Source organism: Sporosarcina saromensis (assembly GCF_054901285.1).
On sequence record NZ_CM142738.1, the window covers coordinates 1,272,672 to 1,388,014 of the forward strand.

Below are 115,343 nucleotides of genomic sequence, written 5' to 3' on the forward strand. Positions count from 1 at the left end.
TCGCTGCAAGAATCGTATCTTTCGAATGTTTTTTACACAATTCTTGTAAACGACGGTCTCCTGTACGCAGTGCAGCAACTTGTGCCCACATATCACCGAGCGAAAGATCAGGGAAGCGAACGTTGGAGCGAATAATTTCAACGAGTGCATCGTTCACTTTTCCTTCATCATAAAGTTTTAGACAAGAGAACTGGAGACCTTCTTGGAAAATATCCACCGAGTCGTTCGTGAATGATCCCGGGTCCTTCCCACCGACTTCTGTCCAGTGTGCTTTATTGGCTGAAAAGGCAATGAGCTCACCTTCAAAAAAGATTGGCATGACGAGGCCGACATCTGACAAATGAGAGCCGCCACCTTGGTACGGGTCATTAATGATAATAATGTCTCCTTCTTTTAACTTGTCGCCAGGGTATTTCTTTAACGTCTCTTTCACCATGAAGGTTAACATCCCGATAAACCCGGTAACCCCATTACCTTGTGTAAGAAGATTTCCTTTTGCATCAGTAAGACCACTAGCATAGTCAAGCACTTCATAAATTATTGGGCTCATCGACGTTCTTGCAAGAGCGACAAACATCTCGTCTCCCGTCGCTAGGAGGGAGTCTTTAACGATTTCGAGTGTAAACGGATCGACTTTTGAAGTAATGGTCATATTAGTTTTCCTCCTTTTCGATGATGATATTGCCGTATTCATCTACATAGAGCTTTTGTTGCTTATAAATCACTGTGACAGCCGCTTTTTCTTCTACAATCGCAGGACCCGCCACAACTTTGTTTGTAGGAAGTTTTTCACGATCATAAACCGGCGTTGTTACCCAACCATCGTTTTCGTAATAAACAGATCGCTCTTCTTTTAATGCTTCAGTGATTGCACCGTCTTTAAGTTGTTTTGAAATGGTTGGTTTTTCTACTTTCCCAAACGCAGTAACATGAAGATTTACAATTTCTGTTTGAACGTCTTCCAGTTTGAATGTAAAGTTCTTTTCGTGAAGTTCATGGAACACTTCAATTGCTTTTTGTTTATCATCTTCAGTCCACGTACCATTGCTAACAGGTACTTTAACGGTATGTTCTTGACCTAGATAACGCATATCAGCAAATCGATGGAACTCAACATTTTCTGCAGCCATTCCTTCTTCTTCAAAATGACGGAACGCGTTCGTTTCAATGTCTGTCCACGATTGATTAATTTCTTCCATTGTTAATTCATTCATCCGCTTAATATACGTTTGAATATAATCATGGCGAAGGTCGGTCATAAGCATGCCCCAAGCCGAGAACACGGGTGAAGCAATCGGAACAACGACTTTTTTCACGCCAAGCTCTAAAGCTAAAGCTGGAGCATGCATCGATCCTCCGCCACCAAATGCAAGCAAAGTGAAATCTTTCGGATTATAGCCTTTGCGAATGGAAATCAGTTTCAACGCATTCAACATATTTGAATTGGCAATTCGGATAATCCCGAGGGCTGCATCTTCAGGTGAAATACCAAAATGGTTCCCAATCTTTGTCTCCATTGCATATTTCACAGCATCAAGATCGACGTCATAATCGAAGTTTTTGGAAGAAAGACGACCTGTCAGCAAGTTGGCATCAGTCGTAGTCGGTTCTGTTCCACCTTGTCCGTATGCTACTGGTCCTGGGAATGCACCTGCTGATTGAGGCCCCACTTTTAAGGAACCTGCTTGATCGATCCAAGCAATGGATCCACCGCCATTTCCAATTTCAACAATATCGACAACGGGAGTCTTAATTGGATAGCCAGCATTTCTGCTGTCCTTTTCAATGTAATAGTCCGTCGAAACTTTTACTTCACCATTTTCAATAAGCGAGCACTTTGCAGTCGTTCCGCCGATATCGAAAGCGATAATATTCTTTTCATCAATCATTTCACCAAGAACAGCTGCACCGAAAATTCCCGCAACAGGTCCGGATTCGACCATATTGATCGGAGCTTCTTTCGCTTTTTCAAACTTAGTTGTTCCACCATTCGATTGCATAATATAACGTTGTTCAATTTCGATTTGCGCCTTTAGCTCATTTTCCAAACGATCTATATACGTTGTGGCAGCAGGTTGAACATACGCATTTAATACAGCTGTATTCGTACGTTCATATTCACGCCATTCCTTCGTAATATCACTAGAAGCTGTTACTTTCACTTCAGGCCACAGTTCTTTGATTAATTGTACTGTCTGTTGTTCGTGTGTTGGATTCACATACGAATGAAGGTAGGATACTGCAATGGCTTCCACGCCTTCTTTTTTAAAGAATTCCACACACTTTTTCACTTCATCCAAGTCAAGTGCACTTAACACTTCACCTTTATACGTAAGCCGTTCGCCAACTTCTAGTCGTAGATGACGTTCCACAAAAGGTTCAGGCTTTTGATAATTCACATTGAAAAGGTCCGGCCGGTTCCCACGTGCAATCTCCAACACATCACGGAATCCTTTTGTCGTGATGAGGCCGGTTTTAGCACCTTTGCGCTCAGTTAATGCGTTAATGATAACTGTCGTCCCGTGGATGAACATAGATAGTGGGACTTGATCGACACCACTTTTTTTAATAACATCTAGTACCCCTTTTTCAAAATTAGGTGGTGTTGTACTGCTTTTGGCTACGCCAATTTTTCCGTTTTCATCTACATATACTAAATCCGTAAAAGTTCCGCCGATATCTGTTGCTACTCTCATGTACTTCACTCCTCATTAAAAGATAATTGGTGTCACAATACTTAACACAATACTTTCGGTCGGCAATGGATTTTCCCATTGGTGAATGAGACTGGATGGAAAGTGGATTGTATCTCCTTCATACAAGTGATACTTTTCGTGATTCAAATAGAAAATGACTTCACCCTGTAATACGTAATAGAATTCCTCGCCATTATGGCTATAAGGATGTTCCTCATACATATGAGGGGGGAGGGTCACTTTTAGAGGCTCTAATTTTCTATTATTAAAAGTACCTGTCAAACGAGAATACACTTGGCTTCCAGAACTTGTTGTGAAAGGGTGATGCTCATGGGCACGCACTACAAATGTTTGTTTTTCGTGTTCATCCACAAAAAAGTAGTTGATATGAATTCCTAACGCATCCGATATTTTCTTCAGCGAAGTGATTGAAAGTGAAGAAGCCCCTCTTTCAATCTGTGATAAAAAACTAAGGGAGAGTCCTGTTTGCTCACTTAACTCTTTTAACGTTAAGTTGCGTTCCAACCGTAAGTTTTTAATCTTGTTATGAATTTCGTCCATTTTCATATCCTTTCGAAATTACAGTATAGGTGTAATGTTTATGAATATAACATAACCGATATATCGCATGCAATATTGTTTTTGAAATTAGAAGAAATTTTCATCATTAAAAAGAGAGAACTATAAAATATTTTTATAAAATTTGGAGTGTTAAAAAGTAAGGTGTTATATCGAGGGTATATTGATGGGATGAAGCTAATGTATACAAAAAACTAATGAATTTATATCTAATTTTATTAGCAAGAATAAGGAACAATAAAATACATATAGGCATCACGAATATTCAAACAATGTGATGCAAGATTCTTATAATATGCTGGGTATGTCTCCGAAATGAAGCTGAAGCAAATAAAAAAATCCCGCTAAAATTCAGGGGATTTTAGAGTGTAGACAAAGTCGATTATGACATTGTTTACACTTTTTTAAATGAAATTTGTAATGCATAGCAAATTCTTCATCTTAATTCAGAGTGTAAAAGGGAATTGAACATTAGGGTTCATCCCTCATACGCTCAAATCCTAAGTAACGCGTTCCTTGAAAGTTTAATAGCCCAACATCACCTTCCGCCAATAAACCGTACTCTTTTCCTTTCACAGTGAACTCCATTCGATCACCGCTTTCCACTTGAAAAGTGACGTAGTAATCAGTGCGTGCAGAGGAATCACCACTGCCTCCCCATGTATTTGTCCGTTTTGTCATAACTTGCGCAGAAACCGAAAGTTGGGGAGAATTGTTGTTTGTTGACCACTGGCTAACCCCTGTCACCGTTTTGACGAGGATTGTGCCGATGACGATAGCGAAAATAATAAATATGAAAACCGGAACGACTGATGACATCGTACCATCGAATGCATAGAAGTCCACTTAGACATACCTCCTTCAGAAAACTTGTGAATGAAAACGAAATTTTGCAAGTTGATCATTTCTGTAAAATAGTTAAGTTTGTAGATCTTTTTTACAATGTATTAGCGGGTAGTTCTTACTTGCTTCGCAACTTAGAGAGCAACCGTAGAATTTCAAAATACAACCAGACGAGTGTGACCATAAGACCGAATGCACCGTACCATTCCATATACTTTGGTGCCCTTTGCTCCGCGCCTTTTTCGATAAAATCAAAATCGAGTACAAGATTTAAAGCTGCAACAATGACAATGACGACCGAAATGCCGATGCCAATGAGACCAGTTTCATGTATGAATGGCACACTCATTCCAAAGAATCGCAAAATGATATCGGCTAAATAGACGAAGAAAATTGCACCTGTCGCTGCCACAACACCTAATTTGAAGTTCTCCGTTACTTTTATAATGCCTAACCGATAGACGAGCAAGAGAGTGAACAACGTCCCAAGTGTTAACAAAATTGCTTGTATGGCGATACCTGCATATTGTGCCTCGAACATGGCCGAAATTCCACCTACAGCAAAACCTTCAAGGAGTGCATAAAGGGGAGCGGTAAACGGAGCCACTTTTTTCACAAAAATTGTAATGAGTGCCACGACAAATCCTCCGCCAATTCCAATCCAAACAAGCGACTCAATTGAACTGCCAGAGAAGAATTGGTACCACGTGAACAACGCTGTTGAACAGAGCAACAAAAACAAGATGAACGTTTTGTTCACCGTACCGTGAATCGTCATCGCCATTCCATCGTTATGACTCAAGTTCTTAAAAGTGTTTTCTCCTAAACTTGGATTCGCTGAACGCATCATCGATCACAACCCTTCCTCATTCATTATATGTCTAGTTAACTATACGAAATCTGCTAAAGATAGTTTCAATTGTTTGTAAAAATTTTCGTTTCACTGGAATTTTTACTCTGCAGTATGGCGGATACCGGTAGATGCTAAAGGGGTCAATGCTTGAAGTCCCCCGCCCAAAGCAGGGCATCTTGCGTCCAATCCAGCCCCCTGCATCGAACTAGAACCACACCTGCCCTCACCAAGCAAAGTCCACTCAAGAATTTCACCTGCGCATGTTCATAGACCATTATTTTCGTTATAATAGCAAAGCGTGTACTTGTTATGTACAGTAGAAGCTGTAGGGAGTTTAGACAAATACTGCGTGAATTGATTGTTGAAAGGGGAAGTATTCCTTGACTGAAATAAAAAATGTAACACTTGTTGCTGAAATTGATCATGTAGATGATAAAGGAAACGGCCAGGCTGTCATCTGGCGTGAAAGTGATAAAGGGAACAATCCACGGAAATTAAAGCTGACGATACCACAGACACTGCCTGGAGAGTCTGTAGAAGTTGTTGTGGACAATCCAGATAAGCGGAGACGAAAAGTGATGCCGCAAGAAATTCTAAAAGCCAACCCTGACCGGACGGATGCCCCTTGTCCACACTTCGAACGTTGTGGTGGCTGTGTCTGGCAACATTGGTCGTATGCAGGGCAATTGAAGCATAAAACCGTAAAGGTGAAAGCGGCCTTGAGCGGTGAAGGGCTGGATCCTGAACTTGTTCGAGATACAATTGGAATGGACGATCCGTGGCATTATCGCAATAAAATGGAATTCACCTTCTCGCCTGAAGGAGAGATCGGGCTCCACGAACAAGGGAATTTCCGCAAAATCATCTCACTTGAAACGTGTCTTATCGCAGGGAGAAACATGGTCGATGGCATGTTGGAAGTGGGGAGTTGGGTAAAAGAGTTTGGCCTGAAAGGGTATGACAAAGATGCGCACGAAGGACTTCTACGCCATTTGATGGTACGTGAATCGTTTGCCACAGGGGAAATGATGTTGGCGCTATTTGCGACCGAAACACCAGATGGTGAATTGGCGTTCGCAGTCGAAAACTTGGTGGAGCGGATTACGAGCAAGTTTCCGAACGTTAAGAGTTTACTTTGGCTCGTCAATACGGATTGGGCGGACCGCACGCAATCTGAAGATACCCATCTGCTTGCTGGTCGTGACTTCATCTATGATGAAATGGCAGGGTACCGTTACCGTCTATGGTTCGATACGTTCTTCCAAACGAATCCTTTGCAAGCACAAAAGCTAGTTGAACTCGCATTGGAAATGGGCAAGCCGCAAGAAGATGAAAAGATGATCGACCTGTTTTGTGGTGTCGGTACATTTTCATTGCCTTTTGCCGCGCGCGTAAAGGAATTGGCAGGTATTGAAATTGTTGAAACGTCAATCGAATCTGCAAAACGAAATGCTGTCGATAATGATTTACACAACACGACATTCCTCGCTCGAGATGCACGCCATGGACTCGACGAGATGCATGAGCGATTCGGATTTGCTGATATCCTCTTAATCGATCCACCACGTTGCGGGGCGGGCGGTAAAGTAATGAGAAGAATTGGCCGCGCAAAGCCTAAACGGATTGTATATGTATCATGCAAGCCGGAAACATTTGCAACAGACGTAGCAGAGTTATTGCCGTTCGGCTACACGCTTCAAACCGTGCAGCCAGTAGACTTGTTCCCGCACACTGTCCATGTGGAGTGTGTGGCCTTGCTGACATTAAATGAAGAATTGATTGAGGACTAATGAGAAAAGGGAAACTGCCGACTACGGAGTTTCCCTTTTTGCTGTTTAGAATACATGTCTTTATGGAGGTTGTCGTGGTACTCGTAGCCGAGGTGTATCAACTTTATTGTTCCAGCTTCAGAAAAAAATTAGTAGAGAAAATTGCTTTAATGCGCTATATCCTTCATTGAAGCAACTTACAAATACGTAACGCGATCTCGGCCGTTCCGCTTAGATTCATAGAGCGCATCATCCGCACGGGTGAACAAGCTGTTTGCATTGTCGTCTTCCCTAAAAGGCGTAATGCCAAGTGAGATAGTTGCTGCAATACTTTCCCACGGTGACACAGCGACATGCTCGCGAAGCTTTTCTACAAGCGCAACAGCTTTATGAGGATCAGGTTCATAGAGAATGATGGTAAACTCCTCGCCGCCAATTCTTGCAAGGAGATGTGGTTTTTCAATCATCGTTCGCATTTTATGCGTCAGTTCCACGAGCACTTTATCCCCTATAGCATGACCGTAAATATCGTTCACTTTTTTAAAATGATCAATATCCAAAATGGCCAAAGAAAACCCTGGAAGCTCCTTCGCCTGCACACGCTGCACTGCCAATGCCAGTTCTTTTTGGAAAACGCGTCGATTATATAAACCTGTTAGCTCATCATGAGCGGCAAGTTTTTCAAGCTCTGTATTTAGCAATTCAAGCTCGCGTTGTTTTCTCTCCACGTCCTCCAGAAGTGCAAGCAATTTTGCGTTTGCAAGATCGGTTTCTTTCTGAATGCGTTCGGCGTTTTTCCGTGCAGCAAGCATTTGCGCTTCGTATTCATTTCGCGTATTGATTTTCACAACAATTCCTTCATATACGCCATTCCGCTCGTTAACATTTACGAGCACAGGAATTGTATGACCTTCAACTTTAAAATTCAAATACATTTCCCGTACTTGGTGATGGATGGATATGGCGGGTAAGAAATACGTTTGAAAATAGACACGAGAAGGCAAGGTAAGCAAATCTTGGAAATGGACTGTGTGCTCTAGCTTTAAAACGGTACGAAGTGTCTCGTTCATTTCAATAATTTCTAAGTCTTTATTGAGCACAAAAAAACCACAAGGAGCAAGATTAAGTTGTTCATCCATTGAACGTCCCCTCCTAGCTTAGCGAATGAAACGACGAATTTCTTCGATTGTCTCTTCAGGTTCGCTAATGTGTGGATTATGGCCTTTCGCTTTTTCCATAATGACCAATTCACTATCTGGAATTTCCTTCTGTAGAAATTCTGCTACTTCTAGTGGAACAATGGCATCTAACGTCGTTTGCAAGATCAGTGTTTTCACAGGAATATTGTGCACATCTTGGCGGTGATCCGAATAGAAAGTGGCTTCTGCAAATTGACGAGCAATTTGATGGTCATTTGAATAGAGCAGTTCCTCAAACTCTGCCACTAATTCAGGTTGATTTGGAGTATCCATAGCAACAGGTGCTAAGTATTTAGTCCATTCTTTATAATTCGTTTCCATCATGTCCAATAGTTCGTGGATATCCGATTCGTCGAATCCGCCATTGTAATTTGGTTCATTTAAATAATGGGGAGAAGGTCCGATCATAACAAGTTTACCGATTAAGTCTGGACGTTTAATGGAGACTAATCCTCCAATCATACCGCTGACAGAATGGCCGACGTACAATATCTTTTCCAATTCAAGTGCATCACAGACGTCAATTACATCTTGTGCATAGCCATGCAAGTTGCTGTAGCGAGTTGCATCATAGGCCGATTTATCACTTCTACCTGAGCCAACGTAGTCAAATACCACGACTTGATAGTCAGTTTCAAAAGCGGGAACAATTCTATCCCAAACGGATTGATCACACCCAAACCCGTGTGCAAAAAGAATAGTCTGTCGACCAGCTCCACTGATCCGAACATTGTTGCGTTTTAAAATAGTTGATTCCAAAACTATCACCCTTTCTTTGATAGGATTCTATCAATCCCTGTTGAATAAATGCAATCTATTTACTGCATATATCGGCAATCAGGTAAAAAGTTTAGGAATCAATGTGTCTAATGTCTAAAAAAATTATAGAAACCTTGCAATATCAAAGAAGGAAGTAACGTTTTTAACGAATTACAAGGAGTATGTAGAAAACTGTCGAAAGAAAAAATACAAGAAATTATATTTCGTTTAGTAAGCGGAATAATCTAAATTGTTTTGGTGCCTGTCCCCTAAATAATTAAGAAAATTAAAAATATAAGAGTTTAGTTGGTATGAAAGGTTGGGAGTGTAGGTGTTAGTAAGTATATTGATTGTGATAGGGATTGTGCTTTTTATTGTTATAACTGGAATTGTTTTATTGATGAAGAAATATAAGAAGGAGTCAACGAGCAAGGACTGGTATGAGATGTTTCAATATGAATTTCGGTCTGCTGATTGCCGACATGAAAAGCAAATAAAGTTGACTGAAATTGACTGGAAATTTGCGTTTACAATGAAGAAAGAGAAGAGCGTTACGGTGGCAGCAGGACCATTATCCAAAACGACTCACCGCGCACACTACCGATTATTTTGTGAGGAATGTGGAGAGAAGCGTTGGTTTGAACATACGAATTCTGTTTTGGATCACAAAGATTTGTTCCGTTTGCGCATAAAATATTTAGCGGTGGTTGCTGGCGTAATTATGCTAGCTTTTATCATCACGATGACTGTCATTTTCAAGTTCATTGTTAAAATCTGAGTGTAAATGGACGCTCTTCTGGGAGTACGATCAGCATCGAATTGCACCTCCTTTCATATGCTATAGTTGGAGGTGGCAAAATGCCTAGAGTCAAATACCGAGATGCGGATGTCGATGTCATGGCGAGGATGATGCGAGCGGAAGCTGAAGGCGAAGGAAAGCAAGGTATGTTATACGTAGGAAATGTCATTGTGAACCGCGCTGTCGCCAACTGTCTAGATTTTAATGATGTTCGGACCATTAACGACGTCATTTTTCAAATACAAGGCGGCAACTATTCTTTTGAAGCTGTTCAAAAAGGGAATCTATTTTACCAACGCGCAAGAAATGTTGAGAAGAAATTAGCAAAGCAGAACTTGGATTATTGGAGAGTGCAGCCGGCTAAATATGCACTTTGGTATTTTAATCCTTACGCACCATGCCCGCCAACTTGGTACGGGCAACCGTTTACTGGACAGTATAAAAATCACTGTTTTTACGAACCAGCAGCCGGAACGTGCGCAAGTGTCTATAGCTGATGAGTAGCTAGTTATCCAGTTCCGATTAAATAAGTGTAAGTAAACATCTAAGAGTCGTAATGAATTCTAAAGAGGAGTGATTCCCCTTGCTCGTTTATGTCCGAGCGGGGGAATTACTTTTTAATAGTAGTCTTCCCTACCGAGGATACTTATCAAGAACTGGGCATAGCATTGTAAGAACCTTATACCTCTAATAGTGACTTGGTGGGTGGAGAATTAACTCTAGCCAAGAAGGGTAAGAAGTCTGGTTCTCGCAGAAAAGGTTGCTGAGTAGATCATTTTATTGAATATAGTTAAAGCATTACTCACGTATGTAGTCTTGCGTGAGCTTTTTTGGATGTATGGAATAAGACAGGATTAGTGATTGCAGAATACTTATAGGTTGAACGCATGTAATTTTTGTTAGAGTACGGTATTTATGCATGCTATAGGGATAGTACAGTTTGCGCATATCAGTAAAAAGAAGATTAAATAACTAGAATGCATAGCGGAGATTACTATTTTTTTATTAAAAAACACTGAATCGTCATACTAAAGGGTATGGAGAGGTATTAGCGCTTTTTTAAATTTTTATGGGGGGAATTGCAATGGAAGTCAATAAATTTTCAAATGTGCTAGAAGGTCCTTTCCTTCAGTATGTTTTTGATTTACTAAGAGCCAATGTTCTTAGGGATCGACAGACAATGTCACTTGTACTTTTGAAAGAAGAAACCAAGAATTTATCTTTTATAAAAGATGTGAAAGTTAAATTACAAGAGTTTATGAGGGATCAGGACGTATTGTTTGCAACGGCTCATCCAAACGAGATTGGTATACTGCTACCGCATAGTGGTGCAGTAGAAGCCTCTGGTTTTCTCCAACGACTTGAAGAGAATTGTAAGCACTTTAAAATTGTGGAGAACGAAAGTGTATTTCAGGCGGTTATTGTGGAGATTTTTCACCCGGAGCTGACACTGGAAGGAGCTCTTGCAATATGCAGGAATGAAATGGTAGAAACTAATGGAATGAAAAATGACTGTATTCACGTAATTCATGCACATTCCGGTTTTGATAAACCAGTCACAACTGTGAAAGTAAGTATCTTAGACGAGGATAAGTTGTTCAGGGATTTTTTAACAATGGCGATTGAACGTGTTGAACTGAAAGAGGTCAACTTACAAATTCGGGATTTTGAAGATGGATTATCGCTGCTTCAAACAGATTGGGTGAACTCTTGGCATCCACACCTCGTCATCATGAGCGATATTTTACCTAAAAAGAACGGACTTGACGTGTTACATACATTAAGGGCAATGCCGAATGAAGAAAAATTCACAATTTTAATGATGACGCGTCGAAATACTGAAGAAGATATGATCTACGCATATGAAAGTGGAACAGACGGATACCTAGTAAAACCTTTTAATCTCCGATTGTTTGAATCGCAGGTAAAGCGGTTGTTAGGTGGGATTTGGTCATGATCGGTTTACCAATCGAATGGATTATCCTGCTTATTGTTGCAATGTCCTGTGTGCTTGTCGTCTTTATATTCTATTTGTCGATTGTGAGCTACCGAGACAGTAACAGGAAAGAACTTTCTGCCAACTATCTAACGGTCAATAGAGAGAGATGGTATGAATACCTACGAGAAGATGACATATGTGATGATCAGTTAATTCCCAAAAACGTTGCGGAAATAACAGCAATTGAGGAGTTATTCCGCTCAGTAGCAAATAATTTAAAAGGCAAAGATTTGGACAGAAGAATAAGCCGATTTGCGAATCGACGCTTGGCAGAGTTCTATAAACAAAAGCTCAAAAGTCGTAATTGGGGAGAACGAATAAATGCATTAAACAGAATCTATGACTTTAATATCTATTCATTAGATCAAGAATGCAGGTCCCGACTTACTAATAAAGTTAGCAGCGAAGAATTATTTTTGTTGTTAGTCATTGAATTGAAATTTGCTTCTGAAAAGTTCTTAGACAACCATCAACAGAGGCTTCAGCGATTAACCACAAATGACTTAAAAGAACTTTTTTACAGTATGCCAGAAGAGGTCTTCAATGAGATATTATCATTAAAAGAACACCTACATCCAAATGTTCGATACGCGCTAGCTGATGTAATCGGGATGAAAATGGATCGACTCCATACACAAGCATTAGAAGACTTATACAAAAGTGAAGATGATGAATTGCGTATTCGAGTAATTAGAGCCTTCAATACGCTCGCTGCAGTGCCGGAAATAGGCATTCTTGCTAAAGCAATCACATCCAAACAATGGCAGGAACGCTATCAAGTGGCACAAATGCTTCGAAATATGCCAAAAGATCAAGCGAACCAATACGTAAAGCAACTCATAAACGACAACGTATTTCTTGTTCGTGAGAGTGCACAATCATTTCTGGGGAATAAAACAAGCTTCCAACAACCTAATTTAGACATATATAAGCAAGTTGCCGCTAGTGTAGTAGAAAGTGAGAGCCTATCACACGTGAACACTCAAACTCGGATAAACGATCAGTCAGATGGCTCGATGTCGTCACATTGGAAGGGGGGCGATTGATTATGCCGATTATTGAGGCAGGGATGCACTTTTTCGGAAATATTATATTTCTATACATGGCTACTGTCATCATTTCTTACAGCATCATGTTTATATTGGCATTTCGAACACTGCGAAAGGAGCGAAGTCTGGATCGCAGAGAGTTGGATAGCCGCTTCATTAATGCTTTCTATTCCAAACCTGTGACGATACTTGTCCCTGCATACAATGAAGAAACGGGAATTTTGGCGACAATCCATTCATTGCTAAGCCTTGATTATCCACAAACTGAACTGCTTATTATTGATGATGGCTCAAAAGATCGCACGGCTGTAGTTGTCATTCAACAATTTCGTATGAGAAAAGCTGAAAAACATATTGATCCAAAATTAAAAACAAAAAACGTAATAGAGATGTATCAATCTGAAATCCATCCAAATCTTTGGCTAATTCGCAAAGAAAATGGCGGTAAAGGAGATGCGCTGAACGTTGGAATAAACTATGCGAGATATCCCTACTTTTGTACGATAGATGGAGATTCTATCCTTGATAATAGTTCATTACTTCGGGTGATGAAACCTATTATCATGTCAGATGGCAAAGTGATTGCCGCTGGAGGTAATGTTCGGATTGTTAATGGATTAGACGTAGAATATGGTGCCGTTTCGGCAGTCAAACTATCAGGACGACCATTTGTCGTGATGCAAATTGTTGAGTATTTACGGGCATTCCTGATGGGCAGAATTGCGCTTAGTAAGTACAATCTCGTACTTATTATCTCGGGTGCATTCAGTGTTTTTTCAAAAAAGATGGTAATACGAGCTGGTGGTTTCAGTACAACGACAATTGGAGAAGATATGGAGATTGTTGTAAAGCTCCAACGTATGTTAAAGGAAGAAAAGCTTGATCATCGAATTGAATTTGTTCCTGATCCCGTTTGTTGGACAGAAGCACCTCAGACACTATCGGTGTTACGAAAGCAACGCCGACGTTGGCATCAAGGTTTGCTTGAGAGTTTATGGACTCATCGTAAAATGACACTTAATCCTAAATATGGTGCTGTAGGCATGATATCTGTTCCTTATTTTTGGATTATAGAATGCCTCGGACCTGTTATTGAACTTGCTGGTTACGCTTATGTTGTCACCGCTTTTTTCCTTGGAGGTATTTACTATGAATATGCAGTTTCACTTATGCTTTTACTAGTGCTGTATGGCACTGTGTTTTCAATGGGGGCGGTTTTGTTGGAGTCTTGGAGCTTGAGGACCTTTCCAAAAATGCGCGACGTTTTTAAAATGATGGTGCTAACGTTAACTGAAGTCTTTTGGTATAGACCATTGACATTGATTTGGCGTGTTGAAGGCTTGATCCGTTCTCTTATGCGCATTTCATCATGGGGAGAAATGGAGCGTGTTGGAGCGACAGTTTCGAAGGAGGTTCGAAAATGAAAAAAGTGTACCTACTAATTTTTACTTTCCTCGTCCTCCTTTTACTACCATTCTTGTTATGGATTGTTGAGAAGGAAAAAGATTTGACGGTTGCTATCATTGACAAAACGGTAGCAGATGATTCGTATCGTGAACATCTTGGTGTTACATGGGTATTGAATCATTACAAAGTGAAAAACGATAACGGGAAACCTTTTCGTGCTTCGAGGGATTATTATGGAGTGATTCCGCCTGACAATGGGGGCAGCGAGGTAAGCAAAAAGCAGTTGCCCGAAAGTTACGATTCAACGGATGTTATCTATATAGCGGATACATACGGCGTATTTGAAGATGATATAGGGAAAGACGTTGGGGATAGATATGGCGCACGATCTGCAAAAATTATTGGTGGACTAGAAGAGGATGAGTGGGCAAATATTGTAGAACGAACAACTTCAAAAAAGCCATCTCTTCTACTAGCAGAGTATAATACATTTGCCTCTCCTACAAATGAGAACGTTCGTAAACAGGTGACTAAGCATTTAGGAATCGAATGGAAAGGTTGGAATGGAAGGTATTTTGACAATCTTGATTATCGAGAAAATAAGGAAATACCACAGTGGGTAATTGATGAATACGAGGGAGAATGGGCATATACTGGTGGTGGTTTCTTGCTCGTCAATGACTTGGATGGTTCAGTCGTTGTCCTTGAGGATGACAAGCATTTAAATGAAGATAGCGTCACTATGACATTTACGGAAAAAGGTGAGCAACGGTTAGGTGTAAAAGGATCACACAAGTATACGTATTGGTTTGATATTGTTACTGCTAGACCTGGAGCAGACGTGCTTGCAACCTATGATTGGTCCTTAACGGATGAAGGAAAGCGCGTGTTAATTGAACATGGGATTCCAAATGAATTTGCAGCTGTTGTCAGAAAAGCAGAGGGAACATCTGAAAGTATCTATTTTGCAGGTGATTATAACGATGTGCCAACTGTTCCGAAAGTCTATCAGTTGAAAGGTTTGCCTCATCTATATAAAGCTTTATATGCATTTTCAAATGAATCATTTTTTTGGTCTGCATATGTCCCTATGATGAAAGGTGCTTTAGATGGATTTGGTATGAATAAGGATTTGACTGTTAAAATGGATAATGAAAATACGATTCAAATGACTTCACGCATTAACAATGAACGGATGGAAATAAAAGTAGACGGTACTTGGCAGCCAATCACTGTGAAAGGCGTTAATATTGGAATGGCGAAACCTGGAACATTCCCTGGGGAAGCTGGTATTGAAGAAGGGGAATACTACAGGTGGTTTGAACATATTGGGAAGATGAATGCAAATACGATTCGAGTATACACGTTACATCCACCAGCATTTTATCGAGCACTTAAAGCGTACAATGAAACGCAGGAGCAACCTATTCATGTCATGCATGGCGTATGGATAAATGAAGAATCGCTTGTCGAATCACTCGATGCTTTTGAGGAAACTAACCTAGAGGATTTCCGTAATGAAATGAAACGATTGACAGACGTTATTCATGGGAATGCAGACTTGGAAGCTCGTCCCGGGCATGCATCAGGTGTATACGATGCAGACATTTCCCAATGGGTAAGTGCTTGGATGATTGGTGTGGAATGGTATCCATTTATGGTTGAAGGAACGAATAACACACATGCTGGCATTGGTGAGTATACTGGTACGTATTTTGAGACGAAAAATGCAAATCCATTTGAATACTGGCTTGCAGAACAGATGGATTACCTCGTGACCTATGAACTGGAAACCTACCAGTCGATACGGTCGATGAGTTTCACGAACTGGGTAACAACAGATTTATTAGAGCATCCTGCTGATTCTTCAGAAGGAGAAGACTTAGTAACGGTCGATCCGAACAATATCTATGTGAAAAATGAAATGGAGAAAGCGGGTCAGTTTGCATCCTACCATGTGTATCCCTACTATCCTGATTTTCTGAATTACGAAAAAAAGTACTTGGAATATACGGATTTTAGAGGCGAGAAAAACAGCTATGCGGCTTATTTGAATGAGCTTCATAATGCCCACCGTCTTCCAATCTTAATTGCTGAGTTTGGCATCCCAGCCTCTCGTGGGAAAACGCACGAAAATCCGTTTGGGTTCAATCAAGGATTCATGTCTGAAACGGAACAGGGTGAAGCTTTAAAACATCTTTATGAAGATATCCTTCACGAAGGCTTAATGGGAGGATTAGTCTTTACTTGGCAGGATGAATGGTTTAAACGGACATGGAATACGATGGAATATGACAATCCAGACCGTAGACCGTATTGGTCAAATGCTCAAACAAATGAACAACAATTTGGATTGCTTAGTTTTGATAGGCTGAAGATCAAAGTAGATGGCACGATTGATGATTGGAAAACAGAGGCTTTTTATGACAAGAACGACGGGATTATGAAAAAAATGTTTGTCGACTTTGATGAACGCTATTTGTATATTCGTCTTGATCTAGATGAAAGTCAAGTGGCCAATGGAGATTATCCAATCATTACACTTGATACCGTCCCAGCTCAAGGGAATCATAAAATTACAAGTATCCAAGACATAAGCTTTGAGAATGGGATGGAGTTCATTGCTAAAATAAATGGAAATCAGTCTAGACTTATGATTGATCCTTTTTATGATCTGTACCATTACTTATATGGTAAGAAACTTGAATTGATAGAGGATGTTGTCCGAAGGAATGATACAGGTGAATTTATTCAGATTGAATATGTCCTTAACAAACCGTATTTTATTCCAAATGAAAACCGGACTGTTCCTTACTCATCTTATGAAGCAGGGAAATTAAAAGAGGGGAACGGTAATCCGGAGTCAAAAGAATACAATTCTTTGTCGGACTATTCGTTTGTGGAAGGCAAACTGGAGTTAAGAATTCCATGGTTACTTATCCAATCAAAAGATCCGAGCCAAAAAGAGTTTTTCGGAAACATTGCTGCACAAGGTGAACAAGCAAGCATTATTGTGGAGGATATAGGAATTGGAGCTATTATGGTAGATGCTTCGAATCGGGTGATAGATTCGTTTCCACAAAAAACGGGCAATAGGATTGGACAGTTCAAGCGGTTTACATGGGACAATTGGGAAACTCCGCTTTATAAAGAACGTTTAAAACAATCCTACTATATTATGCAGGAAGTTTTTAAGGAGTAATGAAGCTTAACATTTACCTTATATGAATTATGATTGAAGGAGGCTATCATGACCAAACACAAAATCTACACAATGCCATTTGCTGAAGTCTATCCGCATTACATTGCAAAAGCGGAGAGAAAAGGGCGGACAAAGGCTGAAGTGGATGAAATTATCTGTTGGTTAACGGGCTACCAGCAGAAAGAAATGAATGAACATCTAGAGAAAAGAACGGACTTTGAGACGTTCTTTGCGGAAGCTACACAAATGAACCCATCTCGTGAATTGATAAAAGGTGTTGTTTGTGGCATACGTGTAGAAGAAGTAGAAGAGCCGACGATGCGGGAAATCCGGTACTTGGACAAACTGATTGATGAGTTGGCGAAAGGGAAGAAGATGGAGAAGATTTTACGTAGTTAATGGAATAACCGATTCAACAACAATCACTTTTCTTGTTACGCCCGAGGAAAGTGATTGTTTTTTTGTTACTATCAATCAAGACTTATTCTCCGGTTAGGAGGTATAGTTAATGAGCTATATAAATGGATGCTTAAGTTTTACGACATGATCCGCAGGGTAGTTGAATAGTTAACTGATATGAACGGGGGGAGCGTTAATGGGAGAACGAAAATTGGTCATTGCCATTGCGGGAGCTAGCGGATACATTGGCAGGAATTTAGTAAAACAATTAAAAGGTCACGCAAAGGTCATTGCATTGTCTCGTACTGACAATCACCATAAAAATACAGAAGATGTGGAATGGCGTTGTTGCGATTTGTTTTCGATGAAAGATGCGGAGAAAGGTTTAGCGGGAGCGGATATTGCTGTCTATCTTGTACATTCAATGTTGAAGTCTGCCCGACTCACACAAGGGTCATTTGAAGATATGGATGTCATTTTAGCTGATAACTTTGCACAAGCGGCAAAGAGACAAGGAGTTCAGGAGATTGTTTACTTAAGTGGCATCATTCCAAATGAAGATGAGAAGCATCTGTCGAGGCATTTGAAAAGTAGGCTAGAATGCGAAAGGATATTACACGCATATGGTGTTCCCGTAACAGCTTTGCGAGCAGGATTAATAATCGGGCCAAAAGGATCTTCATTCCCAATCCTTTTAAAATTAGTCAAGCGCTTACCGTTAATGATTCTGCCGAAATGGACAAGGTCACAAACACAACCTGTTGCATTGGATGATGTCCTCAGAGCGTTACGTTCAATACTTCTTGACTTTGAACCGAAGGAAAGAACAATTGACATTGGTGGTCCAGAAGTGATGACGTATAAGTCGATGATGGAACAAACAGCTGCAGTCCTAGGAGTGAAGCGTAAATTTGTCGATGTCCCCTTCTTTTCGTTAAATCTTTCTCGCTTATGGCTCACGCTTATTACACAGTCGTCAAAGGAAATGGTATATCCGTTAGTTGAAAGTTTAAAACATCCGATGGTTGTGAGTCCGAGAAATAAAGTTGACTGCATCAGTGAAGGGGACTTCACATTTATGGAAGCGGCAGCAGCTGCTTTACAAGGTGAAGCGTCCGAAAGGAAACATAATATGAAATCACCTAAATTTGGTCCTTTGAAACAAGATGTCCGTTCTGTACAGCGGATTGAGTTGCCCGATGGATGGTCAGCTGACCGTGTTGCACGCTACTATGTAAGATGGTTGGAAACGTTCCTAAACCCGTGGGTATTGACTTCTGTAGACGAGAATTTGAATTGCAAAATTGGATTCATTGGCAATCGGACATTACTTGAACTGAATTATTCACAAGAGCGGAGTACGGAAGAACGCGCATTGTACTATATAACGGGTGGCTTTCTAATGGATCCCAATGTCAACCAAAGAGGACGAATGGAATTTCGGAAAATTCCAGGTGCTCAAGAAGTAATCATTGCCATTCATGATTATTTGCCATCGTTGCCTTGGTTTATTTATTATATTACGCAAGCAAACATGCACGCTTTCGTTATGTGGCGTTTTCAACGTCATATGCATGCATTGTGCAACAGTCAACGTGCCATTGAAGGGACCAAAGATGTATTGATGATTGAATAGGATAGCGTTGAAATGCAAATTCATAATGTGACAGATAGTAAAATGCATTATCGAGTCTTACCCTAAAAATAGAAGCCGATGACCAAACAAGTGAAAAGGCTTGGTCATCGGCTTCTTTCAATATCGGGCTTGTTGTAACCGAAGGACGTCGGCTTTTGTCTCTAACAGTTCATTCGATAGGATGGTCACTTTGCCGTCTACTTTACGAATCTTTTCACTTAGATGATCTTCCACGGTGTCAATGCGTCCCATAACTTCAAGGTGATTCGACTCAACGACAGTACGTAATTCTTTCAAGTCGGATTGGTTTTCCTTTACAAGATAAGACAATTCCGTAATGGCTTGAAGAATGACTTCATTGCTAATAGATTGATTCAATTTTTTCACCTCTTTTACAATGAATGGTTCTTTGAATAGCATACCACAGTTCGACAAGAAAGTTCGAAGTAAATTGTTGTAAGTTATAAACGTAGAGTGCGGTCTTCTAAACGATTAAGTTTAACATCCTTCATATGTGATCATTGTTGGCGTGAAATGATACATAAAACTCGAGTTGTTCGTTACAACCAGTATGTTTCTCCAATGCGTAATGTCAATAAATCTTTATCATCCAGTTTCAATCTCTTCCACTCTGCTTTTAGCCGTTCAAGCGCTTCTGGACCGGTGTCGTCTGCTAAATGGTAGGTTCCGTAATGCATAGGGATGAAAGTTTTAGCTTCTACTTGTAAAAAAGCTTTCACTGCTTCTTCTGGATTCATATGACTTTCTTTCATAAACCATTCGGGCTCGTAAGCTCCAATCGGCATTAATACGGTTTGGATCGAAAATTTTTGAGCAATGTCGGAGAAACCTTTAAAATACCCTGTATCCCCAACGAAATAGATCGATTGAGTTTCGTTTTCAATGATCCAGCCACCCCAATGAGAGGTGTTCGTGTCTGTCAAAGTTCTTTTCGTCCAATGTTGTGCAGGGACAAACGAAAACGTTAGTCCATGATACTGAAATGCATTATACCAATTTCCTTCAATGAAATGATCATAACCGCGCTTGGAAAAAGCATGTCCGAGTCCAATTGGTACATAGAAAATCGGATTGCCTTTCAATTGTTTGATTGTATGAAAATCTAAATGATCATAATGGCCATGGGAAATGAACACGCAATCTATGTTGGGTAAATCTTTTATATCCATCCCTGGCGCAGTTAAACGTTTTTGAAACCCCATGCGATTTGCCCAAACCGGATCCGTTAAGAAATTCAAACCGTTCATTTGAATTAAAAATGTTGAATGGCCAATCCACGTAATGGATGTTTCTGATTGATTGGCATGGAGTTCTTCAAGCTGCACTGGAACATGTTCGATATGAATACTTAAATCTTTCTTCTTTTGTCTCCGTTCCTTTTGCCAACGCCGAAAGTCATTAAACGTTTTTGTCGTATTTACTTCATCTAAATTTGTATAGCGATGCTTACGAAACATGTAAATACCCCCTATGGTCAAACAATGGAGATTACTAGAGTAGGAAAATATAGTCTTATGAGTATCGGCGTCTTGTGCAGTATTCGTTTTAATAGGCAATGCCGACTCGACACATTATCCACTTATCTTGAGTAACTACATCATATGCGAAATGAGCTGTATCCCCAACAGTTATCTCCTTGCCTCCTATAGGCAACAGATTTTCTTCAACACGATAGTTTCCTCTGGCGGCACCATCAGGTAAATAAGTGGGGCAGACGATCGTCCAGTCAAGTCCAGAAGCACGTAGCATCTCATATACTTGACGGTGCTGATCCGCAGCGAACGTTAAACGACGTTTCGATTCACTCGTCTCATAGCGGAATTTTCCAGGCTCGGTGCGACTAGTTAAGATACCAGCGGTCCCAATTGTCACGATCCGTCGAATAGCTGCATGTTCCATTGTTTGAATTATGTGCGGCAATGCATCCGTTAATGTTGTTGTCTTATCCGTGGAGAGTGCACTAACGACTACATCTGCTCCCTTTATAGTTTGCTCAACTGCTTGGAAATCCCTTGCATCGCCTTGAATAGTCGTCACTTGTTCATGTTTATCCAACTTACTTGGATTGCGAACAAGTGCGGTTATCGTATGGCCATTATGGATTGCTAATTGTAAAATTTGTTGACCGACTCTCCCCGTAGCTCCGAATAAAGCAATTTTCATTGCAATTCCCCCTGTTTATTTATAATAAGTTAATAAAGATAGATCTCCACGACAACTTTTTCGGAAATATGACACCGTCTTACATTTCCCGGGAAATGTTTACACGATTAGCTAAATTGTTTTAGAATCCCTTATAACAAAAGACAATAACAAGCCAAAAACAGCGATATATCCGGCTACATGAAACGCAACATTAACGCCTTGAATGGCTCCTGAAATTGAATCGCCTGTAGCTGCTGTTATGGTGATGGCTACAAGGACAGCAGTCCCAACTGCTCCTGCAATCTGACGGAACGTATTGTTCATAGCCGTTCCGTGTGCTATTAAATGATTCGGCAACTGATTTAAGCCAAGCGTTGTAGAAGGCATCATTACCATGGAGATACCAATCATACGGATTGCATTTAACACAGCTAAATAGGTAAAGGTTGTGTCTGCCGATAAGTTCCCAAACATAAACGTTGTCACAGCTAAAATGGCGAAACCGATACGCAATAACCACTTTGCACCGAATTTGTCAAACAACGAACCTGATACAGGATTCATGATCCCCATAACAATAGCGCCGGGTAATAGCATTAAGCCTGAATGAAAGGCGTTAAATCCAAGTAAGTTTTGCATGAATATCGGTAAAATTACGGTAGCTGCAATCATGGAAGCAAATACAATCATACCAAGTGCTGTCGCCAAGCTGAATATCGGATATTTAAATACGCGGAATTCTAAAATGGGTTGTTCCAAATGTAATTGCCGTCGGATGAATACAACGAGTGCGATTGTTCCTACTGCAAGGGAGATACCGACGTTCAAATGTAGCCAACCCGTATTCCCAGCAACACTAAATCCGTATAACAAACCACCGAAACCGAGTGTAGAGAGCAAGATCGACAAGCTATCCATCTTTGGGTTCGTTAATTTTGTAACATTCTTTAATAAGAAATAGGCAGCAATAATAATGAGAAGCGTAATGGGAATGACAACATAGAAAACACTTCTCCAAGCGAAATGATCAACAAGATACCCAGATAAACTAGGCCCGATCGCAGGTGCAAAAGCAATGACAAGCCCATACATCCCCATTGCCTTTCCGCGTTGTTCAATCGGGAATAGAAGGAACATGATTGTTTGTAGAAGTGGCATCATAATACCGGCGCCTGCACCTTGAAAAATCCGACCAATTAATAAAAATTGGAAGCTCGGTGCAATGGCAGCGATAACGGTACCTGCAGCAAAGATACTCATCGCTGTTAAAAACAGCTTACGTGTCGTAAACTTTCCGATTAAAAAAGCAGTCACAGGAATCATAATGCCATTGACGAGCATGAAAATAGATTGTAACCATTGGACCGTACTTTCTGACACGTTAAGATCTCTCATAATCGGCGGCAATGCAGTTGCCAAAAGCGTTTGATTTAATATCGTAATGAATGCACCCGATAATAAGACGGCTAACAAAGGAATGTTCTTTTTGAAATCGAATGCTTGAGTGTTCTCCATAATTGATAAGCCACCTAACAATTTTTTCTTTTGCTTCTTCCGTAGTAGACGTAATTTTACTAGACCTCCATGTGGTTGTCTATTTATGTGGCAGTTTAGTCACTACAGGTACTATAAACACCTTTGAATCGAAATACGTTTTTCGAACCAAGTATTGGGCATGCTTGAAGTAATAAAAATGAAGGTGAGTGATAGGATGAACAAAGCTGTATTCCTGGACCGTGATGGGGTTATCAATGAAGTGTTGACAGATCGTGTGAAATTCGTGACTCGCTCAGACCAAATGTATTTTTTGCCAGGTGTAGCCGAGGCTATACGACTATTCAATCAAACATTTGACTATGTGTTTGTTGTCACCAATCAAGGAGGCGTTAGTCTTGGTTTTATGAAAGAGGCACAATTGCAGGCAATTCATAGCGATATGATTACGTCATTGCAAAAAGAAGGGGCACTCATTCAAGAGGTAGTCTATTGTCCACATAAACCAAAATCAGGTTGTGCATGTAGAAAACCGAACAGTAAGCTCATTGAGGACTTAGCTCGAAAATATGATGTGGATGTAAAGTCCTCTTACATGGTAGGTGATACGGATACAGATATTATTGCAGGAAAGAAAGCCGGGACTAAAACGGTGTTCATTGGTAAAAGCGATCCTTTGGCAGACGCAGTATACCCGGATTTATTACAAGCAGCTCACTGGATTGTTGACGATGCTACTTAATAACGTATCATTACGCAAACATAAAAGTATGGGTACTGATAAAATGCCTATTGGGTGGAGTTAAACTCCTACTTACTATTTAACAGTAAAGGGAGGAGTTTCGCAGTTGTTGTTGAATGTTTATACATGTGTGGTACACAAATCATGACGTGTATAGAGAGGATGTATATTATGTCACAAAAAGAGCTAGCAGTGACCTTTCTCCAACAAATTGTTAGCGGAAAGATTAAAGAAGCATTTGACGATGCAATTCACACCGAGTTTATTCATCATAATGCCTATTTTGAGGCCGGCGCGCAGTCATTAATGAAAGCAATGATGGACAATGCTGAGTTAAGTCCAAACAAACAATGGACGGTTGTCCAAGTAATTGAAGAAGAGGATCGAGTCGTGATTCATTCACATATACAACAGAATACCGAAGATCTTGGTGCAGCTGTAGTACATATTTTCCGATTTCAAGAAGGAAGGATTATCGAAATGTGGGATGTCGGCCAATCCGTTGTAAGTAATTCACCGAATGAACAGGGCATGTTTTAATTGTAATTAGAAAAGGAATCAAGCGATAACAGTTGCTCGATTCCTTTTGCTTTTGTTTACACCTCATTTAATCTTTAGGCGTCACTAGTTTTTCTTTCGCAGCGTCACCTTCTTTACCTCTTAGAAACATATAGAAAGACGCACCGAAAATGATGATATATCCGATGATGCTATAGACATCCGGTAGTTGTCCGAGAAAAGCAAAACCAAATAAAGCGGTGAAAACGACAGTAAAATAGTTGAATACGGAAATTTCTTTTGCTGGGGCAAATTTGTAAGCTAATGTAATGCCAAATTGGCCGATTGTAGCGGCTAGTCCAGCGAGTAATAGGTATGCAGTCTGCTGCCAGGTCATGGGCTCATAATGATAAATTACGAAAGGCAACAAGATGATTGTCGTGAAACCTGAGAAGTAAAATACGACCGTGTAAAACTGCTCTCGATTGCCTAGTGCTCGTAATACGGTGTACGCTCCTCCGGCGAATATAGCGGAAAGAATGCCCGCTGCATAGGGCACGATATCAAGCGAGAATGAGGGCTTAATAATAAACAACGTACCGAGAAAGGCGACAAGTATGCTATACACTTGAAATGGTTTCACGCGTTCTTGTAAGAAGATTGCTGCAAAAACGATCGTGAAAAATGGGCTCATTTTGTTCAACATATCTGCATCCGCTAACACAAGATGATCGATTGCATAAAAGAGTAAGATGATGCCAATTGCACCTAAAACTGAACGTAATAATAGCAATGGTTGGTTCTCACGTTTCCCTATTAGTCTTTCTTTAAAATGTAGGACGAAGAATAGCGATATGAACATTGATACGCCATTTCTGAAAATGGTTTTTTGTAAAGTTGGTACATCACCTGACAGCTTGACGAACAATGTCATAAGAGAAAAGCCGAATGCGGATGCCAATAATAGTAGAATACCTTTGTTTTGGTTTGTCATAAGAAGCCTCCGGTATTTGAATACATACGAATTGTATGTTACCACAATCCATTCTTCAAGAGCAGGTACATGCTTCATTTGCTTCGAGTTGACGATTTCATCACACCAACGTGAATGTAAAGGGAAGAGGAACTCAGTGATTGTTGGAAAAAAGTCAGACCATTCCCCTGACTTGTCAAACTCTTTATCTATGTTATAGTGAAGTTGAAAACTAAAAAGAGTTAACCACTGGGGGAGTCTTTGTGAAAGACTGAGACGTGTATGAATATGCGGACCCTTAGAACCTGATCTGGCTCATACCAGCGTAGGGAAGTGGACCGCACGTCTTCCATGGTTATTCTACGCCGATTTGCGAGCCGCTTTTTCAACGTATGTGTTGAGGGAGCGGTTTTTTGGTTTTCTACAAAAACTAGAGGAGTGGGTAAGATGACGTTGTGTAAAGAGTTACGAGTAGAGTGTGACGCAATTTTTGAAGCCAATTTCAATCATCCGTTTATTGAGGAGCTTGCTACAGGCACATTATCGGAAGATATTTTCAAAGAGTACATCCTTCAAGATTCCTATTATTTACAGCATTACGCAAAGGTACATGCATTAGCAGCCGCACAAGCAACAGATATGCACACCGTAAGACGGTTTGCACAGCATGCAGAAGGGACATGTGGAGCTGAAATCGATCTACATGAAAGTTATTTCAGCTTATTGGGCGTGACAGAACAGGATTTAGCAAAATTCAAACCAGCACCAACTGCTTATGCCTATACTTCCCACCTCTATAGAGCTGCAATGGAAGGGGATTTAGCTGCAACATTAGCCGCATTATTACCATGCTATTGGGTCTATTATGAGATTGGCGAACGGTTAAAAGAGGCAACTCCGAATCATCCGATTTACGACAAATGGATTGCGATGTATAGCTCTGAGTGGTTTGAACAATCCACGAACGAACAAATTGAACGACTAAACGAACTCACAAAAGATTTATCTCAAAAACGTCGTGCAGAAATTAAAGCACATTTCATAAAAAGCTGTCACTATGAATTACAGTTTTGGGAGATGGCCTATACAAAGCAAAATTGGGATTTAGAGAAAGTGGAATTGCAAGTGTAGACAGTCGATTTTGCCAATCCTATTCGGACGATTGTTCACTAGCTGGAAAACTTTTAGTCCTTGTACACTTACTTAGATAGGTAATGAAAGGGAGAGACGATACGACTGGATCTTCTCCCTTTCATTCTCTACGAATCAGCACAATGGAATTTGCGCTACATATACTGTAAGAACCGCGAAAAGGAGGAAAGGAAGCTGTATTATTGGTATCATCCTTATTTCGTTCATATCGCTTATCCCCAACTGCAACAAGTTGCCCGTTCAATCTTAGAGGCAAACAACTTGACGGGAATCCCGAACGATTCAAATCCTTATCCGCCTGTCGATCCTACACGATTGCACCAGTCGGCAACGTATTCCATGGAGTTAACAAAGCACGCAAACCAACTTGTTACTAAAATTTCTCAGTCAACCACATTTGCAAAGGAACTCATGACGGCTGCACAAAAATCTGATCAGCGTAAAGTTGACGAAATGATTGCGTCAGTTGGAATTCCTTCGAAAGTGACTACAAAGTACACGCCGAGTGGAATCCGATTCGTACTCCATAAAGAAGTCGATGGCGCTGTTTGTTGCGAAGTATCAATGATTCTTAATTGGTAGGCATATGAAAAAGAATAAGGAGGCTGGGACAAAACTCTAAATAGACCGTTCCTCTGCGCTCCAAAAGGCACGCTTTCCGCGGGGCGCGCTTGAGCCTCCTCGTCCTCTGCGCTTCCTGCGGGGTCTCAACATTCGCGCTACAATCCCGCAGGAGTCGGCCTTTTTCCGCTCCGTTTCACTCAAGAATTCGAAAAGAAACATTGGGAAAATATAAAAAAACTGCATGACGGCGAATTAGCCATAATGCAGCTTTTTTATGATATGTCCCAGCCTCGCTTTTTTGTTGCTTCTATTTACTGTATTGCATGAACCTGTTTGATAGGTGTTGCATCAGGTTTTCCGAATAAGTACCCTTGAAAAAGATCATAGCCCATTTCTTGCAAATAGCGTAAATCGCTAGCTTGCTCAATTCCTTCAGCAAGTGCAAGTGCGCCAACCTTATGTGCTAACCGCATCACATTTCTAGCGACTTTTTGCTTCTCGGCATCTACACTTACGCCATCAGCAAACTCTCTTGCAAGTTTGACGAAATCGGGTTGCATGCGAGCTAACAACTCTAAATCATTGAAACCAGTTCCTACATCATCTAGTGCATATTTTACTCCGTGCGTACGATAATAATCCAAGATGGACAGCAAGTGTGCCATATCATCGACTTTATCTGTCTCCACAACTTCAAATACGACATGCTCAGGACGAATGCCTGCTCGTTGAATTGCTGCAAACGTCGTTGCCAAACAATGTTCAGGCACATAAATGGAAGTTGGTATGAAATTGATGAAAATTAGTCTGTCTGCAACAGGTGCTGCATTTTTAATGGACTCCAATCTACATAGTCGATCAAGTGCAAACAATCGATTGCGTTTTCTCGCGGCTTCAAAAAGGTGGAACGGAGCAATCAATTGACCTTGGTCATCAATCCCTCTACTCAACAGCTCATTTCCAACAATATGAACTTCATGATCGAGCATCTTGACGATCGGTTGGTAATGTGTACGAATTGATTTTTTCTGAATGATTGCATCAATCCAACTGGCCTCACGTTCAGATTGAAATGACTTGATTGGTTTTAATTTGTTTAAGTCTCGCATCGGATCTTCTTTGTCTGCTTTTACTGCATAAATTGCCTCGGCATCCATGTGAGTTTGAACATAATCCATTAAGTCAAATAAAACAGGTTCAAGCGCCCAAAACATCCGTTCATTCAGCTTTTGCCACGTAGTTTTCGGATAGTCTGTAAAATACTTCACTAACAAATCCATGCGTTGTTCATTTGAAAAATAGATGGTATAGCCAACGGTCTTAGGATTGCAAAGTTCACATGTCATTCGAGATCTCCTTTTTAGTTACCGACTTGCCACTGTGTCGTTTGTTACGAAACGTGGCTTTTTTTGTTTCAAGCTCATCAAAGCACTCAAATTGTGAATAGCTAAATGTGCTTGTATGATGTTGCTAATATGTACAAGCCATGTGTTTCAGTATACGTGTATGCCAGTTAAGATTCTATTAATAAGACAAGATTTGTAGCAGATGGAGAAAGATTTGTGTGAAGGCGTGTAGATGCAAGTTATGTAATTCGCTAATCGTTAATGAGCCATGCGTGAATTTTGAAAAGTAGGGTATTCTAACAACAAAACAAGAATGGAAGGATGGTACGATGAAGAAAATCAGTTCTGTATTTTTATCACTTTTACTACTCGTAGGTTTGGCAGCGTGTAATGTTAAAGAAAATCGAAACCAAATGGGCGGCGTTGATAAATCCCCGGAAATATTGAAAGAGCCAGGTCAACAAGATGAAGATAAAGTAGAAGATACTACAGACGAAGATGCAACCGAAAAACAGGACGAAGATGCAACCGACAGTGAAGCAGATGAAAACGCTGAAGATGATGGTGAAAGCGATTCAAAATAAAATGGGCACATGTAACCGCCCCGCAATAAAAAAGGAATCCAGTCCCGCATAATGAGGATTGGATTCCTTTTATGTGTCAATCCACGTCTTCTTTCAGCAAATAGTTTGCGCTTATCCATGAAGTAATCGGGATGACGACAGCGATGCCCGTCCCAGCGCAAAAGATAAGCATCATCTCTGAACTAAAGATTTTGGAGTTTACAATTTCACCAACGGAATACGATAAATCCTTGAACCAGATGAGTAACGCTAAGTAACCACCAAAAAATGCGAAAAATAACGTATTCGTGTCTGTGCTTAAAAGATCTCTTCCAATATCGATACCTGAGTGATAGAGCTCAGTTTTTTTGATCAAAGGATATTGTTTGCGCATCTCTTGCAACGAAGCTGCAATCGAAATTGCGACATCCATGATCGCGCCGATTGTGCTCATGATGATGACTGACACACCGATTTTCATAAAGTCGATACCAATGTAAAGTGAGTAGCCACTAATCGCTTCTGTTTCTTCCTCCCCAAAACCTTGTATCATTAATGTGTTAGATACAAATACGATGAATACAAGCAGCAAACTAATCGTAATCATCGTTGAGATGAAAGCGATGACCGTTGTCCGGTTCACTTCATTAATGAAAAACAAACTGATACAGCCTATTAATGCACTCGCAATAAACGTTAGGATAATTGGGTCAAAGTCCGGATTTAGCATTAAGGCTAATGTAAAAAAGAAAACGCCGAAGTTCATGAATAATGATAGAAAGGAACGCAATCCTTGTTTGCCGCCAATCCAAACCATTAAAACTAATAAAATTAAAGCAAGCAAAATGAGCACATTCATAAGCGAGCCTTCTTTCGTGTAATGAAAAATAATGTCGTATACACACCGATTGGTATGGTAAGAACGATGCCGATGCCACCAGCTAATGCTCGAGCAATTTCTAGTGAAAGGTTCATGGAAAAGGTAAATCCTAACGGTGTTGCATTTTTAAAAGATAAGATGAGCATAGGGAGAGCACCACTAATATACGCGAAAAACAAAATGTTTGTAATCGTTCCCATAATCTCCCGACCAATTGCCATGCCTGAACTTCGTAACGTTTTCAATGATATTGTTGGGTTTTTATCATACAATGCGAAAATGGACGATGACATTGTAATGGCAATATCCATGATTGCACCTAAAGAACCGATGAATAGACCTCCCATGAAAACAAGTTCATAGGGACGCGTCAGAAATTGCATTTCTTCATATCGTAAACCATTCCCAGATGTCACCGAAATGACGACGTACGTAATTGCTAGTGATAAGAACGTGCTTAGTAATGTTGCTACGATCGCTGCATACGTCTTATCTGTAAACCCACTTACAAATACTAACGAAATACATGTAAACAAAAGTATGCAGACACCGCAAATGAGCAATAAGTTAATAGAAGAATGTTTGATGTAAACATCTAATGCAAAAGATAAAATGAATACATTGATGACAAAACTACAAATTGCAAAGAATCCACTCCGTCTGCCGATAAGGAGTAAGGCAAAAATGAAAATCCAAGCAATGAGTAATACGTGCTTGTCCCGTTTCAAGTCAGTAATTGTTCCTGTTAACGTTGGGACATCTCGTGTAGTTGTTTCTAACTGAATGAATACCTCGTGTCCCACTCGATACGCTTGGTCAAATGCGCCTGAATAAGAATATTCATTGGTCAATTGGACATGTTGTCCTTTCTCAATGCCGTTTTTTACGATAGCCTCAATCTGTTGCACAACGAGCAAATCTTCATTGCCATGCCGATCTGTCATCGGTGTCTCTTCTTCAATCGATATTGCGGTAATTTCAGCAATGGAACGATTGTATAAAGAATAATTATGATTGACGAATAGTACTGAGGTGATAAAACAAAAAGCAAGGAGGGTATAGTAAACCATTTGTTTACGTGTGAATTTTTTAAACATAAATTAATCACCTCGACAGAGTAAATAGATCGTAAGGGAAAGATCGCATAATGATTGTATGACCGCCAAAACACGGACAATAAGCTAGTATCACTTTACAGAAAGCGAAGCAGTTATGCAAAGGATAATAGTGGGGGTTAATGCGAGTAGAACGGGTATAGAAAGAAAGGAGATTTGCCAATCGCTTTCATTGAAATCTTATGGAGGTTTGGTAAAATCGGTGATATTATTCATAAACAAACAAGTGATGAGGTGGTTGAGGATGAATATTGCGGTAGCGGTAGATGGTTCTGAAAGTGCTATTCGGGCAACGTATCATGCGCTTATGCTCGTCAAGCATTTGCCGGATACAAAGTTAGAAATCATTTTTGTGACAGACTTTAATAAAGTCGAAGACGAGCGTCTGTTGACACAAAGCCCTGAGAATTTAGCGGCTTATCAACGAAAAAATGTAAATCCGATTGTGAAAGTTGCTCAAGAAGCAGGCGTTGAACCGACCGTTACCTTGTTGAAAGGCCAAACAGGTCCAACAATCATCAAGTACGTCAACGCACATGAAGTGGATCAGCTTGTTATCGGAAGCAACAGTTTACATGCTTTTAAAGGCTCTGTTTTTGGAGACTTTAACCAAAAAGCAGTAAAGCGTATGAAATGTCCAGTGACGATTGTAAAGTAAAGCTGTATGTGGCTCGACTGATGAAGTGCAACAGTATTTTCGATACTCAAAAACAATATTATGGAGTGACTGAACTAGATGAAATTACTAGATGAATTAGTAGACATTTATTTGCAAGGGCCGCAGGCGGAAATGATGTCCGTATTGGATACTCGCACTGGAGATATTTTATTGGACGCACCAGAGTCGCTAACAGGTGAGCCTCCAATTGATTGGGATGACGAAGAGTCTTGCTTTTTAGTTGAGATTCCGACCGCTTCTTCTGCGGAAATGTTCGAAGTCATGGTTGTGTTTACGAAGCAACAACCTGAACGTATTGCTGAATTGTTATTCACAGCATTAGACGGAAGAAAACCTTTTAGACGTTTCAAGGATGCTATAAATAACGTTGGAATTGATCAACAATGGTATGATTTTGAACAACTTTATGCCACAGAAAAGATGCAGGACTGGCTATCAGCAGTATCCATGCAGGAGAATCACTGAAACTTTTTCCCCGTAATTGACGTATAGAGGGAAAAGATCAGTGAGGAGGCGGCACGTGTTCACTGTCATTCTAGCATTTATATTACTAAGTCCACTCTATTTGTTTTTGATCCTTCAATTCAACTATCCAAAAGATATGATGATTTGGGCAGAGCGTTGGAAGTACGATACGGAACCTGACTTCTCGGATGAATCGATTAAAATTGTAAAAATAAAAGCGATTGTAGGCATTATTTTACTCTCTTTACTATTTATTTTTTGGTTTATAAGTGAACTGTAGTAGGTGGAGTGAAAAGAAGTATGGCGGCAAAATAACGAGAGATGCCACAAAATAGTACGAGGAGGAATTTGGAATGAAGCTATTTAAGTGGATTGGATCTAAGCAAGAGGCACATGCGATTTTGAAGGATTCACGTACGCAAGAGGTCGTTTGCTTACAAAATAACGAAGAAATGCTGCTTTTACAAGAAACAATGGAGGCGAGTATTCCTGTTACTGAAACCTATGAGATATTGGATCGTACAGGAGCTTTGCAAAATAACTGTTTTGCAGTGTTAAACAATATCCCTGTCACGGAAGAAGGAAGGGCACAGTTTGAAGAACGATTCCGCAACCGAGCGGGTTTGATTGAGGAGGAACCGGGCTTTATTGCGATTCGTGTCCTTCGTCCATTGCAATCAGATACGTATGTCATTTTAACCCTATGGGAAAATGAAGAATCGTTTGCGAACTGGCAGCAATCGAAAGCCTATTCAAAGGCACATGCGAAACGGGGGACTGAGCAAGGGATCGATAAGCGTCCCAATCTATTTCCACGCCCTTCATTCGTCACGACCTATCAATAATTCTCTCAAAAGAATGATGGCCATCAACGCATTGGCCGCTTGAACGAAAAGTGTATGCTAAAGAAACAGTCTATCTTGAACCACGTCACTAAAACGTCTAGTTAAAACAGAATATAGAAAAAGAGCTGATCAAACGCCTATCTGATCGGCTCTTTCTCATGCAAACATTATCTTCTTTTCTTACGATCATCTTTCCCTGGCACCTTGCTTTTTTCCACGATTTTTTCAAATTCTACATGTACAAAATACTTACTATCAGACACTTGTTCAATACTTAACACTTTTCCATTTCGCCCTTTAATCCTTATCGCTTCGTTCACTTCAGGTATTCTTCGTAAAACTTGGTTCAGAACAGCGATGTTATTTTCAACAAAATGAATAGCAAACATAGACTCGTCCCCTTTAAGTATGAATGTTGGTATACACTCATCTTATGATGGTGGCGACGATTTAGAACATTTGATATGAATAAAGAAAAAGTTGCAATCACATTGATTTATCATCTATTCCCATCGGAAAAGCTGAAAAAATTGAATAAACGAGTACTAAATAAAATATGCGTCAACGTTGGTTTTCAGGATTGTTGACGCGGTGTGTACAGTTATAAAATTTTATTTTAAAACAATCAATCCATATTTCTAGCTTTCTGTGTATCTCGTACATTCTTTTGAACAGTGATTGCAGCAAAAATACTCAACACAAAAGCCATACCATAAAAACCTTTTTCACTTAAGACGATACTGCCTGCATTATATAAGCCAATCCCCATTAACAAAATCGCGATAAGGAGTGCGAACCAGCTGAGTCCATAATAGATGTTGGTCACAGGGACACCTTCCTCTTTATCTCGAACTGCCTTTTGTAAAGAGACTGACGCATAAAGACCAAAAATCAATACAACAAAGTAATAGCCTTTTTCATTCAGCTCCATCGTTGCGTTAAACAAGCCGATGAAGTAAGCCAGTACCCCAATTAACAATGCAGCAATGGATGCGCCCTTAAACGCTACAGTTGGCTCGCCTTCTCTTTTTTCAACTTTTATTTTCAAATCAGCGTCTTTTTCTTTTGCAACGGCTTCTTCTTTTAAATTCGTCACGTGACTCCCTCCCTTTAAAAATATCATATCCAAACGATTCGCCATCGGCAACCTTTTCATAATTATTAGTCTTTTATCATTAGGACAAGACTATGATTATATAAAGAGACTGATCGCTAGTACGTATAAAACCCTATCTTGAGTTTATGAATTAAAAAGTTGCTGTAGAATCATTGCTACTGCGAATCTTTCCGATCACGCTAAAAGGATGACCTTCCACTCCTTAAACAGAGGTTCCGTCTAAAGCAGGACTACTTTCGGCAAAAGCAGAGGTTGTCTACACACTATGTCCTCATGCTCAAAGCTATATTTGTAAAGCGCAAAACAGAGCCGTCGCCCGCGTGGAAAAGCACTAGTATAATGAACGGAATTCATCAAAAAGTAAAATATTGCGCTAAATTTACGTATAGATGTTATAGTTAGAAAGTAAATTCTACAAGTGAGCAGGTGACAGCATGATCGAGATAAAATCATCCTCGGTAAGTGATGGGGAATTCAATAGAGGCGTATTTGCAACATGCGACATTAAAAAAGGTACGTTGTTACACGAAGCACCGGTGCTAGCGTATCCAAATGCTGAGCATGAACATATTGAAAAAACATTGTTGGCTGATTATGCCTTTGAGTATGGTGTGAATCATTCCGCACTTTTGCTTGGTTATGGCATGTTGTTCAATCATTCCTATGAGCCCAACGCAACATATTCAATCAGTTTTGAGAAACACACTTTTGACTTTTTTGCCTATAAAGACATTGCTGCAGGAGAAGAGATCCTTATTAATTATAATGGCGATGAGGATGACAAAGAGTTGCTTTGGTTTGATAAAGAGCAGCCAGACTAAGCAGCATGAAGGTTACAACTAAACGCTATGGATAGGCAGAGATGCCTGTCCATAGCGTTTTTCAGTAGGAGATCATATGTTTACTTTCTAGAGGATAGGGAATAGATAGAAGGTAGTGTGAAACAGAAAGTAGGTGATGGATATGACGAAACTATGGAACTTTATTATGGATAATAAGCTTATTACCGTTTCAGGCATTAATAAGAAAATGGCTGAAGAAGAAGCCCGTAAGATTTACGAAGAATTAAAACAAAATGCCTCCTAACATGCACCGGCCAACCAAAGGGCTGGTGTATTTTTCTTTGGAATTATGCTGGCATTCATAATTTTTCTTTGAACTGATCAAGACACCCTTTGCAAATACACTTTTTGTATAAATCCTCCTCTTCAATTGCTTCAAAAATCGCATGTGGAAAAGTCTCTTCGGTGCACCAGCACTCTCCCAACGACTTCTCTCTACCGTAACAACAATTATTTCCTTGACCACATATCGGACAATGTTCGTTCGTCATGAAAAATGCACCTCATTTTTCTTTTATTATAGCAGTCTGGACGTAAGCTTGCTTTGCATTTCTTTTCGGACTCAGCTGTCATTCGAGCGTCCTGATTTCTTACAATGCGAAACATCCTCTTGCGCAAGTTGGTTGCCAACATTCTTCACTTACAAAATTGTAATGTCATTTATCGATAATTATTTATTGTTATTCGATAAAACTTATGGTAAATTCAAGTGACATTAACTAGATGAGGTGCTTAAATGAAACGTGAAACGCTCTTTCTTAAATTAATCGTAATTTTAATGGGACTCCCAGTGCTTGCTTTATGTATATTAGTTGTCCCAAAAATCGGTAGTTTTGCGGCAGAGTTAGTTCCATCTATGCCAGTTATGAAATTACTCGTGCTTATTGTCATGTATGCTGCTGCCATTCCATTTTTCCTCGCGCTGTATCAAACGTTTAAGTTGCTCAACTTCATTGATAACAATGAAGCGTTTTCCGACAAATCTGCTAAAGCTTTGCGCAACATTAAACACTGTGCATTGTCAATTAGCGGTTTCTATGTACTTGGCATGCCTCTCTTTTACGTAATGGGAGAATTGGACGACGCGCCAGGCATTATTTTAATTGGCTTACTTATATTATTTGGCGCACTTGTCATTGCAGTTTTTGCAGCAGTGTTAGAGAAACTAGTAACGAGTGCGATTGAAATGTAATCCGAAAATGATTTGACGGTTTGAGGTGACTACATTGGCAATTATGATTTCAATAGATGTAATGCTAGCTAAACGTAAAATGAGTGTAACCGAACTATCAGAGAAAGTCGGCATTACAATGGCAAACCTTTCAATTTTAAAAAATGGCAAGGCAAAGGCAATCCGATTTTCTACGTTGGAAGGGATATGCAAAGCTTTGGACTGCCAGCCTGGAGATATTTTGGTGTACCAAGCGGATGAGGAGTAACGGAAAATAGATTGTTGCGGATTAAAAGACTGTAATCCCTTTAGTAGATAAGGATTAGGAAAGAACGGTGATTGTAATGAAAATCTTAACGAATTACGGGAAATTAAGTGAACAACCTCCTAAACTGACTATCAAACATTGGTGGGAACAACTTGTCCGCTTTGGTTGGATTCAAGCGCAATCCTGTCTATTTCCGGTTGTTATATTCGCTTCTTTAGCAATTACAAAGTTTCTACCACTTCCGTTACTGCCTCGTTACGATGGGCTGCTCATCCTATTTCTTCTCATGCAATGGTGGATGGTGCGTGCGGGACTCGAAACGAGAGATGAGTTAAAAGTTATCACACTTTTTCATGTCATCGGACTCTGTTTAGAAATTTTCAAAGTCCATATGGGGTCGTGGGCATATCCAGAAGAAGGCTACTCTAAACTATTAGGTGTCCCGCTATACAGCGGTTTCATGTATGCAAGTGTAGCCAGTTATCTCTGTCAAGCATGGCGGAGGATGAAAGTAGATCTTATTAATTGGCCGAAGTTCTATTTCGTTGCGCCTCTTGCTCTCGCAATTTACTTGAATTTTTTCACTCATCACTATTGGTGGGATGTTAGATGGTGGTTAGCAAGTTTCGTGTTAATGGTCTTTTGGCGAAGTTGGGTGAGCTATGAAGTAGGAGGGATTCGTTACCGCATGCCTCTCTCCATCTCCTTTGTACTCATCGGGTTTTTTATCTGGATTGCAGAAAATATTGCAACGTTCTTTGGAGCATGGAAATACCCAAATCAAGCAGAGGTATGGCGTTTAGTCCATGTCGGCAAAGTGAGCTCATGGCTCTTATTAGTCATCGTCAGTTTCCTAATTGTAGCGACATTAAAGCGAATAAAAGGGAAAAATCCAATTAGATAGTAGAGTTTTGATTAATTTTTCAGTATACTATAAGAGGAATTGTTCTAATAGGGAACTACATAAAGCTTTTTGAGAATAAACGATGAGGCTGCCTATTCTATTTTCGGGGGGCAATGGATGATGAATTTCTTGAAAATGAAATTGTATATCGAGTTGCTTGCCCTTTCCTTTGGGATAGTAGGGATTGTATATATCGTTCCGATGCAGGTCTTTGTAGAAGGAAAGCCAAGAATTCTAACACTCTGTATTCTGATGTTTCTTTGGTTTGTAATTGTAACGCACAACATGACGTTTCATGAGTTGTGGGACAAGTGGTTTAGGAAAAATAATAGGCGATAAAAAACAACGACTGTCTGAAGGAACTACACCTTAAGACAGCCGTTGTTTTTATTTTATTCATAAACCGTTTGCTTTTGGGCTTTTCTGCTGCGTGTTTTTTCCACTGCAATGGACAACGAAATCGCAGCACAAATGAACGCGATGAGCACAATAACTCCACCGACAGAAGGCATAACGGTCACACTGCCTGTCTGATTATATACGACACCGCCAACACCCGAACCGAGTGCAATACCGACTTGAAGCGCTGAATTGTTAAAGCTTTGATGGATATCGGATGAAGCAGGATCACTTTGGATAATGTAATCTTGTTGTGGTGGAGCTAAACTCCAACTTAACGCGCCCCAAATGACCATGATGATGAGAAAGACAGGAGTTGAGAACGTCATGTAAGGTAGAATGAACAGGCTAAGTGCAAATGCTCCAAGGATGAACAAGATACTCTTCGTTGATCCAATTCGAGAAGCTAAACTGCCACCGAATGCTCCGCCACTCACTGCGGCTAACCCAAAGATAAAGTAGAAAATACTAATCCAGTACGGACTAAGTTGCATTGTTTCTTCTAAAAAAGGCGTAAAATAGGCATATACTGTATAATGCCCCGCAAGCATGAACATCGTTGCCAAATGTGCAAAGATGATCTTTTTATTGCCAAGAGCTTTCACTTGCTCAGAAAGCGGTTGGACATGCCCAGTAGGAATTTCGTCAAGAAACTTGCTGATTAAAGCAATCGATCCGAGTGACAGGATAGCGATGCCTAAAAAGACAGAACGCCAACCAAAAGCATTGGTTAATACAATCCCAATAGGTACACCAAGAACTAAAGACGAACTGATCCCCATATAAATATATCCTAACGCTTTCGCCCGTTTTTCAGGCAGTGAAATGCGCGCGGTAATTGTTAAGGATAAAACAATTACAAGAGCCGCACTCGCAGCTGTAAGTACCCGAGCCACCATCATCAATGTGAAAGTAGGGCTGAAATAGGTAAAGACATTGCCGATAAAGAACACTGACAAGGCAATCAAATAAAGTTTTTTTCGTTCCATTTTGGCAGTAAGCGACAGTAATACGGGACCCGCTACTGCATAAACGAGCGCAAAAATCGTAATCAGTTGACCTGCTGTCGCAATGGAAACATGTAAATCATCTGCAATCACTGGTAAAATACCGCCTACAACCAACTCGACTAAGCCAACCGTAATCGCAGCAATCGCCAGCAAGAATACGCGAATATCCAAAAATATCTCCTCCAACTACACATATAAACCTATATTTTGGCAATAAAAAATCCCCTGATTACAAAAAATAAATTTTGTAATCAGGAGATATCGGTTCCTGGTAGAGACCCTCGAACCATCTTATCGAGGTTATACATGCAAATGCTATTAAAATTTTCTATTGACCAATTTAACATGAATAAAGAAAAATAACAAGAGGCTATTCATCCAACCACCGCATAACCAAGCGAAAAGCGGCAAACTTTATCCAAACGAGGCATAACCGGGCCAAACGCGGCATAAACGCCGCATAGCCAGTCTCGTTAAATAAAATCCTTAGTTTGTCAAATGCATTTAGCGCGACACCAACTCCACCAACAAAAAAATCCCGCGCTCACAAGTAATTAAAGCAGGGAAATTTCTCTGTAACTGCTCATGATACTCTTAAGTACGCAAACTTCGTTCAAACTCCGCATAACCGAGCCGAACGCAGCAAACTTCGTCCAAACGCCGCAAACTTCGTTCAAACGGGGCATAACCAAGCAAAACGCCGCATAACTCAGCGCCGCCTCTTCTCCTGCTTGTCGACCAATACCGTTCCAACTAAATCACCTGTTACATTTAATGCGGTTGCACCCATACCAATCAGCGCGTCAATAGCTGTCAGCAGAGCGACCGCTTCCATTGGTAAACCAAGCTGAATAAAAACCGTTGAAATCATAACAATTCCTGCTCCAGGCACACCTGCTGTACCAATAGAAGAAAGCGTACCAATCAAGACAATTAGGATCATATCCGTTAAATCTAACGGCTTACCAACGATATTTGCTGCGAAAATGGCAGAAACCGCAATGCGTATCGCAGCGCCATCCATATTAATCGTTGCACCGAGAGGCAAGCTGAAACCGTACAAACTTTTCCGAATACCCATGTTTTTTGCTGCATCCAATGTAAGCGGCAGCGTACCTGTACTACTTTGTGTAACAAATGCCGTCAATATGGGCGTACGTACAAACTTAAAAAAGTGAAGTGGTTTTACACGGAAGAGAATGAGAACAATGACATAGAGAATGATGTGAACAAACAATGCAATATAAAACACGCCAATCATACCCCCAAGTGAGAAAAGGGTATTCAGTCCTTGATTACCGACAGTTTGAGCAATAATCGCGAAAATCCCAATCGGAATATATTGCAGAATGGCTTTCAAAATTACTAATGTGGCCTCATTTAATGCTGAAATCGTACCTAATAGCGATTCGCCAGCATCCCGAAGTTCTTCTGATGAACGCATGACAGAAATGGCAATACCGAACGTTAAAGCGATAAAAATAATTCCCAATAAGTTCATTTCGGTGAAAGCTTGTACAAGATTGGAAGGGACGATGTTAAGAAAAACGCTGATAATCCCAGGGTGTTCAGGTGTGTCAAACACTGCATTTTCAGTGAGCTGCATACCGGAGCCGGGTTTAAAAATACTTCCAACAACCAGTCCGACGACGATTGCCAATGCCGAGCTTACTGTGTAGTAAATGAAGACCTTGCTGCCCATACGACCAAGGTTTGTGACGTTTGTTTGATTGACTCCGACGATGAGTGTTAACAAAATGAGCGGGATCATAATAAAAGTGAGCAACCGTAGTAGTAAATCACCAAGTGGCGCAAGGACACTTGCTTGTTCTCCGAAAAGGATACCAACGAGAATCCCTAAAATTAACGCTGTACTAATTTTTGTAATTAATGAAATACGAAGGTAGGAATGGAGCATTCTTTTCAAATCTTCACCTCCTTGATATAAGGAATTATTTATTTTAATACTTAAAACTTTTGAGTCACATACTATAACCGTTTAATTCAAAGTACAACACCTTTGACATTCATCAAAGGTGTTAGGTATTCAATTAATTCATCATTTCAGCAATGATTTCAAACGAACGAAGTCGATCTTCTTGATAATAGACTGGCGAACTTAGAATGAATTCATTCGCTTTGGTCTGATTTAAAAAGGCTTCCAACTTTTTCTTTACAGTATCAGGACTTCCGATAATCGTTGCAGGGGACTCAATCATCTTAGCCGCTGATGCTTGTTCGTGAGGCGTCCATACAGCAGTCGGATTATCAATGGGTGGCTTGAATTGTGTTGGCATGCCTTTTCCTAAACTAATAAATTGTTGCTGAAGTGAAGTGGCTAACCAATGCGCGCGTTCATCCGTATCTGCTGCAACGATGCTTACTCCCATCATTGCATAGGGTTGTTGCAAGTCTTTTGATGGTCTAAAGTTTTGGTGATACAGTTGCAATGCTTGCATCGCATAGGCAGGCGCAAAATGGCTTGCAAATGAAAATGGCAAACCGAGTTGTGCTGCAAGTTGTGCGCTGAAGCCACTTGAACCTAACAGCCAAATTGGAATATCTTGCCCTTCACCTGGAAATGCACGAACTCGCGCACCTGGTTCTGGATGAAAATAAGATCTGAGCTCAGCTACTTGTTGCGGAAAGTCTTCACCTGTACTTTGAAGAGTTCGGCGTAATGCGTAAGCTGTCGCTTGATCACTTCCTGGTGCACGACCTAACCCAAGGTCAATTCGACCTGGATGCAGTGCCTCAAGTGTGCCGAATTGCTCAGCAATCACGAGCGGCGCATGATTCGGTAACATGATACCACCTGCACCTACACGTATATGTTTTGTTGCGCCCGCGATATGCCCAATCAGAACCGAAGTAGCCGAACTTGCCACGCCAGGCATGTTATGGTGTTCGGCTAACCAATAACGGTTAAAACCTAACTTTTCTACATACTGTGCAAGTTGGACACTATTTTTAAACGTTTGTGTCGGATTACCGCCTTCATTAATGGGTGCCAGGTCAAGAACAGAAAGAGGGATGCCATTAAATCGTTTTGTCGTTGCCATCAAACGTGTTCACTCCTTTGTATATGAAAAAGAAACAAGCTTACTATTAGTAACCTTGTTTCTTAAACTACTATTGTTTGGTGTGGAAATCAATCTTGTTGCTTGAGGAGGCTGGGAGAAGGGGAGTCTCATTGAAAAGTGTTTTGTTTCGCAACACAACGTAACTCGGTCGCATCACACGTAACCCGTTCGCATCACAACATAACGCGCTCGCAACACAACGCTCGCTGCGCATCGCAACGTTAACTCGTCGCATCGCAACGTTAACTCGTCGCATCGCAACGTAACCCGGTCGTATCACAACATAACGCGTTCGCATCACAACGCTCGCTGCGCATCGCAACGTTAACTCGTCGCATCGCAACGTAACCCGGTCGTATCACAACATAACGCGTTCGCAACACAACGCTCGCTGCGCATCGCAACGTAACCTCGTCGCATCGCAACGTAACCCGTTCGTATCGCAACATAACGCGCTCGCAACACAACGCTCGCTGCGCATCGCAACGTAACCTCGTCGCATCACAACGTAACCCGTTCGTATCGCAACATAACGCGCTCGCAACACAACGCTCGCTGCGCATCGCAACGTAACCTCGTCGCATCACAACGTAACCCGTTCGTATCACAACATAACGCGCTCGCAACACAACGCTCGCTGCGCATCACAACGTAACCTCGTCACATCGCAACGTAACCCGTTCGTATCACAACATAACGCGCTCGCAACACAACGCTCGCTGCGCATCACAACGTAACCTCGTCGCATCACAACGTAACCCGGTCGTATCGCAACATAACGCGCTCGCATCACAACGCTCGCTGCGCATCACTTCACTTCACTTCACAATATATATAACCCCTTCACATTCAAAAACAAAAAAACTGCATAAAACCAAGGTAACAAACCTTGATTCCAAGCAGTCTCAAAACGGCACAGTACAAAATAGTAAACAAATTTATCTAATCAACGTCACCTATGCTGTCATTATGCCTTGTGATGCCCTTTCAACCATTCAATTGCAACACTTGCATGTAAAGCAGCCCCGTATTTAAAGATGCTTTCGTCTTGCTTCATGCGTGGATTGTGGACAGGCGCATCGCCTTCTTTTCCAGTGCCTAAAACGACAAATGCAGAAGGGACAAGCTGAGAAATATACGAAAAATCTTCTGATCCGCTCATTGGCCCGTTGTCTATCAGATTATCTAGACCCACCACATCTTGTAAAGCCGCGCTAATCTCATCAATGAACCCGGGATCGTTGTACGTTGTCGGAGTGTGGAATTCTGTTGTGCTATACTCACCACGCCAAGCTTTCACCGTGTGGTCTATCATTTCAGGAATGCGACTACACAGATGATCACGTGTTGTTTGATCATAACTCCGCATATTTCCACTCAATACAGCTTTATCGGGAATGACATTCGTCACTGTCCCACTGTTCATTGAACCGATTGAAAACGTCACATTATGATTCGGAGGAACTTCACGTGTGAATAAAAGATTTAAACTCGTGTATAGCTGATTCATGATCATATTGGCGTCAATTGTCTTATGGGGTTGCGAACTATGACCGCCAGAACCTTTAATATCCACAATGTACGTGTCCATCGCTTGTGTCAGTGTACCCTTTGTCACGGATAACGTGCCCGCTTCCTGGTCAGGCATAATGTGTATCCCGAACGCAGCATCCACTTTTGGGTTTTCAAGAGCGCCATCGTCAATCATTAGTTTTGAACCGTATCCCCATTCTTCACCGGGTTGGAAAAATAATTTTACAGTTCCTTGTAATTCATTTTCACGATTCTTCAAAATTTGAGCAGCGCCTAACAACATGGCGACATGCGAATCATGTCCGCATGCATGCATGAGACCAGGTTTTGTCGACTTAAACGTCGTTTCTACTTCTTCTTCAATCGGTAATGCATCCATATCGGCACGAAGTAGAATGCAAGGAGTGCCTTGACCGATTGTTGCGATTACACCTGTACAATTTGCTTGTTCCGCAAATCCAGCACGGGCATATTTTTCACGCACTTCAGGAGGAACAACACCGCACGTTTTGTGTGCAATCCCCATTTCATCAAGACGTTGTTGAATGAACTTTTGCGTATTTGGAAGGTCGAAACCTAACTCGGGATGTTGATGCAAATAACGGCGGTCATTAATAATCTGCTCTTCATAGCGCTTTGCTTCTTCAAGAATAGTAGTCATCTATCGTTCTCTCCTTTATTCGTAAAATAATTGAGGATCTAGTAGAAATAGTGAGAGGCGTCGTGCTCACATTCTAGCACGTCCGCCTTTCTCAAATTACGGCATTACAATGAATAATCGCACCGATTAGTGTGGTCCTAATCCAAGATAATTTGCAATGACAATTAATAAAAATGCAGCGAAATGTAGTAACAGGAATAACTTCATTGAAAACTTAACCCATGCTGAATAACTTACGTTGGACATTCCTAGAGCAGCCATTAATCCACCAGATGTCGGCCATAAGTAGTTTGTAAAGCCGTCCCCAAACTGATAAACGACAACCATTACTTGTTGATTGATACCTAAAATCTTTCCTAATGGCCCCATAATCGGCATAAGAATGACGGCTTTTCCGCTTCCTGAGACGACAAAGAAATTAAAGAAGATGACGACTAGGAATAACACGAGTAACGTAATGACAGAGCCTGTATTGCTCAATAATCCTGATAATGCATGGACAGCCGTATCAATGATTTGCGCTTGTGTCATTAATATCATGACCGAACGTGCAAAACCAATTGCAAGTGCAGTAGGGAGAAGTCTAGCAGCGCCTGTCCCGAAAGTCGTCGCAGCTTCACTCGGATTAATACGCAAAATGATGACTAAGAATACGGCGTAAATTGCATAGACAGCAGATAATTGAGGCATGCCCCATCCAAGTTGGATCGCACCGAAGGCACTACCGACTAAGACGCCTACTAGTCCTAACAATGCAATTTTGCGAGGGAGGGTAAAAGCTTCCTCTTCGTACTCCGCAGATTTTGCTTGCTCCAATTGCTCGCTATATTCTTCTGCAACAATACTCTTTGTTGGATCGGCTTTTGTTTTATTCGCATAGCGAAGAATGTAGACAACCGATATGGCGATAAAAATGACCAATGCGATGATTCTGAAAATTAATCCCGAGTAAATCGGCAAACCAACGATAGATTGGCTGACGCCCGTCGTGTAAAAGTTAACGGCTCCAGCAGTGAAACCGATCGCTAAACCGACTGTTGACGTAGCAAAGGCGGTAATTCGGTCATAGCCCATTCCCATGACAACCGCCATAGCGAGGGGGATGAAAGGAATTCCACCTTCACCAAATCCAATCGTACCCATAATTGCAAACACTGTTAGTAAGACAAAAATAATTAGTTTCTCTTTACCTTCAGCTACTCGCAATAATTTATGAATACCCGCTGCAATGGCACCCGACTTCTCTAGAATGTAAAGTGCACCACTTGCAAACAACAGCATGACGATAATATCAGCGGATTGGACGACACCGTTATGGAGCGCAGTAAAGAAGTCCATAAATCCAATAGGATCTGATTTCTCGACGTAATTAAACACGTCCGTGTTCAATTTTACTGCTCCTGTCACAGGATCTTCTACACGCTCATATTGTCCGCTCGGTACAATCCAAGATAAAGCGACAACAAGAAGCATAACGATTAGAAACATAATATACACGTGTGGAAAGTTAAATCCTTTACGTTTTTTCTCTTGCTTCATTCAAAATTCCCCCTAAACCCTTTTCGTATTGGTTGATCCCTTACATTTCTGCTAATCCTTTAAAAAGTTCAACACCTGATTCAATTAGTTCATCACGGAAATCATACTCGCTTGTATGGACATTCGGGTACTCTTCTCCGTTTCCGATGAAGCAATAGGCACCTTTTGTTAATTTCGTAAAGTGGCCAAAGTCTTCCGATCCGCGGAAAGCTTCTTGTAGTTCCACAACATCCATCCCTTTGTTAGTCGCCACGGTGCGAATTTTGTCTGCACTTTCTTTATGGTTAACTGTTTCTGGGAATTCATCGTTATAGTCGAACCGTACAGTAAGACCAAATTCTTCTGCTTGTGTTTTTGCAAAGTTTTCCAAGTTGTCTTGTAGTCGGTCTAATTCCTTCTCGTAAAGCGCACGAATCGTCATGCGAAGTGCACCTTTAGAAGCGGAGAGTCCAAAAGCAGGTTCACCAACGTCAATTTGAACAACTGTACAGAGCACAAGGCCTTCATTGTTTGCCGGTGAAATGAACGAAGGGATTTCTCGAACAATATTGGCAATAGCAAGAGAAGGATTTACTCCATGTTCAGGTTGGCTGGCATGTGCTGGAGAACCTTCCATATGGATTGTCATTCCTTTAGATGCACACAATGCTGTGCCGTCAATAATAGCAACTGATTTGTAAGGAAGCCCACTCATATTATGATAAGCAAAAATTTCATCGATGCTATGTTCATGAATGAAATCTACACACTGGATTGCGCCATCTCCTGTTTCTTCTGCAGGTTGGAAGAGGCAAAAGATATTTTTGTCTGCTCCGTTTTGGTCGACTTCAAGTGCAAACGCTGCCAAAGTTGCAGAGTGTCCATCATGTCCACATTTATGCGCTTTTCCCGGGAATTTAGAAGCCCAAGGGAGATCAATCACTTCGTCCATTGGAAGCGCATCAAAATCCGCGCGAAATGCGATATTCGGCTTGTTTTCACCTGCACGGTAAATCGTGTAAAACCAATTTCCTCTGTCGACGATCTCAAGGTTTGATGTATGCGTTTTCAAAAAGTCTATTAAATACTGTTTGGTCCATACTTCTTCGTTAGAAAGTTCAGGGTGCTGATGCAAGTCGTGACGTAAACGTTGTGCTAATTCATAATTTTGACAATTCAAGATAGAGAACCTCCATACAATCCAAATCATTTTGTATCGCATAATAATACTTACTTTTAAATATATTGTATATTGTACATTATATTTGATTGATTTCAATAAAAAAATTCTGTTCAGAACAGAATTTTTTGGTGATTGCCTATTTTATAAAGGTAAAAGTGCCGCTTTTTCAGGATTCCAATGTACTTCTTTCATAAACACTTCCAACTCTGATGTCTTACCCGTGCGAAACAATTCTAACATGTGGCGATGTTCATTGTTCGTTTCAGTTAGTTTAATTGCAGTCCACTCATGGTCTTCCATCCACTCAAAGTTTTTCAAGAATTTCTTTTCTAATTTCAGTAATAGATTTACGAGACTCTGATTGGGACAGAGAGATAAATACACATGATGAAAGGCCTCCTGCATTTTGTGATACATTGCAAAGTTGCCTGTGTTAATTGCTAAATCAATGCTTTCAATATAAAATTCCATCTCTTTCAGGTGCTTCTCCTTTAGCAATGGGGTTGAAAGGGAAGCAGCCAATCCATCTAATGCACCAATAATAAAATACGTTTCCATTGCTTCTTCTTTCGAAAGACTTTTAATAAAAAAACCTTTTCTCGGAACATTCTCTAGCAAACCTTCCGAGGCAAGTTGTATGAGTGCTTCTCTCACAGGTGTCCTACTGACATTCAGAGCCTCACTCACGACGTTCTCATTAATTTTCTTGTTAGACTGCAGCGTACCACTGTTTATTTGCTCCACAATGTAATTGTATACATGATCCGTCAACGAAAGATAAGTCGTCATACAAATACTCCCATCTCTTTTTCTCCATTATATATAATATATTTTAAAACTACAACGGTGCCAGTCCCCGACACAATTCTGAATTGTGTCGGGGACTGGTACCCGTTTTATCGATGTTGGTCGACGAGTATGGGGTTTCCGTCTGGGTCTTCAATCATGAAGTGTGCAGGGCCGGAAGTGGATTCGTCGGCTTCTGCGATGAAGGTAATGCCTTTAGATTTAAGATCATTTTGTAATGCTCTTATGTCTGTAAACGTATCAAGATTTTCTGCATTTTCATTCCAACCTGGATTGAAGGTGAGCATATTCTTTTCAAACATTCCTTGAAACAAACCAATGATGCAACTGCCGTTCTTTAAGATAATCCAACCACCTGTAGCGTCTCCGCCCATAGCTTGAAATCCTAATTTTTCGTAAAAAACGATTGATCTGTTGAGGTCTTTTACAGTTAAACTAATTGAAAATGCACCAAGTTCCATGGATGTCACTCCTTTTTATTTGATAATTAAATCATTTCTTTTTTTAGTATACAAAAGTCTTTACTAGCAATCCAGATATACTAATTTGTTTTATCAAAGCATAGAAGGATTTTGAAGAACGGTTGGAGAATTGTATTGTAGACGGGAAGAGGGGGATATGGAAGATGCTTGCGGATGAATATGGTGCTCTAAAAATTCCTGAAGATGTAGTAAAACTAGTGCGTTTGGAAAAAGAATTGCGAAAGAAGAATATGACATTAGATTTAATTGGTTTGATCCCAATCGAGACGCAATATGCGTATGCAATTACACCGATTGACGTTATTCCATTTGCCAATACAGGTGGGGATGGCATACATTTTGGCTTTCTAACTGACTTTGGAAGGATTTCCAATTTAGCAGAAGCACCAATCGTATGCGTCACGCCTACTGATGATTCACCCATTCGATTAATGGCGCGTTCGCTGGATGAATTTTTACAAATGGCGACTTCTGTTCCGCATGTAGAACTACTTGAACGTTTTTGGCCAGGTACAGATGAAGAAAAAATCACAAACGAGATGGAAGAGTTTCTTACTGATGAATTTGATCGAGTACGGGAACCGATAAGAAGTCGGTTAAGAGAGACGTTTCAAAAGGAAGCTGTCGACGTTGCGTCATGCATTAGACAAGCAATGGACGAGCGGCAACAAGCAATTGCATTGCCAACTATAGATGGGTTAGGCGTTGTTGCTTATCAGGATGAAGTAGCAGAAAAGCGCTACACGTTCAATCCGAACCGGAGTCAAGATGAGCAGGAACTTGCAAGCATGCGGGCTTTTCTTGAAGGTGCCAATGTGACAGAAAAACTAGCTTTCGTCCGTGATGCTTCTTATTGGTATATCCTCGCACCAGATTATGACGATAAAATCTTACAACTCATCCGTGAAATACTGCACACACTGCAACTGGAAGATGAACTCAAAAGAATCGAGTTCAGAAATAATTGAGTGCCAGTCCCCGGCACAATTCAGAATTGTGTTGGGGACTGGCACCTAAAAAACAAGGGAGGCGTAGAAAATAGGTAGAGTCATTCATTTTGAAATCCATGTTTCGGACATGGAGCGTGCAAAAGCTTTTTATGGAGAAGTCTTTGGGTGGGAATTTCAAGACTGGAGCGATTACGCAGGAATGCCGTATTTCGGTGTTGTCACAGGCGACGATAGTGAACCGGGCATAAATGGGGCATTGATGCTTCGATTAAGCGGGGAGCCAGATTTGAGTAATGGATTCCATGCTTACGCCTGTACAATAGGAATCGATCACTATGATGAGACAGAAGAAAAAATTCTCCAAAATGGCGGGAAAGTGGCGAAACCGAAAGGGGCATTGCCTGGTATGGCGTGGCAAGGCTATTATGTAGACACGGAAGGCAATATTTTCGGTATCCATCAACCTGACGAAAACGCTAAATAAGCAAACAGAAAAAAGGTGCCAGTCCCCCGAACAATTCGGAATTGTTTTGGGGACTGGCACCACATTTATTATTCGATTTTGCCGTCGCGCATTGTGATCATGCGGTTTGCGTATGGGAGCATTTCGTCATCGTGTGTGACCATGAGTGTTGTTAAGCCGAGTGATGTAGTGAGTTGCTTGATTAGCTCCATCACTTCTTTTTTACGCTTCGTATCTAAGCTTGCAGTCGGTTCATCGGCAAATAAGATTTTCGGTTTGTGGATGAAGGCACGTGCGATGGCAACGCGTTGTTTTTCCCCACCGGATAACGAAGGGGGATAGGCGTCTTTTCGATGCTCCATGCCAACGAGTTTAAGAATGTTAACAATCTCTTCCTTTTGTTGTTTTCTCTCCATCTTCATTTCAGATACGTCGAGCATCAGTTCCAATTGTTCTTCGACAGTCAAGAAAGGCACGAGGTGTGATGCTTGAAAGACGAAACCGAATTCGCTGGACCGTATTTTACGGATGTCCTCTTGGCTCATCGTTGTCAAATCTTTGCCTTCAAACAAAATTTGGCCGCCTGACGCTTTTTGCAAGCCAGCTGCAATTGTCAAAATCGTGGACTTGCCAGAACCAGAAGGACCGACAAGAGCTGTAATTTCACCTTCCTGCAATGCTAAACTGACCCCTTTTAAAACTTTCTCTTCAATTTCACCGTTTGGAAAGGACTTCGTAACGTCTTCAATTTTGAATGCTGACATTTTACATCTCTCCTTGTTGAATCGCTTGAAGTGGTTCGATCTTTTTAATTTGCAAGCCTGATATTGTCGCGCCTATGAACCCGACAACTAAAAATACAGCTGACAAGATGAGTATGGTGTCCACAGTCAACGCAAAAGGCATTCCTTCCGGCGCTAACAAATTGAATCCTTGGCTGAAAACAATGGAAAGTAGCAATGCAACGGCTGTAATCGCAAGCATTTGATACCAGATCATTTGAAACAGTGAGATGGTTTTCATGCCGATTGCTTTTAGAATCCCGTATAAGCCAATCTTCTGGACATTCATCATATAGAAGAAAATTGCAAAGAGCATTCCGCTAATGATGACAAGAAACCAAATAATCATGTTCAATGACATTTGCTCTGCGTTATAGCTTGGAATCGTGTTCAAGAACCCTTTATTCGTAAATGAATCAAGGCCATTAATTACTGGTGCATCTTGACCGGGAATAAACAACGTCTGCATTTCCATGACACGATACATTTCTTGATAGTTTGTCATATGAATATAAGCGACAGGGGCATGACTATATTTCTTTTGATCGACAAACCTAGCAACAGTAAATGAGCCGTTAAATTGATTATTCGTCAATACATCTCCAACATGAATACCTTCTTTTTCAAGTGAGCGATCGAGGACAATTTCTCCGTCTTTCACGCCCTCAAACAAATCCGAATCAGTCGATGTAACGAAAGCAACACTATGTTGTTTATCTTCCGCATCGTTGACAAATCCCATTTGAATGGAAAATGCAGTCGCCTCTGGATGTTCTTTAAGTACGTTTGCCTGCACGTCTTCATCAATTTTAGATAAATTATACGTACCATCGGCAGCTTCATCTAAGTAAAAGTGGCCGCTCGGTAGGTCTTTAATGAGCGCTGCGTTGTCTTGCGATAGCCCGTTCGCAAGTCCTGAGATGATGAATGTTAAAAAACTTACTAAGAAAATAATTGAGCCGAGAATAAGGAATTTTGATTTACTTTTTTTCATTTCCTTCCAAGCTAACTTCATGAACATCGCCTCCGTAATCTTTTGTTGTCTTTATAGTAATCCTCCAACATGAACGGAGAATGAACAGCAGGTTACAGATCAAAAAGGTGCCAGTCCCCAAAACAATTCGGAATTGTTTTGGGGACTGGCACCGTTCTTTTTGAAAGTTAAACGTCATAAATTAAAATAATATTGACAGTAAACTATCAGTTTAGTAGAATCAGATTAATGAAATTTGAAAACGTTTTCAATGGAGGGAGATGACGAGGCGAGCTACTTGTTTCATTCGTAAGACAGACTAGTTGTTTCACGTAACAAACAATACATGTAAAGGTGAGGGGAAGAGAAGATGAAAAAGGGACTTGCAAAATTTGGGGCATCACTCGTACTGCTGTTAGGACTCGCTGCTTGTTCGGATGAAGGGGATTCGGGTAGCACAAGTAAAGGGGATGCCAAGGAATCTTATGAATTGAAGTTTGGAATGGTAGCAGGCAATCAGCAAAATGAGTACAAAGCTGCTGAAAAATTAGCAGAGTATGTTGACAAAGAAAGTGATGGACGTTTGACGATTAAGTTGTTCCCGAATTCTCAGTTAGGGGATGATCGAGCGATGCTGGAGCAAGTTCAAGCAGGTAGCCTGGATCTTACTTTTGCTGAAACTGGACGATTCGGAACTTGGGTACCACGCGCGTCGTTAATGAATTTACCGTATATTGTTGATGATTTTGACCATGCACTTCAAGCAGTTTATGAAACAGAGTACGGAAAAGATTTGCATGAAGAACTCCTTACAAATTACAACTGGAAAATTATGAAGACTGCATATAATGGAACGCGTCAAACGACTTCCAACCGTGCAATTGAATCGTTGGAAGATATGAAAGGGCTAAAATTGCGCGTGCCTGAAGTGGATACATTGCTGGACTATGCGAAATACACGGGAGCCTCTCCAACGCCAATGGCTTTCACGGAAGTGTATTTAGCTTTACAAACGAATGCGGTAGATGCACAGGAAAATCCTTTATCTACAATTAACGCCCAGAAGTTCTACGAAGTGCAGGAATATTTAGCGTTGACGAACCATGTAGTGAACGATGCAAACTATGTGATGAGCAATAAAAAATGGGAAAGTCTACCGGAAGACTTACAAAGCATTTTAGAAAAAGGCATTGAAGAAGCAGCGGAATATCACACAAGCCTTTTCATGGATGAAGAAGAAACATTGGTCTCGAAGTTTGAAGATGCAGGCGTTACTGTAACGAAACCGGATTTAGAGCCATTCAAAAAAGCTGTTGCAGAAGCATACCCGAATTACTTAAAAGCCATCGGTGATGAGGGAGAACAGTACTTACAACAAATCCAAGATGCAAATAAATAAAAAATTAGGTGAAAAGAATGAAAAAGTTTATGCGTAACTTGGAAGAGATCGTTGGCGGAATTCTTTTCATCATTATGTTAGTCGTTTTGGCATTACAAATCTTCTCTCGTCAAGTAGTAGACAACCCACTAACTTGGTCAGAAGGACTTGCAAAATTTATCTTTGTGTATGTCGGTTACTTATCCGTTTCCATTGGTATTAAAGAAAATGGTCATGTGTTCATTGATTATTTTGTGAAGAAATTCCCAAAACGTATCCAAACGATTATTAACTATTTATTTCAAGCGACCATTGCGATTGTCATAATCGCAATGGGCTACATCGGATACGAAATGGCAATGCGTAAAGTACCTGTCCAAATCGTTTCGCTCGGTATATCCTATGCGTACATGTATATGGCATTACCGCTATTGTCCGTCCTGATGTTATATCGTTTACTTGAACGGAATATCCAAGAAATTAGAAACAAAAACGAGGTGAAGTAAGTGAGTGTATTATTCATATTCATTGGCTGGCTCCTCCTATTGTTTTTAGGAATGCCGGTAGGTTTCACACTAATCGTTGCTGCACTCGCTTATTTCGTCGTCACGGATTGGTCGTTAGTATTCTTTTCTGGAGCTAGACTTATTGACAGTATCGATAGTTTTGCGTTATTAGCGGTTCCGTTTTTTATCCTAACAGGTACACTAATGAATTCTTCAGGCATTACACAACGCATTTTTGCTTTTGCAAAATCCCTCGTTGGCCATTTTACCGGTGGACTTGGGCATGTAAACATCTTAGCAAGTTTGATGTTTTCAGGAATGTCTGGTTCGGCGTTAGCGGACGCTGGAGGATTAGGTCAATTAGAAATCAAGTCGATGAGAGATGAGAAATACGATGATGACTATTCCGGTGGTTTGACAGCAGCTTCAGCCATTATCGGACCGATTATTCCACCGAGTATCCCGCTAATTATTTATGGGGTTATTTCCGATCAATCCATTACAAAGTTGTTTTTAGCAGGTGTTTTGCCCGGACTGCTCATGACATTTTCGTTGATGGTTGTTGCGTATACCTTTGCAAAAAAGAGAGGCTATGCAAAAGCGCCTAAAGCGACAGCGAAAGAAAGATGGTTTTATTTTAAACGGGCCATTTGGGCGTTGCTGACACCAGTTATTATTATTGGTGGTATTTTTTCAGGGCAATTCACACCGACTGAAGCAGCAGTTATTGCGACATTGTATGCAATGTTCTTAGGGTTTTTTGTGTATAAAGAACTGACATTAAAGAAGTTCTTCCTTAACGTAGTAGATTCCATGAAGCTAACAGGTGTTGCCGTATTAATGATTATAGGTGTTGAATTTTTTGGCCAAATGATTGTGCATGAACAAGTGGCAATAACGGTTGCAAATTTCTTCTTATCTATATCGGACAATCCGCTCATGCTTTTGTTGCTCATTAATCTGTTGCTAATCTTTTTAGGGATGTTCATCGAATCGTTAGCATTATTAATCTTGCTCGTCCCTATATTAATACCCGTCATACTGACAGCGGGTATTGATCCAATCCATTTTGGCATTATCGTCATCTTAAACTTAATGATCGGCATCCTAACCCCTCCGATGGGGATGGCTCTGTTTGTGGTTTCGAGAGTAGGAAACATACCCGTTTCGGTCATTACGCGTGGTGTAATTCCGTTTATCGTTCCATTACTAGTCTGTTTGGTACTCATTACACTGTTTCCGCAAATCGTTCTATTTCTACCAAACTTACTGAGTAAATAAAGGAAACATGTAGAGGAGAAGTTATATGCTGATAGCTGTTTTCGATATTGGAGGCACATCAATAAAATATGGTGTAGTAGATGAACAGGGGGAAATCCTATTTTCCTCCTCTTTACATACACATGCTCATTTAGGCGGCTTACAAGTTGTTCGAAATGTCATCGCGACTGCTAAAGAGCTACAGAAGGATTGGCCGATTGTTGGTGTATCTGTCAGTACTGCTGGACAAGTCGATGACCGAGGCAGGGTAATTTATGCCTCCGATAATATACCAGCGTACACAGGTTTACACGTGCAAGAAATGATTGCCGAACACTTGAATTTGCCAGTAGTTGTTGAAAACGATGCAAATTGTGCAGCGATTGGAGAGCATTGGAAAGGAGCCGCTCAAGGGATTGATAATTTTATTTGCATCACGTTAGGTACTGGTATTGGCGGAGCGATTTCATTAAACGGTAAAGTCTATACAGGAAGTGCATACTCTGCTGGTGAAATTGGACACATGAACCTCTATCCAAATGGCAAGCCCTGTTCTTGTGGAATGAATGGATGCTATGAACAATATGCTTCGAGTCGGGCACTACAAATGCTTGTATCTGATAGGTTGAATGAACCTCTCTCCTTAACGGAATTTTTTCAAAGGGTTCATGCAAAAGATGCACAAAGTTTACAAGTATATGAGAGATGGTTAGACGATCTGACCATCGGTTTGAAATCAATTATTCACTTTTTAGATCCACAGTTGGTCGTTATCGGCGGTGGCATCTCTGAACAAGGGGATCGTTTTCTAGAAGCGATTAAGGATGCACTTTATCCTAAACTCATGATGAGTCATGCGAGGAATGTACAGATAAAGCTTGCAGAACAAGGAAATCGTGCCCAGTTATTAGGGGCGGCACAAAATTTCTTTCAGTTCAAATTCGAATGAGGGGGAGTATTGAACATGTCTACAAGTTATTTTGAGAATGGAAATGCACGCAAACCTTCTATTCTGATGGAACAATATAAACCTACTTTTACGAAGTCTGAATTGAAGATTTATGACTATATACAAGAGCATCCCGATCAAGTTCTTTATTGCTCATTGACGGAGTTATCAGAGGCGTGTGAAGTGGCAGAGGCGACAATTTTACGATTCTTTCGCAAGCTGCAGTTAAAAGGGTTTCAGGAGTTTAAATTACTGTTTGCACAAGAAGTGTCTTCCGCTTCTCAAGACAACAGTGGAGATACGTATATTGGTAAGATTAAAAACAGTGCAATCCAAGCAATTTCCGATTCATCAGAGATTGTAAGTAAAAAATCGTTAGATGAAGCGATTGAACGGATTGCAAGTTCAAATGATGTTGTGTTGTTTGGTATTGGTTCTTCGGGCATTGCTGGCTTGGACATGCACAATCGTCTAATGCGTATTGGGAAAAATGTTGAGGTCATTACGGATTCTCATTTCCAAGTGATGCGTGCAGCTTCGATGACCAACAATACGGTTGTTGTGGCAATTAGTTTGACAGGGAGTACAAAAGATATCGTAGATGCAGTAAGAGCAGCAAAAGAAAATGGCGCGACAATTATTGCATTGACAAGTTATGCAAAATCACCGCTAACAAAATTTGCAGATGTCGTACTGTTATCTTCCGCAAAGGAAAGTCCGTTAGATAGCGGGTCGCTCGTATCGAAAATATCGCAGTTATACCTAATTGACCTTGTATGTACAGGATTGGCAATGAAAAATGTGGAAGAAGCAAAATCAATTAAGATGAAGATTTCAGAAAATACCTCCAGCAAACTGTATTAACAAATGGAGTGAAATATTCGTTGTAAGGGAGTTAGCAGATGGACAATTACAAACTGATAGAAGAACTTAGAGGAGGCCTGGTTGTTTCTTGTCAAGCTTTAGCAGACGAGCCGTTACACAGTTCATTTATCATGTCCAAAATGGCTCTTGCAGCAAAACGTGGTGGGGCTGTTGGTATAAGGGCAAATGGATTTGAAGATATTACTGCCATTCGACAAGAAGTTGAACTTCCGGTCATTGGAATCGTGAAAAAGGATTACCCGGATAGTCCAATCTATATTACTGCCACGATGAAGGAAGTGCAAGAAGTTGTTGAGGCAGGTGCAGAGATTGTTGCAATTGACGGAACAAATCGGGAAAGACCAAATGGCCAATCGCTTGAAGAATTCTATGTGGACATTAGAAATACGTATCCTGACGTGTTGATCATGGCGGACATATCTACATTTGAAGAAGGAAAAAAAGCAAGTGAACTAGGGGTTGATTTGATTGCTACGACACTTTGTGGCTACACCGATTACACGAAAAACGTCGCCTTGCCAAATACTGAACTAGTTAAGTCCCTAAGTGATCAATTGCCTACACCCGTTATGGCAGAAGGTGGATATTGGACGCTTGAGGATGTTGAACAAGCAATGATGGCAGGTGCACACGGTTGTATTATTGGATCGGCCATTACGCGACCAATGGAGATTACAAAACGTTTTGTCGGAAAAATAGCAGAACTGAAATTAATGGAGTAGGGGGAGAGGCATCTTGAAGGGTTTATTTACTGCACTAATGGTATCTTACGACCAAGATGGCAACATTAACGAAAAAGGGTTACGTGAAATCATCCGCTATAATGTGGATGTCAATAAAGTTGACGGATTGTATGTTAACGGGAGTACCGGAGAAAATTTCATGATCTCTACAGAAGAGAAAAAAGAGATTTTCCGAATCACAAAAGATGAAGTAAAGGATCAAGTGCAATTGATTGCCCAAGTAGGTTCAGTGAATGTAAAGGAAGCGATTGAACTTGCAAAATATGCAACCGATTTAGGGTATGATGCGCTGTCGGCTGTTACGCCGTTTTACTATAAATTTGATTTTGAAGAGATTAAACAATATTACAACAGTATTATCAATGCCGTTGATAATAAAATGATCATCTACTCCATCCCGTTTTTGACAGGCGTCAACATGAGTTTGAGTCAGTTTGAAGAACTATTTGAAAATGAAAAAATCATCGGTGTGAAATTTACAGCAGGCGACTTTTATTTATTGGAAAGAATGCGCAAGACATTCCCCGATAAACTGATTTATGCAGGTTTTGATGAAATGCTTTTATCTGCGACAGTCCTTGGTGTAGACGGAGCGATCGGAAGCACATTCAATGTGAATGGAAAGAGAGCTAGGCAAATTTTTGAACTTGCCCAGCAAGGGAAAATCGAGGAAGCGAGAGCAATTCAACATGTTACAAATGACTTGATAACAGCTGTTCTAGACAACGGGTTGTATCAGACATTAAAAGAAATCTTAAAAGATAAAGGTGTGGACGCTGGGTATTGCCGTCAACCGATGAAAGAGTTATCGAGCGAAAAAATAGCTGTTGCGAAAGAGATTTCCAATCAATTTTTATAAGAATCGTTGAAGGTGTAATGTGAGTCAGCTGAATCCGTTAACATTTGCACGAGTAGAGTTTATCCAGACACAGGTCATTGTCCATTTGACGACTGTGTTTTTTTGTAGACTGTGAGATGAGAAAGGATAGAAAAGATGACTGTAAAAGACAATAAGATCTTGTTGAAGGGTGCGCAGCTATATGTAAACGGAGAATTTGAAGCAAATGGCTACGTAAAGGTTGAAGGGGATAAAATTGTTGATTTAGGTATATGGGATGAAAGTTTTCACGATAACCGTTACCAAGTGTTTGAACTTATGTCGAATGATAAAATTATACCTGGATTTATAGATATTCATATTCACGGTGCGGCAGATGCAGATACAATGGATGCCACGGTAGAAGCGTTAGAAACGATTGCAAATGTACTACCGTCAGAAGGAACGACAAGCTTTTTGGCGACAACAATCACTTCATCAAACGAACATATTGAAAAAGCGTTGGTCAATGTAAAGGATTTTATAGAGGGTACTCAACGAGAAGGTCAAGCTGAAATAGTAGGTATACATTTGGAAGGTCCATTCATTAATCCTGAACGAGCTGGAGCCCAACCGCTGGAACACATACGCCCTCATGATTGGCATCAACTGAAGGAGTGGTTATCGCTTGCCGGTGGTCATATTAAACAAGTGACATTAGCACCCGAACAAACAGGTGGGCTGCCTGTCGTAGAGCTATTAACTCGCCACGGTGTGAACACTTCCATCGGTCATTCGGATGCAACTTATGAAGAAGTTCGTGCTGCTGTGGAGGTAGGTGCGACATGTGTAACACATCTCTTTAACCAAATGAGGGGACTGCATCATCGGGAACCCGGAACAGTTGGAGCAGCATTCTTATTCGATGAAATGCGAGCGGAAATCATCGTAGATGGTATTCATGTAAGACCTGAAATGGTGCAACTCACTTTCAAACAGAAAGGGAAAGAAGGGCTAATCTTAATAACGGATGCGATGCGTGCAAAATATTTAGGGGATGGCGTATACGACTTGGGCGGACAGCAAGTAACAGTGACTGGTGAAACAGCTATGTTAGAAGATGGTGCGTTAGCAGGAAGTGTACTCAAAATGGTGAACGCTGTGAAGAATATGATGACGTATACAGGTTGTAGCTTAGCGGATGCTATTATGATGGCTTCAGAAAACCCTGCGAGACAAGTGAATGTTTTTGATCGAAAAGGAAGCCTTGCGATTGGGAAGGATGCAGATATTGTCATACTAAATGAAAGCAATCAGGTAGTTATGACGTTTTGTCGGGGACTGCTTGCTTATACTGCAAAAGGAGAGTGCCATGAAAATCATTGAGCTAGAAACATACGAAGAAATGAGTCAATTGGCAGCGCAAATCATTATTCAAAAGGTACGAGAGCATCCTACTACAGTGCTCGGACTTGCGACGGGAAGTACACCAAGTGGATTATACGAAAAGCTCGTTCAAGATCATGTTCATAACAGGACTTCTTATAAGGAAGTGACCACATTTAATTTGGATGAATACATCGGCTTAGCTGAGACGCATGAACAAAGCTACCACACATATATGGACAAAAACTTGTTTAGTAAGATCAATCTACGAAAAGAACAAACACATATCCCAAAAGGAGATGCCGTTGATCATCTTATAGAAGCTCAAAAATACGAAGAACGCATACAACAAGCTGGGGGTATTGATTTGCAAGTTCTTGGGATAGGGAAAAATGGGCATATTGGTTTTAATGAGCCTGGAACTTCTTTTTCTTCCAGAACACATGTTGTTGACTTGACCCCATCGACAAGGGAAGCCAATCAACTTTTCTTCAATTCACTTGACGAAGTTCCAAAAAAGGCGATATCAATGGGCATTGGAACCATTATGGAAAGCAAGGAAATCCTCTTGCTTATCTCAGGTCCATCCAAAAACGATGCATACAAACGTCTCTTACACGGTGCAATCGACGAACAATTTCCAGCATCCATCCTTAAAAACCACCCTAAAGTTACGATAATACGGTGCCAGTCCCTGAAATAATTCTGAATTGTTTTGGGGACTGGCACCTTAAAATTAGTTATTTCTTCCTGCCTGTGGTCATTTGATAGATGAATACGCTCGTAAAAACGAGGAATTCTGATGCAGGGATAGCCAGCCATATGCCGTTGAGTCCAAAGAGGGGCGGCAATATGAGAAGGAAGATGAGCATTACGATGATTTCTCGTGATGCGGTCATCATAGTTGCAATACGGACATTGCCGACGGATTGGTAATAAGTCATCATAACGAAGTTTGTGCCCGTAAATAGATAGGCAATGAAAAATAATTGGATGCCCGTGACAGCAAGCGAAGTGACTGCTTCAGGGAAGTCACCAAAAATCGAAACGATTGGTTCTGCGGCAAATTGACCAATAGAGAAAAATACAATGCCTGCAACAATGACAGTTGCTGTAGCATAGAGGACTGTCGAACGCATTCGTTTGACGTTTTCAGCTCCATGGTAATAACTGATGAGCGGCTGAATTGCTCCGCCCATTCCAAGAAAGAGCATGAGCATGACGCCGTGAACATAGTTCAATATGGAGAAGGCGGCGACACCTTCTGTTCCGGCCGCCCGTTCAAAGGCGATATTATGAGAAATGGTGAAAACCGAAATGCCGACTTCGGCTAGAAAGCTTGGAAAACCAATTACGATAATAGCTACAAATAGCTTTTTATTGAACGCACATCGTACGAGTTTCAAGTTATTCGATTTTCTGAAAAATTGCGTAGCCAAAACGAGCATTCCTAAAAACGATGCAAGAATTGTTGCAAATGCAGCTCCACTGACACCAAAATCGAATACATATAAAAAGATGTAATTCAGCACGATGTTGACGACAGAAGTGACGACTAACCCTGTCATGGCCAGAGTTGGTGCACCATCGTTTCTGATGAACACGCTAAAAGTGTTTTCAACCGTGAATATAAAACCGAACAGCAAAATGACGTGTAAATAATCGGCGACATACGGAAGCGTTGAAGCATTTGCCCCAAGTGCAAATGCAAGGGGATTTCGGAAAGTAAATGCTAACAACCCAATAACAATTGTAAAGACAAAAATGGAGAGCAGAGCATGTGTAAAGACAATACGGCTTTCTCGAATTTTCTTTTCACCCATTGCATGAGAATATTTTGTCGCAGCGCCAATCCCAATCCATAACGAAATGGCAAAAAAGAGCGTGTAGACGGGAGATGCGATACCTACACCTGCAAGTGCTTCTGCACCTAATCGATTCCCAACCATAATGCCATCCGCGACAATATTCGCCGCCATTAACGCCATTCCAATCATGGAAGGAATTAAATAGCGTAAAAATATCCGACCAACTGGTTCAGTATCCAGTCGATTCAGTTTGTTTGAGGTCGTGCTCATGTTGTCGTGCTCCTTTGTATGACTAGTTCCATGATGAGACAAGGGAATTCCCCGACATCGTCAATTTTTCCGTTTAACGTAAAGCCTAGTTGCTCATATACATGTTTCGCCTTTTCGTTTCCAGGAGAGACGCTAAGAAAAATCACTTCTGGTTGATAACTTCTTTTCATTTCCTCAAGAAGAAGCATAAGGAATCGTTTTGCATAGCCTTGACCTTGGCACGACTGGTCAATCATGAAACGGTCTAACCATACCTCACCATTTACCCGATCCCTTCCATGCATTGCATACCCAACAAGTTTTTGACCATCATATAAGCCGACAGACTGCCATTCCGGTTCAAATTTTGATTGTGCCAATGAAAACAAATTGCTTTCAATAAAATCTTTCTGATTGTCATTCACTGATAAGGAAGCGATTTGCATCCAATTTTCAGCGGTAACCTCGCATATGCGGAGGTCCATAATTCCATCTCACTTTCTATATAATGTTGAAACGATAAAACTAATTTTGTTTTATTGGTTTCCTATGGCGGCAAAAAAAACCGCTCATTTCGTCGGTCTTTTACTACACGTTCTTTCTAATGATACCGTTTAGCAGCACATCCACTATAGCATCCAAAGCTTCTGAAACGGTAATACGATTTTCAAAGAAAAATTGTCGGTCAAGCGTCGAATTCGTTGCGTCAATGATCAACTTCATGAGGAGAGGCACATTTTGGTCGACAATTTCTCCTTGTCGAATGCCTTCTTCAATTAACTCCCGCAATGCATCCCATTCATTAATTGCGGTATGGACGCGTTGCCATTGGGCAGGATGTGACTTTTTCATTTGCTCAAGAATTTGCCAATTGTAAAAGTCATTGTATTTTGGAACAACTGTAATGGCGCATTTTATCTTTTCAATGAGCGTCAAGTGGGGGTCCTGAACGATTGCAGCTGTTTTCTCGTCAAATTCCTGTAGTGTTGAATCAATGATCGCGTCAAGAATTTCAGTTTTAGACGAAAAATGCTCGTATAATGTCCGTTTACTAATCCCGAGCCGTTTTGCCAAATCATCCATTGTGAACTTCATGCTTTTCTCATGAATTTCCTCCAGGAAAGCTTTCATAATTCGAGCTTTCATGTATCCTCCTCCTATGCAATAAAACTAAATAAACAGTTTTGGTTTTCAAAGTATAATTGTAGTATAATGATTTTCTTGTTGAAATGCAATTGGTATCACTTAGTACAAAAATTCACAAGTGGCTAACAATAGACTAAAAAGAGACAGGTGAAAGCTACAATACTGTCGCTTTTACCTGTCTCCAATATTCAGTTTAGTAGGGGGATTAGCTAAACTGTTTTAGGAATTTCTGTTAGAGTTGTTGTTATTGGAATTATAGTTATTGTTCTGTTCCGCGCGAGCTTCTCCGCCTTTTTGACCAATCTCTTCATAGAACGAACGATCATGGTTTTGGGCAGTTGCCTCGCCACCTTTTTTACCGATTTCTTCGTAAAAACTACTGTCATGATTTTGTGCAGTTGCTTCTCCGCCTTTGCGGCCGATCTCTTCGTAAAATCCGCGATCATGGTTTTGAGCTGTTACTTCTCCACCTTTGCGACCTGCTTCTTCAAGGGACATTTTGCTACGGTTGTTTTGATTGTTGTTGTTTTGTGCCATAATACAAATCTCTCCTTGTTTAGTAGTTTTGATCTTACATCCACTGTATAGCCGCTAGACATTTTTTAAAACATCTATAAATATTTATTTTCATCAAAGATAATTAAAAACGTTGATTTAATAGTGTTTAGCGGTTTGAAAATATTTTTTAATTCCTATTTAAGGAATAAATATAATTCATAAATACATAATTATTCTCAATATTTTTATTAATTTAAGTAAAAAAACCTTCCATTTCTACATAATGGAAGGTGTGAATTCACTGTTGCAACTTACCTAATATTTACCGAAGTTCTTCATTGCTTCTTCTCTACGCTCGTTCTTTTCTTGAATCGCAGCAAGCTCAGCACCTTCTGCGTATTTCATCGCCTCTTCCGCTTTCCGCTTATTATCAATGGTTTTCTTCAACCGTTCCACGTCATTTGCGGAGTCGTCGGGTGTCGGTAAAATTCTAGACAATGTTTTGCGCCACCTTTCTACTGTAATGGGTACACGTTGTAGTGTGTGCGAGTGGTAGGTAATTACTTATGCATAAATACAACAATTTCTTATAGCGATTTTAAAAATAAAACATAGGAACAGTATTTGTGGACATTCTAAGTGAAATCGTTAGTGGACAAATGATAACAATTGCTGAGGGGATGTTTATGTTAATTGTACGATCGTCTGAATGGAAAGATCAGTTTAGTGAACGGTTGGTGAATGGAGCAAAATCAGATAGCTGGACCCTATACAAAATGGCATATAATGTTGTTAAAACATCGCTAATAAAGGACTTTCATGGTTTGCAATGTCCAAAATTCTTGCCACATCTACAACCGTTTAAACATCAATTGGAAGTAGCTGAAACCGTTATCGAACGGATGAATGGAAAAGCGATTTTGGCAGATGAAGTCGGACTTGGGAAGACAATTGAAGCCGGTCTCATTTTAAAAGAGTACTTAGTGCGGGGACTTGTGAAAAAAGCACTTATATTAGCGCCTGCGTCACTTGTAAACCAATGGATTGATGAATTGAATCGGAAATTTCATATCCCAGCTATGCAATACAATAAAAAATATGACTTAAGCTTATGTGATATTGTTGTCACTAGTATTGATATGGCAAAAAGGAGTCCACATAAAGAAAAGATTTATGAACAAAACTTTGATTTAATCATTGTTGATGAAGCACATAAATTAAAAAATCATCAAACAAAGAATTATGAATTTGTTCAACAACTAAAGAAAAAGTTTTGCTTGCTATTAACAGCTACCCCTATTCAAAATGATGTGTTTGAACTGTTCTATTTAATCACGTTATTGAAACCTGGCCACCTGGGGAATTATGAAACATTTCGAACCGCTTTTTCAGCAAGCAAACATGATGTAGAGCATGAAGAGTTCTTAAAAGAATTGGTCAATCAGGTGATGGTGCGAAATACAAGAGAGGCAACAGGGATTGCGTGGCCAGACCGACATGTTGCCATTATTCCAATAACGTTTTCGGACATCGAAAAAGACATTTACAGTATGATTACGCACTTAAAGACGAATTCATCTTTGTTCTCTGACGCCTTTTCAATTATTACACTCCAACGAGAAATGTGTAGTAGTAAGGAAGCCGTTCAATACACGTTAATGAAAATGCGTGAAAAATGTACACGCCATGAAGACTTGCAAGCAATCGATCAAATTGTTGAAAAGCTAGCAGCTCTTCAATTACATGCGAAAGCAGAAAAGACGTTTGAACTCATTCAACAAGCAAATGATAAAGTGATCATTTTTACTGAATACCGAGCGACGCAAAATTTCTTGCAAGCTTATTTATATGAAAAAGGGATTACGAGTGTTTTATTCAACGGGAAGTTCAGTAAAAGTAAACGGGACTGGATGAAACAGCTGTTTCAACAGAATGCCCAAGTGTTGATTGCTACGGAATCAGGAAGTGAAGGCATCAACTTGCAATTTTGCCGATACGTCATTAACTACGACTTGCCGTGGAATCCGATGAAATTGGAACAACGTATTGGCCGTGTTCATCGGTTGGGACAGGCGAATGATGTCCATATTTATAACTTAGCAATTCAGGATACAATTGATGATCATATTGTAGACTTATTGCATACGAAAATTGACGTGTTCGAAAAAGTTGTAGGAGAATTAGATGCAATTCTTACTTCATACAAACTATCCATTTGAAACGGAGGCTCTCCATGTACCCTCAGCAAATCCATGCATACTTGCATCGATTTTTCCAAGAAAACCAATGTGTGATTACCGAGGATGCGGGGAATTTTATGCGTGTTCAATTGACAATTGAAATGGATAAAAAAATGATGAATCGTCCATTTTACTGGCAATATGTTGAGACAACGGGTGCAGTCCCTTGTCCAGCACAACTCACATTTATTACGGATACGACAAATGTACGTGAAGATGTACGAGGGGAAGTTGTTCATTTCGGTTCCTATCGGCTCAATCAAGTATTCAATGTGACTAAGCAGCAAGGTTCGATTGTACATCTCTTTGAGAAAGTTCGGGTTAACGACAGGACAAAAACAATTTTAACACCATGGCTAGGCGTGAATTTTAAAGTTACATACGCCAGCGACCAAACGAAAGAAACCCTTTTTTCGTTAGGAATGAACTTAATGACAGGACAAATAATTGATGGTTTTCAAGAAAGTGTAGAGAACAGGGAATTCGATGTAGAAATGTCTGCGCATACATTCAACTTGCCGTATACGATTAAGCCACTTCGTGCATTAGGCCGTCTCGAAGGAATGATTATTGATTTAATCAAGCAGGATGATCATCAATGGATTGACGAAGCAACTAATCGTTGGAAGAAGGATCAACGGGTGCTTGAGTATTTTTATGAAGGTGTAGAACATCGCCCTGAAAGCTACGAAGTAGAGAAAAAAGCAATGGAGGAGCAATATAGTCCGAAAATAGTAATTGAAATTATAAATGGCGGGCTCTTTTATGTGACAGCTATTCATGCTAACTAACGGTTAATTTATGAAAGGTGATGAAAATTTGTGAGGCGATGTACATTGGCGTTCAAATCGTACATCTTGTCATGAATTTCATGACCGAAAACAAGAAAACTCATCCCCTAGATCTTTCGGAGGATGAGTTTCATTTTTTATTCAGTTTCTACTGGTTGCATAGCTGGTGTTGTAAAGTCAAAATCGATTTCATTTATTCCATCAATTTCAATTTTGCCTTTTTTCCCTTCCAAAGAACTGTTAACAGAAAATTCAATCGTCAATGTAATACGATCTGCAGATAGAGAGCTATCAACTTTTTCTAATTCCTTTACTGAACCATCTTTAAAATACGCTTCGATGTAGAACATATCAGCAATGTCAGCAGCAGTTAATTCTTTAGGTGCCGCTTCTTCCATTTTAATCTCTAAAGTTGTTGGACTCAAAATAGTTGCTGATTCAGCAAATGGCAAATAGATGGAAAACAAGATGGTGTTGTAAAGAAGGTTAGCGAACTCACCACGTTTGATATTATCATTCGTACCAAATGTAGTTGGCGTCTTCCCGTTTGTGATTCCTGTACCATATAAAGCTTCAATATGAGGTGTGAATACCCCTACTGCATCTGTAAAAGGTGTTGTTTCAGCATAATTTTCTAAACCGAATCCAAGGTTCAAGAATTTGGCCATCGCTCCACGGCTTAGTAGAAGATCCGGACGGAACTCGTCTTTCGTAACTCCAGAAATAATTTTTGCTTCTGTTAGTGCGTTTACTGCACCTTTGACACGTGAGTTTAAATCTTTAAAACCAGCGGAAGGTGCATTTTCCACATCTAGTCCAAGCACGTTTGCTAAGATGACCGCAGCATCTCCTCTAGTTAGGTTTAAATCTGTACCAAACGAAGTAGTTGTTTTCCCTTTGATTAAATCAAATTCAAATAAGAAACTTACGGCCTCATCATAATTTGAATTTACATCGGTAAATTGGTGTTCCGCGGCTGATGCGGAGGGGGCAATGGCAGATAAAGCCAAAATTGCTACTAAGCTAGTAACAAAAAACTTCTTAAAACTCTTAAACATTTACTTTTCCTCCTGTTACTAATCAAACTTATAATTTAGTACATCTCAATTTACCACGAATGTTTTTTTGAAAATACAAGTAAAAAGTGGGAAAAAATAAGGTGGAGAAGTATGGGAAAGTCGCTACCGTATGTAGATAGTGGCCTTATTTGCATTTTGGTATTTTTGCTCCAATTTCTATGTACTTGCCCTAAAAAGGACATGCTATTGGTTGGCTTGATGACTGAAATGGAGAAGCGGTCCAAGATTTCTATGTTGCGAAATGAGACGAGAAAGAGAAAACTGTTAAAGAGTGTAACGTTGCGATGCGCCTGCATTATGTAGTGAAGTAAAGAATTTTTTCATACGCCTTTTATTCAAATTGCAATAAACATAAAAATGTACCGTATGTGCACAAGATTGGATGATATGTGCAACTGCTATTGTAGAATCGCCTAATTGCCTATAATCTAAAAATTAGTACATCGACATATGAAATTGAGCGAATGTAAGTCATTACTAAATGGAGGGTCCTCATGACAGTGTTTACAAATGTGACACCTGAGAACTTTGAAAAAGAGGTACTTCAGTGCGATTTGCCTGTTGTTCTACTCTTCTCAATTGACGACTGTGAACCTTGGACGGTCATGGAGCCAGTTTGTTTGAAATTGGCCGAGGAGTATAAGGGAAAAATCGCCTTTAAAAACTATCATGTAGAGATAGAAGATGTGTTTAGTGGAACGAACGAGCTATTAAAAAAATATGATGTCATCGGATTTCCGACGACCATGCTATTTGTTCCAGGCAAACCGCCAATCGCAAGTTTAGGGAACATGGATCGCGAATTATTCGTCGCATTCATTTCAAAAATTGAATGCTAGCTTAGCAAGGAAGGGACTCGTGCTCCCCTTTACGAGTTCTTTCCAGTTCTTTATCTAATAAATTAACAGAAAAGTAAAATAAGTAGATGTGGCAAAACGTTTTTATACATAGGAATGTACTTTAAGGAGGGACCGAAATGGTATCGAAATCTGATAAAACAGATGCAATCTTTGCGAAAGGTCAAGATGAAGAACGCGGAATTTGGAAATCTTATTTTAAACTAATCTTTAAAGCGAAAATTCCATGGGTATGGATGCTAATCGTCATTGCCGTTTGGATCGGGCAAGCACAACTAACGCTTATGCTACCAGGGTATTCATCAAAAATAATGACTGGGGTTATTGAACCTGATGTAGTGTATGGGGCAGTAGCAGTTATCGTATTAGGGACGATCATGGGGGGAGTCGTCCGGTATATGAATAACTTGCTGAACTTCAAAATTGACGTCCGTTACCGTTCGTTAATTTGGAGACGTCTCATGAAATCCCCAATGGGCATGTTCGACAATGTAAAACCAACTGAGATGATTAGCCGGATCACAACAGATTCAGCGACAATCAGTTCAGTGCTTGGCACATGGTTGCCGTCCACTTTGGCAACCGTTTACACGACAGTTGGTGTCATTGCAGTTTTGTTTACATATGATTGGCGATTGTCCGTTGCAGTTTTACTTTACATACCGATTAATATCCTGTTTACGGTTTATTACGGAAAGTGGAGCTATCGCGTCAATCGAATGACATTTAACAGACTTTCGAAGCTAACATCGTTTTTATCAGAATTGCTAATGAGTGTACCGTTAATTAAAACATTTGTCACAGAATCAAAAGAGGATTTGCGTGGACAACAAAATTTACAGTATTACTATAAAGCAAACTTAAAACGCTCAATTGTCAATTGGATTGAAAACCCGGTAAATGGAGTTTTAGGGATTCTTCAAAACTTAATTGTGATTGGCTATGGTGTCTATCTACTAAAAGCTGGCATGATTGAAATGACAGAATGGGTTGGATTTTTCTTGTATGTCGGCATGCTTTCCGGAACGATTGGTGTCTACTTCATGGTGTATATTGAACTGAAAAATAGCCAAGGGGCTACGACACGAATTGCACAACTTATGGATAATGAGCTGGAAGAGTACGACCATGGTATTCCAACGGATAAGCTTACAGGTGATATCACATTTACTGACGTCGCGTTTGGCTATGGGGAAAAAGAGGTTTTTACTGAACTGAATTTTACCATTCCTAAAGGTAAAAAGACGGCAATTGTTGGACCGAGTGGTAGTGGTAAATCAACAGTGTTGGCATTGTTGCAACAATTTTACTCCCCTCAAAAAGGTTCCATACAAGTTGGTGAAACGCCTGTTTCAGAATACACACTTCATAGCTGGCGTAATCTGTTTTCTGTTGTTGACCAAGACAGTTCGATGATTTCAGGAACTGTGCGAGAAAATATGTTGTATGGTGTCAAACGTAAAGTGAGCGACAAAGAAATTGTTGAAGCGGCTGAGAAAGCAAATGCCCTGCAATTCATTGAAGAATTGGAGTTTGGTTTTGATACGTATGTAGGAGAAGCGGGTTCCAACTTGTCTGGAGGACAACGGCAACGAATCGCGATTGCGAGAGCATTTTTGCGGGATGCTGAAATTCTTCTATTGGATGAAGCGACCGCGAGTTTAGATAGTAAAGCAGAAAAATTCGTACAAGAAGCGATTGATAAATTAGCGTCGCAATGCACTGCTGTTATCATTTCGCATGATTTGTCCAATGTAAAAGATGCTGATCAAATCATTCTCATTAATGAAGGAAAAGTAGATGGAACAGGAACGCATGAACAACTTTTGCAAACGAATGAGCTGTATCAAGAATTTGTCCGCTTGCATCAAAAGCCATCTGCGCAATAATCATGTAAACGAGAAGGAGGAAATTTCATGGACGAACAGAATCAGCGCGGATGGAAACCGTTTTTTAGACTTGTTAAAAAGTCGAAATTGCCATGGGGACTCTATATTATCGGTTTAGTCATCGGGTTTGGAGGAGCAGGAATTGGCCTCATCCTACCTCAATACACAATGGAAATTATCGATGGAAACATCTTTGATAATAAAATTGTAACGACTTATATCCTAATTGGGGTAGCGGGTGTTATCCTCGCAGCAGGATCGGCATTGATGGGTGCGATAGCAGGACCAATCGCTAAAAGAAATATCCAGAAAACCGTTTGGACAAAGCTCATGCATATGACAATACCTCGTTATCATAAACAACCGTCACAACAATTAATTAGTCGAATTACCGTTGACCCGGGGTATATAGATGTTGTGGTTCGTAACTTGAAAACGGCGATTCTCGCGACATTTACATTGATTTCATCAATTGTCATTATGTATAACATGAACGTTAAATTGACGCTAGCTCTACTTCCTGTTATCCCATATATGTTAATTGTTACTGCTGTCGTCGGGCATTACACGCAAAAAACGCAACTCGGTGTGCAAGCAAGATTCGCAGGAATTACAGCATTTTTTGCGGAAAGACTACAAAGAATGCGTCTTGTGAAATCATTCGGAAAAGAAGAGGAAGAAATTGAGCAAGGCGAAGAAGTTTTATTAAAACATTATACAGCGGAAAAGAAACGAGCAATTGTCGACTTGTTTGCAGAACCGCTCATGCAAAGCACGCAAGCAATTGTTGTCGGAACCGTTTTAATTTACGGAGGAATACTCGTACAAAACGGTGAATTACGCGTAAGTAGTTTAATTGGCTTTTATATGTATGTAAATTTCATTCATAACAACGTTTTAAAATACGGGATTTTGTGGCAATCACTTAAACAAGCAAGAGGGGCCACAGAAAACATTGCTCACATTGTAGAAGGTGAAGACGAAGAGCTGAAAAGGCAACAGTCAATGGCAAATGATGTACACAATGATCTGAGTCTGCAAAATGTCTCTTTCGGTTACAGTGAGCGAACAATCCTGAACAACTTGAATGTAACCATTCCGGCAGGTAAAGTGACTGCATTAGTGGGGCCGAGTGGATGTGGGAAGTCGACAATTCTTAATTTACTGGAGCGCTTTTATGAGCCGCGTGTGGGTCGGATTATGATAGGCAATACGCCAGCGGAGAACATTCACGTAGATGAGTGGCGTGAAGCGATTGCTTATGTCTCTCAAGCAAGTCCATTGTTGTCTGGGACGATACGAGACAATATCACGTATGGTTTGCCATTTGAAGCAAGTGAGGAAGATATCCGTCAAGCAGCCGTTCAAGCAAACGCATTAGATTTCATCGAACAGTTTCCAGATGGATTTGAAACAGAAGTCGGGGAATTTGGCACGAAACTTTCAGGTGGCCAAAGACAACGGATTGCCATTGCACGCGCGTTCATCAAAAATGCACCCATTCTTTTACTTGATGAAGCAACAGCTAGCTTGGACGCGCGTTCAGAACATGCAGTCGTGAAGGCATTAAAACAATTAATGAAAGATCGAACGACTGTCATCGTTGCCCATGACATGGATCTCATTAAGGATGCAGATCAGATAATTGTTATTGATCGAGGGGCTGTATCTGATGCCGGTACGCATAAAGAGCTCTATAAGCATAATGAATTGTACAAACAGTTAGTAGAAATCCAAGATGAAAAAGAGAGTAGGCTATCTGTGCAATTTTAAAGGCGAAGATAAGTCTTCAATGGGAATCATGTACGTTGTGATTAATTGAATACAGGATGTTGGAAAAGCTATACAAATTCAAGGAATGAACACTTGGTTTGTATGGTTTTTTCTTGAGGCAGACGAGTACTTAATCAGTCGTCTTTCGAGTAATCAAGTCTTCAAGTCTTCAATCTGTTTTTAATGCCTATTAGCTAAATCACTAAATAGTGTATGATATGATGTAAAGATGATTAATTTCCGATTCATCGCAATCGTTCTATTTTCACTCGGATTAGGAATCTAATAAAACTTGTCGGGACACGGTCGTTCGGTTGAGGAGGAATTACATTGGTAAAAGATAAAGTGCTTTTTATAACAGGAGCAGCACAAGGGATAGGATTTGAAATCTCAAAAGCGTTTTCTGAAGCAGGTGCACATGTCGTATTGACTGATTTGAATGAGGAAAAGGTAAAGGCGTCTGCATCGATGTTAGGTGAACATGCAATTGGCATAAAGTGTGATGTTACGAAAGAAGAGGAGATCCAGCAAGCAATAAATGAAGCGATTGAGCATTTTGGTAGAATTGATATTCTCATAAATAACGCAGGTTTACAGCACGTAGCGATGCTGGAAGACTTCCCAACTGAGAAATTCGAGTTGCTCGTGAAGATTATGCTAACTGCTCCGTTTGTTGCAACGAAATTGGTGTTACCGCATATGAAAAAGCAGCAATTTGGACGGATCTTGAACATGGCGTCTATTAACGGACTTGTAGGATTCGCAGGAAAAGCAGCTTATAATTCATCCAAACATGGGGTAATTGGTTTAACGAAAGTTGCGGCATTGGAAACAGCATCTGACGGAATTACGGTGAATGCCATCTGTCCGGGTTATGTTGATACGCCACTTGTAAGGAACCAGTTAGAAGATTTAGCAAAAGTAAGGAATGTTCCACTATCGTCTGTTTTAGAAGAAGTCATTTATCCGTTAGTTCCTCAAAAGCGTTTGCTCGACGTAAGTGAAATTGCCGATCTTGCTTTGTATTTAGCGAGTGACAGTGCAAAAGGAATAACAGGGCAAGCGGTTGTGTTGGATGGCGGGTATACGGTGCAATAAATAAGGGATGAAAAAGCATGAGACCGTTTCTTTTTGACGGGATCATGCTTTTTATATTGAAATTCTTAATTAGTCATGACAACAAGTACTGCCTTCTACACTGCAGTTGCATGACGGCATGCCGGGTACGTCACCGCTTGTAGGAAATAACCGTTTTTGACGGCATTGTTCTTGAAGTGCAGCAAGAAGAAGTGGTTGTAACACCAACGATTCAGGAGTTTGAAAGGCGGGATTGGCAAGATTCTTTTCTTCAAATGGGTCTCTCGTTAGGTTATACATTTCAAATTCATCAGGCAGCGGACACCGTTTTGTCGTTGTCACACAGACTGCACTTTCTGTCTTTGTTCCTGATTGAACAGGCGAACTTTGTACAGTTACAGTATCTTCACAGCCGGGATTACTCCAAAATTGTGGATTATCGTAGTACCTTGAAAACTTCCATATCTCGTCTGCCTTATCCTTACCAGTAGGCAATCGCGTAATGATGGCTTCGATATGATTAGGTTGAATGACTGCTTCGTAGGGTTGCCCTGAAACTGTAACTTGGTTCAGTCCTTTTGTGACGTCATCATCTGTCATGAAGTATAGGGGTTCATTTGCACGAAAGAATTCCTCCTCACCTCGTAATAGAGGAGATAGATTCCTTCCAACGAAAGGGTGTACTTCAGTGAAACTAGAACGCAATTGCTTTTGGACTTCTTCTGCATGAATGCCCGCAAGTCCTAACATTGTCGGTAACACATCGACATGACTCGTCAGCATATCGGTGGTTTTCCGTTTGTTGAACAACTGTGGTGAATGGATGATGAACGGGACATGAATGGATTCTTCATATGTGTTGTACCATTTCTGAAAGAGGCCGCCATGTGCGCCTAATAATTCTCCATGATCGGACAAAAATAGTACAATCGTGTTTTCGTAGAACGAAGATCTCCGCAATGCATTGAAAACTTTCAACATTTCTTGGTCGACTTGCTTTTGAAGTGAATAATACAATTGGCGATAAAATAATGTATCGCGTAAAGGTTGGAATGCTTGTTGGTAAACAATACGGTAGCTCGCTTGGGCTGATGGTTTTGTGTCAAGAGATTCTGTAGCTGTTGGAGCAGGGGGGATAAAAGGGACGGAAGGATCGACGGTAAACTTAAATAACGGACTTTGTTCGGTAAATGCACCAAATAACGCAATGTCGTGTGGATTTACAAATGAAGACATGATGAACCATGGTGATGCATCAGACTCATCCTCGTGCGATTGTTTTTCTAGTGACTGGATAAGTTGAACAGTTTCTGCTGCATAGACAACATCCCGACCGCTTAGACCGATTGCAGCTGAGGATGCGGAGTTGCGCGGAGCAGATCCATGTGGTTCGGGCCCGACCCACCCGTCGAAACCGTAAGCGCCTAAGCGATTCGCTTGAAGATAGTAGTTGACGTTCTCTTTGTCGGGCAAACCTGTTGACGTGTAGCTAGGCAAAGAGTTTTTTGTACCGGGAATAAGAATATCTTCTTCTGAAGCATGCCATTTACCTTTCCAAAATGTTTGATAGCCTGCTGCCTTGAAATAGTCTCCCATTGTCGGCACACTGTTTTGATCCAACCAAAACATGTCAGGGTCAAAACTTGTTTTTGCAGCTCCACTCGTTTGTGATACACCGTGAAGAGAAGGATATTGTCCCGTGTAAAGGGTCGTCCGGCTCGGTGAACAAGCTGAACTACCAGCATAATGATTCAGAAACTCCATTCCATTACGAAGCAGTAGCCGTTCAGTTCGTAAATTCTCTCTTCTCCATCTCTTTAGTTCGTTGTTGTCATAGGCAGAAGGAAACCTTTGTTGGTCCACCATCAATATGAGAAAATTGGGCTTGCTTTTTCTATTCGTGTTCTTGTCCATTTCTTAACCTCCTGTTGAAAATCTGTATAGTTGGTGTACGCTATGTTAATTTGTAAACCCTTATTGTAACGTATGGAAAAATTGATGAAGTGACTGGAGGTAATACCTACTTATCAATGAAATGAAAAAGAACACTCTGCCTGTCAGCGAGAGTGTTCAATCTAGCGTTACATCGATACTTTGGATGGCGATGCAGCGCTCATCTTTTTACGTCTTCCATTAAAGAACGTCTGCATTTGATCAAATACGAACGGATGATTTGGAAGCGAGTTTGACTTTTGGAGCATGACTTGCATTTTATTTAGAACACTAATACATTTATTGCGCTGGATTTCCGTCATGATGAACTGTACACCGTAATAGTGCAGGTCGTTATTGAAAGTATGATGCGCAATCGTTCCTCGAAGTGAGTGGATTTCATCCAAAATCTTTACATCAAATTGGAAGACAAAATCTACTTCTGTCGGCAACTTAATGTCTGATACGAATAACAATCCGCCAGCTCCGATATTTTTCACTAATATTGTTGCCTTACTTACTTCAACTTTTTTGCCGTTCATTTCCGATATTGTCATTTGGGCTTCTAAAGGATATGCAAAATCTAATCTGAAATATTTTCTATTTTCACGGCCTGAATGTTGGGTTTCTTCAGGTTTCCATTGCCGCTCCAATAATTTTTCTACGTTACTGCTTGTAACAGGTCTGCTGAATAGGAAGCCTTGTAAATAATCACAATGTAAGTCAATTAGGATATCCTTTTGTTCCTCTGTTTCAATACCTTCTGCAATTACAACAACGTCGAGCTCTTTTGCCATTTGCATGACTGAAGAGATAATGCTTTTTGAACCTTTATTCGTAAGCAGCTCTTTAATGAATAGTTGGTCAAGTTTAATTTTGTTCGGTTTAATCGCTTGCAGGTTACTTAACGAATTATACCCCGTTCCGAAATCATCAAGGGACAATGAGAAACCGTTTCTTTGTAATTCAATTAATCGTTGAAGTGTTTCTTCATCATCTAGCTTGTAGTTTTCTGTTATTTCAATATCAATCCACTTTGCATCCAAATCTGCTTCTTGAAGTTGTGAATGAATTGCCTGGAGAAAAGCAGGATTTTTCAATTGCTTGAGTGAAACATTAATCGAAGCTCTTACGAAGAATCCTTTATTGTGCCAACGAGCCAAATCACGAATCACTGTTTGTATCGTCCAAGCGCCAATCTCATCAATAAGTTCATAATGCTCTGCTAAGTATATGAACTCATTGGGCGTTATGTAACCATGCTCGGGATGTTCCCACCTGATGAGGGCTTCCACACATTCGATGAGATTTGTATTTGTATGATAAATCGGTTGATAAAACACTTTAAATTGGTCTCTCTTAAGCGCGAATTGTAAGTCATTGCGTAACGCATATAGCTTATGTAACGCATTGAGATCAGCTGTCGAAGAAATGCGATACTGATCTGTCCCAGTTTTGTCGGCTAAGAATAGCGCGGATTTTGCATTCATGATCAGTTCGTTCGTATTTTGTCCAGTATGAGGGAAGACGCTAATGCCAACTTTAGGCGTAAGGTAGAGACAATAGGTATTAAATTCAAAGGGACGTTTTAAAAATTGAATGATCTTTTCCGCTAGATCTGCTATGGAAGCAGGATTTGATAAGTTTTTAGTAAGAATGAAGAACCCATTTTCATTGGCCACTGAGAGTAGTTCAATATGACGGTTAAATTCATTCTTTAAACGCACAGCAACTTCTTGGATAAATGTTTCACCAAGACGATGATCGACCACATTTGTTATAAACTCATGACCTTCAAGGTTAAGAGACAAAACGGCAAATGAAGTATTAAATGTAGTCGCGAGTTTAATCTCTAAATCGACGCGCTCTTCAAATGCTCTTCTGTTTGGAAGTCCTGTATTCGTATCGTGTGCCGACAAGTACTGAATTTTCGCTTGCTGTTTTTTATACTCCGTAATTTCCCGGCAGTTATAGAGGATACCGGCTACTTCCTCATTATGTAAGAAATTAGTAAACGTGACTTCGTAGTCATGCCAGTCTCCTTTATTGTCTACAAAAAGAAGTTCTAAAGTCGTTGGGCATTCTGGTTTTTGCAGGACATCCTTCAATACTTTTGCAAAGTCATTACGGTTATTTTCATGTATAAACTGAACGAATTCCTCCCCAATTACATGTTCTACTTCGTAACCAAGTAAATGTTGAGTGGATTGGCTTTCATACATAATGACACCCTCTTCGTCCAGCAATCCGATAATCTCTTTAGAATTACTGTTAAAAGGACTAATTTTATTGTATGAAATGAGAGGTGTAGCTTTAGGTACAGCGATTTGTTTCACTACACAACATACACCTTGAATCGTTTGATCGTCCGAGGTAATTGGAAAAAAAGATAAGTTCAATTGCATGACATCTGCGTAAACGAGTGAGAAATTTTCAGCAAGTTGGATGTGCCCGTTAAGAACTTGCTTAAACACATTTTCAAAACGATCAATATCATCATGATGAATAAAATCTTTAAAAGACTTACCGATTAAAGTGTGATAATCATAAGACGGATTTGCTTTTAATATTCCTTTGACGGAGTTGATCTCTCCACTTTCATTTATTTCCATGACTAGGGAATCGGAAGGTGCGCCGACTAACAAATCGACTATGCTGGCAGTACTTGATAAGTAGTTCGAATTCTTTTTCTTTAAAAAGTTCCTTAACATGACCTCTTACCCACTTCCTATTTTTGTATATTAATAAAGACTATCTGAGTTGCTTTTTTAATAGTACATTAGTAATTGTTTTTGAACAAGTACTTTTTGCTTATTTTGGGTTTAGAAGTAACAGTTAAACAAGTACTTTTGGTGCAAGTTTATGGAATGGTAATAAAATTTTTGAAGTGGCTTATTTTACTGGATTACTTTGAAATTTTTGTTTGGATAAACTCTATCTATAATCGAGAAGGTGGGAAGGATGTGACAAACAACGATATCAATGCAAAAAACCGTATGAAACTGGCGTAGATTTCATACGGTTTACACGAGTATAGTGTCAATTACTGATTAACGAATTCTATTATTTTAATAAACCTTTTGCATGGAGAAACTTTCGTGCTACTTCTTCCGCACTTGCCCCTTCGACGTTCACTTTGTAATTCATCTCTCTCATTTCATCATCTGTAACGACGCCAGCCAATTTGTTTAAGATGCCTTCCAACTCAGGATGCTGTTCGAGCGTATCTTTGCGTAGTAGAGGGGCCCCTTGATAAGGCGGGAACAATTCTTTATCGTCTTCGAGGACGACCATTTCATATTCTTGTAATTCGCTATCTGTTGAATAGGCATCCATGACGTTGATAGCACCCGTTTCAATTGCTTGGTAGCGAAGTTTTGGTTCCATCGTTTGAATGGATGGAAAATCGAGACCGTACAATTTCTTAATGCCTCTGTAGCCATCTTCCCGGTCGTTGAACTCGAGCGTAAAGCCAGCTTTGACAGCATTTTGTACGGCTTGTAAGCCAGAAATGCTTGTTACGCCATACTGCTCTTGGAATGCCTTGGAGACAGCGAGTGTATACGTATTGTTAAATTCCATGGGTTCTAGAAGGCGTAGATTGAATTGATCTTCCAACCCTGAACGTGCTTGTTCATAAACTTCCTTGCGGTCATTGCTAACGGCGTCTTCTTTTAGAAATTCAGCGATTGCTGTTCCGGTAAATTCAGGGTAGATATCGATGCTTTTTGATTGCAATGCGTTAAAAACAAATGAGGTCTTTCCGAGTCCAGGTTTTAATTCAACCGTTAAATCTGACTCCTCTTCAATAAGTAGTTTGTACATATTAATGAGAATTTCAGGTTCTGCGCCTAACTTTGCACCTATGACAAGGTGATTGTTTGATTTTCCTGAAAGTAACGGGAATAAAAGAATGAGCAAAGCAGCGGCGGAAAATGTAGCCACTGCAACAGCAACACGCTTAAAGGACATCCCTTCAAACTTCTTCAATAAAAAATCAAACGCAAGGGCTAGCAATGCAGCTGGAACTGCTCCTAGTACAATTAAGGATGTATTATTTCTGTCAATCCCTAGTAGTATCAGATCACCAAGCCCACCTGCCCCGATGAGTGCAGCAAGCGTAGTCGTTCCAACGATTAGCACCATCGATGTGCGGATACCCGCCATTATGACAGGTGATGCAAGCGGAAGCTCAACTTTTACTAAACGTTTCCACTGATTCATGCCCATTGCGGTGGCAGCTTCCTTCAAGGATGGGTCGACTTCTTTTATACCTGTGTATGTATTGCGCAAGATTGGCAGGAGGGCGTACGCCACAAGTGCAATAATTGCAGGGACTTTCCCGATTCCGAAAAGAGGGATTAATAAGCCGAGCAAAGCAAGTGATGGAATGGTTTGCAACACCGCGCTTGCCCCAATGACTGCTTCAGCGATTCGCTCTTTATGCGTCAAATAAATGCCAATCGGAATTGAAAGCAGTACCGCAAAGAAAAGCGCAATTAAGGAGATTTGAATATGCTCAATGAAAGCCGTTAATAAGTCTTCTTTTCGATCTTGAAACACGGTAATTAGCGTATTCATCATAGGCCCACCTTTTCTTTAGCTTCCGTCGCTAAAAATTGGAGTACCGCTTCTCTAGTAAGTGTTCCGACGATTTGATTTCCTTGTTGAACGGCGACACGGTCAGAGGTGACCATCAATTCCAGCACTTCACTCCATGTTGCATCTATCTGGAGAATCTGTAATTGTGACATCTCAACTGGAATTGGACCAAGATGATCAGAGACGTTAAATGAGGGCGCGCTACCACTTTCGATGAATTGTTGCACAAATGGCGTCGCAGGTGAATTGACAATTTCTTCAGGCGTTCCAATTTGCTCAATTCCACCCTCATTCAACACGCAAATACGGTCACCTAGCTTCAAGGCTTCTTGGATATCGTGTGTAACGAACACAATCGTTTTTTGAATCGTTTTCTGAAGCTGGAGTAAATCTTCTTGAAACTTGGATCGACTAATCGGGTCAAGTGCACTAAATGGTTCATCCATCAAGATAATATCTGGATCTGCTGCAAGCGCTCGGATGACGCCAACTCTTTGTTGTTGCCCACCAGACAATTCGCTTGGTTTGCGGTGCCTGTATGTTTCAGGCTCCAAACCGACCATTTCGAGCAATTCTCCTACACGTGCTTGAATTCGATCTTTCTTCCATTGCTTTAACTCCGGCACAATTGCGATATTTTCCTCAATCGACATATGTGGAAATAGTGCAATCTGTTGAAGTACATAACCAATGCGCCATCGGAGTTCATGGATTGGATAGTCACTAATTTTTTTACCATCGATCGTAATGAATCCTTCTGTCAAAGGGATTAATCTGTTAATCATTTTCAACGTCGTCGTTTTCCCACATCCACTCGGTCCAATTAAAACGAAAAACTCACCTCGTGAAATTTCAAAATTCACAGCGTCGACGACAAATGTATTGCCATCATAGGACTTGGTTACATTCTCAAAACGGATCACTCATTTTCTCCCCCTTAATGATACAAACTTACAGAAATCCTTAATGAAAGGAAATGTATGCTAGTAATCTTCTTTAGCCTAAATAACTAGGTGGAAAACCTCTTATCTTAAATTTAGATTGCTTCTTTTCTTGGATGAGAATAGGTTATGTTCTGAGTATGGTAGTTTATGTTTATTATGACGTAGCGAGAGCGTTTCGATACGAGAGGGTAACGTTGTGATACGAGGCGTTTATGTTGCGATGCGCAGGTTTTACGTTGTGATACGAGACGTTTATGTTGCGATGCAAAGGGTTTACGTTGTGATACGCCGCGAGCGTTGTGATACGAGAGGATAGCGTTGCGTTGCGAAGCGTTTATGTTGTGATGCGAAGGGTTTACGTTGTGATACGGCGTGAGCGTTTCGATACGAGAGGGTAGCGTTGTGATGCGAGGAGTTTATGTTGCGATGCGCAGGTTTTACGTTGTGATACGCCGCGAGCGTTGCGATACGAGAGGGTAACGTTGTGATACGAGACGTTTATGTTGCGATGCCAAGGGTTTACGTTGTGATACGGCGTGAGCGTTGCGATACGAGAGGGTAACGTTGTGATACGAGACGTTTATGTTGTGATGCAAAGGTTTTACGTTGTGATACGCCGCGAGCGTTGTGATACGAGAGGATAGCGTTGTGATGCGAGGCGTTTATGTTGTGATACGGCGTGAGCGTTTCGATACGAGAGGGTAACGTTGTGATGCGAGGCGTTTATGTTGCGATGCGAAGGTTTTACGTTGTGATACGCCTCGATTGTATCGATGCAAAGTATAAACGTCGTATTATGGGTTAACCAAAAAAAGTGTGCAAGCTCAACGTATTTTGAGTTTGCACACCGCAAGATAAAGATCCTATATTTTATTCACTCAGGAAGCGTTTCGTAAGCTAATTTCTTAATAATTTCTTCGTGCTGAGGGTATTTCGCTAACAATTCAGCTTGTGTGAACAGTTCGAAGTCGGTGAATTCAAACCCTGGAGATACCATGCAGCCGACAAGAGAGCATGTGTCTTCTTCCATTACAGATGAACCGAAAATCGAGTTCTTTGGGACTAGCGCTTGTGGCACTTCGCCGTTCTCTAAGTCCATTCCGAGTTTTATTTCACGGTAAGTGCCGTCTTCTTCGATTACATGGACAGTTAACGAACTGCCGGCATGATAGTACCATAGTTCATCCGATTTTAGTCGATGGAAGTGAGAGACGTTATCTGACGTCAAAAGGAAATAAATGCTCGTGTACAGTTTTCGTGTCCCTTCAAAATTGACCGATAACTCCTTGTCGGTTGTCTGTTCTTCAGATTTAAACGTGTTTTTATAAAAACCGCCTTCCGGGTGAGGAAGGAGTCCGAGTTTTTCTACCCAATATTGTGCAGTTCCATTTTTCAATTCGTAACACTCCTATTCATTACCAAACAAATAATCCTACAATCATTGCTGTTAAACTCGAAACAAGTATACCACTTAGCATCAACAGCCATGTATATTTTGCGATGAATTTAGCTTTCATGTCACCAAATAGGGACTGTACGCTACCTAAAATAATACCGATTGTCGCGAAATTACAGAACGATACGAGGAATGTTGTTGCTACTGCTTCTGTATGTGGATTAAAACCGGACAGTAATTCACTCAAATTTGTCATCGCAACAAATTCATTTAATACGATTTTCACACCCATCAACTGGCCGACTGCAAGGATTTGAGAAAACTCAACACCCATTAACAGACTAAGTGGTGAGAAGAGAATGCCGAAGATATTTTCAAGTGCAAGGTCATCGTGTAGTAACCCTAAGAAGCTGTTTGCAGCAGTTATTAATGACACAAAACCAATGAGCATGACCGCAATAATTAACGCAAGTCTTCCACCTGTCATCATACTCGTGGAAATCATATCGAAAAAGTTGCCGCGCTCTTCTTTCGCTGGCTTGTAAACAATATCCTCTTCTTTTGTTACTTTGTATGGATTAATTAACGAAGTAATGATTAGCGTCCCTAACGCATTTAAAGGAATGGCTGTTAAAACGTATTTAGGATCCAACAATTGCAAATAGCCACCGAGCATTCCCGCACTCACACAAGACATGCTAATCATCGCAATCGTTAAGAGCCGTTTGTCATCCATTTTGTTCAGTTGCTCGCGTGTTACTGCCAACGCTTCGTTATTCCCTAAAAACATCACTTGTACAGCATAAAAACTCTCAAAACGAGGCATTTTAGTAATTTTGGAAAAGACCCATCCAAAGCCGTTGATAATCATTGGCAAGATGCCGAAATACGTTAAAATGTCAAAGAACGTAACGACGAAAATGATCGGCATGAGCACATTCATGAAAAATGTAAACGTTGAGCCATCAAGCGGTGCAAAATCACCAAATACAAAATTGATGCCGGACATGGAACTGCTTATTAGCCAAAGAAAGAAATCTGAAACGAGCGTAATCACTTTGCCGCCGATAGAGGTCGACAACATGAACCAAGTCGTGATTGCCTGTAAGACAAGTAGAATGAGTATTGGTTTGAAAGCAATTTCCCGTTTGTTGAAAGATAGGAAATAGGCTAAACCAAGTACTACTAAAATTCCGATACTATTAATCAATACATACATTTACTTATTCTCCTTTATACAACTGTCTGTGAAATATTTGTTTGAAAATAATAAAAACCCAAGAAGAATTGCGCACCAGTAATGAGTGAACAATGCTTCTTGGGTCGTCAAAAGGTCCTCCTATCACAAGTGGATAGGAAGTTAAACGCCAATTTGTATTGGTTCACTCATAGTCAATCCTTTACGGGGATCGGTAGAAACTTGCAAGCCATATTCTTGCAATTATATGAGTGGAATATTATTTTCAAAAAAAATCACTTTACGAGTATAACAACTATACGAGTGAATGAAAAGAGGAAATTTAAGAGAGCTAACTGGTTGGAAAATGAATTCTTTTGTAAAAAATGTAATCCTGTAGTATTGTAAAATAAATGAGAGAGTTTGCGAACTATTACTTTCTTAAAAGATAGCTGTAAAAATAGAGTTGAATAGAGGAGGAGACCCCTATGAAGCTAGCTGAAGCATTAATTGCACGTGCAGATTATCAAAAGAGAATTCAACAATTGAAAAAGAGGATTAGTGTGAACGTGAAAACGCAGGAAGGGGAAGAGCCTGCAGAAAATCCAAATGCCTTGTTAACGGAGCTAAGTGAGATTATGAGTGAATTGACTGATCTTATTAAGCGGATTAATAAGACCAATTGTGCAATCCAATTTGATGAAAACCGGACACTTGCGGATGCGCTAACCGAACGTGATCAAATTTGGGAGAAACGCTTAATTCTCGCGAGGGTTGCGGAAGAAGCTTCTGTACGGAATGATCGATATAGCAGAACTGAAATTAAGATGATCAGTACAGTGGATGTCGCAACTATCCAAAAACAGGTCGATCAATTGTCGAAAGCTTTTCGTGAAATGGATACGACCATCCAAGGGTTGAATTGGACAACTGATCTACAGTAAAACGAAATGTAAACAATTTAGTCGGTAGCTGTATTAAGCAAAGGTGAGTACGAACCCGCCAACAGGGCAAGTTGGATTTAATGGTGGTATTGGGGCAATACCGAGCGGTTCAAAGCCGTTACAAATGACGCCCAGTACTGTAACATGTGTACAAATAGATTGTAATTGTAACGACCGTGTACTAATTTGCTGAAACAGTGAGGGTGGGTTCGGGGACTAAAAAAGGAACGTATGCATTCAATTGCACACGTTCCTTTTTGATACTGTTGATAAGTAAGTTTGAAAAGTTTAGTTAGCGTCCGTCTTATTGGTAGGCATTGAAAAACCTGAGGATTGAAACGGCATATTCTGCTCTTGTAATTTTATTATCTGGATAAAAAGATGCATGAATAGTTGGTTTTAAGTCAAAAGGACCTTGTGTCACTGAAAACTTAGCATTTAAGATATTAAGATCTAAAGCAACTTGTACATACCCTTTAAGGTGTGGAGGGATTTTAGAGCTATCTTCAATTGTTAATCTTTGATTGTTGTATTGGACAGTTACCTCACCGTTGTGGGCTTTAGCAAGTTCTTCTAAACCTAAACTTTGGACGAGAGTGTAAGCTAGTTCAGTACGAGTTACAGCATCATTGGGGCCAAACTTATTTGGTGTCTTTGCAATTTGAACGCCTTGTTGGGTTTGAGAGATCTTTTAACGCTGCACCATTAGCAGTGGTTGCTTCTACATACGGTCGTAAATTAGCATTTACATCTGTGTAAACTTTTTGGTTACTTAGTGATTGTCTTACACCAGTACCCATTACTAAGAACTGCGCCAATTCGCCTCGTGTTAATTTGTCATCAGGTTTGAAGTAACCGCCTTGTCTAGCATCCACTAGACGTTCCTTCACCGCCATTTTAATGGCACTCTCTGCACTGTGTCCTGTAATATCATTTAATCCTGAGAAGCCTGACACAGAAGAAAGTATAATGGTTCCTTGTACATTTTCCGGCAAACCAATTGCGAAGGGATTTTCCTCACTACCCCTTAAGCCTCGAACCTCAACCTCCCACATACCAGCTTTAGGTGAGTTCACTGAAACTGTCCGATCAGTATACAAAGGAAAGAGAAGACTGACACCGGAGCTGTACTCTTCACCATCAGGAGAAGTAAGAATAAGGTTCACTGGGTTTCCAGTTTCTCCTAAAAGACCTTTTCCATTAACTTTAGCGACTATTCCGGTTGTTCCAGAAGGCACTTCAAATTCGTATTTATTAGATGAAATTAAGGTAAGTGGATTGTAATCCACTGCAAAGCTAGATCTCGTTTCATTCGAGTTCACATTACTATTAAATGTACCATTCATATTTAACGTCGTTCCATAGTCTTTATTGTTTAGGATGCTATCAATAGCAGCGTAAGCGTTTACATATCCGGCGCCTACTTCCCAATTTTCGTACCCAGGCATATTTGTTGCGGTCGTTTGAAGGATTTCTTTTATGTCATTAGGACTAAGTGTTGGATTTGCTTCCAACATTAGCGCGACGATTCCTGCTACGTGAGGAGTTGCCATCGATGTTCCACTCATTGTTGTATAGAAAGGCAGATAACCGGGTTCAATTAACTCTGCGTCTTTATCAAGTCCAAGGGCTGACAATGGAGACACAACGCGTGTAGAGATAATATCAACGCCAGGCGCTGTAATTGTTGGACGATCTTCCCACGTCCAAGACTGTCCATTTAATTCGAAGGTTCCCCCTGAATGTTTTGTGCCTCTAGAAGAGAAGTCTGCTAAACGTCCGTTTTTCTCACCTGCAGCGACAGAGATTACCCATGGTGCTTTAGCATAAGGATTATGCGTATCTTCTGAAGGACCTTCATTCCCAGCAGCAAATAGAACGGTAATCCCACGATCGTATGCTTTTTTACTAGCAATATTGACAGGGTGGAGAGGATCGAAGCCGCCTGAAGACCCCCAAGAATTAGTAATAACTCTTATATTATACTGTCTTTGGTGGGTTATTGCGTAATCAAAACCGCCAATTGCATCAAGGATGAATAATGCTGCTCCCGAACCATAACCGATTAAATCAGCTCCAGGTGCTGCACCTTCATATTTACCACCTGACATGACACCCGTACCACCAACCGTACCCGCTACATGTGTACCATGTCCCGAGTTTGTATCTGTATTCGCGATATTCTCTAAATATGTGACAGGGAGTAAGTTGTTGTTCACTCCGTTTAAGTTTGTTGTTCCCATAACATTTTGCACTAAATTCTTACCAAGTTCATGGTCTTTATGGGTTCCATCTACACCGCTATCGTTTACCACTACACCGACTCCATGTCCCGTAAATGGATAGCCGTTGTTTGCTTTTATCATATCTTGGTTAGTTCGGACTTTATTGACACCTGTAATGTCTTTAGCATCTGCATTGTAATAGGTAAGCCTTTCATTTAAGTAAAGGGAAGCCACTTGTTCATTTCTTGAAAGGTCTTCAATTTGTTTCTTTGTAGCGAGAACACCTGCTACTGGCAAAGAGTGCATGCTCATACCTTTTGCAATCCCGATCTCCCTGAGTAATTCAAGCTGTGCATCGGAAGGAGCTCCATCCCCATTAAAAGTAACTATAACTTGCAATAATCCTGTCGTAGATTCCATTGCTTTTACCAATTTCTCATCCAGTTTCGCTACAGGCTCTGGTTGATCCATTGCTGAGGTGAAGGTATAGTTTCCGATTAGCAACATCCCCATTAAAATAAATAAAGCAAAACGACGCATCAATGTCTTCATCAAATTCCCTCCTCATTCTATTTACTAGTACTATTATCAGTAAGATTCAGTATTTTTTCTATTCAGCAAAAGGCGTAATTATGAATCCTAACGAACTAGCATCGTATACATAATAAGTAGTACGGGAACTAGTGCTTTTTAAGACTACACGTAATTGAGAAGACTTTGTGCAAGAACAATATTAATCTTTACTAACATGGGAGATTTCAAATAGGTTATAGTGGCAGAATCCTATTTTGTATCGTGTATATGACCGCTTGTGACCGGCTTTTGACATCTAACTTCTTAAAAATTTTGCTGACGTGTATCTTAACTGTTTTGTCACTAATAAAAAGTTTCTTTGCAATTTCTTTATTGCTTAACCCTTCCAGTAGACAAAACAGTACTTCTTTTTCTCTCTCTGTTAAATCTTCGTGTTTTGGGGTGAATTGCTTTTGTTGGTGGAAATCGAATAGCTTTTTAGTCATTGTAGGATGAATGACAGATTCACCCTGTGCGACACTGCGAATCGCGTCTACGACCTGGTGGGAAGGTGCGTCCTTTAATAGATAGCCGTCTGCGCCTGATCGGATAGCCGATAGAAAGTATTCGTCATGATTATGCATCGTTAAGATGATTACTTTGATGTCTGGATAGACGGCTTTTATTTCAGAAACTACTTCAATACCGTTTTTGTGTGGCATATTAATATCCATCAAAACAACATGAGGTGTAAGATCATTAATCTTTTCAAGAACATCAATGCCTGAAAGTGATTCACCTATTACAACAATATCTTCTTCCAGTCCAATGAGACTCTTAAGGCCGTCAATTAATATTGTATGGTCATCCACTAACAAAACTTTGATCATGTATATGGCCTCCTCTGTCTTCCAGTTTCGGGATTGTGAGCGTAATCTCTGTTCCTTGGCCAGGCTTGCTGTCAAATTGTAATGTCGCTTTAATTTTTGATGCTGCTTCATTCATATTAATTATGCCAAAATGAGGTTCATGTCGTGCTTTTAACATTGCATCCATTAACGAAAAGCCACACCCGTCATCTTTTACTTTGAGTAATATTTGTTCTGATTGGTAACTGATTAAAATTTGGATGACTTTTGCATTCGCATGTTTGCTAATATTCTGCATACTTTCTTTGAAAATATCAAATATTACTTTTTCAACCATAGGACTAAGCGGTATTTTTTGTCCTCTTTCCTCAAGAGAAATTTGCATCTGGTTGTTATTCTGCATTTCTCTTATTACTTTATCAATTGACTGCGAGAGACCGGATTGCTCAGTTGGATAGGGTCGTAAAGCGTAAATGGATTCTCTGACTTCACGAAGGCCTCCTCTTAATTTTTCAATACTATCGGTCATCAGTTCCAAAGCTTGAATGGGGTGATTTTGTTGCTTCTTTGTAGCTGTTTCCAATTTCATGATAGCTCCCGCTAAAGTTTGTGCAATTCCGTCGTGAATATCCCGAGCGATTCTGTTCCTTTCCTCAAGTATCAGTCTTCTTTCTTGCTCATCTAAAAGTGAGCGCGTTTTAAAAGCGATGGCTAATTGATTGGAAAGGGTAGCCACTGACCGTACATCATCTTCCGTAAAGCTTTTAGGTCGAATGCGCCCAACGATGAGCAATCCAATTGTTCGATTTTCAAGTAATAATGGTGTATAGATGAGACATCGGATACTGGGCGGAAAACAAGAGTTAAATGGGACTTGCATGTTCTTACGATTATTGACCAGCGTCGGTTGTAGGACTCCGTGGATTTTCTGAAAATCCTCATTTGGGATTTGATGATCGGCTATTAATTCACCTGCTTCGAAGACACGCTCCCATGCGCCATTATTATTTATCCACAAAATAGCGGAGTCAAAATCTATGAATTGCTTCAAGCTTTTGAGTGCATTGAAAACTTCTCCTGAAAGGATCAGACGATTAAGTTCAGACGTTATATTAAATAAGGACTTAAGGCGATTTTTCTCTGTTTTAATTCTTACAATTATGGAAGTTAGTAATGCTAATCCTATTAAAGGTGAGAAAAAGAAAAAGAATGAAAACGTATCAATAATTCCTCTGTTTTGACTTCCTAATACTAACAATAAAGTACTATAAAGTAGTGAAATGAAGAGACTTCCAATTTCCGATAAAGTTTTTTGTTTCCAATTAACAAAGTCATACTTTTGAGGTCGTAATAATAAGACACCATCTACAATTATGTTGTTTGTAAGATAATAAATCGATGTTAGTAGGAACATCTCTAGGAGTTTTACTGGTAATTCTTCAATAGGTGTGAATAGTGAAGCTTGCATGATGGAATTGGTTATGGTAACAGCTAAAGAAAGACTAATTGCCAGTTGTGCAGGATTAAAGAATATGATTCTTAAAGGTCTTCTTTTTACAATGCTTATTAAACAAGTAATTCCAGCTATAATAACGATTGCTAAGGAAGTGCCGTAAATAAGATGAATTGCGTATAAGAGTGGAAAACTAATACTACTAAAACCTTTCCATACAGGCATTGGAAAATATTCTGCAATGGCTATGAACAAAATAAATAATAAAAGTGTAAGAATATCTCCACGAATAGTCATGGTGAGACTACTATGTAATATAATTGAACAACCAATAATGGAGATCATGATTATGAATACGTTTGCTTTAAACTCTTTACTTCGTGCAATGCTTTTCATCTAAATCTCCCCCAACTTCACATCCTTTCTTATAGTTTACTATAAATTCAAAATAAATAAATTGGAACTTTTTAATCATTATGTTTTCAAAGAAGTGATAAAGACGAGGGATTTAGGTAATTAGTTCTGTGGCATGTTGTCGTATTCGTCTCAAGAAGGCTTTACTTTAAAGCTGATGAATTGCTGGAATTGAGAGGGATAGTATCTAGTAGGACGAGGCTGGGACAAAACAAAAAAATGCATGAAGGCAAATTTCGCCGGCATGCATTTTTTCTGCTTTTACAATGTTTCTTTTTTATATTCATGAGTGGAGCGCAGAGAAACGGTTTACTTAAAGTTTTGTCCCAGCCTCGTATGTTCGGTTTTACTTACACAAACGTCGCAATCTTCTCCAAAGGTAACCGCGTGGAACCATAAGCTGGAGAAGCGGCCTTACCTAAAGCGATGAGGACGAGCGGAACATACCGGTTGTCCAAATTAAACGCTTCTGCGAATTGGCCTTTATCGAATCCACCCATCGGAACTGTGTCGTAACCTTTCGCTTTTGCGATCAACATCAGTTGCATGGAGATGAGTCCTGCGTCGAATGCTGCGATGTTCAGTCTTGCGTCATATGGAGCGTTCGGATATAAAGCTTTCGCATTATTTGCGAGTCTTTCCATACTTTCTTTGTCCATATTGCCTGCCTCATAATTGGACTGATAAATTTCATCGATATTGTGATAGGCTTCGGTATCGCCAATCACTGCGATGATGGCAGAAGCTGTTTCTAATTGTTGTTGATTGAAACCGAAGCCTTTAATTTTCATTTTCGTCTCTTGGTCTTGGATGACGATGAAACGCCAAGGTTGAAGGTTACTGGATGAAGGCGCTTGTGTGGCTTCAACTAACATCGCTTCGAGTTCTTCTTTTGCAATTGTATAAGTTGGGTCGTAATTTCGTACGGATTTACGTTCGTGAATTACTTCGGAAAGTATTGAGTATTTCTCGGTCATTGGTGAACACTCCTAATTAGATAATGTACTTACTATTAGTAAGCTAAGATATAAGGTTACTATTAGTAAGCTTGTTTGTCAATAATGTGTATGGTAAAGTGAATGTATTATGAAAATGGGGTTTTGTTAATGAAAAAAAGCGAAGAAGTCATTCAAGCGAAGCAGCAAAGTGCTTGTGACAGTTTTCATGAAATGATTGAATTTATTGGGAAAAGATGGACGGGTATTATTGTCTATCGATTGTTAGACGGGCCAAAAAGGTATCACGAATTATTGGCGGAAATCCAAGGTATATCGGATCGTCTGTTAACGGAAAGGTTACGGGATCTGGAGGCACATGGAATTGTTCGTAAAAACGTTTTAGACCAAGCAGTTCGAAAAGTCGAGTATGAGTTAACTGAGAGTGGGAAAGAACTTGAAGACATTATAAAAGCCATTATGAAGTGGGTTAAGGTAAATGGTTGTTTAACACGTATCGCAAATAGTTGATCTTGCTTGTGACAGAACAAGTGGTACGCCACCTCAAAAATGAATGTTTGTATAAACCAATACGCAAGAGAGTAGATAAAGTTTAAATGGACTTTGTCTACTCTCTTTTTTCTGTCGACCTCATAAGGATGTATTTTTGTGCAATGTACACACATGCTAATCAATGCTTATAAAACTTGTTGTTTTTGTCGAAGCTAGCGATATAAAAACGTTAGAGGGTTTTTCGATGAATAAAGTTGGAACAGTCAGTATCTTACATGTCATTTTCCTATCGATGACTGTTGTTGGATTAAAAAATCATGTGACCATATTACCTCCCTTACTCTCTGTCGGCGGAAGAGATGGATGGATGTCTGTTATAGCTGCAGCCGTTCTTGTTTTCCCGTGGCTCTATTTGCTAATGTACATTCATAAAACGACCAACCAAGAGCCGCTTATGGATTACCTTGAAACCCATATTGGGAAAAAAACTACTTTAATTATTCGGTACGTGGTAGCAATTTACCTCTTGCTTATCGCGGCGTTTACACTCGCAGAAACTTTGCAATGGATTACTGGTACCTTTTTACCTGAATCGCCAATGTTGCTGATGTTATTTATCTATACAGGTCTCTGTGTTTTTTTTGCCTCAAGCAATTTGCAGACAATCGTAATGGTTAATGTACTCGTATTATTTTGGGTTGTGGTTCTTGGCTTTTTTGTTGCTTTCACAAATATTCAAGTGAAAGAGTATGAATTGCTCTTGCCAATGTTAGAACACGGGGTAAAGCCCGTTGCTACTGCATTAGTCTACCCTGCCTCTGGATTTGTCGAGTTACTCATGCTCTTGTTTTTACAACACCGGTTCAAGAGTAAAATCCGTTGGTATCATTATGGGATCATGTTGTTCATCCTTATGGGACTAACAGTCGGCCCGCTTATCGGGGCCATTACGGAATTTGGTCCAGATGAAGCGGCGAAACAACGTTATCCAGCATACGAGGAATGGGGACTTGTTGCCATTGGACGGTTTATCGAGCATCTTGACTTTTTATCAATTTACCAATGGCTTACAGGGGCTTTTGTTAGAGTCGGTTTTATTTTATATATTGTAACGGACTTGTTAAAGATGACAGGAGACAAAGTGAGAATTTGGAGAGTGATCGCACCTCCTTTCTTCTTCTTTTGTGCCTCTTTGTTTTTAATTAATGACCATGTTTTCTTAACGATAAAAGGTAAAGTACTATTAACAAGCACATTTTTGTTTTTTTTATTGTTGTCTTTGTTATTGGCTTTACTCGTACGCATTTCAAGTGCATCAAAAAAGAATGCGAATTCCAAACTATCTTAATAGAAAATGGTGAGTGCAATTGGATGAGAATACTATTGATTTGACATCACTGAAGCAACTGTTCGAGAAGTCTGCAGACGTCCAATTTCAACCATATTCGTTCGGAAATCAGCATGTCGTACTCGTTACTTGTGAGGCGATGATTGATCAGCAAATGTTGAACGAAGTGGTTGTCGCTCGTGTACAACAGTTGTTGAAAAATGAAAATGAAGAACCAATTGAACGTCGCATTGTGAATGAATTACACGTTCCAGGTTTAACGAAAGTTTTCGATAAAAGTGAGATTATTTCACTCGTCTATACGGGAAATGTACTGATGTATTTTGCGAGTGATTGTATTTTTGCAAGCAATATTTCAAAAAAGCCGAACAGGAGCCCCGAAGAAACAAAGTTAGGCGTACCTGTAAAAGGACCACGCGATAACTTCATTGAGGATATTGCGGTAAATATAGCTCTTGTAAGGAAGCGATTGCCAACCAATTCGTTAGTCGTTGAAAAATTCGAGTTAGGAAGACGTTCAAAAACGACAGTCGCTCTTCTTTACTTTGATGACATTGCAAGTAAGGAAACATTGTATAGTTTAAAAAAACAATTACGAAAAGTTGATACCGATATCGTATTTAGCGGTGATTTGCTTATGGAAAATATTAATAAGGGAGGGTATTTATTCCCGAGAGCTGATTATACAGGTCGAGCGGATAATGCAATTCAAGCACTAGTCAGAGGACGTTTTCTTTTATTTATTGATGGCGTAGCCTATGCCGTTATAACCCCCGTAAACCTTTTCTTACTCGTCAAAACGAGCGAAGATAATGAATACCCATCACTTTTTAGTTCTCTCGCAAGGTTGTTACGGATATTCGGTATGACGATTGGTATTATCCTCCCGGCATTTTGGCTAGCTTTAACAACGTTTCATCAAAATCAATTACCGTTGCAGCTATTAGCAACTGTCGTCCAGTCAAATACAGGTCTACCATTTCCTTCATTTTTAGAAATGCTCCTCATGCTACTTATGTTTGAGTTGTTCCGTGAAGCTGGTCTACGTTTACCGTCTGCACTAGGAGGGACAATTGGTGTCGTCGGAGGGCTTATTATTGGTGATGCCGCCATTCGTGCCGGCATTACGAGCCCAGCGATGATTGTCATTATCGCTACGTCAACAATAGCCACATTTACACTTGTCAATCAATCCCTCGTAACCGCGGTAAGTATTTTGCGTATTAGTTTCATTTTGTTGACAGCGTTATTAGGATTGTTTGGCTTCTTAATGTCTGCATATTTCACACTGCTCTTTTTAGCGAACATCAGGATATTTGGTGTGCCTTATATGAGTGTGACAGCAGACTTAAGTTGGACTTCCATTAAACAAAGTCTATTTCGCTTACCAGCTAATCAATATAAGACCAGACCAAACATGTTAAGTCCTATTGATACGACGAGGGGCAATCAGGATGAGAATGATAAAGAACAACAAAAGTAAAATATCCCTTCTATTTGGTCTACTGCTTATGGGAATCCTTTCAGGCTGTTGGGATGACAATCAACCCGAGAGAATGCTCTATATTAATGGAATCGGAGTGGATTACAAGGATGGCCAGTATGAGGTGTATGCGCAAATTATCACTTTCGGTAACATAGCCAAATCAGATCAACCACCTGGCGATGAACCACAGGCTGAAGTCGGATATGCAAAAGGCGCCACAATGGATGAAGCAATTTATGAATTGTATCATTCTGTCGATCAAAAAGTGTATTGGGGACACTTTTCATATATCGTCATATCAGAAGAAGTAATGAAGAAGGAAAAACTGAATCCAATTATTGATAGTTTTATTCGCTATCGAGACACACGGTACCAAATTTGGGTATACACGACGAAAGACCCTGTGCAAGAAGTGCTGTTAGTAAGGCCGGTTATTAATCGAGCTATAACTTTATCGAAGCTTGGGGATCCTGAAAATTCCTTCCAACAAGAGTCGTTCATCCAGCCATTGAATATCAGGAAGTTGATTATTCAGCTAAACGAACCTAGCCATGAAGCGCTAATTCCACTAATTGCTGTGGAGGAGAATTGGCGTTCAAAGGATGGGAGAATAAAAGCTCCTGTCTTAGCCGGTGTTGGTGGAGTGACAGATAAGGGATTTAATGGATTTCTTGAGAAAAATGATGTTCGAGGAATTCAATGGATGTCGAATGAAATGAAAAGAGGAGAAGTTACATTTGAGGCGAATGGCGGAGACTTTCTAACAATCATAGTTGACCATGTAAACGTACAAATCAAGCCGTTTGTGAAAACCGGTCAAGTGAAAGTCGATATTGAAGTAAAACTGGATGCCACTGTCTATCTTGTTGAAGGAAACCCAACAATTTTTGAGATAGAGGAAGGAATTAAAAAGGAGATTAAAAAGGAAATCATGGATACGTACTTGGCTGCAATGGAAAAAGGAATCGACGTTTATCGTTTCTCTGAAAAATTGTACCGTACAGACCTAAAAGCATGGCAGCAAGTGCAACATGAAGGTGAAGTCGAATTGACTGAAGACACAATACGTAAATTGACTGTGAAATTAGAGAAGCTTGATTCGGAAAGGAAATCTTTCCGAGAGACAATCGAACAATAAACTATTTGAGGCATGCTAGCAAGCCGGTATGGGAGAGAGATCGAATGAAGAGCAAAATATTATTGAGTATAATGCTAGTAGTGTCTCTCCTCTCGGGTTGTTGGGACTCAAATGAACCGGAAAGAATGCTCTATATCAATGGTGTTGGCGTAGATTTTATAGATGGTGAATATGAGTTATACGCGCAGATTATTGACTTCACAAATGTTGCAAAAACAGAACAACCCCCATCCGATCAACCTCAAATGGAAGTCGGGTTTGCAACGGGTGAAACAGTGGATGAAGCAATTTTTAACTTGTATCACTCGATAGACCAAAGGGTGTTTTGGGGGAATATGAGCTACCTTGTTGTTTCTGAAGAAGTAATGAAAAATGTGGAGTTAAGTCCTATTATTGATTTATTCATTAGATACAGGGAGACACGCTATCAAATATGGGTCTACACAACAAAGGATCCAGTGGATGAACTCTTACTCGTACGTCCGGTCATTAACCGGGCAATTACATTATCTAAACTTGGAGACCCTGAAAATTCATTTAAACAGGAATCGTTCATTGACCCGATAAACATTCGTCAATTGATCATTGATATGAATGAGCCTCCCCACGAGGCGAGGGTTCCGCTAATCAGAATAGATGAGAATTGGGAATCCATAAAAGAAACCATTAAAGCGCCTGTAATCGCTGGTGTCGGGATTGCTACTCCAAATGGTTTCAAAGGGTTTATTGAAGGGAATCAGGCACGTGGAATGCAGTGGATGTCGAATGAGACGGCTAGAGGACAGATTACGTTCAAAACAGACAAGGACCATGGTATCACTGTAAATGTTGAAAAGGTGGAAGTGAAAATAGAGCCTGTCGTAAGCAAAAAAGAAATAGTCTTTGACGTTGATGTTGAATTGGAAGCGACGATTAGCGTTATCGAAGGGGACATTACTATTGATGAAATCCGATCTCATGTAATCGCTAAAGTGGAAAAAGAGATTAAAAAAACGTATGAAGAAGCGTTAAAGAAGGACATTGATATTTATCGTTTATCTGAGCAATTGTATCGAAAAGATGTGAAAGCTTGGGAGCGCATGCATAAAGATGGTAAACTTGAGTTGAAAGAAGATTCGATACGGAAGCTCCATGTGAAGTTGGCTAGACTGGACGCAAAACGGAAGTCTTTCAAAGAAACAATTGAACAGTGAACTGATGTTGAATCCGAGCACAAGTGTTTGGAAAGTGTTTCTCAGCCGCTTTTGTACATGTGAGGAGGAATCACATGAACAATCGTAAGGAAATCGATAAGTTATGGAGTCGAGAAAAATACAAAGTGATGTTTTACAGCCAAAAACATTACAATGAGATTCGTTCTGTTCTTAAAAGTGGGGTAGATGTCGAGCGAGTGAAAACACTCATAGAAGAAGCTTTTACGCTACGTCCTTCTATCGGTTCAGTGTTGAATGCCTATCAGCATATGTGGGGCTATTTTAAAAAGTACGCGTCTGCTCAAGAAAGACAAGCATATGTATTAAAGGCAAATGCGTTCAGTACAGGTGAAGGGGAAGCGAGAGAACTGCTGATGCTTATTCGAGAGCTCGCTTTGAAATATGAAGTAGATTATTTGCTACAAAGTACAATTCTGCAATTAAATGAAATGGAAAACGGGCCTCTATCATAAGGCCCGTTTTTGTTTATTGATATTGTACAGATTGCACAAGTTCATTTTCCACTAATACATATGGATGCGTTTCAAGTAGAATCTGCAGAAGGTGATCGGGCATTTTATCTGAAGCATATGCACAAATCAACGGAAAAGCATAGTCGTTTACCGCTCCATCCACAATCTTCTCGAAGTCCTTGATAAGATAATGAGGCTCCGTCATAGTTGCCCACTCGACATGAGCCCATGAGCGAAACTTTACACCGTTCGTGACGTAAGGTTCAACCGTCTTCGTAAAGTATTCTGCAATGGCTGGGGGATGGTAGCTCCCGCTCGAACGGTAAAAATGCAAGCTGTTAATGAGATGGACAAACTCCAATTGTTCTGCAGAAAATCGTTTGCGTAATTCGTTCATGATGCTTAGTGAAAGACGTTCGTTTTCTACAAGTAATACATATTCTTCTAGAACAATTCCCTCTTCAATAAAGCTTAGAACTTGTTTCAAATAGTTTTGCATCGTCTGATAAGAATAAAGAACGTGGACCTTTCGATGTTCGATGAATAATTCATTCATTTCTTGAGTCATCTGATGAATCCCCCTTTGCATTATTCGTACGATTGATAGGTAAGTCTAAATGCTACATCCGTTGTTAAGAGCGATTATGCACTTTCTCACCTTGTACCCAAACTTGACGGATGTTTTCTGGACGTGTCAAATAAATGATCTTCTCAAACGTATCCATTAAACTACCTTCATCTCCGTAAATCGGTAAGCGTGCAGTGGCAATTGTCGTATCAATTATTTGTGCATCCCATGCATATCCTTCTTCAATTCGACCAATTGGAAGACTTAAACTTTCTCCACCTCCTGCTGTTACAAGATAGAATGCTTCATTTATCGTAATCCGGGAATTTGGTACACCGCGCTGATCTGCTGGAAGACTTGTGTCTACGCCGTCTTCCAACATTCTTGAAGAGATGACGGCTTGTCTCGTATTGTCGTATAAGCTAGGAGAGAAGCCCCCGGAAATGTCCGAACCTAAACCGATTTCCACGCCCATCGCCATGAAACGGGCAATCGGTATGACGCTATTGGCAAAATAAGCATTTGAAACGGGACAGTGAGCAATTGCGCTGCCTGTTTCCGCAAATAATTGTGCATCTTCATCATTCAAAAAATTCGAATGAGCCATGACCGATTTCTCTTGCAATAAACCGAAGTCATGTAGCGCTTGTGCATCATTTTTACCGAACCGTTCTTGTACATAACCATGCGCCCAATCGCTTTCACTACAATGTGATTGAATATGTGTATCATATTTAGCAGCCAATTCACCGAGTCCTTGTAATGCTTCGTCTGTACAACTAGGGATGAACCGAGGGGTGACAACTGGATAGACACCTTGTTTCGTCTTCTTCGCTAGTTCTTTAACGGCAACGATAAATTCCTCTGTTTCTGCGAGAGCAGTTGCTGTGTTTTCATCTTTATAAAATGAGGGTGTCTGTTCAGGGTCATCCATGACGACTTTCCCGACTAATCCACGTTGCCCTTTCTCGGCACATAATTCGGCCAAGATGATACTCGCTTCTTTATGGATAGTCGCAAAGTATAGAGCTGTTGTTGTACCGTTTGCTAGTAGTGTATCGACGACATCACTATAGACCGTCTTTGCGAACGTTGTATCAGCAAATTTCGCTTCGGTTGGGAAAGTATACGTGTTTAGCCAATCATTTAAAGGGATATCGAGTGCAGTTCCTGCTTGAATCCATTGCGGGGCATGTACATGCAAGTCGACGAAGCCAGGAAGAATGTATGTGCCTTTCTCGAAACGGTGGAAAGCGTCTGTGTTTTTGTATTCCTGTAGGATTTCGTTATAAGCGTCGTCTTCTGGATGAACGATTTTCGCAATAATGCCCGCTTCATCAATGCAGAAGAGGCATTCTTGTAAAACGGTCACTTCTTTAGGGGAAGCGCTTGTAAATGCTGTTCCTTGAAAAACTTTTGTAAATGAATTCATCGTATGTTCTCCTCTATGGAATATTGTTATAATTGTTAGAAATCTATTTAATTTCTACAAATCAGTATGTACGGATCCTTTTATTTATAGTAACAATAAATGGACGTTGGGTAAATCTTACACGGTAAAAAAATCAGTTGAACAACAAAAGGAGATGATGGCAGTGAAGAAGGAATGGACGATAGCAGGGATTGTTGAAAAGTTTGAAGCGAACCGGGATGAGGTGCAAGCAGAACAGATGGCAGCATATATGAAAGGGCATTTTACGTTTATAGGCATTAGGAGTCCATTGCGTAAAACGTTAATACGTGAACAATTTCTTACGTATGCACTTCCAAAACCGGAACAGCTCTTTAAAGAAGTAGCAAAGCTTTATACATTACCTGAGCGAGAGTATCAATACGCAGCAATAGCATTGATTGAAAAAATGAAGAAACAGTTGACGGTTGAGGACTATGATCAGCTCCTTCAATTAATTGAAGCAAAGTCGTGGTGGGATACGATTGACGCGATCGCTCCGCATTTTGTCGGACATATTGTCAAGCAAGATCGCCCCTACGGTGAGAAAGTCATGCTTGAATGGTCACAATCAAACAATATGTGGACAAACCGTTCTGCCATTTTGCATCAATTAAAATTCAAGAAAGAGACCGATGTCGATTTACTTTTTCGCATCATTCAACAACATGTGGATTCGAAAGAGTTTTTCATCCAGAAAGCGATTGGATGGGCGTTAAGGGAGTATGCCAAGACGGACGCGGCAATTGTGAAGCAGTTTGTAGAAGACACGCCATTGAAGCCGTTAAGTCGACGGGAAGCGTTGAAGCATATTGGATAATAGCAAGACAAAAAGAATTCTGCTTTCTTCTAGCAGGGACCTCTTCGACAAAAATTGCAGTGTCGGAAGGGAAAAGCCACGTTTTTGACGAATATAGCTAGAGAACTGAGAGTTGGGTAGGCGGAAAGGAAAACTTTCGACTTGCAAAGGGGATGGGTACATGAGTGAGACAATAGCAGTGAAAGCTTATGAGCAATATGCAGCTGATTTTATGGAACAACAGATGATTCCAGGGGCAATGGTCGGCATCTCTGAAAATGGAAATAGGGTGTATGAGAAGGTTTTTGGTTATCGACAAGTGGCACAGCAGCTGCCCATTGACGGGGATACAGTGTTTGGCATTGCATCGATGACAAAGTCCTTTACATGCGTGGGGATTATGAAACTACAAGAGGCAGGAAAGTTGTCCGTCAGTGATCCAATCGTACAGTATTTGCCGGAGTTACGGACAAATGCGCATGTCGAGAACATTACGATTCATCATTTGATGACCCATACGGCTGGGTATCCGCCGTTAGCGACGCATGTCTATGCACGGAAAAATAGTATTGAACAAGATCCTTCTGCGAAAGATTATGGATTGGATTTATTGAACAACCCTGGTCCGCATATTGAAACGTATGATGAGATGCTCGCATTTATGGCGAACGAGGACGTGGCTTGGTTAGGGGAACCGGGCGAGTATTACAGTTACTCTAATGACTCCTATGGTTTGCTTGGTGTCATTATTAGTCGAGTGAGCGGGGAGCCTTACGAGTCGTTTATGGAAGCGAATGTCTTAAAACCCGCAAGGTTGACGAGAAGCTTCTTTGAAATGGAAGTCTTGGAACAGTTTGAAAATGTTACGACGTTATATATGAAAGCGAAAGATGGAACGCAAGTGTATGAAGCACCGCTTTGGTGGGATGCCCCATCCATGCGTGCAGTCGGCTATTTGAAGTCAACTGTGAACGATATCATCCGTTATTTGGAACTTTATTGGAATGAAGGAGTCATTGAGGGGACGAGGATTTTATCCAAAGAAAGTGTCGAGCAGATGATGACGCCACATATTGAGTATGAACCAGGGAAATGTTATGGTTATGGCTTGCGCATCATTCCGGACTACTTTGGCTCCAAGCTAATCAGCCACGGAGGCGGGCTAAAAGGGGTTTCATCCTTTATGTGTGCCATCCCTGAAAAGAAACTTGCGGGTGTCATTTTGACGAATGTAGCGGATGTCTCAGCAGGGGACGTACTCATGGCGGCAATGAATGTTTTGGAAGGACGACCATATGACGCTTCTACTGGAACCTATGAAATCATGAAGGTAGACAGTACTGCTGTTGAACAGTTGCTTGGTGTCTATACGTCAAGTGAAGGAATGCATGTTACCGTAGAGCTCCAGGATGGTTTGTTTGGGATTGTTTCGAACGGTCAATTCAAGCAGCTTTGGTCGATTGGAGACAATCACTATGTGGACAATCAAGACAACGGGGATGTATTGCAGTTTATTGGAAATGAAAATGGAGCTATCGACCGGATTGTGTATGGTGGTAGACACATTCTAAAAAATAAATCATAATCCTTTTCAGCAACATTGGCTATATGCATTGGCCGATGTTGCTTATTTTTTGTCTCCTGAATGAACAAGGATTTGTACAAAATGAGTAGAAACGGGGTCTAGGTGTGCTGAAAATGTTGTATTGAAAATAGCGAGACAGTACACTGTGAGTAGATTCAGAATGTTGGAATGAGCACGCGATGGAGGGGTATGCACGAAACGCGCCACGATGAAGACGTGCGGAAAGTTTAAGAGGGAGGAATGTAACATGGAAGCAAACGGTAAGAACACGTTATTGATAAATGGCATGCATGTTCATATTATGCCGAGTAAAAAGTTTAAGACAAATACAGTAGAAGTGAAGTTTCAAACAAAAGTAAATCGGGAGACGATCACTCGATTAGCACTCTTGCCTACTGTGCTAAGAAGAGGATGTTCGGCTTACCCAACAAAAGCGGCTATCCAAGAACGTCTTGATGACTTGTATGGTGCGGCAATTGGGATTGGTGGATGGAAGTCCGGAACGAGTCATATTTTAAACTTCCAAATGGATATGGCGAATGAGAAATTCATTCCAAATGAAAATACATTAGCGGCAGATGTGTTCGCATTTTTAAATGAAATGATCTTCCATCCGAATGTACATAATGGTGCTTTTGATGAAGCTGTTGTAAAACAAGAAAAAGAAACGCTCCGTCGTCATTTGGAAGCGATGAAAGATAATAAGATGTCCTATGCTAATGTCCGTTTAATCGATGAGATGGCGAAAGGTGAAGTATACGCAATCCATGGACAAGGCTATGCTGAAGATTTACAAGCGATCAATGGACAGAATTTGTATGAAGCATACGAGCAGGTGGTAAATTCAGCAAGGGTTGACGTTTTCATCACAGGAGATTTCAATCCTACTGTAATGGAGGAGACAATTCGTACATCACTCGTTGGTTTATCGGAAAGAAATGCGGTAGAACTGCACGATGAAATGACGATATTTGAGGACTTTAAAAGTGTATCCGCTGTAAAGGAAGTCATTGAACACGAAGACATTCAACAAGCAAAACTACATATCGGCTACCGCACGCATACAAACCTTAGCAAAGCTGATTGTGTGCCAATGTTAGTCGGTTCGATGCTGTTAGGCGGCTATATGGGTTCTTTGTTGTTCATGAATGTGCGTGAAAAACATAGTTTAGCATATTATGTAAGTGCGAGTTTGGATGCGTTTAGTGATAAATTATTCATCTACAGTGGAATTGCTGGAGAGAATTATGAAAAGACGATGCAAATTGTTGATGAGCAAATCATTGCCTTACAAACTGGCGAATTTAGTGACAATGCATTGGAAGAGGCGAAGTCATTGCTTATCAATGACTTGAAAGGTTCTCAAGATAGTGCAATCGGTCTGATTGATGACGTGTACAAGCAGATCTTAACAGGTACGTCGAAGTCTTCGATCGATTACATTGAAGAAGTAGCAGCAGTCGATAAGGCTGCCGTCATGCAAGCGGCAAGTAAATTGGAGAAAGATACGATCTTCTTCTTGACGAACAAGGAGGCAAACTGATGAAGGCCATTCAATTTGAGAATATAGATGAAACTGTTTACAAAGAGACGTTAGCCAATGGGTTAGAAGTGATCCTTATCCCAAAACCGGCGATGAACAATGTGTTTGCGACATTTACAACTGATTTTGGCGCTGCAGATCTCCGTTTTGTGCCATTAGGTGAAAAGGATCCAATTGAAGCTCCTGATGGCGTTGCGCATTTCCTTGAACACAAGTTGTTCGACAAAGGGGAAGGACGGGACATCGTTGCAGAATTTAGCAGGCTTGGTGCGCAGTCGAATGCTTATACGAATGCAACAGAGACCGCTTATTATTTCTCAGCAACAGACCATGCGTATGACAACATGAAGCTTTTAATCGATTTCGTACAAGATTCATTTTTTACTGATGAAACAGTGGAAAGTGAAAAAGGAATCATTGTTCAAGAGTCACAGATGTATGCCGACGAGCCCGCACAACGGATGTATTTCCTTATGTTAAAATCATTGTTTAGTCAGCACCCGGTGAAAAATGAAGTGCTTGGTTCCATCGAATCAATTAATAGTATGACGAAAGAAGATTTGTATACGTCTTTCCGCACATTCTATCATCCCTCCAATATGAAACTATGCGTGACAGGGAACTTCGATTTGGAAAAGATGTTGGACGTGATTAAAACGGATCAAGAAAATCGTACATTCGCACAACCTGAACCAATTGTCCGTATTCATACGGAGGAGCCAGGGGAAGTTGCAAGCAAAGAAACGACAATTACCATGCCGATTGGAACACCGAAATGCAGTATCGGAATTAAAGAATATGAATCTGCAATCGCCCCAGAAGTCTTGTCCAAGCGAACGCGATTAACTGAAATGACACTCGAATACTTCTTCGGTTTGAGCGGAGAGTTTTACAAAGAATTGTATGATGCGGAACTGATTGATAGTACGTACAACTACTCTTATACACTTGATAAGGACTTCGGCTTTACAATGATTACGAGCAATACAGACAACCCTGAAGCACTTGCAAACAAGGTAAAAGCACAGCTACATTCCTTACAAGCATACGAAGCAGATGAGGAACAGTTTGAACGATTGAAGAAACGGACAATTGGACGTACTTTGCGGAAGATGAATTCGATCGAAGCGAACGCAGAAGAATATGTATGGCATGCCAATAGAGGCATCGAATACTTCGACATCATCCCGACGATCCAATCATTAACGGTCAGTGACTGGTCAACATTCCTTCAATCGTGGATCAAAGAAGAACGCATTGCAGTATGCAACATACTACCTGAAGGATAAAACAGTGCCAGGCACCGACATAATTCAAAATTGTTCGGGTGCCTGGCACCTTTTTGCGTAAAAATAGCCAATAATGGCGGCGATGAACGATGGAACTAACCAACCAATTCCTTCTTCATATAATGGCAAATAATTTAGCACACTTGTAATGGGTCCAATTATAAAGCCGAATGCCTTTAACATATCAAAAAATCCAATAACGCCTGCTGCAACGAGTGCAAATAGGTAGACTGCCCGATAGCCTTTAAAGAGACGATGAAAAAAGCTAATCGTTATTAACACAATTGCCAAAGGGTAAATTCCAATAAGGATAGGCAAAGTGATTGCTATTAGTTGAGTGAGTCCAATATTTGCAATCCCAATACTAAATATGCAGATGACGAGCACAACTGCTTGATAGGAAAATCGTTTAAACGTATTGGAAAAGAAGGTGGCACATGCAGAAACGAGGCCGACAGACGTTGTAAGACATGCTAACAAAACCGCAATGCCAAGCAATAGTTGCCCCCATGTTCCCATAAGCTTGTAAGCCAGTGCAGTTAGTATGATTCCGCCATTTTCGGCATTTGGCGCAACTGTGCGGCTAGTCGTTCCGAGGTATGCAAGACCGACATAAACGAGACAAAGCCCGATGACAGCAATCATCCCTGATTTGATTGTAACTTTCGTAAGAATCTTCTGATCGGTGATGCCTTTTGCTTTAATGGCGTTAATGACGATGATGCCAAATACGAGTGCTGCGATTGCATCTAATGTCAAATACCCTTCAATAAAACCGCTCGTAAATGGATGCTGTGCGTAAGCTTCCTTTGGTTGGCCATTCTCTCCGGAAGGGTTAACGAATCCGACAATAACGATTGTCGCAACAATCAACAATAGAATCGGTGTTAACACATTGCCAAATCGATCCATAATTTTGTTAGGCTTTAACGCGAGCCAAGCAGTCACAGCAAAAAAAAGTAGTGTGAAAAGCAACAAGGCTAGTCCTGTGCTAGAAGTTGGCACAAATGGGGATGCCCCAATTTCAAATGCAACTGTTGCCGTACGCGGTACACCAAAAAACGGACCTATCGCTAAATAGACAAGTATCGTAAACACGATACCAAACACAGGATGGGCTTTTCCTGCTAAATCCCTCAACTGGTTGCCGCTCCTCGCTACAGCTACTACCCCAAGAAACGGAAGTCCGACACCTGTAATGAGAAAACCCGCTATCGTTAACCAAGTATTCGTCCCGGCTTGTTGACCAACTAACGGAGGGAAAATCATATTACCAGCACCGAAAAACAATGCAAACATTAACAAACCGAGTTTAACGGTATCTCTCCGTGAGAAATCATTCATATAGGAACCTCCAATAATTCAAAACAATTCGTGTGCGAGTCTTACCTTTTCATAGTAACAAGAGCTCGGAACGTTGTGAGTATGCGAAACTGTAAGAATTAACAGGCAGTATGCACTCTATCAACTATAACATGTTCTGTCCACCACTGTGGAGTAAGAGGGTAGATCAGGAAGGCTTTCTAATCATTATAGTTTGCTACAACCTATGAAGAGATTGTCTACTCACGCTCTTCTCTAGGGATTTGTCATGTGTGAAGCTGCGAATGGAACATAGAATAGCATCATAAAGTTCAATGGAGGTGTTAAGTGATGTCAGGAAATGTGGGGGGCAAATGTGGCCACTACGGTAACGGATTTACGTTAATCGTAGTATTATTCATTTTATTAATTATCGTTGGCGCATCTTATTTAGGTGACGGCTACTGTTAATGTTTATTAAAGTTCTGGATTAGGGGATAGCTTTAGTGATGACCACATGCAAACAAGGAAGGTCCTTGTTGTATGTGGTTTTTTATTGGTTTGATAAGCAGACTTCTTATGAACTGACTTACATATACTGCAGACCTTTATTTACTGCTGAAATATTGTTAGAATTATTATGAAAATACTAAAGGGGTGAAGTTATTGTGGGAGCTGAACAGGAACAATTGACTGAGGTAACGGACGAGAGAACGTATATTGAAACACCAATCAAAACAATTTTTACAAAGTTTGCAAGAAATCGAGATGTGTCGCTTGCTTATGGCGAGCCCATTGAAATGGGTTTAAAGAAAGTCTTACCGGTTGCCAAAGTGAAATATGCAGTCGGAGGAGGCGGAGATGGATCTGGAGGAGAAGGAGGGGGTGGAGCGATTTCGATTGATCCAATTGGTGTCTTTGAAATAACGCCAGATGATGTCCGGTATAAATCGACGAAGCGTCCGACTATAATTCTCTTAAGTACCATTGTAGCAATGGGCTTTTTCTATTTGTTGAAAAGAAATAACAGCTAGTAAGATATGTGTTTTTGTGTTTTATTTCTGAAAATTATACTTTTTTATCTTAGTTATCTATGATAAGATTCAGAATAGAAGTGCTTTTTGAAGCATGCTATTTTAAACGGAAGGGGAATGGCAATGTTAAATGTCACGGAGAACAGATTTGCGAATTATCCGCAACAACCGCATGGGGGGAAATTAGTGGACAAGGTTGTAACGGGTACAGAACGCGATGAAGAAATGGTGCGGGCTAAGCAGTTACCAACAATTATGGTGGACATGGAGGCGGTCATTACACTTGAGATGATTGCGACTGGGGTATTGTCACCAAATGAAGGGTTTATGAATGAAGAGGATTATAAGTCTGTGTTGGAAAAAGGCCGTTTGGCGAACGGGACAGTTTGGCCAGTGCCGTTAAGTTTTGCACCAACAGGATCTAGAAACAGTGAAATCATTGCAACACTTTCAGTTGGGGATGAAGTGACACTTGCAAATGAAAACAACGAACCTGTCGCGATTTTGTCAATTAGCGATATTTTTGAATACGATAAAGCATACCGCGCATCTCATCTATTCGGAACGACAGATCGCAATCATCCTGGGGTAGATGCGATTTATAGAAGAATGGGGAACACGGCTTTAGGGGGGCCGATTCGGTTATTGCAACGTGTCGATTGGGGACCTTTTGAGAAATTGAGGCTAGAACCGAAAGATACGTGGCATGAGTTTTACGAAGAAAAGAAGTTCCGTTCGGCTGCTGGATTCATCACGGGGGCTAATCCATTGCATCGTGGCCATGAATATATTCATAAAAATGCCTTGGAAGAAATTGATGGTTTGCTCTTACAGCCATTAGTCGAAATGGCAAAGCGGGAGTATACGCGACATGAATTTCGGATGTTGTCCTACCGCAGTGTTTTGGAAACATATTATCCAAAGGGAAGGTCAATCCTTGCACCATTGCGCGTAACGTATATTTTTGCAGGACCGAGGGAAACGGTGCTCCATGCATTGATCATGAAAAACTATGGGTGTACACATGCGCTAATTGGTCGTGATCATGCGGGCATTGGGGATTATTACGATAAATATGCGAGCCATAGCATTTTTGATCAGTTCAAGCCGGAAGAACTCGGTATTGATATCCGCTTGTTCCATGAAGTGTTTTATTGTACAAGGTGTGATGCACAGGCAACTGAACAGTCCTGTCCTCATGATGCAAAATACCGCATTAACATTTCGGGGACAGGTATTCGTGAGATGTTGCGTCATGGAATTATGCCCCCGAAAGAGATTGTCCGCCCTGAATCGGCACGAATCGCAATGCAAGGTGTTCAACCAAAGGGGCTGGATGAAAGTGAAGTTGCCATTTCGCCAGTAGGTAAAACGATAAAAAGCATGTTCCCGTTCTATTTAGAAAGGACAAGACTTGGTGGTCCGAAACGACTAGAACCGCTAACGGTCGAAGAACTGACGAATCGTGATTTGGAAGCGGTTAATCTCGATGTACGAGCGAATGCAAATCGGATTTATCAAGACATTTTTAACGAGTATACAAGTGTAGGGGACACAAACCGCAACTTGCAACCTGAATGGGTCATGGATGCACGTGAATCGCTACACAACCAACAACAAATGGTCGTCCAGGACTTGAAAGAGAAAGTACAGCAAGCGCCGACAGTTGCATCGGACGAATTCATGTACCAAGACAAGGAAGAAGCTGAAAAGGAATTGAACGTCGCGACGAAAATCCTTGAAGACATTCCAAAAGTATTACGTCCTCATGATTTTGACTATCGTACTTGGAACGTCCTACCTTATAAACGCTACCGAGGCAGCGACGAAGAGTAAGGGATTGGTGTGCCGGGGGACTCGGTGCAGGAGATATATATGAAAAAAGCCGTCATTAAACTTTATTCAGTTTAATGGCGGCGTTTGTCATTCATTCAAAAACGCATCAATTCGGTCCTGCAACTTTTTCTCGAATTGCTTCCCAGGAATTAATTCATAAATAACTACAGAATTAGCCCCTGCGGATAAATAATAAATCTTTTTATCTTCCATTCGCAGTGTATGAGATGAATAGTAAGCCGCTTGCTCATGAGGCTCTCTCACTGCACCTAATACTGTCCCATCCTTATTAATAACATACACATGAAATTCTGCCATGATTTTATGTGTATCGGCCACTTCTGTTTTTTCAAAGATAAGTTGATTAGATCGAATATCGAGCATCTTGATGCCGCCAGTAGTGTGATCGAAGGATACAGTTATTTTTTTCACACTACCGTCTTCTTGTATAGAGATTTCTTCTGTTTCCATGTTTTTATGGAGTACATCGACGATGATATCATCTTGTTCAAATGAATGAGGGAATTTTATAGTTTCTCCAGTCATGAGATTCTCCATAAGCGGTCTTGCATCCCGTACAATTATCTCTTTTTGCTCATTTACGAACAATGAAGTGGGATTTAGCATATCCGTTAAAATTGGATATTGTTCTTTTAGCTCACCATCTTTATTGTACATAATGACTTTTCTATTTGTTGAATCAAGTACATAAACATTGTTATCATCATCCACAAAAATATCTCTATACCATTCGGCTTTTTCCGTATCATTTAATTGGATGGTATAGAGGTAACCATTCACTTGTGTAACCACTATCTTACGTGCCGCGTTGTCTAATACATAAAACACGTTATCTTTAACAAAGAAACTCTCGGTTGTACGATCGCTGCCCCCTGGTCTTTTTTCTGGCATCCCAATTTCAGACCTTGCTTCTCCATACGGGATCTCCAATAGAATCCTTGCCTCTTCTTGGTCAGCAATGGGTATCTCGTCTTCGGAAAGATTCTCTTTAGATTTTGTTTTGTCCATTGTTTCTGTGTTATCGAAGACAAGGGGATTCTCACTTGAAGGTTGATTGAAAAAAAGGAAAGTCACTGCAAGAAAAGTTATCAGCGTAAAGGAAGTGATTGTAATCGGGACAAGAGCAAACCTTTTTTTACGCGTCGGTTGAATGAGTCGCCTTTGTAGTTGAGCGACGAACTCTTTGTTTGGATCCTTATCCGGTCGATTGCGAAGACTTTCTAGAAATTCCATGTCTTTTTCACTAGGATCGATCATAGCTCTCCCACCCCTCTTTGAGACGTATATCCTTTTTCAATTCTAGAAGTGCTCGGTGGAAATCCACTCGCACCTTTCCTTCACTGCATTGTAATACTTCTGCCGTTTCTTTTATACTCAATTCGTTCAATCCACGTAAAATGATGACACTACGGAAATGAGGTTTAAGTTTTATAAGCGCTCGTTGAAGGTCTTCCCAGTTTTCTTTGCCAATTACACTACGGCTATTCATATCAGCTTCATAAGATTTATTCGATAAAGCTTTTGTAAACACTCTTCTTAGGTGTTGCTTTCGTATCCAATCAACTGCTGTAAATCGTGTTATGGATAGAATCCATGTTTTCACCTTTTGGGAATCCTTCAATTGATGTAGATTCTTCATTACCTTCAAAAATGTTTCTTGTGTAATATCTTCTGCATCTTGTTGGTTATTTGTAAAATACAAAGCAAAATGATACACATCTTTATGGAACTGGTTAAACAGTTCAGAGATATGTACTGATTTCTCATTCAAGAAGTCTGGCCTCCTTTCAGATGTATCAATAAGTCGATTGAAAACATAGTTTGTTACAAGAATTCAAGAAATTTGTATGGGGAAAATCGCACAGAACTTTCAAGTGAAGATGCGTACCAAAATGTTAAAAAAAGTTAGCAACCCGACTTTTTAAGCATACTTTTCTAGTAATTATACCAGGCGTCTTGGATAACTAATTTATAGGTTGCCCATTTCATAACAAGTTTTCTTCTACGAACCCATTGGCTTACGCTCCAACGCACGCTTTCCGCGGGGCACAGGTGAGCCGATCGAACAAACAAGTGATATACTGCAGGAATGGTAAGGAGTGAAGCTAGCATCAAACACTACACTATAAAATTTTAAAGATACCATCCAAATAAGAGATTTGTTTAGGTGCTTGGCGCTCTTTATACATATAGGCTGCTGATCGGACATAAGCTGAAATGGTGAATGAATAATGAGGAGTGAGATAGCCATTTCAGCTTTCGTGATGCGTTCATTAGAGGAAATTCGTTTTTGGTCAAGAATAATGAAAGAGCATGCTTTCTTTTTGAGTCTCGGATTTACTGTTGATCAGACACAGCTTATTCAAGAGGCAAAACACTTCATTGCGGTTTTTGAACGAATTGAGGAGCAGATTGCTGATTATAATGAAAAAACAGATCCAGCAGTGATTAGAGAACTTAATCGCCAAGTGTATCAGGCTGCAGCGTCAATATGGGCATACAAACGAAAAGTGTTAGGTTTACAATTGCGATGTGAAATTGTAACGAACAACTTACCCTTACTTGTTGATCATACGAGTCGTGAAGCTGCATACTTTGCTAAGCGATTAAAGGAACTAAATGAAGGAAAGTTAAGACCTTTACCTGAGGCAATTATAAAAGAAAATGTTTTTTTCCTAAAAATCATGGCAGATCACTCGAAATTTATTGGGCACTTAATGGATCCATCAGAAAGAAAACTTGTTGACCAAGCGAGAGAATTTAGTCATGATTTTGATCAATTGCTATTTCAAGCACAAGATCTTGATCATATGCGACCGCAATCTGAAACGGTTCCTTTGCTAGACCAATTCCTTGATCAAAATCGCGTTTCGGTCGTTTCTTTAAGGGACTTTAAAAAGACAGCAAGAGATTTGATTGAAGCCTGTAGGATTAAAAGTAACATTCCAGCCCTCCTAGCTGATCATGTTTACCGAGAAGCGGATCATTTCTTGGAGATCATCGATGCATTTGACGAGCACCTAATGGCTGTTAAGCATGAAGAGTATAAATAAAACGTAAAAAACGGCTACTGGATAGTCGTTTTTTTATGTTGTTTCTGTTATTTTCGATACAGTAGGTGCAAGGCATCAGAGAATTATGGAGGTGGTAACGTGTATGATCCGACGGTTTTTGATAATTTGAAAGTGGCGATTGAAAATCGAGTGTATGATTTGGATAATTTGGATCGGAAAATAAGGATTGTTAACCGAAAAGATCAGATGGATTTTGCCGTGTTGGCAAGACATTTTGCAATTCAATTTAGTCTCGTGCAGGAGCCGGAGTTGATGGCAGAAGTTGTATTGGAGGCTTCATTAGCTGAATTGGCCACTGAAATCTTGGAAACACCGGGTGGAAATCCGGGTTGTGTACTCAAGGTGCGCTTTTTAAAAACGATAGAACAGGTGGATCGACAGTGCCGAGCGATTGAAGAGACGATTCAAGCGATTTGGGAAGAGGATGTCCTGCTACATCAAACGCTAAGTTTTTCCTATAAGGATGAGGCAACGACTTATGCAAATCAAATAGAATTGACGTTCAAAACGAAAATTACTGAAGAACATATGAATGCCCTAGATGATTTTCTCGATCATGTATTAGGTACAATGCAAGTGCTATTGGATCAATAAAAGTATTTTCTATGATGATTGGGCTTAACACTATATAATATAGAAAAAACATGTATAGGTTTGACCTATACTGAAGGTAAAGGTGTACCACTATGGGTTTATTAACAGTGAAAAATTTAAGTCACGGTTTTGGTGATCGTGCAATATTTGACGATGTGTCTTTCCGGTTGTTACAAGGCGAACACATTGGGCTAATTGGTGCGAACGGGGAAGGGAAGTCCACGTTCATGAATATCATTACACGGAAACTAGAGCCAGATGCCGGGACTGTTACTTGGGCAAAACGTGTGCGTGTCGGCTATTTGGACCAGCATGTCGTGTTGAAGCAAGGCTTGAGTATCCGTGATGTATTACGGACAGCATTCCAGTACTTGTACGATGTTGAAGCGGAAATGAACAACCTTTTTGCAAAAATGGCCGAAGTAGACGCGGACGAATTGGAAAAATTGCTTGAAGAAACAGGCCAAATGCAAGATGAGCTGACAAACAATGATTTTTATATTATCGATTCCAAAGTGGATGAAGTAGCGAACGGGCTAGGTCTAGATGAATTCGGTCTAGATCGTGACGTAAACGATTTAAGCGGTGGACAACGTACGAAAGTGTTGCTCGGTAAATTGTTACTAGAAAAGCCGGACATCCTTTTACTGGACGAGCCTACAAACTACTTGGATGTCGAGCATATCGAGTGGCTTCGTAATTATTTATTGAACTATGATAATGCGTTCATTCTGATCTCGCATGATATTCCGTTTTTAAATAGTGTCATTAACTTAATTTATCATATGGAAAATCAGCAAATTACACGTTATCCAGGCGATTATGACGAATTTTTACGTGTGCATGAGATGAAAAAGCAACAAGTGGAAGCGGCATTTAAAAAGCAACAAAAGGAAATCGCCAATTTAAAAGACTTTGTTGCGCGTAACAAAGCAAACGCTGCAACGAGCCGGATGGCGATGTCCCGTCAGAAGAAGCTTGATAAGATGGAGATTATTGAACTCGATGCGGAAAAGCCGAAACCACAATTCGATTTTAAGCAAGCGCGGACGCCAGGCAGATATTTATTCCAAACGAAAGGGCTTGTTATTGGCTACGATGAACCATTGTCCAAAGAATTGGATCTCACGATGGAACGCGGACAAAAGATTGCGTTATCTGGTGCGAATGGAATCGGAAAAACGACACTACTCAAAAGTATACTTGGCGAAATTCCATCACTGGCGGGTTCTGTCGAGCTCGGTGAGCACTTGGAAATCGGGTATTTTGAACAGGAAAGCAATGCGGACAATAACCATACATGTCTAGAGGAAGTGTGGGAGGAATTTCCGCATTACACGCAATATGAAGTACGTGCAGCGTTGGCTAGATGCGGGCTGACGACGAAACATATTGAGAGTAAAGTGAAGGTATTAAGTGGTGGAGAACGAGCGAAAGTCCGGTTATGTAAATTAATGAACCGCGAAACAAACTTGCTCGTGTTGGACGAACCGACCAATCACCTTGACGTTGATGCGAAAACAGAATTAAAACGTGCACTAAAAGAATACAAAGGTAGTATTTTATTGATCTCACATGAACCGGATTTCTATGAAGGCGTCGTCACCGACATTTGGAACGGTGAGCAGTGGACGACTAAAATGTTTTAATAATGGATCGAGGCTGGGACATAACATAAAAAACTGCATTATGGCTAATTCGCCGTCATGCAGTTTTTTTTATTTTTCCAATGTTTCTTTTCAAATTCATCAGTGAATCGGAGCGGAAAAAGGCCGACTCCTGCGGGATTGTAGCGCGAATGTTGAGACCCCGCAGGGAAAGCCGTTACGCAGAACGGCTTTTGCGAGCAAAAGCGTAGCGTTGGGAGCAAGGATGCCTTAATTTCCGCAAAGTACGCAGAAATACGGCAAATCGAACTCTTCGTTGTTCGATTGGCTCAAGCGCGCCCCGCGGAAAGCGTGCCTTTTGGAGCGCAGAGTAACGGTCTATTTGAGTTTTGTCCAGCCTCATTTCTTACAATTAGTCAACCTTTTTAAAAGATTTATTTATACTTTCTAGGATGGTTAAGAGGGGCGGGATATCCCACCCCTCTTAACCGTCCTTTTTAGATACGCCAAAAAGACCTGACGATTTTAATTTTTTTCGAAAGGTCATTGTGGTATAGTTCTAGGTAAGTGATTACGATTTCTGAGCTGGTAGTGCGGACTCATAATCGTATAGAATGCCACACGTCAGTAACTGAAATGTCACTTTCAGAAACTTATTGATGCAGGCGATGATCGCAACCTTATGGGGCTTCCTCTGAGGTTGCTTTTTTAATTTGTAGTAATAATCCACAAAATGATTCGGCTTTCTTTTAGCCATAAGCATAGCGCATATCATAAAATATAGAATCTTCCGCAGATGTTTGTTTCCTCTTTTATTAATACGATCTCTATATTGTGTATTGCCCGACTGGTATCGCATAATATCGATGCCTGCGTAAGCGTTCAATTGTTTCGCATTCTTAAAGCGGCGAATATCTCCAATTTCTCCGATTAATCGGCATGCCGTCGAATCGCCTATACCCGGTATCGAGCGGTAAACAAGATATTCTTTTCGGCCTTCTGATAACTTTTTCATTTGTTTTATCAGTGTATCTTTCTTCTCCTTCAAGTCGGCAATTCGGGACGCGTAATCACGAACCTGGTCGCATCGAATATCATTCGGTTTGATGGCTGGATAGCTGTTTCGCGCTGCTTCCAATAGAACGGATGCTTTCGCTTCAGCTCGTGCCAACGAAAGGTTCTTTCTTGTATTAGCTTTTAAACGATTCTTAATGACCGTCTTTGAATGATCCAGTAAAAGTGCAGGATGCGGATAGAGCTGAACAATATTTAAGAACAGAGCTGAACTTGGTGTAATGAGCTTTTCTAATTCCGGGAAGCTAAGATGTAAAATAGAATGCATTCTGCTTTTCAGTAAAATCATTTCTTCATCAATTTCATCGTAATAACGCGTCAAGGCACGCATCTGTTCATAATAATCATCTTGGATATATGTATGTTTACGCGCCGCTTGGAAATGGGTCTTCGCAAGTTCATGGGCATCACTAAGATCTGTTTTATGCCGCCGCATCTTCGCCATCTGTAAATTGGCTTCAAGTGGATTCATGCGGCAATACGCATAGCCAAAATCTTTGAGAAATGTTTCGATAGGTTTTGAATAGACGCCGGTTGCTTCAAACACGATATCTGGTGCCTGGCCATCTACCTTTGTGATCTCTGCCATTCTTTCGTGCAATCGTTCAAATTCAACACGTGTATGATGAAATTCGCCTTCAAATTCACATTGGCGATAACCATCATAAATCGCAATCGTACTTTTTCCTTTACTCACATCTAAAGCTACGACATGTTTCATGTTCATTTCTCCTTCTTGACCAATCATAGAAGCCTCCACACTACCTTATCGATTCCACTTTCTTATACACGATCTCTATGGACCCAACATACTAAACTGATTCATATAAGGGCGTGAAGTTAGCCGGTTTTAAATACGGACTCAAAAGGTCCAAGAGGCTGGTCGGCTTTTCTTCACTTCTACTATAAAAAAATAGTAGCACAAACCATGGCCTTGGTTTGTACTACTAATGTTAGTATGTTTTTTTCGTCGCTATTCTAGTCATCCTCTAGTATAATACCCGTATAGGTATATGGAGGTGAGGAAAATGAAGGAACAATCTTATGCGAAACATACGAAATACCAGCCTCTTCAACATTTTGTCTGGTTACCGCTAAGTGTGATGCTGTTGCTTGGGACGCTTACATACTTCATTTATAGCACGATGAAAAGTGGCTTTATGGTCGAAAATTTGCTGTTGCTCGGGATTGTCGTTCTTGCGATCATTCCAGGCATGCTTGCTCGCATGTACGCAATACGCTTACAAGACCGACTCATACGAACAGAAGAGCAATTGAGGTATTTCATGTTGACGAATAAGCGACTTGACTCTCGCATAACGATGCAACAACTCATTGCTCTTCGATTTGCACAAGATGATCAGTTTGTAGAATTGGCGGAAAGAACAATTGCAGAAAACCTTTCACCTGCAACGATAAAAAGGGAAGTACAAACTTGGCGCGCCGACCATTTTCGTGTGTAAGTGTGCTATATTCAACATAAAGGGGGGGAGTGGCGTTGAGAAAAAGAAGTTCAGTTGACCTATCCTATTATGTGAACTCTGCAGAAGCACAACGCAAGCTGTATAAGCAATCATTGTTTGTAGTTGTAATGTCGCAAATATTTGGCGGCGCAGGACTCGCAGCAGGGATTACGGTAGGGGCGCTCATTGCGAAAGACATGCTCGGATCTGCAGGTTTTGCGGGTGTCCCGTCTGCATTGTTCACGTTAGGTTCTGCCCTAGCCGCATTACTCGTCGGCCGCATATCGCAACGGTTTGGTAGAAGATACGGATTGTCATTCGGGTTTATTGCCGGAGGAGTTGGTGCAATCGGTGTCATTGTTGCCACGACAATGAATAGCATAGTGTTATTATTTCTTTCA

The 115,343-nt window shown here is 40.4% G+C and carries 109 protein-coding genes and 3 riboswitches (2 of these 112 cut by a window edge); of the genes, 59 read left to right on the top strand and 50 right to left on the bottom strand.

All coding sequences use genetic code 11. The annotated features are described in order from the left end of the window. The 5 genes from ACVHUV_RS06325 to ACVHUV_RS06345 form a co-directional block, all read right to left on the bottom strand. A protein-coding gene (locus ACVHUV_RS06325) for a hydantoinase B/oxoprolinase family protein (protein ID WP_317944149.1) crosses the window boundary here: on the bottom strand, window positions 1-652 show its beginning. 1,085 nt of this gene lie to the left of the window's left edge; the window shows 652 of its 1,737 coding nt (coding positions 1-652); it begins with the start codon at window positions 650-652; its stop codon lies off the left edge, out of view. Window position 653: 1 nt separating this feature from the next. Next, window positions 654-2,696 (bottom strand): hydantoinase/oxoprolinase family protein, encoded by a 2,043-nt coding sequence (locus ACVHUV_RS06330; RefSeq protein ID WP_462086459.1) that lies wholly within the window; start codon window positions 2,694-2,696, stop codon window positions 654-656. A gap of 15 nt (window positions 2,697-2,711) precedes the next feature. Further along, window positions 2,712-3,257, bottom strand: coding sequence for a helix-turn-helix domain-containing protein (locus ACVHUV_RS06335; protein WP_462086460.1), 546 nt, complete (start codon window positions 3,255-3,257; stop codon window positions 2,712-2,714). Window positions 3,258-3,746: 489 nt separating this feature from the next. After that, entirely contained in the window at window positions 3,747-4,121 is a 375-nt protein-coding gene (locus tag ACVHUV_RS06340; protein WP_462086461.1) for a DUF2500 domain-containing protein, read from the bottom strand. A gap of 115 nt (window positions 4,122-4,236) precedes the next feature. Continuing rightward, window positions 4,237-4,965 (bottom strand): Bax inhibitor-1/YccA family protein, encoded by a 729-nt coding sequence (locus ACVHUV_RS06345; RefSeq protein WP_462086870.1) that lies wholly within the window; start codon window positions 4,963-4,965, stop codon window positions 4,237-4,239. Window positions 4,966-5,351: 386 nt separating this feature from the next. Here ACVHUV_RS06345 and rlmD point away from each other — a divergent pair, with 386 nt between their 5' ends. Beyond that, the gene (gene rlmD / locus ACVHUV_RS06350) at window positions 5,352-6,761 is read left to right on the top strand and encodes a 23S rRNA (uracil(1939)-C(5))-methyltransferase RlmD (RefSeq protein ID WP_462086462.1); all 1,410 of its coding nucleotides are present in this window, start codon (window positions 5,352-5,354) and stop codon (window positions 6,759-6,761) included. Between the two features lie 176 nt (window positions 6,762-6,937). On the opposite strand, the gene ACVHUV_RS06355 is transcribed toward rlmD, so the two are convergent. Next, window positions 6,938-7,879 carry a GGDEF domain-containing protein gene (locus tag ACVHUV_RS06355; protein WP_462086463.1) on the bottom strand — a complete coding sequence of 314 codons (942 nt, stop codon included), beginning with the start codon at window positions 7,877-7,879 and terminating at the stop codon, window positions 6,938-6,940. An 18-nt stretch (window positions 7,880-7,897) separates the two neighbouring features. After that, window positions 7,898-8,698, bottom strand: a complete 801-nt coding sequence (locus ACVHUV_RS06360; protein WP_462086464.1) for an alpha/beta fold hydrolase — start codon at window positions 8,696-8,698, stop codon at window positions 7,898-7,900. Window positions 8,699-9,029: 331 nt separating this feature from the next. Between ACVHUV_RS06360 and ACVHUV_RS06365 the strand changes: the two genes are divergently transcribed. The 8 genes from ACVHUV_RS06365 to ACVHUV_RS06400 all read left to right on the top strand — a co-directional run bounded on the left by ACVHUV_RS06365 (window position 9,030) and on the right by ACVHUV_RS06400 (window position 19,189). After that, a complete protein-coding gene (locus ACVHUV_RS06365; protein WP_462086465.1) occupies window positions 9,030-9,476 on the top strand; it encodes a hypothetical protein in 447 nt (148 codons plus the stop codon). 80 nt (window positions 9,477-9,556) lie between these two features. Continuing rightward, window positions 9,557-9,994, top strand: a complete 438-nt coding sequence (locus ACVHUV_RS06370) for a cell wall hydrolase (protein ID WP_317944070.1) — start codon at window positions 9,557-9,559, stop codon at window positions 9,992-9,994. Between the two features lie 587 nt (window positions 9,995-10,581). Beyond that, window positions 10,582-11,454, top strand: a complete 873-nt coding sequence (locus ACVHUV_RS06375; RefSeq protein ID WP_462086466.1) for a response regulator transcription factor — start codon at window positions 10,582-10,584, stop codon at window positions 11,452-11,454. After that, complete coding sequence (locus ACVHUV_RS06380; RefSeq protein WP_462086467.1) at window positions 11,451-12,542, top strand: HEAT repeat domain-containing protein; 1,092 nt, start codon at window positions 11,451-11,453, stop codon at window positions 12,540-12,542. Before ACVHUV_RS06375 ends, ACVHUV_RS06380 begins: the two co-directional genes overlap by 4 nt. 2 nt (window positions 12,543-12,544) lie before the next feature. Next, complete coding sequence (locus ACVHUV_RS06385; RefSeq protein WP_462086468.1) at window positions 12,545-13,969, top strand: glycosyltransferase family 2 protein; 1,425 nt, start codon at window positions 12,545-12,547, stop codon at window positions 13,967-13,969. After that, the gene (locus tag ACVHUV_RS06390) at window positions 13,966-17,154 is read left to right on the top strand and encodes a hypothetical protein (RefSeq protein WP_462086469.1); all 3,189 of its coding nucleotides are present in this window, start codon (window positions 13,966-13,968) and stop codon (window positions 17,152-17,154) included. The genes ACVHUV_RS06385 and ACVHUV_RS06390 overlap by 4 nt, the downstream gene beginning before the upstream one ends. 48 nt (window positions 17,155-17,202) lie before the next feature. Next, window positions 17,203-17,553 (top strand): DUF2200 domain-containing protein, encoded by a 351-nt coding sequence (locus tag ACVHUV_RS06395; protein WP_462086470.1) that lies wholly within the window; start codon window positions 17,203-17,205, stop codon window positions 17,551-17,553. A gap of 196 nt (window positions 17,554-17,749) precedes the next feature. Next, on the top strand, window positions 17,750-19,189 hold the full coding sequence (locus tag ACVHUV_RS06400; RefSeq protein ID WP_462086471.1) for an NAD(P)H-binding protein: 1,440 nt from the start codon (window positions 17,750-17,752) through the stop codon (window positions 19,187-19,189). 117 nt (window positions 19,190-19,306) lie between these two features. Here ACVHUV_RS06400 and ACVHUV_RS06405 read toward each other — a convergent pair whose 3' ends face one another. The 4 genes from ACVHUV_RS06405 to ACVHUV_RS06420 all read right to left on the bottom strand — a co-directional run bounded on the left by ACVHUV_RS06405 (window position 19,307) and on the right by ACVHUV_RS06420 (window position 22,870). Continuing rightward, window positions 19,307-19,567 carry a hypothetical protein gene (locus ACVHUV_RS06405; RefSeq protein WP_462086472.1) on the bottom strand — a complete coding sequence of 87 codons (261 nt, stop codon included), beginning with the start codon at window positions 19,565-19,567 and terminating at the stop codon, window positions 19,307-19,309. A 182-nt stretch (window positions 19,568-19,749) separates the two neighbouring features. Further along, the gene (locus ACVHUV_RS06410; protein WP_462086473.1) at window positions 19,750-20,667 is read right to left on the bottom strand and encodes an MBL fold metallo-hydrolase; all 918 of its coding nucleotides are present in this window, start codon (window positions 20,665-20,667) and stop codon (window positions 19,750-19,752) included. 88 nt (window positions 20,668-20,755) lie between these two features. Beyond that, complete coding sequence (locus ACVHUV_RS06415) at window positions 20,756-21,373, bottom strand: NAD(P)-dependent oxidoreductase (protein WP_462086474.1); 618 nt, start codon at window positions 21,371-21,373, stop codon at window positions 20,756-20,758. A 111-nt stretch (window positions 21,374-21,484) separates the two neighbouring features. Beyond that, window positions 21,485-22,870, bottom strand: a complete 1,386-nt coding sequence (locus ACVHUV_RS06420) for an MDR family MFS transporter (protein WP_462086475.1) — start codon at window positions 22,868-22,870, stop codon at window positions 21,485-21,487. Between the two features lie 196 nt (window positions 22,871-23,066). On the opposite strand from ACVHUV_RS06420, the gene ACVHUV_RS06425 reads away from it, so the two are divergent. Next, window positions 23,067-23,591 (top strand): D-glycero-alpha-D-manno-heptose-1,7-bisphosphate 7-phosphatase, encoded by a 525-nt coding sequence (locus ACVHUV_RS06425; RefSeq protein ID WP_462086476.1) that lies wholly within the window; start codon window positions 23,067-23,069, stop codon window positions 23,589-23,591. A gap of 171 nt (window positions 23,592-23,762) precedes the next feature. Then, window positions 23,763-24,131 carry a nuclear transport factor 2 family protein gene (locus ACVHUV_RS06430; RefSeq protein ID WP_462086477.1) on the top strand — a complete coding sequence of 123 codons (369 nt, stop codon included), beginning with the start codon at window positions 23,763-23,765 and terminating at the stop codon, window positions 24,129-24,131. A gap of 67 nt (window positions 24,132-24,198) precedes the next feature. On the opposite strand, the gene ACVHUV_RS06435 is transcribed toward ACVHUV_RS06430, so the two are convergent. After that, window positions 24,199-25,083, bottom strand: coding sequence for a DMT family transporter (locus ACVHUV_RS06435; RefSeq protein WP_462086478.1), 885 nt, complete (start codon window positions 25,081-25,083; stop codon window positions 24,199-24,201). Window positions 25,084-25,303: 220 nt separating this feature from the next. Continuing rightward, window positions 25,304-25,411: riboswitch (TPP riboswitch) on the top strand. Between the two features lie 98 nt (window positions 25,412-25,509). Here ACVHUV_RS06435 and tenA point away from each other — a divergent pair. Both tenA and ACVHUV_RS06445 read left to right on the top strand, forming a co-directional pair. After that, window positions 25,510-26,193, top strand: coding sequence for a thiaminase II (gene tenA / locus ACVHUV_RS06440; RefSeq protein ID WP_462086479.1), 684 nt, complete (start codon window positions 25,510-25,512; stop codon window positions 26,191-26,193). A gap of 282 nt (window positions 26,194-26,475) precedes the next feature. Next, window positions 26,476-26,796 carry a YuzC family spore coat inner layer protein gene (locus ACVHUV_RS06445; protein ID WP_462086480.1) on the top strand — a complete coding sequence of 107 codons (321 nt, stop codon included), beginning with the start codon at window positions 26,476-26,478 and terminating at the stop codon, window positions 26,794-26,796. A 293-nt stretch (window positions 26,797-27,089) separates the two neighbouring features. Here ACVHUV_RS06445 and ACVHUV_RS06450 read toward each other — a convergent pair whose 3' ends face one another. Next, complete coding sequence (locus tag ACVHUV_RS06450) at window positions 27,090-28,124, bottom strand: EAL domain-containing protein (RefSeq protein ID WP_462086481.1); 1,035 nt, start codon at window positions 28,122-28,124, stop codon at window positions 27,090-27,092. Between the two features lie 329 nt (window positions 28,125-28,453). Between ACVHUV_RS06450 and ACVHUV_RS06455 the strand changes: the two genes are divergently transcribed. Then, window positions 28,454-28,708: a hypothetical protein gene (locus ACVHUV_RS06455; protein WP_462086482.1), complete on the top strand. Its 255-nt coding sequence runs from the start codon at window positions 28,454-28,456 to the stop codon at window positions 28,706-28,708. Window positions 28,709-28,784: 76 nt separating this feature from the next. Here the strand turns inward: ACVHUV_RS06455 and ACVHUV_RS06460 are convergent, their stop codons facing one another. After that, a complete protein-coding gene (locus tag ACVHUV_RS06460; protein WP_462086483.1) occupies window positions 28,785-29,546 on the bottom strand; it encodes a YibE/F family protein in 762 nt (253 codons plus the stop codon). Beyond that, a complete protein-coding gene (locus ACVHUV_RS06465) occupies window positions 29,543-30,664 on the bottom strand; it encodes a YibE/F family protein (protein ID WP_462086484.1) in 1,122 nt (373 codons plus the stop codon). The genes ACVHUV_RS06460 and ACVHUV_RS06465 overlap by 4 nt, the downstream gene beginning before the upstream one ends. A 262-nt stretch (window positions 30,665-30,926) precedes the next feature. On the opposite strand from ACVHUV_RS06465, the gene ACVHUV_RS06470 reads away from it, so the two are divergent. The 4 genes from ACVHUV_RS06470 to ACVHUV_RS06485 all read left to right on the top strand — a co-directional run bounded on the left by ACVHUV_RS06470 (window position 30,927) and on the right by ACVHUV_RS06485 (window position 32,671). Next, complete coding sequence (locus tag ACVHUV_RS06470) at window positions 30,927-31,340, top strand: universal stress protein (RefSeq protein WP_317944045.1); 414 nt, start codon at window positions 30,927-30,929, stop codon at window positions 31,338-31,340. Between the two features lie 78 nt (window positions 31,341-31,418). Then, complete coding sequence (locus tag ACVHUV_RS06475; protein ID WP_462086485.1) at window positions 31,419-31,826, top strand: hypothetical protein; 408 nt, start codon at window positions 31,419-31,421, stop codon at window positions 31,824-31,826. Window positions 31,827-31,881: 55 nt separating this feature from the next. Next, complete coding sequence (locus ACVHUV_RS06480) at window positions 31,882-32,106, top strand: hypothetical protein (protein WP_317945609.1); 225 nt, start codon at window positions 31,882-31,884, stop codon at window positions 32,104-32,106. A gap of 73 nt (window positions 32,107-32,179) precedes the next feature. Further along, window positions 32,180-32,671, top strand: coding sequence for an antibiotic biosynthesis monooxygenase family protein (locus ACVHUV_RS06485; protein ID WP_462086486.1), 492 nt, complete (start codon window positions 32,180-32,182; stop codon window positions 32,669-32,671). A gap of 167 nt (window positions 32,672-32,838) precedes the next feature. Here ACVHUV_RS06485 and ACVHUV_RS06490 read toward each other — a convergent pair whose 3' ends face one another. After that, window positions 32,839-33,060, bottom strand: a complete 222-nt coding sequence (locus ACVHUV_RS06490) for a hypothetical protein (RefSeq protein ID WP_462086487.1) — start codon at window positions 33,058-33,060, stop codon at window positions 32,839-32,841. A 236-nt stretch (window positions 33,061-33,296) separates the two neighbouring features. Further along, on the bottom strand, window positions 33,297-33,767 hold the full coding sequence (gene yiaA / locus ACVHUV_RS06495) for an inner membrane protein YiaA (protein WP_462086488.1): 471 nt from the start codon (window positions 33,765-33,767) through the stop codon (window positions 33,297-33,299). Window positions 33,768-34,222: 455 nt separating this feature from the next. On the opposite strand from yiaA, the gene ACVHUV_RS06500 reads away from it, so the two are divergent. Together ACVHUV_RS06500 and ACVHUV_RS06505 are read left to right on the top strand one after the other, a co-directional pair. After that, window positions 34,223-34,609 carry an SET domain-containing protein gene (locus ACVHUV_RS06500; protein WP_317945593.1) on the top strand — a complete coding sequence of 129 codons (387 nt, stop codon included), beginning with the start codon at window positions 34,223-34,225 and terminating at the stop codon, window positions 34,607-34,609. Window positions 34,610-34,751: 142 nt separating this feature from the next. Beyond that, entirely contained in the window at window positions 34,752-34,874 is a 123-nt protein-coding gene (locus ACVHUV_RS06505; RefSeq protein WP_317945591.1) for a hypothetical protein, read from the top strand. Window positions 34,875-34,929: 55 nt separating this feature from the next. Here ACVHUV_RS06505 and ACVHUV_RS06510 read toward each other — a convergent pair whose 3' ends face one another. Further along, complete coding sequence (locus ACVHUV_RS06510) at window positions 34,930-35,121, bottom strand: cysteine-rich CWC family protein (RefSeq protein ID WP_462086489.1); 192 nt, start codon at window positions 35,119-35,121, stop codon at window positions 34,930-34,932. Window positions 35,122-35,366: 245 nt separating this feature from the next. Here ACVHUV_RS06510 and ACVHUV_RS06515 point away from each other — a divergent pair, with 245 nt between their 5' ends. The 3 genes from ACVHUV_RS06515 (at window position 35,367) to ACVHUV_RS06525 (ending at window position 36,973) form a co-directional block, all read left to right on the top strand. Beyond that, window positions 35,367-35,822: a DUF2975 domain-containing protein gene (locus ACVHUV_RS06515; protein WP_462086490.1), complete on the top strand. Its 456-nt coding sequence runs from the start codon at window positions 35,367-35,369 to the stop codon at window positions 35,820-35,822. A 34-nt stretch (window positions 35,823-35,856) separates the two neighbouring features. Beyond that, window positions 35,857-36,069 (top strand): helix-turn-helix domain-containing protein, encoded by a 213-nt coding sequence (locus tag ACVHUV_RS06520; RefSeq protein WP_317945585.1) that lies wholly within the window; start codon window positions 35,857-35,859, stop codon window positions 36,067-36,069. Window positions 36,070-36,145: 76 nt separating this feature from the next. Continuing rightward, entirely contained in the window at window positions 36,146-36,973 is an 828-nt protein-coding gene (locus tag ACVHUV_RS06525; protein WP_462086871.1) for a DUF817 domain-containing protein, read from the top strand. Window positions 36,974-37,365: 392 nt separating this feature from the next. Here the strand turns inward: ACVHUV_RS06525 and ACVHUV_RS06530 are convergent, their stop codons facing one another. The 8 genes from ACVHUV_RS06530 to ACVHUV_RS06565 form a co-directional block, all read right to left on the bottom strand. Then, the gene (locus ACVHUV_RS06530; RefSeq protein ID WP_462086491.1) at window positions 37,366-38,553 is read right to left on the bottom strand and encodes an MFS transporter; all 1,188 of its coding nucleotides are present in this window, start codon (window positions 38,551-38,553) and stop codon (window positions 37,366-37,368) included. 57 nt (window positions 38,554-38,610) lie between these two features. Then, a riboswitch (purine riboswitch) is annotated at window positions 38,611-38,710 on the bottom strand. 381 nt (window positions 38,711-39,091) lie between these two features. Beyond that, on the bottom strand, window positions 39,092-40,309 hold the full coding sequence (locus tag ACVHUV_RS06535; protein WP_462086492.1) for a dicarboxylate/amino acid:cation symporter: 1,218 nt from the start codon (window positions 40,307-40,309) through the stop codon (window positions 39,092-39,094). Window positions 40,310-40,433: 124 nt separating this feature from the next. Continuing rightward, entirely contained in the window at window positions 40,434-41,444 is a 1,011-nt protein-coding gene (locus ACVHUV_RS06540) for an LLM class flavin-dependent oxidoreductase (RefSeq protein ID WP_462086872.1), read from the bottom strand. 988 nt (window positions 41,445-42,432) lie between these two features. Continuing rightward, window positions 42,433-43,659 (bottom strand): M20 metallopeptidase family protein, encoded by a 1,227-nt coding sequence (locus ACVHUV_RS06545; protein ID WP_462086493.1) that lies wholly within the window; start codon window positions 43,657-43,659, stop codon window positions 42,433-42,435. Window positions 43,660-43,785: 126 nt separating this feature from the next. After that, complete coding sequence (locus tag ACVHUV_RS06550) at window positions 43,786-45,198, bottom strand: YfcC family protein (protein WP_462086494.1); 1,413 nt, start codon at window positions 45,196-45,198, stop codon at window positions 43,786-43,788. Between the two features lie 40 nt (window positions 45,199-45,238). Continuing rightward, entirely contained in the window at window positions 45,239-46,357 is a 1,119-nt protein-coding gene (locus tag ACVHUV_RS06555; RefSeq protein WP_462086495.1) for a M20 metallopeptidase family protein, read from the bottom strand. Window positions 46,358-46,501: 144 nt separating this feature from the next. Further along, the gene (locus tag ACVHUV_RS06560) at window positions 46,502-47,149 is read right to left on the bottom strand and encodes a GntR family transcriptional regulator (protein ID WP_317945571.1); all 648 of its coding nucleotides are present in this window, start codon (window positions 47,147-47,149) and stop codon (window positions 46,502-46,504) included. 107 nt (window positions 47,150-47,256) lie between these two features. Then, window positions 47,257-47,628: a VOC family protein gene (locus ACVHUV_RS06565; RefSeq protein ID WP_462086496.1), complete on the bottom strand. Its 372-nt coding sequence runs from the start codon at window positions 47,626-47,628 to the stop codon at window positions 47,257-47,259. Window positions 47,629-47,792: 164 nt separating this feature from the next. Between ACVHUV_RS06565 and ACVHUV_RS06570 the strand changes: the two genes are divergently transcribed. Then, entirely contained in the window at window positions 47,793-48,617 is an 825-nt protein-coding gene (locus ACVHUV_RS06570) for a hypothetical protein (protein ID WP_462086497.1), read from the top strand. A gap of 70 nt (window positions 48,618-48,687) precedes the next feature. Beyond that, complete coding sequence (locus ACVHUV_RS06575) at window positions 48,688-49,083, top strand: VOC family protein (RefSeq protein WP_317945567.1); 396 nt, start codon at window positions 48,688-48,690, stop codon at window positions 49,081-49,083. A gap of 68 nt (window positions 49,084-49,151) precedes the next feature. Here ACVHUV_RS06575 and ACVHUV_RS06580 read toward each other — a convergent pair whose 3' ends face one another. Beyond that, on the bottom strand, window positions 49,152-49,826 hold the full coding sequence (locus ACVHUV_RS06580; RefSeq protein WP_462086498.1) for an ABC transporter ATP-binding protein: 675 nt from the start codon (window positions 49,824-49,826) through the stop codon (window positions 49,152-49,154). Window position 49,827: 1 nt separating this feature from the next. Beyond that, window positions 49,828-50,859: an ABC transporter permease gene (locus ACVHUV_RS06585; RefSeq protein ID WP_462086499.1), complete on the bottom strand. Its 1,032-nt coding sequence runs from the start codon at window positions 50,857-50,859 to the stop codon at window positions 49,828-49,830. 328 nt (window positions 50,860-51,187) lie between these two features. Here ACVHUV_RS06585 and ACVHUV_RS06590 point away from each other — a divergent pair, with 328 nt between their 5' ends. From ACVHUV_RS06590 to nagB, 9 genes are all read left to right on the top strand, one after another. After that, on the top strand, window positions 51,188-52,216 hold the full coding sequence (locus tag ACVHUV_RS06590; RefSeq protein ID WP_462086500.1) for a sialic acid TRAP transporter substrate-binding protein SiaP: 1,029 nt from the start codon (window positions 51,188-51,190) through the stop codon (window positions 52,214-52,216). A 17-nt stretch (window positions 52,217-52,233) separates the two neighbouring features. Further along, window positions 52,234-52,701, top strand: coding sequence for a TRAP transporter small permease (locus ACVHUV_RS06595; RefSeq protein ID WP_462086501.1), 468 nt, complete (start codon window positions 52,234-52,236; stop codon window positions 52,699-52,701). Continuing rightward, the gene (locus ACVHUV_RS06600; protein ID WP_317945559.1) at window positions 52,702-53,982 is read left to right on the top strand and encodes a TRAP transporter large permease; all 1,281 of its coding nucleotides are present in this window, start codon (window positions 52,702-52,704) and stop codon (window positions 53,980-53,982) included. A 25-nt stretch (window positions 53,983-54,007) separates the two neighbouring features. Further along, entirely contained in the window at window positions 54,008-54,910 is a 903-nt protein-coding gene (locus ACVHUV_RS06605; RefSeq protein WP_462086502.1) for an ROK family protein, read from the top strand. 15 nt (window positions 54,911-54,925) lie between these two features. Further along, window positions 54,926-55,774 (top strand): MurR/RpiR family transcriptional regulator, encoded by an 849-nt coding sequence (locus ACVHUV_RS06610; protein ID WP_462086503.1) that lies wholly within the window; start codon window positions 54,926-54,928, stop codon window positions 55,772-55,774. Window positions 55,775-55,812: 38 nt separating this feature from the next. Further along, the gene (locus ACVHUV_RS06615) at window positions 55,813-56,517 is read left to right on the top strand and encodes an N-acetylmannosamine-6-phosphate 2-epimerase (RefSeq protein WP_462086504.1); all 705 of its coding nucleotides are present in this window, start codon (window positions 55,813-55,815) and stop codon (window positions 56,515-56,517) included. A 13-nt stretch (window positions 56,518-56,530) separates the two neighbouring features. Beyond that, a complete protein-coding gene (locus ACVHUV_RS06620; RefSeq protein WP_462086505.1) occupies window positions 56,531-57,397 on the top strand; it encodes an N-acetylneuraminate lyase in 867 nt (288 codons plus the stop codon). Between the two features lie 135 nt (window positions 57,398-57,532). After that, window positions 57,533-58,741 carry an N-acetylglucosamine-6-phosphate deacetylase gene (gene nagA, locus ACVHUV_RS06625; RefSeq protein WP_462086506.1) on the top strand — a complete coding sequence of 403 codons (1,209 nt, stop codon included), beginning with the start codon at window positions 57,533-57,535 and terminating at the stop codon, window positions 58,739-58,741. After that, on the top strand, window positions 58,728-59,444 hold the full coding sequence (gene nagB / locus ACVHUV_RS06630) for a glucosamine-6-phosphate deaminase (RefSeq protein ID WP_462086507.1): 717 nt from the start codon (window positions 58,728-58,730) through the stop codon (window positions 59,442-59,444). The genes nagA and nagB overlap by 14 nt, the downstream gene beginning before the upstream one ends. A gap of 37 nt (window positions 59,445-59,481) precedes the next feature. Here the strand turns inward: nagB and ACVHUV_RS06635 are convergent, their stop codons facing one another. From ACVHUV_RS06635 to ACVHUV_RS06655, 5 genes are all read right to left on the bottom strand, one after another. Next, window positions 59,482-60,819 carry an MATE family efflux transporter gene (locus tag ACVHUV_RS06635; RefSeq protein ID WP_462086508.1) on the bottom strand — a complete coding sequence of 446 codons (1,338 nt, stop codon included), beginning with the start codon at window positions 60,817-60,819 and terminating at the stop codon, window positions 59,482-59,484. Next, window positions 60,816-61,283: a GNAT family N-acetyltransferase gene (locus ACVHUV_RS06640; RefSeq protein ID WP_462086509.1), complete on the bottom strand. Its 468-nt coding sequence runs from the start codon at window positions 61,281-61,283 to the stop codon at window positions 60,816-60,818. The genes ACVHUV_RS06635 and ACVHUV_RS06640 overlap by 4 nt, the downstream gene beginning before the upstream one ends. 103 nt (window positions 61,284-61,386) lie before the next feature. Continuing rightward, a complete protein-coding gene (locus ACVHUV_RS06645; RefSeq protein WP_462086510.1) occupies window positions 61,387-61,944 on the bottom strand; it encodes a TetR/AcrR family transcriptional regulator in 558 nt (185 codons plus the stop codon). 219 nt (window positions 61,945-62,163) lie between these two features. After that, complete coding sequence (locus tag ACVHUV_RS06650; protein ID WP_371390583.1) at window positions 62,164-62,481, bottom strand: general stress protein; 318 nt, start codon at window positions 62,479-62,481, stop codon at window positions 62,164-62,166. Window positions 62,482-62,757: 276 nt separating this feature from the next. After that, window positions 62,758-62,940, bottom strand: a complete 183-nt coding sequence (locus tag ACVHUV_RS06655) for a small, acid-soluble spore protein tlp (protein ID WP_317945540.1) — start codon at window positions 62,938-62,940, stop codon at window positions 62,758-62,760. A gap of 182 nt (window positions 62,941-63,122) precedes the next feature. Between ACVHUV_RS06655 and ACVHUV_RS06660 the strand changes: the two genes are divergently transcribed. Further along, the gene (locus tag ACVHUV_RS06660; RefSeq protein ID WP_371390653.1) at window positions 63,123-64,661 is read left to right on the top strand and encodes a DEAD/DEAH box helicase; all 1,539 of its coding nucleotides are present in this window, start codon (window positions 63,123-63,125) and stop codon (window positions 64,659-64,661) included. A 14-nt stretch (window positions 64,662-64,675) separates the two neighbouring features. Beyond that, the gene (locus tag ACVHUV_RS06665) at window positions 64,676-65,473 is read left to right on the top strand and encodes a YqhG family protein (RefSeq protein ID WP_462086511.1); all 798 of its coding nucleotides are present in this window, start codon (window positions 64,676-64,678) and stop codon (window positions 65,471-65,473) included. A 137-nt stretch (window positions 65,474-65,610) separates the two neighbouring features. On the opposite strand, the gene ACVHUV_RS06670 is transcribed toward ACVHUV_RS06665, so the two are convergent. After that, entirely contained in the window at window positions 65,611-66,531 is a 921-nt protein-coding gene (locus tag ACVHUV_RS06670; protein ID WP_462086512.1) for an S-layer homology domain-containing protein, read from the bottom strand. 515 nt (window positions 66,532-67,046) lie between these two features. Between ACVHUV_RS06670 and ACVHUV_RS06675 the strand changes: the two genes are divergently transcribed. The 4 genes from ACVHUV_RS06675 (at window position 67,047) to ACVHUV_RS06690 (ending at window position 72,169) form a co-directional block, all read left to right on the top strand. After that, the gene (locus tag ACVHUV_RS06675) at window positions 67,047-67,391 is read left to right on the top strand and encodes a thioredoxin family protein (RefSeq protein WP_371390586.1); all 345 of its coding nucleotides are present in this window, start codon (window positions 67,047-67,049) and stop codon (window positions 67,389-67,391) included. Window positions 67,392-67,528: 137 nt separating this feature from the next. After that, complete coding sequence (locus ACVHUV_RS06680) at window positions 67,529-69,298, top strand: ABC transporter ATP-binding protein (RefSeq protein WP_462086513.1); 1,770 nt, start codon at window positions 67,529-67,531, stop codon at window positions 69,296-69,298. Window positions 69,299-69,325: 27 nt separating this feature from the next. Next, on the top strand, window positions 69,326-71,071 hold the full coding sequence (locus tag ACVHUV_RS06685; protein ID WP_462086514.1) for an ABC transporter ATP-binding protein: 1,746 nt from the start codon (window positions 69,326-69,328) through the stop codon (window positions 71,069-71,071). A 330-nt stretch (window positions 71,072-71,401) separates the two neighbouring features. Beyond that, window positions 71,402-72,169 (top strand): 3-hydroxybutyrate dehydrogenase, encoded by a 768-nt coding sequence (locus ACVHUV_RS06690; protein ID WP_462086515.1) that lies wholly within the window; start codon window positions 71,402-71,404, stop codon window positions 72,167-72,169. A gap of 69 nt (window positions 72,170-72,238) precedes the next feature. Here the strand turns inward: ACVHUV_RS06690 and ACVHUV_RS06695 are convergent, their stop codons facing one another. The 6 genes from ACVHUV_RS06695 to ACVHUV_RS06720 all read right to left on the bottom strand — a co-directional run bounded on the left by ACVHUV_RS06695 (window position 72,239) and on the right by ACVHUV_RS06720 (window position 82,241). Further along, complete coding sequence (locus tag ACVHUV_RS06695) at window positions 72,239-74,062, bottom strand: sulfatase family protein (protein ID WP_462086516.1); 1,824 nt, start codon at window positions 74,060-74,062, stop codon at window positions 72,239-72,241. A gap of 167 nt (window positions 74,063-74,229) precedes the next feature. Next, window positions 74,230-76,791, bottom strand: a complete 2,562-nt coding sequence (locus ACVHUV_RS06700) for an EAL domain-containing protein (protein ID WP_462086517.1) — start codon at window positions 76,789-76,791, stop codon at window positions 74,230-74,232. Window positions 76,792-77,143: 352 nt separating this feature from the next. Further along, window positions 77,144-78,661 carry an osmoprotectant update ABC transporter permease/substrate-binding subunit OpuFB gene (gene opuFB / locus ACVHUV_RS06705; RefSeq protein ID WP_462086518.1) on the bottom strand — a complete coding sequence of 506 codons (1,518 nt, stop codon included), beginning with the start codon at window positions 78,659-78,661 and terminating at the stop codon, window positions 77,144-77,146. Continuing rightward, window positions 78,661-79,605 (bottom strand): ABC transporter ATP-binding protein, encoded by a 945-nt coding sequence (locus tag ACVHUV_RS06710; protein WP_462086519.1) that lies wholly within the window; start codon window positions 79,603-79,605, stop codon window positions 78,661-78,663. Before ACVHUV_RS06710 ends, opuFB begins: the two co-directional genes overlap by 1 nt. Before the next feature lie 895 nt (window positions 79,606-80,500). Continuing rightward, window positions 80,501-81,022 carry a cupin domain-containing protein gene (locus tag ACVHUV_RS06715; protein WP_462086520.1) on the bottom strand — a complete coding sequence of 174 codons (522 nt, stop codon included), beginning with the start codon at window positions 81,020-81,022 and terminating at the stop codon, window positions 80,501-80,503. 19 nt (window positions 81,023-81,041) lie between these two features. Continuing rightward, complete coding sequence (locus ACVHUV_RS06720; RefSeq protein ID WP_462086521.1) at window positions 81,042-82,241, bottom strand: NupC/NupG family nucleoside CNT transporter; 1,200 nt, start codon at window positions 82,239-82,241, stop codon at window positions 81,042-81,044. A 150-nt stretch (window positions 82,242-82,391) separates the two neighbouring features. Next, window positions 82,392-82,491: riboswitch (purine riboswitch) on the bottom strand. Window positions 82,492-82,687: 196 nt separating this feature from the next. Between ACVHUV_RS06720 and ACVHUV_RS06725 the strand changes: the two genes are divergently transcribed. Beyond that, window positions 82,688-83,143 (top strand): DIP1984 family protein, encoded by a 456-nt coding sequence (locus tag ACVHUV_RS06725; RefSeq protein WP_317945510.1) that lies wholly within the window; start codon window positions 82,688-82,690, stop codon window positions 83,141-83,143. Window positions 83,144-83,784: 641 nt separating this feature from the next. Here the strand turns inward: ACVHUV_RS06725 and ACVHUV_RS06730 are convergent. The 4 genes from ACVHUV_RS06730 to ACVHUV_RS06745 all read right to left on the bottom strand — a co-directional run bounded on the left by ACVHUV_RS06730 (window position 83,785) and on the right by ACVHUV_RS06745 (window position 89,594). Beyond that, window positions 83,785-85,920 (bottom strand): S8 family peptidase, encoded by a 2,136-nt coding sequence (locus ACVHUV_RS06730; protein ID WP_462086522.1) that lies wholly within the window; start codon window positions 85,918-85,920, stop codon window positions 83,785-83,787. Window positions 85,921-86,135: 215 nt separating this feature from the next. Beyond that, complete coding sequence (locus tag ACVHUV_RS06735) at window positions 86,136-86,771, bottom strand: response regulator (protein WP_462086523.1); 636 nt, start codon at window positions 86,769-86,771, stop codon at window positions 86,136-86,138. Next, window positions 86,746-88,599 (bottom strand): GAF domain-containing sensor histidine kinase, encoded by a 1,854-nt coding sequence (locus ACVHUV_RS06740; RefSeq protein ID WP_462086524.1) that lies wholly within the window; start codon window positions 88,597-88,599, stop codon window positions 86,746-86,748. The genes ACVHUV_RS06735 and ACVHUV_RS06740 overlap by 26 nt, the downstream gene beginning before the upstream one ends. Before the next feature lie 368 nt (window positions 88,600-88,967). Continuing rightward, window positions 88,968-89,594 carry a nitroreductase family protein gene (locus tag ACVHUV_RS06745; RefSeq protein WP_462086525.1) on the bottom strand — a complete coding sequence of 209 codons (627 nt, stop codon included), beginning with the start codon at window positions 89,592-89,594 and terminating at the stop codon, window positions 88,968-88,970. A gap of 129 nt (window positions 89,595-89,723) precedes the next feature. Between ACVHUV_RS06745 and ACVHUV_RS06750 the strand changes: the two genes are divergently transcribed. The 6 genes from ACVHUV_RS06750 to ACVHUV_RS06775 all read left to right on the top strand — a co-directional run bounded on the left by ACVHUV_RS06750 (window position 89,724) and on the right by ACVHUV_RS06775 (window position 95,703). Beyond that, window positions 89,724-90,083 carry a winged helix-turn-helix transcriptional regulator gene (locus tag ACVHUV_RS06750; protein WP_462086526.1) on the top strand — a complete coding sequence of 120 codons (360 nt, stop codon included), beginning with the start codon at window positions 89,724-89,726 and terminating at the stop codon, window positions 90,081-90,083. Window positions 90,084-90,309: 226 nt separating this feature from the next. Then, a complete protein-coding gene (locus ACVHUV_RS06755; RefSeq protein ID WP_462086527.1) occupies window positions 90,310-91,413 on the top strand; it encodes an endospore germination permease in 1,104 nt (367 codons plus the stop codon). A gap of 13 nt (window positions 91,414-91,426) precedes the next feature. Beyond that, window positions 91,427-92,896, top strand: a complete 1,470-nt coding sequence (locus ACVHUV_RS06760) for a spore germination protein (protein ID WP_462086528.1) — start codon at window positions 91,427-91,429, stop codon at window positions 92,894-92,896. Next, entirely contained in the window at window positions 92,868-94,037 is a 1,170-nt protein-coding gene (locus ACVHUV_RS06765; protein WP_462086529.1) for a Ger(x)C family spore germination protein, read from the top strand. The genes ACVHUV_RS06760 and ACVHUV_RS06765 overlap by 29 nt, the downstream gene beginning before the upstream one ends. Window positions 94,038-94,081: 44 nt before the next feature. After that, window positions 94,082-95,230: a Ger(x)C family spore germination protein gene (locus ACVHUV_RS06770; RefSeq protein WP_462086530.1), complete on the top strand. Its 1,149-nt coding sequence runs from the start codon at window positions 94,082-94,084 to the stop codon at window positions 95,228-95,230. A gap of 74 nt (window positions 95,231-95,304) precedes the next feature. Further along, entirely contained in the window at window positions 95,305-95,703 is a 399-nt protein-coding gene (locus tag ACVHUV_RS06775) for a YbgA family protein (protein WP_462086531.1), read from the top strand. A 13-nt stretch (window positions 95,704-95,716) separates the two neighbouring features. Here ACVHUV_RS06775 and ACVHUV_RS06780 read toward each other — a convergent pair whose 3' ends face one another. Both ACVHUV_RS06780 and guaD read right to left on the bottom strand, forming a co-directional pair. Continuing rightward, window positions 95,717-96,271 (bottom strand): MEDS domain-containing protein, encoded by a 555-nt coding sequence (locus tag ACVHUV_RS06780; protein ID WP_462086532.1) that lies wholly within the window; start codon window positions 96,269-96,271, stop codon window positions 95,717-95,719. A 64-nt stretch (window positions 96,272-96,335) separates the two neighbouring features. After that, window positions 96,336-97,703, bottom strand: a complete 1,368-nt coding sequence (guaD, locus tag ACVHUV_RS06785) for a guanine deaminase (protein WP_462086533.1) — start codon at window positions 97,701-97,703, stop codon at window positions 96,336-96,338. 163 nt (window positions 97,704-97,866) lie between these two features. On the opposite strand from guaD, the gene ACVHUV_RS06790 reads away from it, so the two are divergent. From ACVHUV_RS06790 to yfmH, 4 genes are all read left to right on the top strand, one after another. Beyond that, window positions 97,867-98,541 carry a DNA alkylation repair protein gene (locus ACVHUV_RS06790; protein WP_462086534.1) on the top strand — a complete coding sequence of 225 codons (675 nt, stop codon included), beginning with the start codon at window positions 97,867-97,869 and terminating at the stop codon, window positions 98,539-98,541. 160 nt (window positions 98,542-98,701) lie between these two features. After that, entirely contained in the window at window positions 98,702-100,105 is a 1,404-nt protein-coding gene (locus ACVHUV_RS06795; RefSeq protein ID WP_462086535.1) for a serine hydrolase domain-containing protein, read from the top strand. 247 nt (window positions 100,106-100,352) lie between these two features. After that, a complete protein-coding gene (gene yfmF, locus ACVHUV_RS06800) occupies window positions 100,353-101,648 on the top strand; it encodes an EF-P 5-aminopentanol modification-associated protein YfmF (protein WP_462086536.1) in 1,296 nt (431 codons plus the stop codon). After that, window positions 101,648-102,937, top strand: coding sequence for an EF-P 5-aminopentanol modification-associated protein YfmH (gene yfmH, locus ACVHUV_RS06805; protein WP_462086537.1), 1,290 nt, complete (start codon window positions 101,648-101,650; stop codon window positions 102,935-102,937). The genes yfmF and yfmH overlap by 1 nt, the downstream gene beginning before the upstream one ends. A gap of 24 nt (window positions 102,938-102,961) precedes the next feature. Here yfmH and brnQ read toward each other — a convergent pair whose 3' ends face one another. Further along, window positions 102,962-104,281, bottom strand: coding sequence for a branched-chain amino acid transport system II carrier protein (brnQ, locus tag ACVHUV_RS06810; RefSeq protein WP_462086538.1), 1,320 nt, complete (start codon window positions 104,279-104,281; stop codon window positions 102,962-102,964). 309 nt (window positions 104,282-104,590) lie between these two features. Here brnQ and ACVHUV_RS06815 point away from each other — a divergent pair, with 309 nt between their 5' ends. The 3 genes from ACVHUV_RS06815 (at window position 104,591) to ACVHUV_RS06825 (ending at window position 107,109) form a co-directional block, all read left to right on the top strand. Next, on the top strand, window positions 104,591-104,710 hold the full coding sequence (locus tag ACVHUV_RS06815) for a YjcZ family sporulation protein (RefSeq protein WP_317946233.1): 120 nt from the start codon (window positions 104,591-104,593) through the stop codon (window positions 104,708-104,710). Window positions 104,711-104,907: 197 nt separating this feature from the next. Then, window positions 104,908-105,273, top strand: a complete 366-nt coding sequence (locus ACVHUV_RS06820) for a hypothetical protein (RefSeq protein ID WP_317946231.1) — start codon at window positions 104,908-104,910, stop codon at window positions 105,271-105,273. Between the two features lie 123 nt (window positions 105,274-105,396). After that, entirely contained in the window at window positions 105,397-107,109 is a 1,713-nt protein-coding gene (locus tag ACVHUV_RS06825; RefSeq protein WP_371390617.1) for a sulfate adenylyltransferase, read from the top strand. Window positions 107,110-107,196: 87 nt separating this feature from the next. On the opposite strand, the gene ACVHUV_RS06830 is transcribed toward ACVHUV_RS06825, so the two are convergent. Together ACVHUV_RS06830 and ACVHUV_RS06835 are read right to left on the bottom strand one after the other, a co-directional pair. Continuing rightward, window positions 107,197-108,387, bottom strand: coding sequence for an NHL repeat-containing protein (locus ACVHUV_RS06830; RefSeq protein ID WP_462086539.1), 1,191 nt, complete (start codon window positions 108,385-108,387; stop codon window positions 107,197-107,199). After that, the gene (locus ACVHUV_RS06835) at window positions 108,374-108,901 is read right to left on the bottom strand and encodes an RNA polymerase sigma factor (RefSeq protein ID WP_462086540.1); all 528 of its coding nucleotides are present in this window, start codon (window positions 108,899-108,901) and stop codon (window positions 108,374-108,376) included. Before ACVHUV_RS06835 ends, ACVHUV_RS06830 begins: the two co-directional genes overlap by 14 nt. Window positions 108,902-109,361: 460 nt before the next feature. Here ACVHUV_RS06835 and ACVHUV_RS06840 point away from each other — a divergent pair, with 460 nt between their 5' ends. The 3 genes from ACVHUV_RS06840 to ACVHUV_RS06850 all read left to right on the top strand — a co-directional run bounded on the left by ACVHUV_RS06840 (window position 109,362) and on the right by ACVHUV_RS06850 (window position 112,447). After that, the gene (locus ACVHUV_RS06840) at window positions 109,362-110,183 is read left to right on the top strand and encodes a DUF2935 domain-containing protein (protein WP_462086541.1); all 822 of its coding nucleotides are present in this window, start codon (window positions 109,362-109,364) and stop codon (window positions 110,181-110,183) included. A 99-nt stretch (window positions 110,184-110,282) separates the two neighbouring features. Continuing rightward, entirely contained in the window at window positions 110,283-110,798 is a 516-nt protein-coding gene (locus tag ACVHUV_RS06845) for a hypothetical protein (RefSeq protein ID WP_371390619.1), read from the top strand. A gap of 92 nt (window positions 110,799-110,890) precedes the next feature. Next, on the top strand, window positions 110,891-112,447 hold the full coding sequence (locus tag ACVHUV_RS06850; protein ID WP_462086542.1) for an ABC-F family ATP-binding cassette domain-containing protein: 1,557 nt from the start codon (window positions 110,891-110,893) through the stop codon (window positions 112,445-112,447). 529 nt (window positions 112,448-112,976) lie between these two features. Here ACVHUV_RS06850 and ACVHUV_RS06855 read toward each other — a convergent pair. Then, a complete protein-coding gene (locus ACVHUV_RS06855; protein ID WP_371391898.1) occupies window positions 112,977-114,200 on the bottom strand; it encodes an IS110 family RNA-guided transposase in 1,224 nt (407 codons plus the stop codon). Window positions 114,201-114,507: 307 nt separating this feature from the next. On the opposite strand from ACVHUV_RS06855, the gene ACVHUV_RS06860 reads away from it, so the two are divergent. Beyond that, window positions 114,508-114,942 carry a DUF6526 family protein gene (locus tag ACVHUV_RS06860; RefSeq protein WP_462086543.1) on the top strand — a complete coding sequence of 145 codons (435 nt, stop codon included), beginning with the start codon at window positions 114,508-114,510 and terminating at the stop codon, window positions 114,940-114,942. 35 nt (window positions 114,943-114,977) lie between these two features. Further along, a protein-coding gene (locus ACVHUV_RS06865) for an MFS transporter (RefSeq protein WP_462086544.1) crosses the window boundary here: on the top strand, window positions 114,978-115,343 show its 5' end (the start). The gene runs 939 nt beyond the window's last position; only the first 366 of its 1,305 coding nucleotides appear in the window; its start codon is at window positions 114,978-114,980; the stop codon falls past the right edge of the window.

Bases quoted from the DNA above. Each gene is read 5' to 3' on its own strand.
- ACVHUV_RS06330 (WP_462086459.1), bottom strand. From the start codon at position 2,696: ATGAGAGTAGCAACAGATATCGGCGGAACTTTTACGGATTTAGTATAT.
- ACVHUV_RS06335 (WP_462086460.1), bottom strand. From the start codon at position 3,257: ATGGACGAAATTCATAACAAGATTAAAAACTTACGGTTGGAACGCAAC.
- ACVHUV_RS06345 (WP_462086870.1), bottom strand. From the start codon at position 4,965: ATGCGTTCAGCGAATCCAAGTTTAGGAGAAAACACTTTTAAGAACTTG.
- ACVHUV_RS06355 (WP_462086463.1), bottom strand. From the start codon at position 7,879: ATGGATGAACAACTTAATCTTGCTCCTTGTGGTTTTTTTGTGCTCAAT.
- ACVHUV_RS06370 (WP_317944070.1), top strand. From the start codon at position 9,557: ATGCCTAGAGTCAAATACCGAGATGCGGATGTCGATGTCATGGCGAGG.
- ACVHUV_RS06375 (WP_462086466.1), top strand. From the start codon at position 10,582: ATGGAAGTCAATAAATTTTCAAATGTGCTAGAAGGTCCTTTCCTTCAG.
- ACVHUV_RS06380 (WP_462086467.1), top strand. From the start codon at position 11,451: ATGATCGGTTTACCAATCGAATGGATTATCCTGCTTATTGTTGCAATG.
- ACVHUV_RS06385 (WP_462086468.1), top strand. From the start codon at position 12,545: ATGCCGATTATTGAGGCAGGGATGCACTTTTTCGGAAATATTATATTT.
- ACVHUV_RS06390 (WP_462086469.1), top strand. From the start codon at position 13,966: ATGAAAAAAGTGTACCTACTAATTTTTACTTTCCTCGTCCTCCTTTTA.
- ACVHUV_RS06395 (WP_462086470.1), top strand. From the start codon at position 17,203: ATGACCAAACACAAAATCTACACAATGCCATTTGCTGAAGTCTATCCG.
- ACVHUV_RS06400 (WP_462086471.1), top strand. From the start codon at position 17,750: ATGGGAGAACGAAAATTGGTCATTGCCATTGCGGGAGCTAGCGGATAC.
- ACVHUV_RS06410 (WP_462086473.1), bottom strand. From the start codon at position 20,667: ATGTTTCGTAAGCATCGCTATACAAATTTAGATGAAGTAAATACGACA.
- ACVHUV_RS06415 (WP_462086474.1), bottom strand. From the start codon at position 21,373: ATGAAAATTGCTTTATTCGGAGCTACGGGGAGAGTCGGTCAACAAATT.
- ACVHUV_RS06420 (WP_462086475.1), bottom strand. From the start codon at position 22,870: ATGGAGAACACTCAAGCATTCGATTTCAAAAAGAACATTCCTTTGTTA.
- ACVHUV_RS06425 (WP_462086476.1), top strand. From the start codon at position 23,067: ATGAACAAAGCTGTATTCCTGGACCGTGATGGGGTTATCAATGAAGTG.
- ACVHUV_RS06430 (WP_462086477.1), top strand. From the start codon at position 23,763: ATGTCACAAAAAGAGCTAGCAGTGACCTTTCTCCAACAAATTGTTAGC.
- ACVHUV_RS06435 (WP_462086478.1), bottom strand. From the start codon at position 25,083: ATGACAAACCAAAACAAAGGTATTCTACTATTATTGGCATCCGCATTC.
- tenA (WP_462086479.1), top strand. From the start codon at position 25,510: ATGACGTTGTGTAAAGAGTTACGAGTAGAGTGTGACGCAATTTTTGAA.
- ACVHUV_RS06450 (WP_462086481.1), bottom strand. From the start codon at position 28,124: ATGACATGTGAACTTTGCAATCCTAAGACCGTTGGCTATACCATCTAT.
- ACVHUV_RS06455 (WP_462086482.1), top strand. From the start codon at position 28,454: ATGAAGAAAATCAGTTCTGTATTTTTATCACTTTTACTACTCGTAGGT.
- ACVHUV_RS06460 (WP_462086483.1), bottom strand. From the start codon at position 29,546: ATGAATGTGCTCATTTTGCTTGCTTTAATTTTATTAGTTTTAATGGTT.
- ACVHUV_RS06465 (WP_462086484.1), bottom strand. From the start codon at position 30,664: ATGTTTAAAAAATTCACACGTAAACAAATGGTTTACTATACCCTCCTT.
- ACVHUV_RS06470 (WP_317944045.1), top strand. From the start codon at position 30,927: ATGAATATTGCGGTAGCGGTAGATGGTTCTGAAAGTGCTATTCGGGCA.
- ACVHUV_RS06475 (WP_462086485.1), top strand. From the start codon at position 31,419: ATGAAATTACTAGATGAATTAGTAGACATTTATTTGCAAGGGCCGCAG.
- ACVHUV_RS06485 (WP_462086486.1), top strand. From the start codon at position 32,180: ATGAAGCTATTTAAGTGGATTGGATCTAAGCAAGAGGCACATGCGATT.
- ACVHUV_RS06490 (WP_462086487.1), bottom strand. From the start codon at position 33,060: ATGTTTGCTATTCATTTTGTTGAAAATAACATCGCTGTTCTGAACCAA.
- ACVHUV_RS06500 (WP_317945593.1), top strand. From the start codon at position 34,223: ATGATCGAGATAAAATCATCCTCGGTAAGTGATGGGGAATTCAATAGA.
- ACVHUV_RS06505 (WP_317945591.1), top strand. From the start codon at position 34,752: ATGACGAAACTATGGAACTTTATTATGGATAATAAGCTTATTACCGTT.
- ACVHUV_RS06510 (WP_462086489.1), bottom strand. From the start codon at position 35,121: ATGACGAACGAACATTGTCCGATATGTGGTCAAGGAAATAATTGTTGT.
- ACVHUV_RS06515 (WP_462086490.1), top strand. From the start codon at position 35,367: ATGAAACGTGAAACGCTCTTTCTTAAATTAATCGTAATTTTAATGGGA.
- ACVHUV_RS06525 (WP_462086871.1), top strand. From the start codon at position 36,146: ATGAAAATCTTAACGAATTACGGGAAATTAAGTGAACAACCTCCTAAA.
- ACVHUV_RS06540 (WP_462086872.1), bottom strand. From the start codon at position 41,444: ATGGCAACGACAAAACGATTTAATGGCATCCCTCTTTCTGTTCTTGAC.
- ACVHUV_RS06545 (WP_462086493.1), bottom strand. From the start codon at position 43,659: ATGACTACTATTCTTGAAGAAGCAAAGCGCTATGAAGAGCAGATTATT.
- ACVHUV_RS06550 (WP_462086494.1), bottom strand. From the start codon at position 45,198: ATGAAGCAAGAGAAAAAACGTAAAGGATTTAACTTTCCACACGTGTAT.
- ACVHUV_RS06560 (WP_317945571.1), bottom strand. From the start codon at position 47,149: ATGACGACTTATCTTTCGTTGACGGATCATGTATACAATTACATTGTG.
- ACVHUV_RS06565 (WP_462086496.1), bottom strand. From the start codon at position 47,628: ATGGAACTTGGTGCATTTTCAATTAGTTTAACTGTAAAAGACCTCAAC.
- ACVHUV_RS06570 (WP_462086497.1), top strand. From the start codon at position 47,793: ATGCTTGCGGATGAATATGGTGCTCTAAAAATTCCTGAAGATGTAGTA.
- ACVHUV_RS06580 (WP_462086498.1), bottom strand. From the start codon at position 49,826: ATGTCAGCATTCAAAATTGAAGACGTTACGAAGTCCTTTCCAAACGGT.
- ACVHUV_RS06585 (WP_462086499.1), bottom strand. From the start codon at position 50,859: ATGAAGTTAGCTTGGAAGGAAATGAAAAAAAGTAAATCAAAATTCCTT.
- ACVHUV_RS06590 (WP_462086500.1), top strand. From the start codon at position 51,188: ATGAAAAAGGGACTTGCAAAATTTGGGGCATCACTCGTACTGCTGTTA.
- ACVHUV_RS06595 (WP_462086501.1), top strand. From the start codon at position 52,234: ATGAAAAAGTTTATGCGTAACTTGGAAGAGATCGTTGGCGGAATTCTT.
- ACVHUV_RS06605 (WP_462086502.1), top strand. From the start codon at position 54,008: ATGCTGATAGCTGTTTTCGATATTGGAGGCACATCAATAAAATATGGT.
- ACVHUV_RS06610 (WP_462086503.1), top strand. From the start codon at position 54,926: ATGTCTACAAGTTATTTTGAGAATGGAAATGCACGCAAACCTTCTATT.
- ACVHUV_RS06615 (WP_462086504.1), top strand. From the start codon at position 55,813: ATGGACAATTACAAACTGATAGAAGAACTTAGAGGAGGCCTGGTTGTT.
- nagA (WP_462086506.1), top strand. From the start codon at position 57,533: ATGACTGTAAAAGACAATAAGATCTTGTTGAAGGGTGCGCAGCTATAT.
- nagB (WP_462086507.1), top strand. From the start codon at position 58,728: ATGAAAATCATTGAGCTAGAAACATACGAAGAAATGAGTCAATTGGCA.
- ACVHUV_RS06635 (WP_462086508.1), bottom strand. From the start codon at position 60,819: ATGAGCACGACCTCAAACAAACTGAATCGACTGGATACTGAACCAGTT.
- ACVHUV_RS06640 (WP_462086509.1), bottom strand. From the start codon at position 61,283: ATGGACCTCCGCATATGCGAGGTTACCGCTGAAAATTGGATGCAAATC.
- ACVHUV_RS06645 (WP_462086510.1), bottom strand. From the start codon at position 61,944: ATGAAAGCTCGAATTATGAAAGCTTTCCTGGAGGAAATTCATGAGAAA.
- ACVHUV_RS06650 (WP_371390583.1), bottom strand. From the start codon at position 62,481: ATGGCACAAAACAACAACAATCAAAACAACCGTAGCAAAATGTCCCTT.
- ACVHUV_RS06660 (WP_371390653.1), top strand. From the start codon at position 63,123: ATGTTTATGTTAATTGTACGATCGTCTGAATGGAAAGATCAGTTTAGT.
- ACVHUV_RS06665 (WP_462086511.1), top strand. From the start codon at position 64,676: ATGTACCCTCAGCAAATCCATGCATACTTGCATCGATTTTTCCAAGAA.
- ACVHUV_RS06670 (WP_462086512.1), bottom strand. From the start codon at position 66,531: ATGTTTAAGAGTTTTAAGAAGTTTTTTGTTACTAGCTTAGTAGCAATT.
- ACVHUV_RS06675 (WP_371390586.1), top strand. From the start codon at position 67,047: ATGACAGTGTTTACAAATGTGACACCTGAGAACTTTGAAAAAGAGGTA.
- ACVHUV_RS06680 (WP_462086513.1), top strand. From the start codon at position 67,529: ATGGTATCGAAATCTGATAAAACAGATGCAATCTTTGCGAAAGGTCAA.
- ACVHUV_RS06685 (WP_462086514.1), top strand. From the start codon at position 69,326: ATGGACGAACAGAATCAGCGCGGATGGAAACCGTTTTTTAGACTTGTT.
- ACVHUV_RS06695 (WP_462086516.1), bottom strand. From the start codon at position 74,062: ATGGACAAGAACACGAATAGAAAAAGCAAGCCCAATTTTCTCATATTG.
- ACVHUV_RS06700 (WP_462086517.1), bottom strand. From the start codon at position 76,791: ATGTTAAGGAACTTTTTAAAGAAAAAGAATTCGAACTACTTATCAAGT.
- opuFB (WP_462086518.1), bottom strand. From the start codon at position 78,661: ATGAATACGCTAATTACCGTGTTTCAAGATCGAAAAGAAGACTTATTA.
- ACVHUV_RS06720 (WP_462086521.1), bottom strand. From the start codon at position 82,241: ATGTATGTATTGATTAATAGTATCGGAATTTTAGTAGTACTTGGTTTA.
- ACVHUV_RS06725 (WP_317945510.1), top strand. From the start codon at position 82,688: ATGAAGCTAGCTGAAGCATTAATTGCACGTGCAGATTATCAAAAGAGA.
- ACVHUV_RS06730 (WP_462086522.1), bottom strand. From the start codon at position 85,920: ATGAAGACATTGATGCGTCGTTTTGCTTTATTTATTTTAATGGGGATG.
- ACVHUV_RS06735 (WP_462086523.1), bottom strand. From the start codon at position 86,771: ATGATCAAAGTTTTGTTAGTGGATGACCATACAATATTAATTGACGGC.
- ACVHUV_RS06740 (WP_462086524.1), bottom strand. From the start codon at position 88,599: ATGAAAAGCATTGCACGAAGTAAAGAGTTTAAAGCAAACGTATTCATA.
- ACVHUV_RS06745 (WP_462086525.1), bottom strand. From the start codon at position 89,594: ATGACCGAGAAATACTCAATACTTTCCGAAGTAATTCACGAACGTAAA.
- ACVHUV_RS06750 (WP_462086526.1), top strand. From the start codon at position 89,724: ATGAAAAAAAGCGAAGAAGTCATTCAAGCGAAGCAGCAAAGTGCTTGT.
- ACVHUV_RS06755 (WP_462086527.1), top strand. From the start codon at position 90,310: ATGAATAAAGTTGGAACAGTCAGTATCTTACATGTCATTTTCCTATCG.
- ACVHUV_RS06765 (WP_462086529.1), top strand. From the start codon at position 92,868: ATGAGAATGATAAAGAACAACAAAAGTAAAATATCCCTTCTATTTGGT.
- ACVHUV_RS06770 (WP_462086530.1), top strand. From the start codon at position 94,082: ATGAAGAGCAAAATATTATTGAGTATAATGCTAGTAGTGTCTCTCCTC.
- ACVHUV_RS06775 (WP_462086531.1), top strand. From the start codon at position 95,305: ATGAACAATCGTAAGGAAATCGATAAGTTATGGAGTCGAGAAAAATAC.
- ACVHUV_RS06780 (WP_462086532.1), bottom strand. From the start codon at position 96,271: ATGACTCAAGAAATGAATGAATTATTCATCGAACATCGAAAGGTCCAC.
- guaD (WP_462086533.1), bottom strand. From the start codon at position 97,703: ATGAATTCATTTACAAAAGTTTTTCAAGGAACAGCATTTACAAGCGCT.
- ACVHUV_RS06795 (WP_462086535.1), top strand. From the start codon at position 98,702: ATGAGTGAGACAATAGCAGTGAAAGCTTATGAGCAATATGCAGCTGAT.
- yfmF (WP_462086536.1), top strand. From the start codon at position 100,353: ATGGAAGCAAACGGTAAGAACACGTTATTGATAAATGGCATGCATGTT.
- yfmH (WP_462086537.1), top strand. From the start codon at position 101,648: ATGAAGGCCATTCAATTTGAGAATATAGATGAAACTGTTTACAAAGAG.
- brnQ (WP_462086538.1), bottom strand. From the start codon at position 104,281: ATGAATGATTTCTCACGGAGAGATACCGTTAAACTCGGTTTGTTAATG.
- ACVHUV_RS06815 (WP_317946233.1), top strand. From the start codon at position 104,591: ATGTCAGGAAATGTGGGGGGCAAATGTGGCCACTACGGTAACGGATTT.
- ACVHUV_RS06825 (WP_371390617.1), top strand. From the start codon at position 105,397: ATGTTAAATGTCACGGAGAACAGATTTGCGAATTATCCGCAACAACCG.
- ACVHUV_RS06830 (WP_462086539.1), bottom strand. From the start codon at position 108,387: ATGATCGATCCTAGTGAAAAAGACATGGAATTTCTAGAAAGTCTTCGC.
- ACVHUV_RS06840 (WP_462086541.1), top strand. From the start codon at position 109,362: ATGAGGAGTGAGATAGCCATTTCAGCTTTCGTGATGCGTTCATTAGAG.
- ACVHUV_RS06850 (WP_462086542.1), top strand. From the start codon at position 110,891: ATGGGTTTATTAACAGTGAAAAATTTAAGTCACGGTTTTGGTGATCGT.
- ACVHUV_RS06855 (WP_371391898.1), bottom strand. From the start codon at position 114,200: ATGAAACATGTCGTAGCTTTAGATGTGAGTAAAGGAAAAAGTACGATT.
- ACVHUV_RS06860 (WP_462086543.1), top strand. From the start codon at position 114,508: ATGAAGGAACAATCTTATGCGAAACATACGAAATACCAGCCTCTTCAA.